The sequence below is a fragment of the Amphibacillus jilinensis Y1 genome, from assembly GCF_000306965.1.
GTDB lineage: Bacteria > Bacillota > Bacilli > Bacillales > Amphibacillaceae > Amphibacillus_C > Amphibacillus_C jilinensis.
Window position 1 is genome coordinate 1,244,290 of the sequence record NZ_JH976434.1, and the last position, 115,343, is coordinate 1,359,632.

Here is a 115,343-nt window from a genome sequence, read left to right on the forward strand (position 1 = left end):
TGCGTGGTGAGGGGAGCGCACAATGAAGGGAAAGGTAAAGATGAATCACTCACTGATTAGGATTCTGCTCGAGGCTAAGAAGCTAAACAAATGGATTCCTGTGAAGTTTCTTGTAAAGTACGACATCCGAAACGTATCACTATCAAAGCTCGAAGATGATGGCATTATTCTGACGATGAACACCAAATCAAACGGATTGTTACTGAAACTTACGCTTAAAGGCTACCATCACTAAGGCATATCCAAATTATCAAAGAAAGGGTAGCTCCGGTATATTAATTAATAAAATGTCTGAAGTAAACTGCATTGCAACGGTAAATACAGCCTTTATGGAAGCGTCTTTTTCTAAAGAAGAGAACCTAAGGGAAGCCTTTTCTTCCCTTAGTATTTTACCATCACTTATGATAAGGTTCCCCTCTATTAATCCTAAATCCCCGATAAACTTGCTCCAACAACACCAAGCGCATCAATTGATGGGGTAAGGTCATCTTGGAAAATGATAAGGCAAAGTCACTTCGTTGCATCACCGCTTGACTCAATCCTAATGATCCACCAATCACAAAGGCGATTTTGCTTTTTCCGTGTGTCGCTAGCTGATCGAATTGATTAGCTAATTGTTCTGAACTGAGTTGTTTTCCTTTAATCTCAAGGGTAATGACGTAGGTATCTTTTGCAATTTTAGCTAAAATACGCTCGCCTTCTTTATCTTTAATATCTTCCATTTGGGCGGGGCTTAAGTTTTCTGGTGCTTTCTCGTCGGCGACTTCAACTAAGTTCAGGTTGGCGTATGCACGCAAGCGTTTGGCATACTCGTCGATACCTTGCTTTAAATATTTTTCTTTTAGTTTCCCTACACTGATAATCGTTAAATTCATATATAAACCCCTTAGCTTTCTTCAATCTGATCAAGCATTTTGGCCAAAATCCGCTTAAGCTGGATAAAGTCTTCTTCATCTAACTGTGTTTGTTGTAAAAACTTTAATGGAATTTGTGTTGCTTTGGTTTCAGCCTGTTTGCCTTGCTCTGTTAAGGCGACTTCGACCACCCGTTCATCTTGTTTTGAGCGCGTCCGTTTTAACAAGCCACGCGCTTCCATACGCTTTAACATTGGTGTGAGCGTACCTGAATCGAGGAAAAGGCGTTCGCCTAATGCTTTGACTGAGATCCGATCTGTTTCCCAGAGTACGAGCAAGACGAGATATTGCGGATAGGTCAGGTTTAATTCATCCAATAATGGGCGATAGCGCTTGGTCATTTCTCTTGTTGCGGCATAGAGGGGGAAGCAGATTTGATTATCTAATTTTAAAATATCGTTTGCCATTATGAATCACTCCTAAATATATTATACCAATTCCACGACGCATTTTATATTATTCAACACCAACCAATTAAATTGCGTGCAATTTAATTGTAAAAAATACAAAAAGAGGGTGTTATAATGGGAATAGCATTATATACCGCTTCGTCAACGGCTTCTGGCGGGCGTCAAGGATCGGTCAAATCGTTTGATGGAACATTAGATTTAGCTTTATCGTTACCTAAAGGATTAGGGGGGAATGAAAAAGAAGGAACAACCAATCCTGAACAGCTATTTTCAGCGGGTTATGCAGCTTGCTTTGATCGTGCGCTTCAAATGGTAGCAGGGAAAGCAAAACAGAAGATTCGTTCGGAAGTAACAGCTGAGGTCAGCATTGAGAAGCAGTTGAAAGGATTTGGTTTGGGCGTGAAATTAACCGTTGAAATTGACGGTGTTAGCCAAGCTGAAGCTGAAGATCTGGTTGGCAAAGCACATCAGGTATGTCCCTATTCACGAGCGATTGAAGGTAATGTAAAAGTGAAAAAAAACAGTGATAACGAAATGATGATTGCATAAGAATAACCAGAAAAGGCTATCCATTCTTTGGTTATGATAAAACAAACCTGCAAGCAGTGAACGATGGCGTCGTTCTCAAGCTGATCGGTCGTTGAGTAGATCACGGCATTAGCGCCCATTAACTTCGCTTAATAGGTGAGCGCTACTCACTATTTAAGCGACGGACAGTTAGCCACGATAAACATTAACAATGACGATGTTGGCGCACACACCAAACGTCTTGCCATCATCTAACCAGACGATGTCGCTGGAACGATGCATTATTAGGCTACTTCCCTGCTTTCCTAACAGACAGTTACTGAAAAACGTCAAACAATCTACACATGAGCAAGTCTTAAACTTCCTCATGTGTAGAAGAATAACTTATTCATCTCATTGGTGTACACTTAGCCGTCTACACCACACCATTCTTTAATAAAAGCTACCAACACATCAATGCATGTGTGATATTGCTCAATATCGACAAACTCATTAATTCCATGGGCTTGTTCGATATTCCCAGGACCAAAAACGATGCTAGGTATGTGTCCATAGTTTGATAGCAATCGCGCATCACTTCCATATGCACATCCCTCAATAACTACTTCTTTAGCCATGACCTTACTGGACACCTGAGAAAGAGAAGTGACTAATGGGTGATTCGCCTCTAATTGATATCCACTTCCCTCTTGGTATTTTTCGATGGTTGGTGGATTTTCTGTCAGCCACGCATCTGATGCGATGGCACGATTGATCACCTCCATTAATTCCTTTTCAACTAAGCTACCAAGATTCTCATCATCGGAATCAGATGGGAGGTAATGCAATCCGAAATTTAGCGTACAAGCGTCTGGAACAACAGATCCGGCCATTCCACCTTCAATGGTGCCAATATTTATCGTAGGTGGGGGTAGCATGGGATCACGTTTGGTTATTGCCCATTCTCGCTCTAGCTCTTGCAGTGCTAGGATGATTTTTAATGCTTTTTCGATCGCATTGACACCTTTCCACTTTAATGCTGAATGTAGCGATTGCCCAGTGAAGGTCATTTTATAAAATAACCAACCCATATGTGTTGGCATCAGCTTCAGTTCCGTGGGTTCAGTTACAATTGCACCGTCAGCCTTGTAGCCTCTCTCTACACAAGCAAGCGTTCCATTGCCACCACCTTCTTCATCCACTACACTTTCTAAGATGACATCCCCTTTCAATCGGATACCCTCACGCTTTATTTCTTCGATAGCCATCGTCATGGCCGCTACTCCGGCCTTCATGTCACAACTGCCTCTTCCGTATAGCTTACCATCGTGCTCAACTGGATCTAAAGGATGTGTTAGCCATTGATCAAGGTGATCAAAAGGCATCGTATCTATATGACCATTTAAAATGAGTGAGCGCCCGCCACCTGAGCCTTTCCATACACCAATCACGTTCGGGCGATTCTCATAATGATGACCTCGATCTGCCTCTTTGTAGCGATATAACTTTTCATTTTCGGGTTCAAATATATCAAGCTCAAGGTTTAGTTGTTCGAATTTCTCAATCATTACCTTCTGTGCGTTGATTTCATTACCATTTAAACCATGTCCAATCGTTGTTGTATCGCACTTGATCAGTGTCTTTAAAAAATCTAACTGCTGTTCTTTTGTCATTTTTAAGTCCTCCTCTCGCTGACTACTGGTCCGTTAAAGCTGTTTGTGGGTTTTTCACTAAAAGTTGTTGAATTTCTGATTCACTCACGCCTTTTTTACGTAAGCGTGGCACAAAGTTTTCGATAATATGTGAGTAGCCATATCCCCCATATTTTTTTAGAAACATCTTAAGAAAAATATCCTGTGATAATAATAGCTGTTTCCCTAGCCCCTGATCGAGTAGCCTCACAATAGCATTAGCATTATCTTCATCAGAGGGCGACGGTCCTTCAGGGAAGACGACCTCTAAACCAATCATGTCATATTCCAAATAACAGCCTCTTTTAGCTAATGAAAGCTGATAGTCAACAGCCTCCATACTCGGATTCATATGGTCCAAAATCGTTTGCTCTAGGTTAGCCCCTTCAGCTTCAACGATATCTAAAATTTTATGGCAGTGCCGTTCCCATCCCGGTGTATGGATAGTAAGGGGTTTCCCTATTTTTTTCTGTAACCTAGCTGCCGCTCTTAATACCTTGAGCTCTGTTGGATGCATATCAGGACCTACGCCAATTTCTCCGATTATTCCGGCCTTAATCCCGGTATGATCTACGCCTTCAATAAAATCAGCCAACATCTCATCTTCTATTGCTTCCACCGACATCTCCTTAACGTGGTCTGGTATGGTGGGTTCCAAATAATACCCAGCGCCCATAATGATGTGGAGGTTCGTTCTTCTCGATACTTCATATAAAGCTAGCGGATCACGTCCAATACCTACATTTGTTACATCTACTAGCGTTTGACCACCTTTATTGTAATAATAGGAAGCCTCTTGAACGGCTAAATCAATATCTACTAGTAATCCATTATCAAAATTAGAAAAAGGGGCTAATCTGAGTTGGCCTAGCATTTCCATTTCAACAGGCCGAGAAGCAAATGCCTTCTTCGGCCCAATCGGATCAACCCACAACCTAGAGCGATCTACAAACAAATGCTCATGCATTAAAGTTACCCCTAATTCATCTGCATTTATTTCTCCTTGAACAGTTTGAACACTAGACATATCGCTTATCTCCTCCGACTATTTTTTATTACTAAAAAATTTAACATTGATAAAGACCGCTAATAATAGCACAAAGCCTTCAATGATTTGGATAATGAAAGGTGACACATGCATAAGCATTAAGCCGTTTTGGATAATTCCGATTAACGCGACGCCAATGATCGTTCCAATAATGGTTCCTGCTCCACCAAAGAGAGCCGTTCCACCAAGGACAACAGCTGCGATAATATCCAGCTCAAACGTGTTCCCTATATTAGAGGAGCCTGATCCCAGACGAGCGGCAATAATCAAACCACCTAAAGCTGCCGCTGATCCAGTCAAAATATATGTCCAAATCTTGACCTTTCTAGTAGGCACACCCGTCCGTCTAACAGCCTCCTCATTTGCCCCAATACCGGTCACGTAATTTCCAAAACTGGTATACTTTAATGCAACCAAACCCATGCCAGCTATTATGACAGCAACCATGACAGCAATAGGTACACCTAAAAGGCGACCGCGCCCTAGTTGAACGAGCCATGTTTGGCCAGAAATAGCGACGGAGTAACCACCCGTTACTAACAAGGCAATGCCTCGGATGTACATCATTGCGGCTAAAGTCGTAATTAATGGGGGGATATTATGATAGGCGATGATGTATCCATTGATCGTTCCAATACTAACACCTGCTAGAAGAACAATCGCTAGCGTTAATAATCCGTTTACCCCCGCACTTAAAAGCGTGGCCGCTAGCGCACTCGCCAATGCTAATGTCGAGCCTACAGAGAGATCAATGCCCCCTGTAGTAATAACAAAAGTCATCGCTACAGCAACTATAATATTCGGGGCAATCTGAATAATTAGGTTTGTAAAGTTGTTAACCGTTAAAAAAGAGTTAGTGACACTACTAAAAAAGATAGAAACGACGAATAGCACACCAAATATACTAATCACTGAAGTGTTCTCTCTAATAAACTTCTTTAGATGGGATTCTTGCTTAATTCTTCCGCTTATATATACATTTTGCTCCGCACTCATGATGCATTCGTCCTTTCTGGTGAACCCATAATAGACTTGATCAGCGTTTCCAATGTGTATTGATCCATCGGGCGATCATCGATACATTTTCCTTCGTTTAAAACCATGATTCGATCACACACTTCAAATAAATCCTGTAATCGGTGTGTAATCAACACGACACTTACACCTTTTTCCTTAACATTCTTGATCAGCTTTAACACCATGTCTACTTCCTTGACACCAAGAGCTGCCGTCGGTTCATCTAAAATGAGCACCTTCGGTTGAAATAGCATTGCCCTAGCAATAGCCACAGCCTGACGTTGCCCCCCAGACATATTCTCGACAGCTAATCGAGTAGAAGAAATATCAATGCCCAACCGATTAAGCTGTTCTCTGGATTTAGCATGAAGGACCTTTTGATCAATAATTCCACCCACAAACTTAGTAGGTTCTCTTCCTAAAAACATGTTATTTGCGACAGACAATGTATCACATAATGATAAATCCTGAAAAACCGTCTCGATATGCAAGTTTTTTGCTGTTCTCGGACTGTCTACTTTAACTTTTTTTCCTTCATAATAAAATTCGCCCTCATCAGGGATGACCACACCGCTTAATACTTTCATCAGCGTAGACTTTCCTGCACCATTATCACCAACCAAACCGAGCACTTCGCCCGGTTTGATTTGTAAATCAACCCCACGTAAAGATTTAATATTTCCATAGGATTTTCTTATATTTTTCATTTCTAACTGAAATTCATTATTCACGATACCCACTCCTTCCTAGGTAGTCACTATTTATTCAAACATGGATCGAAACTCTTCGACATTTTCTGCAGTGACAATAGTCGCAGGTACATCAATCTGACCATCAACATCCTCTCCATTTATGAGTTTAAACGCTGACGAAACCGATTCCGCACCGTATTGGTCAGGGTGTTGTTGAATAACGGCTTCCACAAACCCTTCATCAATACCTTCTAAAACTTGGGCACTTAAATCCCAACCAAACAACTTAATATCGTGTTCCTTACCTTGTGATCTGACCGCGGAAACCGCGCCAATAAAGGCTGGTTCTCCTGTTACATAAACTGCATCTAAATCCGGGTTAGAAATAAATAAATTCTCTGCGGCTGACAACGCATTTTCTTGAACATTCTCACCATCTACTACACTAATGATGTCAGATCCGCCCGCTTCTACTGTATCTACAAAGCTATCTTGACGATTAATTTGGATGGGCGAGTTTAATGCGCTCACAATACCGATATCAGCCGCGCCATCCCAGTATTCATTAAAGTACTCAGCTAACCTAACACTTTCTTCACTATTATCAACGCCAATTTGAACATTTATCGACTCATGATCAATCACAGAATCGACAGAAATGAGGGGAATGCCTGCATCAGCTGCTTGCTCAACGACTGGCATAAGTGCACCAGGATCAATCGCATTAATAATAATGGCATCGACACCTTCACTTATAAAGTTTTCAATCGCATTATTTTGGTCAACCTGATTATTATTCGCATTATAAACATTCAGATTAGCACCCAATTCTTCAGCCATTGCCTCAGCACCTTTTACCATTTCGGTGAAAAATAGCGCTTCTTGATTAATGACCGTTAAAGCTATCGTAGGTTGATCTTGATCAATATCGTTGCCTTCGTCTCCTGCCCCATTCTCATCACATGCAACCACGAACACTAACGTAAATAATAGAAACAATACTAGTTTTCTCATCACTGAACCCCTCCGTTTTTTTGATTCGTTGCTACTTTCTTTTCTACTCGCTTTTTAAACCATTTAGTATCCGCATCCATAGTGGCGTATAGTACGCCCAATCCATAAAGGCTTCTGATCCCCAATGCGGGGCACAATCACTAGCAAAACAAGCGACTTTCCCCTTTTGGTATTTACCAATCACAAGAAACGGATCATCTTCAATCGTCACTAGCGTTTGGGCATCGCTTTTTGCAACAAACTTGTTATATCCCAAAAACATGGGCCAATCCTCAATCCCAGCTGTGATCGCATGCGTAACGGATGTTGATTTTGGATAAAGTCCTGCTGGCTCTTCCACTCGATCATCATGATCCATGAGCGTCACTGGAAGCACTTCAGCTAGTGGGCTATTTTTATAATTAGCTTTTGCCTCAATTCCAGTAAAGGAAAGGTAACCACCTATCATTAATAGACCACCTCCTTGCTTTACATAATCCCGTATTAATGTTAATGGGTTTGATCTTGTTTTCATGTTATAAAACGTTTCATTTGGCAATAAAAAGGTATTACTGCCAATATCGCTAATGATAATCACTTGATAGTTTTGTAGCTCTTCTAGCGTTTTGGGAAAGCGAACTTGAACCTGGTGCGCTGGCATGTAATCAAGATCTACACCTTCTCCCTTTAATGAGTCGAGTAAAAATGTTGCACCCTCTTCATATTTTGTACTTGTAAAGCTATCAAATCCTTTTTGATGAATCATATGAATGACCCATGATTCGCCAATAAACAATACCTTCATGTTGTCAGCTCCTATCATCTATCTATTTAACAACCTAACCTTAATTAAAAACGACTTAACGCAGCGTGGATTCATTTTGAACCAGCATTAAATCTAATTCATATTTGTTGACACCACCCTTGGGATTCGCTATTTTTTCTAATAGTTCTTCAACTGCTAAGTTTCCCATTTTAAATATAGGCTGTTTTATTGTCGTAATGGTCGGAACCATGTAGTCGACCATATTTATTCCGTCAAACCCAATGATTGCTAGATCGTCTGGTACTCGCTTATTCCATTCATAGGCAGCCTTTAAGGCACCGACTGCTGATAAATCATTTGCTGCAAAAACACCGTCAATTTCAGGGTGCTTGATTAATAGTTCTTTCATCCCTTGATAGCCACCTTTTACGGTGAATTCTCCTGGCGCTATCCAGCTTTGATCAAACCAATCATAAGCCTTCACTACTTTTCGATATCCCCAATACCTTTGTGTTGCCGTAACTTCCTTGTCTGGGCCACGCAGATGTCCAATCTTGTTGCATCCTACCTCAATGAGGTGCTCCACTGCCATTTGCCCGCCTAATTTGTTTTTGACTGAAACATAGCTGAAGTCATTTTCAAAATTCGATCGATCAATGGTTACCACTGGGATATTTATAGACTTCAATGTCATCAGGTCATCATCTCTAAGCATATGTGAGTCAATAATAACGCCATCAACTAAATGGGTTTTTAACGAATGAATATAGTTTTCAAGCTTGTCTCTGTTGTCATCCGTATTGCATAGATAGACCCGATAGCCTGCTTGATTGGCGGCATTTTCAATTGAACTGGCCAACTCAGGAAAGAAAGGGTTGTTTATTGCTGGAATAATTAGTGCGATCGTATTGGTGCTTTGTTTAGACAAATTTCGCGCTAATTGATTGGGTTTGTAATTCAATTCATCCATTACCTTGATGACAAGGTCAACGGTCTCTTGTTTGACGCGCTTCTTATTAATCACCCTTGATACCGTCGCTACCGAAACACCTGCTTTTTTAGACACATCTTTAATATTAACCATTATTACCTTCCCCCAAAACCGGTTACATCCCTTTAATATCAACCTTTTACTATAAAAAACAAAGATTTTTATGTAACTGGTTACTATAGTTGACATGTTAAATGATCATATAGTCAGTGTCATTAGCCTTGTAACATTTTCTTACCTTGTTTTTTAAATATTCTGACTTTTTATTATCTTTGCTTTCCTCAAAATTACTAGAGCACCATTGATAAAACGAACCTTCAATCAGCAGGATTTTCATGCTTCTCCCACTGATGGGGAGCTAAGATTTAGCGTCCGTTAGCTCCAACCTAAATAGCTGTGCTCTACATTCTAGTTTGATGCGCGCATTTTACGGGCGATTATCTGTAATAAAACGAACCTTCAATCAGTGGGAGTTTTCGTTCTTCTCCCACTGATTGTTAGTTGAGTGAATCAGGACATTAGCGTCCGTTATCCCCCGCCTAAATAGATTTGCTCTACTTTCTATTTTGAGGTGGGATTTTTACGGACGGTTATCTGTGATAAAAATAACCTCAACGGCCACCTTGAACAGATCAAGGAGCCATTGAGGCTTGAATCAAGTCATTATTAAGTTATGCCGGCATTAGTGCACCTCGGTATTAAAATTTAAGACTTCAGCTAAAGATGGCATCCCGGTCTGCGCACCTTCTTTAGTAACAGATATAGCAGCTGCTATATTGGCTTTTGGTATCGCTTCTGATAGCGGGATACCTTTTGATATAAATGCTGCTAAAGCGCCATTAAACGTATCTCCCGCACCGGTTGTATCCTTCACCTCTACAACCGAGGCGGGATAACATCTACCTTTATACTCAACACCTTCGCTTCCCTTGGTCACAATTAATTTATCATCTATCTCTAAGCAATCTGTATCTAACTTTAGTTCACGTGCCTCTAATGCATTCGGCGTGATATAAGTTAGATTGTTTAAGAGATTCGCAGACAATTTTTGATATGGGGCGGGATTTAGAATGACTGGGATCTTTTCTTTTACAGCAATATTCGTCACATATTCAACTGTCTCTATCGGTATTTCTAACTGCATTAAAATCACATCACTCGTTGTAATGGCCTCGATATTCTGATCAATAAGCTTTGGCGTCACATAAGTATTGGCACCAGGGGCTACAATTATTCGGTTATCGTGTTCTGAAAGTATAATATTAGCTACCCCTGTCGAACAACCCGCCTTCACTCGGACACCATCTAAATTGATGCCTTCACCTTGTAATCCGTTTAATAGGCTTGTTCCAAAAACATCATCACCTACAGCACCAATCAACTTAACAGCTGAACCAAGCCTCGCCGCCGCAACAGCTTGGTTAGCACCTTTACCACCTGGATAAGTTATAAACTCACCGCCAATCACCGTTTCTCCTTTAGCGGGTAACTGTTTGGTTGTAATTGTCATATCCATATTTATACTACCTATTATACAAACCGTCGTATCCTGTTTGGTCATTTCATATTCCTCACCTTCTCATGCGCTCTACATTGTTTTTTCAATTAGACGTTTTAATACATGAATGGAATGCACGCAATCATTTAAAGAAGACCACTCCTCAGGATTATGACTGATCCCTTTTTCACTTCTTGTAAATAGCATAGCCATTGGAAGATAGTTACCTAAGATCATAGCATCATGACCTGCACCGCTGTGCAATGGATAAGCTTGGCCTAAAATCTCTTCACTCGCTAATTGAGCCTGAGTTGCTAGGGCTTGATCCACTTGAACGGGCTCAACATTTAAGGCTTCTTCCATGTTGACTTGGATGCTAAGCTCTTGTGCCACTTGTTTGGCATGGTCCTTTACCGCTTCAATTAATAATCTTCTCGCATGCTGATCAATATCACGAATATCCACCGTTAAGCGTACTTCTCCTGGTATAATATTGGTTCCATTAGGCGACACATTGATTTTACCTACTGTCGCAACAGCAGTTGGACTGAATTGTGCTGGTAAGCTTGGCAATCCAGCAATAAACTGACTTGCAGCCAAGAGCGCGTCCTTCCGCCCTGTCATAGGCGTGTTACCAGCATGGTTCGCCTCACCCAAAAATACGATATCCAACCAGTATGGCCCAGCTATCCCAGTGACTACACCTACAGGCATATGACTATTTTCAAGCTTCTTTCCTTGTTCTATATGCACTTCTACATATGCCGCTATATCCGCTAAATCCCGCTTTGCACGAACAAGCTGCTCAGGATTTAATCCTACCCCTTCGACAACTTTCTTGAACGATTGACCATCCTGATCAGATAGTGCTAATTGCTTTTCTAGCTCTAATTCTCCAACCATCGCCTGACTACCTGTATAACCAGCATTAAAACGTGCACCTTCTTCGTCAGAGAAAACAACAACCTCATAGGTTTTACTAGGTTGATAGCCTACTGCCCGCCAAGCTTCTACTACCTCTAGGGCAGCAATAACACCAAGCGGTCCATCAAAATGGCCACCATTGGGAACACTATCTACATGCGAACCTGCCAAAATAACTGGGGTAGCAGCTTCGCCATGATACCGACCAAAAACATTACCTGCATCGTCTTGATAAACCGTTAAATCAGCTTGTCGCATCCAGCTTTTAACGACTTCCTTCGCTTCACGTTCCTCAGCGGAGTAGCCTAATCGATAGCTACCTCCATGCTCGGTTAAACCTATTTTAGTTAGCTCTGCTAAGCGCATAGCAACCCTTTTCCCGCTAATCCCATCATAATCAAGAGCATGTGAATAATCATTAACGAGGCGGTTATAAAATTGCTCAGAAAACGTTGCTTTATTCATCTTTTCCCTCTCCCTTATCGAATGATTTAACATCTATCTATCATTTTGGCATGGTGCTGAGTAATTTTTATTTAGTATACAGAAAAAAATAAAACAAAGCGAATCATAAAACGAACCTTCAATCCATAGCAATTTAGGAAATCAGGAATTTAGCGCCAGTCTAATAGATCATTTCTTCCCTCCATTTTTCAGGGTGTTTTACGGACAGCCATTCATAATAAATAGACTTTTCTGACGTTTAATCTTGTGCTTAGTTTGGATTTCTTCACATACCTTGTATAGCTTGTGAACATTTTAGGAAACCATAGATTTGTACCCGCTAGATTTGCTTATACTTAGCAGGTGAAAATTTTAACAGCGACGATTGCTAACATACAAAAACCCGAAATTAGGTAGCAAGTGACCACCTAATATCGGGTTTTTCATCATTTCATATCATATTCAATCCGTGGACGTTACTGTTCTTCTTCCACTGACTTGGTAGCTGAGTGGATCGGGAAATTAGCGTTCGTTATCCCAGCTAAACAGAATTGTTCTACACCCTGTTTTGAAGGGCGTGTTTTACGGACGGTTATCTATGCTCAAATTGCCGTTACACTATTTCTTTCAACCAATGCTGTATCGACTTGCACTTGTACTGTATCATCGGTATTGTCTGTTTCAATATTATCGATTAAAAGCTTTAACGCCTGTTTTGTGATCATATCCTTCTTAACATGGATCGTCGTAAGCTCTGGAAGGATAATATTACTTTCTATTATATTATCAAATCCGATAATAGAAATGTCGTCTGGTATTCGTAACTTAAGGGCATGTAGTGATTTGATCATACTAATCGCCATGTAATCATTTTCACAAAAAATCGCCGTCGGGAGCTGCTCACGGTCTTTTAACAAATTAATCACCGTTGCTTGTTGATTGATTTCCATCGCTGGTAAGCGAAAAATATCATCCACTTCTATCGATACCCCTTGTTCAGCCAGCGCATCAAAGAAGCCTTTCTTTCTTAACTCAAAGTTATCGATCCGGGGAACACCTTCTCCATAGCCGATGTGTCGATGACCCTTTTCCAATAAATACTTGCCCGCTTGATACCCCCCTAAGTAGTTATTAATCGATACAGCGTTAACCGGTAAATGGTTAACCCATGTATCAACAACAACAAGTTGAGGTTGAATCGCTTTTACTAACTTAACTTGTTCACTTGTCAGGTTCGTACCGAGCAACAATATCCCCGCTGAGGCATGCTCGGCTTCAAGCTGACTCAGCTCCTCTGTTATATTGTCTGCATCAATAGAGGAGATTAATAGAGAATATGCAGAGCTTTTAGTCCCTTCTGTTACATAGCTCATTAATTCACTAAAAAACGGCAGGTTCTGATAGTGTTCGGTGATAATCTCACTATTTTTACAAGCAACAAAACGAATCACCTTTTTATCGACAGTCGTTTTTTTCCGTGTCGTTCGAAGTGGTTTATAGTTATATTCTTCAACAACCTTCAATATATGTGAGCGCGTTGCTTCACTTACGCCAGGCTTGCCATTTAACGCAAGCGATACGGCAGATTTAGAAACATTAGCTATTCTTGCAATATCTTCTATCTTCAATGCAAAAATCCCCATTCCGTTTAGTTTAGTTCTTATTTTAGTATATCATTTTACAATTATAAACGCAAAACAATGTTTGTTTAGTTGTTCAACCCATTAAAACGCCTAATGAAATTAAGAAAAAACCAGGTATTTTTTTTGAAAACGACGGTTGACTTAATTTTAGTTTAGTGTTAATTTTAACTAAAGAAAACACTTACTTTATCAAAAATAATACTAAACTAGTTTATTTAGTTTAGTGGTTGTGTTTTCTAAACTAAATAATTAAGGAGGTAGATTTGATGGCGCTAGATCGTGTGAAACTAGGCTTTGCACCAACGCGACGAAATCTTTTCAGTGCACCAGATGCTATAAAATATGCCAACCTAACACGTGATAAACTTCATGCACTAGACGTCGAGTTTGTCGATATTACTGAGATCAATGAGGATGGCTTACTTTATGATGATGAAGGAGTCGAAAGCATTGCTGAAAAATTTACTGCTGAAAAAGTAGATGGTTTGTTTTTACCTCATTGTAATTTTGGTACCGAATATGCCTGTGCTCGATTAGCTAAAAGACTAAATGTACCGGTTTTATTATGGGGGCCTCGTGATGAGCGTCCAGAAGATGATGGAAGTCGTTTGCGCGATTCGCAATGTGGCTTGTTTGCAACAGGTAAAGTTTTAAGAAGATTTCAGGTGCCGTTTACCTATATGAAAAATTGTCGTTTAGATGATCCTGAATTTGAGCGTGGGGTTAATGACTTTTTAAAAGTATGTAACGTGGTCAAAGTGTTTAAGTCGATGCGCATCTTACAGATTGGCCCACGCCCATTCGATTTCTGGTCGATTATGTGCAATGAAGGTGAATTGCTAGAGAAATTCAATATTCAACTTTCACCCATACCGTTAGGGGAACTCTATAAAGAAATGAATCATGTGCAAACGATGGAAACAGCAAAGGTTCAAAGCGTTATCGACTTTTGCCATACCCATACCCATGTAGAAATTAGTGAACAAGCCCTTAAAAAGATCGCTACACTAAAAGTGGCTTTGAAAAACTTGGGCGAAAAATATCAATGCTCCGCTGGTGTTATCCAATGCTGGACAGACTTTCAGGATGAGCTTGGCATTACACCTTATGCGGTTGAGGCGATCCTGCAAGATGAAGGTTTCCCTGTTCTTTGTGAGACGGATATTCATGGCGCGATTACGACACTAATGACCGATGCGGCAACAAGAAACGAATACAGATCGATGTTCGCGGACTATACCGTTCGCCATCCGGATAATGAAAATGGCGAACTTTTACAACATTTAGGTGTTTTTCCACTATCGACAGCAGAACAAAAACCAACGTTAATTCCGTCACACTTTGTTTTTGACTTTCCTGGTTCAGTCGGTATGGAAGCCAAAAAAGGCGAGATGACACTTTGTCGTTTCGACGGTGACAATGGCGAATACTCCTTACTCATAGGGAATGCCAAAGGAATTGACGGTCCGTACAATCAAGGGAGCTATGTTTGGATTGAAGTTGAAAACTTAAATCGTCTTGAAAGCAAGCTTGTATATGGGCCTTATATTCACCATTGTTCAGCTATCCATAGTAATGTTGTACCTGTTTTGTATGAAGCATGTAAGTACCTTGGCATTACGCCAGATTTCTTTGATCCAATCGAAGAGGATGTTAAAGCTTATTTGCGTGGCGACTAAACAACCAAAGGGGGCAATCAGATTGGTAAATTTACAAAAGAAAGCACTAGAGATTAGAAAAGATGTTCTTGAGATGATTTTCCATGCCAAAACCGGCCATACCGGATCGGACTTATCTTGCACCGATATCCTTGTTACACTTTATTACGATGTAATGAATATCGATGCAAATCAACCCGATGATCCAAACCGCGATCGTTATATTCAAAGCAAGGGTCATGCTGCTGAAGTTTATTGGGCTGTCTTAGCTGACAAAGGTTTTTTGGAAAAAGAGGAGTTAAAAACTTTTTCTGCTTATGGTTCAAGACTGATCGGCCACCCAAACAACAAAGTGGCAGGGGTCGAAATGAATACAGGCTCACTCGGTCATGGTTTACCGATTGCCACAGGCATGGCATTAGCAGCTAAAAAAAATCAAAAACACTATCGTACTTTTACTTTATTAGGAGATGGCGAGCTAGCTGAAGGGTCCGTCTGGGAAGGGGCAATGGCAGCCGCCCATTATCAATTGGATCAATTGACGGCAATTATCGACCGCAACGGCCTTCAAATATCTGGAGCAAGTGAAGATGTGATGAGGGTGGAGCCCTTAGCTGATAAGTGGCGGGCATTTGGTTGGCATGTCCTTGAAGTCGATGGAAATGATATTAGCGCTTTATCAGAAGCACTTCACCAACAACCTGTCACAGGTAAACCTACTTGCATTATTGCACACACCGTAAAAGGAAAGGGGATTAGCCTAGCAGAAAACCAAGCCGGCTGGCATCATCGTGTCCCTAATCAGGTTGAGTTTGATCAAGCAATTGCCGAGCTCGAGGCACAATTGGAGGTGTTAGATCATGAATAAGATTGCTAATCGCCAAATCATGTGTGAAACATTGCTCGAGCAAGCAAAAAAAAATAACGATCTGCTTGTGCTCACGAGTGATTCAAGAGGGTCAGCATCATTGCTTCCGTTTGCAGAACAGCTTCCAACACAGCTAATTGAAACCGGCATTGCTGAACAAAATATTGTCGGGATGGCAGCTGGCTTAGCTCATAGTGGAAAACGTCCCTTTGTCGCCTCACCCGCTTGCTTTTTGAGCATGCGGAGTATCGAGCAAATCAAAGTTGATGTCGCCTATTCAAATACCAACGTCAAGTTAATTGGGATTAGTGGCGGGGTAAGCTATGGGGCATTAGGGATGAGCCACCACTCTTTACAAGATATTGCGGTCACGCGCGCCATTCCTAATTTAGAAGTTATCATCCCAGCTGATCGCTTCGAAACAAAGGCTGTTTTTAACTACTTAGCCGAATCGGATAAACCAGCTTATGTTCGTTTAGGGCGCAATCCAGTTGAAGATTGCTACAGTGAAGAGTTAACGAGCTTTGAGGTAGGTAAGGCGGTAACAATGCAAGACGGGCGTGATTTGACGCTAATCGCTACCGGCGAAACAGTTCGTGTCGCACTCGATGCAGCATTAGCACTTGAGCAGCAAGGTTTATCTGTTCGCGTATTAAATATCCATACAATTAAACCATTGGATCAACAAGCGATCATTAAAGCAGCTCAAGAAACAAAGCTTGTCATGACTTTAGAGGAGCATAGCATTTACAGTGGACTAGGTGCAGCCGTAGCAGAAGTCATTAGTGCTATCCCTCAAAGTGCACCTGTCAAAATTCTTGGTATTGCTGACGAACCTGCGATAACCGGAAAAACAAAAGAGATCTTTGAACACTATGGTCTGTCAGTAGAAAACATTAAACAAATCGTAACAGATTACTTCAGAAAAAACGGGTAAAACCAATGAAAACATATACAATCATTATCGACCAAAGTACTGCCGGAACCAAGCTACTTTTGATGAATCAACAAGCCAACATCGTCGACAAGTTATTCAAGAAACACCAACAGCATTATCCAAACCAAGGCTGGGTCGAACATAACCCCGAAGAAATTATTGAAAACATTTATCAGCTTTTCGATGCCATGTTAATTAAACACCACTTAACGCCTAAAGCCATTAAAAGCATAGGCATAACGAATCAGCGAGAAACAGTGGTTGTTTGGGATAAAGTGACAGGACAGTCACTTTACCCAGCTCTTGTTTGGCAATGCAACCGAACAACAGAAAGGTGTCTATCATTAATTGATAACGGTTACGAAGCGCTCATTAAAGACAAAACAGGCTTAAAAGTGAACCCTTACTTTTCTGCAACTAAATTAGAATGGATCATCACAAAAGGTGGGGTTAAACCAAATGCAAACACATTAGCCGGTACAATTGATAGTTGGATTGTTTGGCATTTAACCAATGGCAACGTTCATGCCACTGATATAAGCAATGCTTCACGTACCATGCTGTTTAATATCAATACACGCGTTTGGGATAAACAGCTATTGACACTTTTCCAGATCCCAAATCACATCCTGCCAGTGGTCAAGGATTCACACGATGATTATGGCGATTATCGAGGCATTCCGATTAAAAGTGTTGTTGGTGATTCCCAAGCTGCACTCTATGGCCACGATTGTCAAAAGATCGGTACCGTAAAAGCGACATTCGGCACGGGCTGCTCCGTACTTATGCAAGTCGGACAAACGCCACCGCCTGCTAATGATGCGTTAATGACATCGGTCGGCTGGAAAATCGGCGACGATATCAGCTACACACTTGAAGGGACGATCCGCTCAAGCGGGGATACATTAAATTGGCTAAAAGATAGTCTGCAGCTGTTTTCTGATTATCAAGAAGCAACAGATGCAGCTTTTGCCATACCCGATAACGAAGGCGTCTATTTAGTACCCGCCTTTCTCGGACTTGGCTCACCTTATTGGGACACCGAAGCGCGAGCAGTTATTTCTGGATTAACTAGAAACGCATCAAGAAGCCATGTCCTACGCGCAGGTTTTGAAAGTATTGCCTATCAAGTAAAGGACATTATCGATACGCTCGCAAAAATAGAAAACATCTCTACATTAAAAGTCGATGGTGGGGTATCTAAAAATCCGCAGGTGATGCAGTTTTTAGCCGATATATTAAATATATCTGTAGTCACTACAGATATCGAGGAACTCTCAGCTTTAGGTGCAGCTCGATTAACAGGGGATATCCAAGACTTTAAGTGGACGATGAGAGAGCACTATACCCCTTCCTTAACCAAGGCAAAGCGGGTAGCTTTGTATCACGGATGGCAGGAAGCGGTGAAAAAGGTGCTGACATAGCCGACTCATATTAGAGGTATAACTATAAAAGCAGACGATGGAGGGATTACAATGGATTTTCAAGAAATTATCATTGGCTTGATTGTTAATGCGGGTAATGCAAAAAGCAAAGCAATGGAAGCGATTAAATGTGCAAAGACAGGCCATTTTAATAAAGCTGAAACATTCTTAATAGAGGCCGAACAACAAATGTCAGAGGCACACAAAGTACAAACGTCACTGATTCAAGGTGAAGCACGCGGGGAAAGTTATCAAGTCTCTTTATTGATGGTTCATGCACAAGATCATTTAATGACCTCACTAACCATACAAGATTTAGCTCGTGAATTCGTTGATCTTTACAAAAAAACAGACACACGAAAGGTGGAATGTTAAATGAAGCAGATAACCCTAGTCTGCGCTGCGGGTATGTCAACATCTATGTTAGTAGAAAAGATGAAACAAGCAGCAAAAGATAAAAAGATTGAAATTGAAATCAGGGCGACAGCTAATAGGGATTTTAAAGGATACGCTGACCAAACAGACATTCTTTTACTTGGCCCTCAAGTCAGCTATATGCTTGATGAATTAAAGACAAAATATGAACCAAAAGGAATTAAAGTTGATGTGATTAATACGATGGATTATGGCATGATGAATGGAGAAAAAGTACTTTTAGAAGCTATTAATGCTTAGTTTTAAGACCTAGATCTATGAGGTTTGCAAATTAGAATATGTTCACTTTTGATGTCAATACATTTAAATGGAGGGTTAAAAAATGTCTTTAAATAATTGGACAAGTACATTACAAAAGTATGCAGGAAAGCTACAGGCAAATAGATATTTGAGCTCTATCTCAAATGGTTTAATGTCATCCTTGCCTTTCTTAATCATCGGTGCATTTGCTACACTTTTTTCATCAATCGCTTGGGAGCCCTATCAAAATTTTATTGAACCCGTCAAAGGCTTATTAGGGATATTATCAACTTTCACAACAAATATGATTGCGCTCTATGCTGTATTCCTAATTGGCTATAGGCTCGCAGAAAGTTTCGAGAAAGACCCTGTCATTCCTGGATTAATATCTTTAGCTTCATTTTTAATTTTGACTCCTATAGAAAATTTTGATGGCGTAAATGCACTTCCACTGCAATGGTTAGGAGCACAAGGGCTATTTGTAGCAATCTTTGTTGGTCTACTGGCAAGTCGACTATATGTATGGGTTGTCGATCGCAATTGGACCATTAAGATGCCTGATGGAGTACCTCCAACCGTAGCTAAAACATTCGTCGGCTTAATACCAGCCATTATAGTCGTGGTTATTGCATTAATTACCACCGGACTATTTCAATTAACAGACTTTGAAACTGTCCACTCTTTTATTTATTCTTATTTACAAATACCATTACAAGGATTAGGTGGTTCATTAGGCGGGTTAATTGTTGCATTAACTGTCATGCAACTGTTATGGTTGTTTGGTATTCACGGTGCAATCGTGGTGATGGCAGTTATGCAACCGATATGGATTAGTTTAGATCTACAAAATTTAGAAGCATATGAGGCTGGCGCTGAACTCCCTAACATTGTTGGGATGGGCTTCTGGTCATACTCTGCCAATTTTGCTCCAATGCTTGGATTAATCCTTCTGCTCGCTTTTCGAGCAAAGACAAAACAATATCGGAAAATTGGAAAGTTAGGCTTACCAGGTGCATTTTTCGGCATTCATGAACCCATTGTTTTTGGTATTCCAATGGTTCTCAACCCGATCTTGGCTATTCCATACATTTTTACACCGGTAATCTGTGCAATCATTGCCTATTTCTTAACCACTACTGGGATATTACCACCTCCAAATGGCGTATATCCTGCATTCGGTACACCTATCTTTGCGAGTGGTTTGATTTTAGGAAGTATAAGAATTGCTTTGTTCCAACTAATCCTTATACCAATATGTGCGTTAATTTATTATCCATTCTTTAAAATTTTAGACAAACAAGGGTTGAAAAATGAACAAGCTCAAGAACAAGAAAATATGAGCGTTAGTTAAAACATTACCTTGCAAAACCACTTCAGGAAAAATAGATGATCCTTCTATTTTTCCTGATATATTTACGGAGGGATAACATTGCGTGAATTAAAAATTAATGATAATAAAAAACATTTGCAAACAAGCGAAGGCGAGAGCTTTTTCTATTTAGCTGATACCGTCTGGAGTGCTTTCACGAATATAAACTTAACAGATTGGGCCTATTATCTAGATACACGAGCAAAGCAAGGCTTCAACGTTTTACAAATCAATATTTTACCTCAATGGGATCGTAGTCACGGACACGCTCACCTCCATCCTTTTGAGCAAACTGACCAAGGGTATAATTTTCACCAGCTTAATGAGGCGTACTTCGAACATGCTGAAACAATGGTGAAAATGGCAGTAGAGAAGGGATTTACACCAGCTTTGGTGCTGTTATGGTGTAATTATGTACCAAATACATGGGCGTCTCAACTGATCGATACTATGATAATGCCGAAAGCAGCAATCCTTCCATATGTTGAAACAGTTGATAAGTATTTTTCTAAATATAATCCTATTTATTTTGTTAGTGGAGATACCGATTTTGAAACAGAAGAAACCATTGACTATTACCTAATCGCACTAAATAAAATCAAAGAGCTTGCACCACACTGTCTGGCTACCCTCCATATTAAAGGGCGGTTAGCTTCATTACCTGAACAACTACAACAGCATCATCATTTGGATTTCTACCTTTATCAATCTGGTCATAACGCATCTTATCAGGAAACAGCCTACACCGTAGCCGAAGCATTTGCTCAAAAAACGCCACAGCGACCTGTGATTAATTCAGAACCCTGTTATGAAATGATGGGTTACAGCAGACAAATTTACGGGCGATTTACCCGCTTTGATGTTAGAAAGGCAGCTTGGCAAAGCATTCTATCTGGTGCTAGCGCCGGAATTACCTATGGCGCACATGGGATATGGAGTTGGCACGATATAGATAGTAGATATGGTACATCACTAGGCGAAGGCTTTGTCACTCCATATCCATGGCGGACCGCTTTAGCATTTAATGGGGCTTGGGATTATAGCTTTATAAAGCGCTTTATCAGTGAGCGTGCTTTGTTTTCACTTGAACCCCAGGACATTATTTTAAATAAAACAAATGAGATTCGTGCCGCTAAACAAGGAACAACACTACTTATTTATGTACCGTATAATATAAATATTGAACTAACAGGCAAATGGGGAAATAAGCTGGCTAACGTTACAGAATTAGAAACTGGACATAGAGCCGATATACCTCTTAAACATTCAGATGGTACGACACAAATCCCAATGCATTATTTCACCGGTGATTGCCTTTATCTAATTGAATCTTAATCGGTTCCACATTTAAATCCCCTTTGTTTTAGGCCGACCAATAACAAGGGGGATTTTTTCATCCTACTAGCACACCTAACTTCTTTCCCTTTTTCTTTATTATTGAAAAACGCTTCAACTCCCTCACTTCTATTACTTCTACAAAATTTGTCGTAAAAAACTTTAAATATTTTACAAATAAGGGTTGTATTTTTTTGGATTTTATGGTCTTTATAATAGTAAGGAGGTGAATAAATTGAACGTACCTAATAAATGGAGTAGCAGTAGAGATGTCCAAGCTTTCAAGCATAGCAGCAGGTTTTTCTTTAACAATGTGATCATTAAAAATTTCCTGCAGTCTGACTATCACCGCTATCTGTTTGATAAAGTAGCAAGGGAACCATCGAAAGCAAACAGGGATGCACTTAATCATTGCTTCAAAGATTTTTATACTCAAATAAGGTTTATTAGTTATGTATCGAAAGTGATCCATTGGAAGGCCATACAATTTGCAAGAGATCGAACATTAGAAAAAACACATTACAAGTTATTGCTCGATACCCCGATAAATAATGAAGACAACAGCATCACATGGAAAGATCAGCTTAGAGATGAATCGGTAGCTAGTATTGAGCAACAAGTGATTAATGCCAGTCATCACTTCGACGATCAGATCCTAAACCCTATGTTATTTCATGGCTGGCAGCAGCTCACCTTAAGACAACAGATGATTTTAGAATACCTGTATATCGCAAAAATGAAAGATAAAGAAATTGCCAAGCTATTCGGTATATCCCAGCAAGCAGTATCAAAGTCAAAAATAAAAGCGTTAGCAAAATTAAAATCTTATTGTCAGGAGGTGTCATAGTGGAAGAAGCCCCTTTGTTTCTACAAGTCATTAGCAACTTTGGCTTTCCCATTGCGATAACGATTTTTTTGTTACTTCGATTTGAAAAAAGGATTGAACAGTTGGAGACGTCATTTAAAGATTTAACAAACACGCTCACAAAAAAATAATGCTTGAAAAAGGAGGTTAATCAGCGGTGGATGAGTTAATTGATTTAATTAAACAATTGAACAGCAAGGAAGATGATGGTATTGCTATCAATAAACTCATTAAACAGTTTGAACCTAAAATAAGAAGAAGTTTACATGAAATAGACGCTCTTGATAGAGAAGATCTTGCTCAAGAAATTAAACTGACACTTATTGAATTCATTTACAAATTCAATGCAGAAGATGTCCCAAACTTCGAACAATTTATTATTGATATTAACGAGCGTCAATGCAAACAGCTTCATTTTTAATCACGATATATAGAAAGGATTGTCGACCATTAAATCTATTGATTTTCTTCTTACAATCTAACCTGGCCTAAGTAAGTGATTTGATTACTTAGGTCAGCTGTTATGTCCTGTTTTTTTACTTCTGTCCTAAATACTCCTCAAATCATTCGTTCATTTATCTTTAAAAAATGATCTGCTAGATTCTTTAACATGAGTCGATGCTGTATACCTAGGTCATAAGTCTACTTCCGGCAGTTTATTTATTTCATTGATACGTTCTTACAGCGTTATAAAGCAGTTACACAGCCCTATTCCCATATTAAACAAAAATTTTAAATAATTTGAATTTTATTTCTATTTTCCTATTGTTTTTATGTAAAAAAATAGTATACTAATAGTGTAGTAAAAATTTCCAAAATTAAAAGGAGGATTTGATGAAACATTTGAAGTGGCTTGTTAGTTTAGTTGTTCTGTCGCTATTGGTTTTTCCTATTGATTCGGTGATGGCTGAAAAAACACTTGAACCTGATCAGCTTTATGAAGCCTTTGAGTTACCAGAACTTGATCCAGATAGGGTCAAAGAGATTGAAGTTTTTCTCGAAGAAGAGGGTATCCCTGAAGGGGAAGCTAACCCGACATCTCGTGCATTATCTACCAACAGCTCTCATCCCTTTTCCTCAATCAGTTTGCAAGGTGAAGTGATTGCCTACGATTCTTTTCAATCATCTATTGAAACCACAGAAACATCAAGTAGTATCCTTACAGATGACATATCCGTACTAAACGATAACAGAATTCAAGTCAGCAACACGACAGTTAACCCTTATAACGCAACAGCTAGAATTGAAATATTAAATCATAGCGGTGGTGGATCGACTTGCTCGGGCTCATTTATTACACCAAATCATGTATTAACCGCAGCCCATTGCGTGTACGATGCTTACAACAACCGTTTCCACCGTGGTTTTACGGTACGACCTGGTGAAAATGCTGGGAATCTACCTTATGGAACCTATGCAGTAACCAATGCTTGGGTAACAAACGGGTGGGCCTCAACAACACCACCATCTCCAGGATTAATCTATTTAACAGATGTTGTTCATGACTTTGCCGTATTACAGGTTCAAGGCCGACACTCACATACATTAAATGTAGCACGAGCACAAAACACCGGTGTCAATATCGAGGCGTTAGGTTATCCATTTGATCGCTCAACCATTGGGTCTGGTAATCAACGACTCTACTATTTATTCCGGTCACCAGGTAGAATTAATAGCTTTTCTAATGGTGCTATTGTCCATTCAAGTTATATAACAGGCGGACAAAGTGGCGGACCCATTCGAGTCGGTAACCAGACCGTTTCTGTTAACTCAACAGGAAGCTGGGGACCACAATTCACCAACTCGCATCTTGATTTGATCAATCAATGGACAAATTAATCTTGATATTATGAAGGTAGGAGGCAAGTCGCTTCCTACCTTTTTTAATATCTTCATAGGTATCAATCGATAAAAATTATTTAAATCAAATTAAAGGGTTTAGGGACGGTTATCTATGATAAAAACTTAGATCGTTTCAATCAACCGTTCTGCATCTTGCAAATACCCTTCTAATTCTTCACGTGATAAATAAGGTACACGCCCATAAAAGACATGGTCAATCAGTTCTACACTGTTTCCATTGAACAACCAATCTGATGTTACTGTACGAATTGCTCTACTTAATGGATTCTCTTTACCATCAATTACTTGTGGCTGACCCGTTGGTGTAAGAAACAATGCTCGCTTTCCTTTAAATCGGTCAAAGGCATCCTTATCCTCAAAGCTATACGCAAAGCCGTGCTGAAAGACACGATCAATATAGCCTTTCATAATAGCCGGCATGCCATTCCACCAGATTGGGAAAATATAAATATACAAATCACTTTCTAGCATCAATTGTTGCTCAATTTTCACATCTTCTGGAAATTGGGCATGATCTCGAACAAAATTGCCCGCCTCTATATGAATAGTATCTGAACCCTCTAAAATCGGATTAAAGTTCATTTTATATAAGTCTCTCACGTTGACGTGATAACCTTTCTTTTCAAGTGTTTTTGTCACCCTATCTAACAAAGCATGTGAAAAGCTACCTTGTCTAGGATGCGAAAAAATAATTAATGCTTTCACTTAATCAACTCCTCTCTACGCATTTATCCATTATTTTGTAAATCTAAATACTTAACGGTATCGAAAATGACTTGTGCACCCACTGCTAGATCGCCTTGATCAGCCCATTCTTTGTTCGTAAAAAGATCATCCCCACATCTGTTATTTGGGCAACCACCATCGCATCATGACCAGCACCACTGGGTAGTTCTACCGTTTCTAAGCTTTGCTTTGCAATGGCTGAAGCTATCGCATGATTAATCGTTGCAGATGTTTTCACGCCTTGTGACTGTTCGATTACTGTAAAATCAGCAGTAATGCCGCGCTTGGCTGCAACCCGCTTTAGATCCTGTCTTATTCGACCGACAAGCTTGGCCAATAAAGGGTCGGATAAATCACGCAAATCAACCGTGAATTCAACCTCACTCGGTATAACATTAATACCGCCTGGCTTAACTTTAATTTGCCGCACCGTTGCGACAGTAGCTTTTTCTGCCTATTGACCTCCATCCTGCCCCTCTCCCTATTTAGTATATTACGATCAACTTCTTAATGCTATCTTCACTAATAATGAAATTAGCATTGAGCACCATCCGCCGTAAGTATGATTGGTTATCGATCTTAAAACTGATCAAACAGTGAGTCAAATAGATGAGCTGAACTAGGGTTCTAGACTGTTTTTATTAACGCTGATCACACTTATGATTAACTTATTAAAGCTTAAAGGATGATAGAAATGAATCCATTATTTTCAATTTGGAGAAACAAACGTGCTAAACCATTAAAAGTAAGTCGTTATGGTCCTTATCAACATCAAACGATTGAACAACGCCTTAGTCATGAACGGTACCGTCAACAACAAATAACAATAACGCAAATTCGATAATGCGTTAAGTGCTTAAACCTTTACATTGTGTTGTATTAATATAAGATAATGTTATAGGTTTATTTCACAACTTTGATAGGAGGACGATTAAAATGACATACCAACAGGCACTAGACGCTTACATTGAAGCAACAAACAGCCATGATTTCAAACAAGTAAAGCAAATCTTAGCTGACGATGCTGTTTATTGGTTTACTGATCAAACATGTACAACACCTGATCAAATCCAAAATTATTTTGAAACCGCATGGACAATTATTCAAGAAGAAGTTTATCAAGCTCGTGATGTCAAATGGATTAGCACAGACGCAACGAGTGCAACCTGTTTATACACTTATTATTACGAAGGGTATATTGACGGGAGCTTTGTCTCAGGGAGCGGTCGGGCTACGAACGTGTTTGTTAAGAATAGCGAGAACGAGTGGAAACTTATTCACGAACATTTAAGTCCACAACCAGATAGCGTATAAAAACGTTTTTGCATCGATCCGATCACTAAACGGTTGATAACACCTCTGATTCTTATGCTTGAAACGTTCGGATCCACATTTTCATGAAATTCAAACGAAAGCAAGTCATGTATGATCTGGTATTAACACCATATTTTTAGGTCATGGAGGGGATTTACTAATGAACCAACTTTACCGATTGCAAAAGTACGATCTAACCAAGGCGAGCGAAGTACTCGTTAATGCATTTATGAATGACCCACTATTAAACGCTTTTAAAGATCAACCAAACTTTAAGGAAAAATATAAAGCTTTTTATACCGTACCTTTAACGTACGCCTTCAAATATGGCGAAGTATATGCGCCTACTAAACAGTTAGAAGGCATCATGGCATGGACAACGGGTGATGTTGCTGAAATGACCTTTGGGCGTATGCTTAGAAGTGGAGCCATGCTTCCTGCCTTCCGAATGGGAATGCAATCACAGAAAAATATTATGCCTTTTGTTAACCAATTGGCAAGCGATCGGGCTAAAAATATGGAAGGGAAAACGTTCTATTACTTAGCATTAATCGGTGTTGACCCAGCATATCAAGGACAAGGTTATGGAAAAACATTACTTAACAGCTTAATTGAAAAAAGTGAACGCGATCAAATACCCCTTTATTTAGAGACAGAAACAGAAAAAAATGTAGCAATCTACCAACATTTTGGCTTCAACGTACTGACAGAAACGCCATTACCTTCATTAGATATGAAAGCTTGGACATTGTTACGACAACCTTCTTGATTTTAGTATCACCTTGATCAAAACGTAAGCGTTTTTGTGATTTGGGCTTGCATTGGCTTGCAAACTTTTATATAATGCCTTTAATAAGAATTTTCGAAAAATATTGATTTTTACAAAACGCACCTTATATCAGTAGGCGGGGGCGTTTTTCTCCCATTTATTTCTATCTGAATGGATCAGGGCACTAGTGTCCATTATCTCTCACTGTCTAGAAGGTGTGTTGACTAAATTCATGTTCTCAACGCCCTTGTTGCTCTTTTAGGAGCAATGGGGGCGTTTTTATTTTCGGGAAAATTGCGGTAAGTTCTTTCGCTGATGCTTACCCTATTAATGCTGGTACCCAGTCAATGGGGCGGATCCGTAAAGCAATAAAAATGCATGATCCATTATTAAATAAACGGATCATGCGTTTTTTGTCTTATCTTTACTTTTGTTGATTTTAGCTAATCTTACTTATTTCGATTGTTCAAATAACCACGTTTTCATCTCTTGATCTTGTAAAGCTGGTACCCAAGAAAAATGGCCAATTGGTAAGATTGTTTCTTCCTCATATTCTGTATAGTTAAATGTTGTAGCATCATGTTGATCAGCTAATTCCGCCAGTTCTCTAATATTATCTGGTGTGACAACAAAATCATCTGCAGCATGGAACGCCCAAATAGGCATATCAAAATACGTATCCAAATGCTCCTGATCAACCGGTGCAATATTATCGTCATCTATCGCTTCAAAATGAGTGGTCCCCGCTATCGGAACGGCAGCTGCAAAGAAAGATGGATAATTTTCAATAAGTCGCCAAGTACCAATCGCCCCCTGAGATATACCGACAATATATATCCGATCTTGATCAATTGGATAATCCTCTACAGTTGCATCAACCAACTCTTTTACTGTACTGTTCCGAGGTTCATCTCCCCAAATAAAAAATTCTTCACCGTCTATCGGTGCTTGAGGTGCTAGGACATAAGCTGGATTTTGCGATTGTTGCTCAGGGCGAGCCCAGACCACCGCTCCCTCGTTACCTAATAGATTCACTTGATTGCCTGCTCCCCTTTCACCATTTCCATGTAAAAAGACAATAAGGGGATAGCTCGCTTCTTCTTCTAAGTCAGGCTCAAATAAGTAATAATCTAAATGCTGGTCAGTTGAAGACGTAAATTCATGATGTTGAAAATCCTCAACGACTGTTTGATACTGAGTTTCTATTTGTTGGCCTTCTTCAGGACCCGCTAATATGGTGTTACCATCTATTTCAACAGCTTCGTTAATTAAAGCGTAGTTAAGTTCTTGTCTAGTATTATACGCCGCTTCTTCATCATATATTAATGTCCCCGCTTCTTCATCGTCTGAATCAAGTTCAATAATAAGGTATTCTCCACTACTTGGCTGCTCAGACAAGCCAAGCTCATTATGGGTATAAACAGAAACGATCGTTCGTTCTAACTGACCTTCTTCAGTTTCTAATACAACTTGAAACGAATCATTGGCTAATTCAGTTTCGTTTATTTCTTCTCCAAGATCAATAGCAACACCATCAACTACTTCACCATAAGGTTGTACAGAGGTTAATAACGTTAACATATCACTAGTCAGTTCAATATTCATTTCTTGTTCATCACCTTCACCGTTATTCGCTTGACACCCGATTAGCAATAGAGTCGCACTGAATAAAATGACCATCAACCCTTGAATATTTTTAATCATAAACGAATTCTCCTTATCTTCTGTTGTGATTGGATAATGTTTGATTTGATTGGACGCGTTAAAACCGAGACTTCCAATTAATGAGAAAGAACGAAACGCCCACTGATTGGAAGTTTAGTGAATCCGGACATGAGCGTCCGTTAACTCCCGTGCACCTTAATAGATTATGTTTGCTTTCTATTTTGAGCCGGGTTTTTTACGGACAGTTATCTGTGATAAGTTTACACTAACGTGGTCATCCTATAATTGAATACAACGCCTAAAAACATTATTTAATTTGAATCAAATAATGTTAACTATCTACCCCCCTTCCTTTTTCATGACTTTCCCTTTTCATGCGCAACTCGGCGATTGCTGTTTTATCTTTATATAGAAATCTTATTGGTTAAGCGCTTTCATTTAAAGTTAATCCTTTTCCTGAAGTAGTGGAAAATAATTGTTTAGCTGTTTTTTAAACATAGAATGAACCTTCAATCAGTAGGCTGTTCGGACGTTTACCCGTGATAAAAGACATGCCAAGGCAACTCGAATTCGCTCACGTATTTAGTAAATGAATTAGCTTATCTTTCCCTTGATAACCGCCTTCCACCTCTTTATTGAACTTTCCTAACGTCAAAAAAGATTGAACAAATCGTTAATCAGCGTGTTCAATCTTTTATTCATATGCTCTATTTTATAGTCTTGTTAGCGATAAAGTACCCAATAACCTATATCCTCAAATCCTAATTTTTTATAGATTTTTCCTGCATCAGGATTATCATAAAATAAGCAAAGTTCCTTCCCCTCATTTATCAAATCGTTAATGGCTTTGGTCAAACATTGTGTCGCTAATCCACGTCCCATGTAGTGTTGATCTGTTGCTACTGCTACAATCATAGCCGAACAACTGTTTTCAGCAACAGTAGAAACCGTTGAGACCACCTTTCCTTCAGCCTCAATAAAATACCCTCGACCAACACCTTGCTCAATATCCCGCTTTTTCGTCTTAACATTTATCGATTCTCTTGAGTCTGCAAACTCTGGAATACTTTGCATGAAAGCTACCCATCTTTCTAAATCACCTTCTTGGAGGTGCTTTACCTCACTTAAATCAATATCACCAAGCTGACTCGTCGTCGTACACTTAGCATAATAAAGCAAACGTTGTTGACGATTCTCTAAGGCAAGATGAGGAATGACTTGGTTCGTTATCGCTTGTAAGCCTGATAAAATCGGCCTCTGTACAGCTTGATTGATAATATCTGCAAAGCCTTTTGCGTCAAATGTTGTTAAGCTAAACGGAATATAATTATCTTCATATCTTAATAGAACAGCTCGTAAATGCCCTTGATCATCAAAATCGCCCCAGACCTCTTGAAAACGTTGTTGATAACCAAAAGCCTCAATGTCACCAATTATAAATAGATTTTCTGCCGGCTTTTTCATTATCAAAGCTTGTACAGCTTGATTATCTGCTTCTGTTAATTTACGAATCATCTTTCTCCACTCCCTTTGTTATCTTATTTGTTCGTTTTATTGATACATCAGCCAGCGGCCGACATGTTGATAGCCTAATTTGTCATAGAGCTTTCCAGCAATCGGATTATCATAAAAGAGATAGAGTGACTTGCCTTCTGATAGAACATCACGCATTAATTGAGCGAGACAGATCGTTGCCAATCCTTGCCCTGTAAAATTAGGATGCGTACCGACTGCCGATATCATGGCAGAATGATCATTTTCTAAAGCTGTAGAAGCCGTCGCTACCATTTGATTATTTTGATTTATACAGTAACAACGCGAAAGACCTCGCTCAAGGTCACTTCGTTTTGCATCAATCCGAGCTGATGAACCTTGAAATTCAGGGATCTGATCAAGTAACCCAGCTAATCGCTCAACTTCTGATGGTGCTAATTTATTGATCTGATCGGTTTTATTAGACGTGGTCAAATCGGCCAATCTGGTGCATCTAGCAAAATAGAGATGATCAAATCTATTGGTCAAGCGCTTGAGATAAGGTGCAATTGGAGCAACTACCGATTCTAAGCCAAACAACATCGTACGATTTTGTTCAGCATTAATAATTTCTGCAAAACCTTTTGCATCATAAGCACCAACAGAAAATGGGATGAAGCGTGTGTGGGCACGCCACAAGACCGCTCGTAGCTTTCCATCCTGATCAAAGTCCCCCCACCCCAATTGATCACTATCCTGATAGCGATAGGCATCCAGACAACCGCGAATAAATAAATTTTCTATCGGTTTATGATTCAAAAGTAATTCGACTTGAACACCGTTAGCCTCAGTTAATTTTTTTATCATGTATGAAGCTCTCCTTAAATTTATCTTATTTAATAATGGCACTTCGACTTTATTTTTACAACGCTTTTTTTTAGAACAGGTGATTCAATAGGTGCATACCTAACAAACCTTAGAACTAATAACTGATAGTTAGGAGAAAGCCTGCCTTATATGCTAAAATAACTGTAATAGCAAAAGAATGGAGGTTAAAATATGAAAAATAAAAATTGGGAAGACATTTTCTTGTTTATCATAAGTATATTGCCATTAACATTAATATTGTATGGTGCTTTAGATATTTTTACGACTGGTAGCCAAGTTGGTCTTCGTTACATCTACATAGGTGTTATTGCTATGTTAATCTACATGCAATATTTAGAAAGAAAATTAAAAATCGGTCTTAAAGCTTCTATTTTACGTGTGTTGATTGGTATGGCTGTATTTGTGTTACTTGTCTTTTTAGTAAATTAATCATTTCCCGGGAAATGACCACAAATTTAGGAGGAGATCGTAATGGATAAAATTATTTTTGTTGAGACAGGCGTTGGGATTGATACACATGGACAAGATGTGACAAAGGCATCGATTCGAGCAGTAGAAAACGCGATTCATTATAATTCAATGCCCGGTATCAAAGATTACTTGCCAGACCAATCATTACATAACATGAAAGTTAACATTGTCTTAGCTGTTCCCGCTGACAAAGAGCAATTAGATGTGAATAAAGTCAAAAATGAAATTCCATACGGTGAAGTCACAATCGAGATTGTTGACGGAGGTTTGGCAACGACAAGTGGCATCGTATTAGAAGAGCAAGCGGATAAAAATGATCTCATGTATGTCGTAAATGCTGCTGTTCAAGTAGGCTATTAAGTAGAAAAAGAGGATAGTCATATAGCAGATTCCCCACAGAAAATTTCGCATATTTTCGTAGAAGTGCACAGAAATAAATCGCTCTAAATTTATTAGTTAACCCATAGATAAGAAAAGCTCACTTTCGCCACTCCTTTAGCGAATCGGTTAGCTTTTCTTATCCTTGGTATTTTAACCCTTTTGATTGAGATTTCACACTTAACATAAAAAATGTTGGTTAAACATCACTATTTTACTACAGCTAATACGTCTACATACGCCACCATGTTTAAAAATAACTACACCTGTTGATATCTTTTATTCTTTTAGCCATGATTACATGACATATTGTTCACTACTGTAATGGCAACAGCAACATGCTGCTTAGAACGTTTACATCCACTCCTTTCCTTTCGCTAACATAACTGAACCTTCAATCAATAAGGAATAACATCTAGTATAGCTTAAGTTATCCACATGGTTATGCACACATGATACGATTTATTAATTATTAACGCCTTTTCAACAAGATATTCACACCTTCTCCACAAAAATTTACGTTCACTTCATAACCTATTAATTTATATAGTATTAGAATATTTGTTCTCTACTATATATAGAAAGTTACACACAATGTTATGCACAACCTGTGCATAACATTGTGGTTTATACACAAAAAAGCAACGTATTTAGCTTAATTAAGCAAAATACGTTGCCATTCATGCTACTATTGTGTGGATAACTCTACTGTCGTTTTATTTCGCTCTCCATCTCGATAATAGGTAATCTCCATTTCCTGACCAGGTTGTTTTTCTTGATAAAGATGTTTTCGTAAATCAACAATCGTATAAATAGGATCCCCATCTAGTTCTGTAATTACATCATATGTTTCAAGTCCCGCTTCATCCGCTGGAGAAAATGGTTCAACACTTTGAATATAAATACCACCATCAACATCGTTAGGAAGCTCGAGACTTCTCCGCCATTCTGTTTGCGGTATATCCGTTAATGAATACGCCTCTACGCCAAGAAAGGCGCGCGTCATTTGTCCTGTTTCCTCTAACTCCTGCATCACCGGTATCGCCTCATCAATCGGAATAGCAAAGCCGATCCCTTCAACAGCTGACTCGGCAATCTTCATCGAATTAATGCCTATCAATTGCCCTGACATATTAATTAGCGCACCGCCACTATTTCCAGGATTGATCGCTGCATCTGTCTGAATAACTTCAGTTTGCCAATCGGCTCGACCATCACCACTAAAATCTTGTGGGATCGCACGCTGTGTTCCACTAATAATACCTTGCGTGACAGATCCAGATAAATCAAGACCTAAAGGATTTCCGATCGCAATCACGGGTTCACCGACTTTTGTTAATTCTGAATTACCAAATTCAATCACCACATCTACTTCGCTAGCGTCAATCTCTAATACCGCTAAATCAGTAAACATATCTGACCCTTTTAATTCTGCCATCAATCGTGTACCGTCTTCTAATATCACTTCGATTTGACTCGCACCCTCAATTACATGATGGTTGGTTACAATATAAGCACGGTCCCCTTCTTGTCGGTAAATAACACCAGAACCTGTCCCCCCATCATACGCCTCTTGCTCCCAGAAATTAAAACTTTGTGTTTGAATATTTTCCACACCTACAACGGCTGGAATAACATCTTCAACAATTGCGGTTACCTGTGTTGAAATATCAACGTTAACAGGCGTTAAACGATTAAGCATCTCTGCATGATTCGTTGTTTGGTCTGCCCCTTGATCAGAGGCTTCCTCTTGTTCAGGAATGACATAAAACTGATAAGGTAACCAATTTGTTTCAACTATTTTTGGTAAGGCAACAGCAAATAAAAACGCACCTAATGCTATACCAATCAATAAGTACAATAACCAATATGGGCGATTTTTACGGTAAAGCCCACGCCTTTTCTTTGAGGTGCCATCATCAAAATACACCATACGATCATCCCCTTTTTGCCACTGTAACTAGTTTACCACAATCGCTAAAAACTAAACGACTTGATAAAGCGGTGTAGGTGTAGTAGGGTCCGTATCATGAATCTCTAGTCTATCATGAATCGGAAAGCCCACTTCTTGCAAATGATTTTCTACTGACATGCGTGCTAATTCCTTAATATTATTATCCTTGCTTAAATGTGCCAAGTATATACGCTTCGTTTGATTGCCTATGATATCTTCTAACGCTACAGCACAGTCATCATTAGAGACATGACCGTAATCACCGAGAATCCGTCGTTTCACATTCCATGGATATCGCCCCATTTGTAACATCGAAACATCATGATTTGCTTCGAAAATGAGCGCATCGGCATGCTCTACGGTTTTTTTAATTCGCTCTGAAACATAGCCTAAGTCGGTCACTAAAGCCACTTTTTTGTCGTGATGATGAAACGTGAAAAACATTGGTTCTGCCGCATCATGAGAAACCCCAAAAGATTCAACGTCAAGGTCACCAAAACACTTGACTTGTTCCGTCTCAAAAGTGAATTTCTGATCTAATGATAACTTGCCTAGACTTCCTTCCATGGCTTTCCATGTCTTCTCATTGGCATAGATCGGTAAATTGTACTTACGCGCAATAATACCAAGCCCTTTAATATGATCGCTATGTTCATGCGTAACAAGAATTCGCGAGAGTTGTGTAGGGTCAATTTTCGCTTCATGAAAAAGTCGATCCAATTGCTTGCCGCTTAACCCTGCGTCTACTAAAATTTTTTCGTTTTCTGTGCCAATATAAAAAGCATTGCCTGTACTCCCTGAGGCAAGTACTGAAAAGCTTAATGTCATTCTGATTCCACCTCAGTTATATTATGATAAATCCCGATTAAAGACTGTTTAATTGTATTTAAAAGAGCCTCTGATTGCTCTTCTTCTTCTTCCTCATCTACCTCTAAGTTGTAATAAACCAAATTGTCTTCTTCCGCTTGATCAAGCAAGTCAATAAATTCAACCAGAACATCAGCATAAAATTCATTATTACGTGAATAATCATGACCTTCAATTGCATTAATAAACTGATGGTCATTTCCATTTACTTCAATATCCCAAGTTGGATTTAATAATTGCTCGCCATTAGGTAACGAAACAAGGTTATGGTAGCCTAAATTCACATTTGTAATTTCATCGCCAGTTTGTAAGGAATTCGTATGATGATAAAGTCGGTAAACTGCATCGTATTGTTGAATTAAGTTTTGTTCCTCATCATCTTCTTCGCCTTTAACTAAACGTGTTTGAACATATTGTGTCATATCACCATCACCATTTAATTGCACAAGTAATAGCGCATTCTCATTAAAAAAAACAGGGTGCTCAAAGTGTTGGAAGAACACTAAAACATTAGCAGATTCAATTTCACCCCAGTAACTATATGAACCCCCATTAAACACGTATTGACTAAATAATTCTAGGTATTCATTTTCTTCCTCAATATTAATCGAAACCGGCTCATCAAATCTCGAAAAGAGATAGTGATCATCAACCACTATTGACTGTTGATTCGGCAAATCCTCTAATGATCCCATGCCTTCTGTATTGTAATTAAAGCTATTGGCATAAAGTAAAGGCGCTGTATAACTTTCATCAGAAAGTATATTAAGCCCATTAATATTAAATTCTAATTCTTCCTCTCTTGATGTCTCCGGAATAAAAGAAAGATCTTCTTCTTGTCGATCTAACAGCTGACGAACAAGGAAAATATTTAAAACCAAGAAGCATATAATAAATAGTGTTTTAATTTGTCCCCACTGCACTATCATCGCCCCCTGTCATTTCTGCTGGTATATGTAGCGGTTGCCAGCCATTAACACCCTTAACATACCACGTCGGAACAAGTTCATATACTTGTCCCTGTCCATTTCGTTGTTCATTAACACGATAACCCAGCGTGACGTCATAAACGGAGCTCCCCCGATAATAGTCACTATCTAATATTTCTACCACCGCTTCCGTATCAGGCAAACGTCTGGATTCCCTTGCTACGCCTCGACGTTCAGCCAATGTCACAAGTGGATGGCTATACTGATAGGCCTCCTGATTATGCCATGCCACCGATATTTTAGCTACTTGTTCATCATAGAAGATCGGTACACCTTTATAAGACAAACTATACTCAACTAAGCTGGTTTCAGTATTTTTAGTTATATTAGATAAAAAGTAGTGAAACGGCTCTTCAAAGGTAAAGCCATTATGCGTATTGATAAATGTCTGAACCTGATCAAAAAGCTCATATTCAGTTAACTCATCAGTTGAATGCTTTTCTTCATTTGTTGGGTTTGTAAAAAATATTCGATCTGATTCAACCATCAACTCTCTCGTACCATCAATTAAACTAGTATGACCTTCAATCGTCATTCCACGCCGCACAATAGAAGGTTTACTAAATAAGAAATTAACGAAAGGCTCGTAATCCAACTCTGCGAAAGAAAACAATAGCACATCACGATCAATCGTATCTGGTAAGTAAATAGGTGTTCCTCTACTCCCTTCATACGTTGTAAAAGCTATAAAATCTTCTGTATCGAAGAAACTTTCTAAGTTATCTACCTCCGAGCTATAATTCTGCAAACTTGCACCAATCACTTCTTGATTCTCGTCATTACGAAAGATAATTTGATAACTCGCATCATCTTGGTCTAATATGATTTCAATCCGATTAAAGCGACCTTCAGGAATACGCGTATCTTGATCTAAAGAAAACAAATCGTAAATCATGTCACCTTGCATTTCTGTAGGAAAAATAATTTCTATCCGATTTTCTTGATTATCAAGCCATTCTTCATCAACCGGAAAAGCGGAAAAATTATACAAACCATAATCCAATATATTAGCATAGACAGCCTGCTCAACCTCCTGATCCTTAAAACCAATAGGGTCAAGCGATCGGTCATCATGTAAAATAATTCGGGTAGGTTGGAGGACATCTCGTCTACTTAGCCGTTCACCATCCTCAATTTGGGCATCAATTAAATCGTCTTCATCACGTGTCACTTCAAAATCCGGTTGATGATTCCAAAGGGCCAACGTTAACAGCAAACTAGAAGCAATTAATGACACAAGTAAAATAGACTTTAAATATTCAAGATTCATGCTCAACCCTCCCGTTTACGGCTAATCAAAGGTAAGGTGAAGTAGACTTTAGTCCCTTTGCCTTCTTTACTTTCTGCCCATATTTGACCTTGGTGATTCAAAATGATCTCTTTAGCAATTGCTAAGCCTAAACCCGTACCTCCAAGCTTTCTTGATCGTGCCGCATCTGCCCGATAAAACCGATCAAATACTTTATCGATCTTCTCCGGTGCAATACCCGGACCTTGATCAGCAATCATAATCTTTACGCGATTTCGTTCTTTGGTGATGCGAAAGCGAATACTGCCTTGTTGAGGCGAGTACTTTAAAGCATTCGACATAATATTATCAACAACTTGAATAATTTTATCTTTATCCATCCAGAGGAATAGACTATCTCGAGGAATTTGACGTTCAATTCTTACAGACTCGTCTTTGTTCATTTCAAAACGATCCAATACATGATGAAAAAACGGTACCACATTTACCCGCTCTTTTACCATTTCCTGCTCTTTATGATCCATTTTCGACAGCTGGAGTAGATCGTTAACAAGTCGAATCATTCGCTCGGTTTCATTTTGCGTTACCTCTAAAAACTGCGGTGCAATCTCCTCGTTTTGCCACGCACCATCACTAAGTGCTTCTAGATAACTCCGCATCGTTGTTAATGGTGTTCTCAATTCGTGCGAAACATTTGAAACGAATTCACGTCGCTCGCGTTCAACTTTTTCTTGTTCCGTCACATCACTTAGAACCGTAATTAGACCCGTAAACTGATCTCTCTCATCTTGTACCACTGTAAAATTTGCCTTTAATAAGAAAAATTGATTATCATCACTAAAATCAACTGTCAGTGAGCCAGAATCTTGCAATTCCATAAAATCAATCGAATGATCTTCAATCTGTAAAACACTAAAAATCAGTTGTCCACGCACTTGTTCAATAGACTGACCAATTAAAATCGCGGCCGGATCATTCATCATCGTAATGCTCCCCGCTTCATCTGTCGCAATAACACCATCTGACATATTTGCTAAAATTGAACTTAGTTTACGACGCTCCTCTTCAGTCGTATGATTAGCCACTTTAATTTTCTCATTCATTTCATTAAAGGTATCAGCAAGTTGACCAATTTCATCGGAACCATACACATTAACCTTTTGAGAAAAGTCACCTTCTGCCATAACTTGAGCTTGTTTTCGCATTTCTTTAATCGGCTTGGTGATTGAACGGGCTACTAGTATCCCTACTAAAGCGGATATGATGATCGCAACAAGGGTTCCATTTAAGAAAATATTATTAATTCTAGATAATTGCTGGTAAACTTCTTCCATCGATGCTTCTAAATAAATCGCACCCATGGGTTCATCCTCATTATTTGACATGGGATAAATCCGTACTAAGTGCCGCTCACCCGTACTTTGATTCCGTTGAATCGATCGCGAGGGCGTTCCCGATATAATAGCAGGCCTGACATTACTATCACCTGTCACCAATTTGCCAATATCGTCAGCCTGTGTATTGGTACCGATGATCCGAAATTGCCGGTCTACGATTTGAAGCTTAGAATACACCTCACTCTGACCATATAATGCCAGAATATTTGCAATGTCTTGTTCCAAAGTTGGGCCAGAACCGTCCTCAGGTCGATCTTGAAGGAATGCCTCTTTAATATTGTAACTGAGCACTTCTAAGCGCTCTTCAATACCTTCATCAAAATTTTCCTTTAAATCCGTTTCCAACCCTTGTGAAAAATAAGCGCCAATGACTTGAATTGCTAATAACAATAACAAGATCATAATTGCGGTAATTTTCCACTGTATCGATTGAAAGAAACTTACTTTTTTCATGTGATTACTCCTGTTCAGGATTACGTAAATAGTAGCCAACACCCCTGCGTGTAATAATCCATAATGGATTGCTTGGGCTGTCTTCAATTTTCTCTCGAAGTCGTCTTACTGTCACATCAACCGTTCTAACGTCACCATAATAATCATAACCCCAAACCGTCTCAAGTAAGTGCTCTCTTGTCATCACTTGACCTAAATGACGAGCTAAATAATGGAGAAGTTCGAACTCTCGATGGGTGAGCTCAACTTGTTTTCCTTCTTTCGTTACGGCATATGCATCTGGATGAATCACCAGTGAGCTAACTTGAATATCTTTGTTGGCGTTTGGTTGATCTAGTGGTTGCTGCTGACGCCTTAAATTAGCTTTAACACGAGCAATAACTTCACGATTACTAAATGGTTTCGTTACGTAGTCATCCGCACCCAATTCTAGACCAAGCACTTTATCTATTTCAGAATCTTTGGCTGTTATCATAATAATCGGCATATTATGTGTTTTTCTCACTTCACGACACACTTCATTACCATCACGTTTAGGCAACATAATATCTAAAAGCAGCAGATCTGGATTTTCCTGATGTGTACGTTCAATGGCTTCATCGCCATCATAGGCACAAACTACTTCATATCCTTCTTTTTCTAAATTAAATTTTAATATATCTGCAATTGGCTTTTCATCATCAACAACTAGTATTTTTTGACTCATTTTGTAGCCTCCCGATCATATATTATTCTGTAGCTATATTTTAACGTACTTTACCACAAATGTCTTTCTTTGTACAAGTTTAAACAAAAGCCTCTGCTATTATCTAGCAGAGGCTTAAACGATAGCTAATCTTTAATTAAGCACATGGTTTGGATTAATGGTCGTACCATTTTCTGAAACTTCAAAATGTAAATGGACACCTGTTGAACGGCCCGTTGTTCCCATGACACCAATTTTTGAACCCTTAGGGACAGTTTGTCCAACACTAACATCTACTTGCTCAAGATGAGCATATAATGTTTTGTAACCATTATTATGGTTAATCACGATATAATGGCCATACCCATTCGCGTCATAGCTAATTTTTTCAACAGTGCCATTATCGGTTGCTAAAATATCGCGATTAGATGGGCGCGCAATATCAATACCACTATGAAATGAACCCCAACGCGGGCCATACTGACTAGAGATATATCCGCCTACTGCCGGCCAAACAAAATCTCCAGTCCCTCTAGAGTCAATAACTTTCGTTCCTTCAACAATAATCTCATCGACAGCTTCTTTGACTATCTCTTCATTGATCGTCTCGCGTTCAGACACTTCTCCATTAACACGCTCTATTGCATAATGCACTTCTTTCTCACCATCTTGACCTTCTTGTTTGGTCTCTGATTCACCACGATAAAGTTCTTCAGATTCTTCAATCTCCGTTTGATAACTAATTGTTTCTTCAACAAGCTCTTCTTCATAGACAATCACATCAGCAAATGCTACATAATCGGTCACATTAAGTTCTTGTTCAAGTTGTAATAGACTATCTTCATCTAGCTCATCATTTAAATCTAGTAATGTTTCCGTTGTTAAATCATATGCAGCTGCGATAGAGGATAAGGTATCTCCTTCACTTACTTCATGAATTAGCTCTTCAAGTGTTCCTTTTTCTAATAGTTCAACACCATCTTCTACTGATAAAAGTTGATCTTTAGCTACGACCTCACCTGATAGACTTACCTCTTCAGATAAGCTAACATCCAGTACCTTCGTTTCACCCGTCTCAAGCTCAACTTCGTCTGTATCTTGTTCTTCTAATTGTTCTAATATATCTTCATCTACATATTTAGCTTTATAATCAAATAGCGTTTGCTCAACCATATCTTCATTAGCAAAATACCCAACGACTTGATCGCCAAGCGCTAACACTGTTGCTTTGACCTCAATCACTATGACTTCGTCTAAGCTTTCTAGTATTTGGTCATGATTCGTTTGATTATTAAACACACGTTCTGGGATAAACATAAGTTCTTGTTTTAAACCATATGTATAGCCATCATCTGCGTCTTGTTCAACCTGTTCAACGCGTTCATCTATATAATTTGTTACGATCGATTGATCATCAATAGTTCCAACATAATCATCATCTAAATAGATATGATAGATTGTCGGCAATGCTTGATCCTCTTGGGCATAGACAACTTGTGTTTGTGATGCACCAAAACCTATTAACATAAAAATCGCCAATATGATCATTATCGCCTTTAATAAATTAACTATTGATAGATTTAAACGCCTATCTCTATACATGGTATAATCCTCCCGAACCGATTGTCTCATCCTTTTTTTAACCTCTTGTAGATTACCATATTAAAAGATAGATTATAAACCCTTTTTATCATAATGTAATCAAACTGTATCATAGTTGGCATTTTTATCAATCTATTGTAATATTAGCCCCTCATTTGGCAACCCAGCAGCGATTTATCCTTATCAGAGCATAACAAAAAGACATCGTCGGTTTACGTTTGACCTAAACTGACAATGTCTTCTAAAGTCCGTAAAAACACTTTCCTCAAGGTAAATCTATACAGGGGACCTTATAGTCTGTATTCACCAACGAACAATAACAGGACGAAGAGCGAAAACGTCCACTGATGTTCGTTTGCAATATTAAAGAGAAGTCTAGTTACACCAAGCGATACACATTACGTATTTCATTCGTTTGGTTACGATCGGGACCCACTGAAAAAATCGACAATGGAATTTGTGTGAGCTGTGAAATGCGTTCCAAATAGTGTCGGGCATTAGCCGGTAATTCATCCAGGCTTTTGACACCTGTAATATCTTCTGTCCAACCTGGTAGTTCTTCATACACGGGTTCACACTCAGCTAGTACTTTTAAACTAGCAGGGAATTCTTTAATGACCTCACCTTGATAACGATAGGCTACGCATACCTTTAACGTTTCAATGCCTGTCAACACATCAATCGAATTTAAGGACAAATCTGTAATACCGCTCACACGTCTCGCATGAGTGACAACAACGCTATCAAACCAACCCACTCGACGTGGTCGACCTGTCGTTGTACCATATTCATTACCAACCTCACGAATTTGATCACCAATTTGATCATTTAATTCCGTTGGAAACGGGCCATCGCCTACCCGTGTAGTATAAGCTTTTGATACACCAACGACATGATTAATTTTTGATGGCCCAACACCTGAACCGATGGTCACCCCACCAGCAATTGGATTAGATGACGTAACAAACGGATACGTACCTTGATCAATATCAAGCATAACACCTTGGGCTCCTTCAAATAGCACACGTCGCCCTTGATCTAAGGCATCGTTCAGTACAACAGAAGTGTCAACTACATATTTCTTAATTTCTTGACCATATTGGTAGTATTCATCTAATATGTCATCAACTTTAAGCTCATCAACTTCATATACTTTTTTGAATAGTCGATTTTTTTCTGCTAAATTCTGTTCTAATTTTTCACGAAACACATCTTTATCTAACAAATCAGCAACTCGAATGCCGACGCGTGCAGCCTTATCCATATAAGCTGGACCAATCCCTTTTTTAGTTGTCCCAATTTTGTTAATGCCTTTCTCCTCTTCTTGCAGTAAATCTAATTTTAAATGATAAGGCAAAATAATATGCGCACGATTACTAATTTTTAAATTGTTTGTTTTTACTTGTTTATCTGCTAAATAGCCTAATTCTTCAACGAGTGCTTTAGGGTCAATAACCATCCCATTACCTAGCACACTTGTTTTTTCTTCAAAGAAAATACCAGAAGGAATTAAATGGAGCTTATAAGTCACCCCATCAAATTTTATTGTATGCCCTGCATTATTTCCACCTTGATAACGGGCTACAACTTCGGCATTTTGCGATAAAAAGTCGGTAATTTTCCCTTTACCTTCATCGCCCCATTGCGTTCCTACCACTACTACTGATGTCATTTTCGGCACCTCCGCCAAACGGTATAGTTTAATTTATTTATATCATGTACAATTCAACCAAGGTTAGTGTACCAATCGCCATCTCGAATGTCAATTCATTTACGAACATTTAGTTAGTAATAATGTGTTTTGTTCGCCTTTTGTTCATAAAATGAACCTTTTGTCTGTCGATCTTCTTCTGCCATTAATGGATCTATGATTGAATCAGGACATTAGCGGGCATGATCACCTACCTATATATTTGCATTTTTTTGCCGACAATTAGCTGTGATAAACGCGATTTATTTAGTTAGGCTAACAGAATGATGATAAGCAACCATCACTTAATAAATTGAATGCGTCGATCTACCTAAAAATAAAGCGTAATGGCGCTAAAGATTTTCCCCGGTGGGCAGTTTATTATTCCCTAGGTGATAATAAAAACACTAGCTTTTCTTATCCTTTTAATCACATTAAAAAAGACAATGGTCAGTAGCCATTGTCGGAGATTATTTTCGTTATTAAGCTGGTGGTACATCAGCATCACTGTATCGATGATCTAAATCAACAAATTTATTATATTCCTTTACAAAAGCCAGCTCTACGTTACCAACCGGGCCATTACGCTGCTTTGAGATAATAATTTCAATAATATTTTGCTTCTCTGATTCTTTATCATAATAATCATCTCGATAAAGAAATCCAACAATATCAGCATCTTGCTCAATACTACCTGATTCACGAAGATCTGACATCATCGGTCGTTTATCTTGTCGCGATTCCACCCCACGAGATAATTGTGATAGCGCAATTAAAGGTACATTTAATTCTCTGGCTAAGCCTTTTAATGAACGGGAGATTTCCGACACCTCTTGTTGACGGTTCTCCTTTGCTCCAGCCCCACTACCTTGAATGAGTTGCAAATAATCAATTAAAATCATGCCAAGTCCATGTTCCTGTTTTAAACGTCGACATTTAGAACGAATTTCGTTGACGCGAATACCTGGGGAATCATCGATAAAAATCCCAGCATTCGATAAGCTTCCCATCGCCATCGTTAACTTCGCCCAGTCGTCAGGCTCCAGATGTCCCGTTCTCAAGCGTTGTGCATCAATATTACCTTCTGCACAAAGCATACGATTAACCAATTGATCAGCGCCCATCTCTAAACTGAAAATCGCAACATTCTCTTCTGTATTGATCGCAACATTTTGTGCAATATTTAAAGCAAAGGCTGTTTTACCGACAGAAGGACGAGCTGCAACAATAATCAGGTCATTACGCTGAAAACCTGAGGTGATTTGGTCAAGATCACGAAACCCAGTTGGTATACCTGTTACATCACCATCATGTTGATGAAGCTTTTCAATATTATCATAAACATCAATTAAGACATCTTTAATATTTTTAAAAGCACCGGCATTTTTACGGTTACTCACTTCTAAAATGTTTTTCTCAGCTTCGCTTAAAACATCTTCCACATCATCTTCTTTTGTAAAGCTCTCTGTCACAATATCTGTGGCTGTACGAATTAAGCGACGTAGCAACGCTTTTTCTTCAACTATTTTGGTATAGTAACTAACATTGGCAGCTGTCGGTACAGCATTTGCTACTTCGGTTAAATAAGTAACACCACCAACATCTTCTAGCATTTTAGCATTTGAAAGTGCTGTTGTTACCGTGACGAGATCAATCGGCTCCCCACGATCAGTTAATTGCATCATCACTTGAAAAATACGTTGATGTGCTGCCCGATAAAAGTCAGCAGGCATTAATAACTCTGATGCTGTCGACATCGCATCTGGTTCAAGAAAAATCGCGCCTATGACAGCTTGTTCAGCTTCAATATTATGAGGGGGCGTCCGCTGCTCTTCCCATCCTTCACTCATGCCTCTCTCCTCCTTCTCCCAAACCAAAAAGCACTTAAAGTTCATACAATTAGCTAAGACTTTTCTCTTAATATAGAAACGCACATTCACTCTAATATAAGCAAATGTGGCTTCACTCCTAAATACTTTTTGTTAGACAAAACGGCATTTACTAGTCCTAAGGCAAATGTGTTCGTTTTTCTAATCATTGATACTTTATTACAGATAACCTTTCGTAAAACGCCGACTGGTTGAGGGCTCATTTTATTACTTCCAACTTTTTTTGTTTATGCTTCGGTTACTTGCACACGAATCTCACCCGTTACTTCTGGATGTAACTTAACCGGAACGTTTGAATAACCTAATGTACGAATCGGCTGATCTAACTCAATTTTTCTCTTATCAATTTTAATTTTATGATTTTTTTCAAGTTGTTCAGCAATTTGTTTACTTGTTATTGAACCAAACAAACGACCGCCATCTCCAGCTTTTGTCTTCAATGTCACTTCCAAATTCTTTAATGTTTCTTTTAATTGCTTTGCTTCTTCAACGATCTCTTGCTCTTTCTGTTGTTCTTTCTTCTTTTGAGCTTGCAATCCTTTTAAGTTGCCTGGCGTCGCTTCAACCGCCAAGTTGTTTTTTAATAAATAATTACGCGCATAACCTTCAGAAACGTTTTTTACTTCCCCTTTTTTACCTTTTCCTTTTACGTCTTTAGTGAAAATAACTTTCATTAGTCGTCTCCTCCTTCGACCGATTGATCTATAATTTCAATTAATTGTTGATAAGCATCTTGAATCGAAGCGTCACTTAATTGTGTAGCCGCATTAGTCAGATGCCCACCACCCTTCATTTGTTCCATAATTAATTGCACATTCACATCACCAAGAGAACGAGCACTAAGTCCAATTCTCCCATCGGCACGCTCAGATATAACAAATGACGCATCGATGCCACTCATTGTGAGTAACGTGTCTGCGGCTTGAGCAATGACGACAGGGCTAAATTCTTGCCCGGGTTCAGCTCTTGCAATAGCAATGTTCCCTTTGTAGATAATTGTATTTTCTATTAAATGACTACGTTTAATATAAATATCTAAATCTTCTTCCATAAAGCGTTGAACAAGCACGGTGTCGGCACCTTTTGAGCGTAAATAGGAAGCCGCATCAAAAGTCCTTGACCCTGTCCTTAATGTAAAACTCTTCGTATCAACAATAATCCCTGATAATAAAGCGGTTGATTCCAACATGGTTAACTTTAATGATCGTGGTTGATATTCAAGGAGCTCTGTTACAAGTTCAGCTGTTGAGGACGCATAGGGCTCCATATAAACAAGTGTTGGATGTTCGATAAACTCTTCTGCTCGACGGTGGTGATCAATGACCACCACATAATCTGTTTTGTTTAATAGCCGCTCCTCTGCTACTAGTGAAGGTTTATGGGTGTCAACAACAACCAATAACGTCGATTTAGTCACCATCTCTTGGGCTTCCTCTGGTGAGACAAAATGCTGCCATAGCTCTGAGTTTCTTACTTCATCAATTAGCCGCTCAACACCCGTATCTAAATCTTGCTCATCTAATACGATAAACGCATCGACCTCATTAGCAATGGCAATCTTTAAAATACCTATTGCCGAGCCAATCGAATCCATATCAGGCGACTTGTGTCCCATAATTAATACTTGATCACTCTCTTGAACCAATTCTTTTAAAGCGTGTGAGATCACGCGAGCACGAACACGCGTCCTCTTCTCCATTGGGTTGGTTTTCCCACCATAAAACCGTACCTTGCCAGTATCGTCTTTGATAACAACTTGATCGCCACCACGCCCCAACGCTAGATCAAGACTAGACTGGGCTAGTTCACCTAAGGAGGGTAGTGAGACACCACCTAAACCGACACCGACACTTAACGTTAATGGGACATTCTTACTATCCGAAATAAGTTCTCTCACTTCATCCAAAATTTCAAATTTTGTCTTTTCTAATTGAGCAAGAATTTGCTGATTCATAATGGCAAGAAAGCGCTCTTGAGACGTGCGCTTTAAATAGATACCATTATGATTTGACCAGTCGTTAAGAATTGACGTGACCCTTGAATTCACTTGGCTCTTCGCCGTATCATCCATCGCTTGCGTAATCTCCTCATAATTATCAAGAAAGATTACACCAAGTACGGTTTGTTCATTATGATATAAATTTTGAATTTCGGTTTGCTTGGTGCGGTCAAAGAAATATAATAGTCTTTCTTCTTTCTTTATCGTTACTTGAAAGTTACAACCATTTAATTCAATTGACTCGAGTGGCTTATCTTCTCTGAGCGCTTGAACCAATTGCTCCGAAAAAGCACTAATCGGCTGTCCGACAAACGTTTCTTCCTCCGTAAATTGATTTAAATAGGGATTGGTCCACTCTACTTGGAGTTGTTCATTATAGAGGACAATACCAATCGGCATTTCGAGCAATGCCTCTTCTCCAACCTTTTTTACCCGATGAGATAAAGTCGAGATATAAGCCTCACGCTTATTAATTAATTGTTGTTCATATCGAATCGTATAATAGAGAGATAACCCTAATAAAATCGTCATCACAAGTCCTAAAATCCATTGAACGAACCATGTGAATCCTAAAAGTAAAAAAGCTAACAAATACGTGTAGATAATATGAGGACTAATATTTAGCTTTTTAATAAAAGTTTGCATTACTGTCAGCTCCTAGTTAGACTACACAAATCGATTCGGTCTGATCTATTTTAACCTTTTTTTCATCATAAATCCTATATCAATTATACCTAAGATTCTCGATAGGTACAGACCTACAGGTAAAATTATTAGACTAAATACCGTAATTAGAACAGCAACAAACCTTGGTTGTTTCTTTACGTGCATATAGTGAAATATAAAAGAAAAACCTTGTAAAGAAAAAAGCACACCGATAATCAATGATGCATTTCCAATAAGCGTCTGGAATGATGAACCTTGTTCTAATTCAAACCATGTTATGATCATAATGACAAAATATAGCCACAATGCTAATCTCGGCAAATTAAAACGGCGAAAAGGTGGAAAAGCGAGAGCTGTTCCAATCGATTTGTTCAACACCTTATAAGTGAAAAATTGTGTGATAACAGCTAGAAGCATCGATGTCACCACAATGATAGACGGAATCAAATCTAATACCATGAGCATTTGTTCTTCAACCAATTGTAAGTCATCACCACTTAAGGTCATGCCTAATTGGTCAAAAAGTAATTGAGTTGACGTTATCGACTCACTAACAAATAGCTGATATTCTGTCGCCAAGCTAACATCTGACAACCACTCAACGAAAAAAAGTAACACGATGAAGCCCATTACAAAACCTAGTGTACCCTGCACCCAAGTTTCATACGGATGTCGTTTTGCTTTGATCGACTGACCCATTAGCGTCCCTGTTAAAACGGCAAGCAAGGTTAGCGGTAACGAGACGATAAACATATACATAGCAAATAAAAATAGGGTTAATCCGATGATCACGCCTAACAATGCTGCAGCCTTCCATCCTTGTCGATAGGCAAAAAACGCAATCGGAATCGGCAATATAAATAATGTAAGAAGCTCAATTGCCGGAATGACCAAGGTCATAAGCAGTAAGCCAACAAATATAACACCAACTAAAAAGCCTTCTTTTATTTTATTTAACATTTGTTCGTGCATAGATGACACCTCAATAGTAATAGATTGACTTAGAAAAAGCACAGCTATAGCGCTGTGCTTACTTAAACTAAGCTTCACTATCTTAATATAATGATTTACCCATCATTATAGCGATTTCTTTGCAAAATAACAAACGATAACGATTTAGTCAATTGTCGTACTTTTTCGAAAAAATTTTTCTTTTTTTCTATTCACTTGTTATAATAACCCTAGTGGACTGATTCATAAATTAATGATAAACATTAGGTTTTCCACCTTATCAATCTTCGAATTAAAATTTCCTGTTTTTAGTGTAAGGACTAGCTTTTTGTATACGCAGGGCTTTAACATTTTCACTTTGTTGCTTCCTACCTCTTCACAGAATTTAAATCTTTTTATTTTGTAAAATCAACCTTCAATCAGTGGGTTTTTCGTCCTTTCCCATTGATTGAAAAGTAGTGGATCAGGACATTAACATCCGTTATCTTCCGCCTAAATAGATTTGCTCTACTTTCGGCGTTTACACGAGTAACTGTAATAGAAAATCTATATGATCAAAATAACAGCCTGTTAAAAAGGAGTTAAATCATGATTACTACCATTTTTTTCGATTTAGATGATACATTATTATGGGATAAACAAAGTATTAAAAAGGCATTTGAAGCAACATGTCAACGCGTGCCTGATTGTGATCCGCATACTCTTGAAGATGCAGTACGTACACAAGCACGAGAGCTATATGAAAGCTACCCCACCTATCCTTTTACACAAATGATTGGTATCAATCCCTTCGAAGGGTTATGGGGGACATTTGACGATCCGGGTCAAGACTTTCAAGCGATGCACCAAATCATGCCAACTTATCGTGTCAATGCTTGGGCAAACGGCTTAAAAGCATGCGGTATTGAAGATGGGGAACTTGCAAAGAAACTTGCTGATCGCTTTATTATTGAACGAAAAAAACACCCCTATGTCTACACAGATACTTTTAATGTGTTAAAGCAATTGAAAGAGCATTATCAACTGTTACTTTTAACAAATGGTTCGCCTTCATTGCAACAAACTAAATTAGCAATCACACCTGAGATTGCTACATACTTCGATCACATCATTATCTCTGGTGAATTTGGTCGAGGCAAACCTGATCAAGCCATTTTTGACTATGCCTTAGACAAGGCAAATGCTAAAGCCGATCAAGTTGTAATGGTTGGTGATAATTTAATGACTGATATTCTTGGTGCTAATCGAACAGGTATCAAAAATATTTGGATCAATCATCATGGCCAGCCGGTTGATCAAATAAAGCCCACCTATCAAATTGATTCGCTAGCGGAAGTACCTGAACTAATTAAAGCGCTATAAGACGCACTTTCAATCAGTGCGTGAATCATGATATAAGCGTCCGCAAACGCCCGACTCTATTCACTATGTGGTGGTGGGTGTTTACGGGCGGTTAGCTGTGATAAACATCGAGTAAAAAAATAATGGTTTACTCGACTTAAATCTGTTACGATAGACTGACGACCGTTCGTCAGTTTTTTTATTGGGAGGTTTGATAATGGGTGCTAATAAGATTAAAGGAGCTGCCTTATCTTTGTTCGCAGAGAGAGGTTATGACGGCACATCGTTAGCTTTAATTGCTGAACAAATTGGTATTAAAAAACAATCGATCTATGCCCATTTTAAAGGCAAAGAAGATTTATTCCTTAGCTTGTTAACGGAGACATTTACCATTGAGTTAAAGAGAGAGGAACAGTTTCTCGAACACTATTACACAAGCTCGTTGGATGCATTTTTAAAAGCATCCTTAGCTAGCTTCTTATCTCGATATAATCATGATAGTCGGTTAAAATTCTGGTTAAAAAATACCTTTTTACCACCCATACATTTGTATGATCAAGTTAATGCGCAACTTAATAGATATATTCACGATGTAGAATCACTTTACATAAAACGTTTTGAAACAGCAGTTAGCAAGCAGGAAATTGCAATGAACCCACAACAAGCTAACCTTGCATTTTCTGCGTTACTTGATTCAGTGGCAGTTGAGCTCATTTATGGGGATCAGCAGCGTGCTGTCACCAAAATGGAAGCAAGTTGGAACATTTATTGGCAAGGCTTAATAGCCACTAACAGCGATTTTGAAAGGGGGAGATAAATCATGTATCATGCCGAGACACTTAAAGAAAAGATCCAACTCTTTTTAAAGATTTTATGGCCAATTATGGTTACACAAGTCAGTTTATCAATGATGAACTTAGTCGATACCGTTATGGCTGGACGCGTGGGCACCTCTGATTTAGCAGGTGTGGCAATCGGCGCAAGCCTCTGGTCTCCCATTTTCACCGGTATGAATGGCGTTATGCTTGCCGTCACCCCGATTATTGCTCATCACTTAGGGCGTGACGAAAAAGATAAAATCCATTTTATTGTGACACAAGCTGTTTACTTAGCCGTTCTGCTCGCGATTGCTATTATATGCATTGGTGGCACTTTACTTGCGCCAATTCTTAATTTTATGAATCTCGATGGCGAGGTTCAGCATATTGCTCAACACTATTTAATTGGCCTATCAATAGGAATTATTCCTTTGTTTATTTCAAATGTGTTGCGCAATTTTTACGATGGGCAAGGATTAACACGAATTACGATGTTTATCACCATTCTCGCTGTACCCTTTAATGTGCTGTTAAACTATAGTTTAATTTTTGGTCAGTTTGGATTACCTAGACTGGGCGGGATTGGCGCCGGCTATGCAACAGCCTTTACCTATTGGATTATTCTTGCTACAAGTGTGCTGATGCTATTTAAAATTGAAGTCATTCGTCGTTATAAAATATTTGTAGATTGGGTTATGCCCTCATTAAAAGCATGGAAAGAACAATTATCAATTGGTGTGCCGATTGGATTGTCAATCTTCTTTGAATCTAGCATTTTCTCAGTTGTTACTTTGTTAATTGGGATAATGTTTTCAACAATTGCAATAGCCGCTAACCAAATTGTAATCAGCTTTACTAGCCTGATTTTTATGATTCCATTAAGCCTATCAATGGCTATAACGATTGTCGTTAGCTTTTCTATTGGTGGTGAGCGACTTAAGGCAGCTAAGCAATATAGTTTTCTAGGTGTACTTAGTGGCATTGGTATATTAGGTATTGCGGCAATTTTTATGTTCTTCTTACGTGAACCTATCGCTAGCCTGTATTCAAATGATCCCGCAGTCATTCAATTTGCAGGTCAACTGTTCCTTATTGCGATTCTTTATCAATTATCAGATGGTGCGCAATCAGGTCTGCAAGGTGTCTTAAGAGGCTATAAAGATGTTAAAGTACCTTTTTATATCGCATTTGTTTCTTACTGGCTGTTCGGGATTCCCATTGGTTATCTACTCGCCGCCTTTACTGATGTCGGGCCCTTCGGTTTATGGATCGGTATTTCTATTGGACTAACCTGCGCCGCAGTCGGTTTCCTTTTACGACTCCGCTTCATCTATCGCAAACAACGCCAACAGCTCAATCAAGCTGTTACTACCTGATTCATTGCGTTAGGCGGTTGGAATAAAAAAAGCTACAGCAAAAACGGATGGTTCATTCCGTATATGAATCATCCGTTTCATTTGTTGATGTTTGATCGTATGATCTAATGGTTGATAATCTCTCGCTAAAAAATGGACGCGCCCAAGTGTTTGCCCCAATTTATTAAAAATGTCATTATTCCACGTTTCATCATCAGACGTATTTATCAACGTCCCTTTTGCCTTTTCAAAAGCAAGAACATAACATGCTTCTTCATTTTCTAACTGAATAACCTCTAAACGTTTATTTTTATTAGAATAGAGGGGGGCGGTGACGTTAACACCTGATCTAAATAAATAATTTATCCAATCCAACTCTGCCATAATCGTGTCTTTTTTGTACTTTGAACTCGGATAAAATTTCAATATAACTTTTTCGTTATTTCTATTACTTTCAAATACATTATTTGAAAACCCACCGATTAATCGCAATGATGACAGATCAGCATTAAATCGGGCTGCACCTTCAGCTAAAATTTTTTGATCCACTCATTTCCCTCCTTTTAAATATCTCTATATACTAATTCACCATAAAGAAATAAACTCCTTTTTCAGGTGCTGTTACTTTTTATCACTTTGACACATTTTACATTAAACTCCTTTTGGTCGCTTTATTCTTTACCGGCTAAATCCGCTCTAGTATGAAGGGTATAAAGGTTAGAATCACAAACACTCAAGCACTAGACTGCTTGAGTGTTTGTGATTCTAACCTTAAGATGATAAATGGAATAACTGATCAACGAGACCGATTAAAAATCGTTAATTATTGTCAGCATGCCAGGCAGAAACGAAAGTCTTACGTATCAGGTGTCTGTTTTACAGTTCAATGGCAGTCACTTCGAAAATTTCTGCATCCTCGGTTAAGATAGCTAAATCTTGTTCGGTTACCGTTTCATCAACCGTAAGAAGCATTATCGCTGCACCGCCAATATTAGAACGTCCTACTTGCATAGTCGCAATGTTAATCTGATTCTGTGCTAACAGTGAGCCAACTTTACCAATCGCTCCAGGTTGGTCTTTATGTCGAATAAAAATGACATGGCCTGCAGGCACAAGATCAACATTATAATCCTCGACTTGAACAATACGGGGACCTAATCCTTTTAATAATGTCCCTGCAGCAGCCTTCGTTCCAGTTGCTGTCTTTACTTCCACCTTAATTAAATTAATAAATCCTTCAGTATGACTGGTAATATGCTCATTTATCACTAACCCTTGTTGTTCCGCTAAATAAGCTGCATTAACGTCGTTAATATGGTCTCCGAAATGATTTTTTAATAACCCTTTAATTGTATTACGTGTTAAAGGACCTACTTCAACATCATGTAGTTCTCCAGAATAATAAACATTGATCTCTTCAATAATATCGTCTGTTAAATGCGTTAAGAACATCCCTAATTTTTCTGCCAAATAGAAAAATGGTTCAATTTTACGCATAATATCTTTTGGCACAGACGGTAAATTAACTGGATTCTTGACTAAATCACCACTCAATAAGCGAACAACATCATGGCTGACATCAATGGCAACACTTTCTTGGGCCTCAATTGTACTTGCGCCCAAATGAGGGGTGGCAATAACTTGCGGTAGCTCAAGTAACTTATGCTCCGTAGCAGGCTCTTCTTCAAATACATCTAGAGCTGCACCAGCCACCTTCCCATCAACGATCGCTTGATATAGTGCGTCTTCGTCAATTATCCCCCCTCTAGCACAGTTGACAATTTGTACACCTTTCTTCATTTTGTCTATTGCTGCAGCATCAATTAAATGTTTGGTTTCTTTTAATAATGGGGTGTGGATCGTAATAAAATCTGCGACTTTAATGACATCTTCTACTGAACCTTGCGTGACACCTAATTGATCTGCTTTCTCCTCTGTTAAGAAGGGATCGTAGGCAGTCACTTTCATCCGTTGCCCTTTTGCTCTCAATGCCACTTCTCGACCAATTCTACCAAGTCCAATTACACCTAACGTTTTCCCCTTCAGCTCAACACCAACATGGGTTTTGCGATCCCATTTCTGCTGTTTTAACGCATAGTAAGCTTGCGGTATCTTTCGGGCTAAGGCCATTAGCATCGCAACCGTATGTTCAGCTGCCGAATTCGTATTACCATCTGGTGCGTTAACAACGATGACGCCATGTTCAGTTGCAGCATCTAAATCGATATTATCTACACCAACGCCAGCTCGACCAATAATCTTTAATTGCTTTCCTGCTGCAATCATTTCCTTAGTTACTTTCGTTTGACTTCTTACTAACAATGCATCATAGTCCACAATCGCTTCTGTCAATTGTTCTGGTGTTAAATCTGTCAACATATCTACTGTAATATTATCCGCCTCTCTTAACGGATAAATTCCGTCTTCACTTAACGGATCACTAATTAGTACACGATAAGCCATTTCAACATTCCCCCTGTTTTTTATAACGACATCGTCCATTCACTTCAGGCTAACATTTTGCTCAGCTTTATTGACTACAACACTTTTTAGCATTACCTAAACCATAAAAAAACTTTCCACCCCCTATCATCATTCATAAGGGGCGAAAAGTTATCTCCGCGGTACCACCCTAATTTACTGCTCAATTCAATTGAATCAGCCTTCATTAGTTACATGGGTAACGTCCATTAACGATCGAACCTACTATAGTTTCGGCTCGATTACTCCGAAGTGCTGTGCATTAGCTGAAACACTGGTTCACACCAACCACCAGCTCTCTTGTGATTCAAATCCAATACACCTGTCTTCTTCATCATAATAAATATTGACTAATAATTTAGAATTTTCATTTATAATAGCACGTTTTTAGTAAAAGTCAACTCTTTTTTTCTTCCTATTTAACTACTATTTTGCTAAGTGCTCATGATAAGATTTGATCACATCGTAGCACAAAAAAGTAACAACGAATTGTGATGAAAACGTATACAATGCTGATTTTTTGCGTGCTACAATTTCAGCATAGAGAGGTGATCAATTATGCAACTTGATGCTAGAAGTCATAATCTTTTGAAAGAGGTGTTAAACCATCCGCATATAAAAAGTACAGCGCTTGAAAACAAATATGGACTTAGCAGAAGACAAATCAGCTATAGCTTTAACAAGATTAATGATTGGTTACTGACTAAAAATTTACCCTCTATTGATCGAAATCGTCAAGGGATGTTTATTATTGACCCGATTTTAACAAAAATATTGCTTGACCAAGATGAGCAAGACGCGGTGGCAGAACTTGTTCTTACAGAGGATACAAGGGTTAATATCATTCTATTAATGATGATAAGCCACTTAGATGATGAATTATCATTAAATCATTTTACTCAGAAATTAGATGTGAGCAAAAATACGATTCTAAATGATATTAAGCAAGCTCAATATCAACTAACAAAAGATGATTTAACCATTTGTTACTCAAGAAAATCTGGCTACTTTATTGAAGGTAATGAGTTTACGATTCGAAGGGTGCTCGTTCATCTCATTAATAAACTGTTAAAAAGGCTCAGAGGTACCAACTATCTAAAGGAAATAACGAACCTTTCAGATAAGCAGCTCTCTTCTATGCGGTCTCGTATTGAAACCATTGAAAACAAACTTGACTTAAAATTCACTGACGAAAAGATGGAAGCGATGCCATTCAGTTTGTTAATCACTTTAAATCGAATCAAGCATCAGAAAACAATCACTGAACTTCCAGTGACTTATAACGAACTCAAGCAAACAAAAGAATTTAAAGTGGTAGAAACTTTACTGGACGCTATCGATCCTTTATCTGTAACAGAAAGATTGTTCTTTACGTTACAAATCCTCACCACTAATGTGTATTGGTCGGATTTAATTAAGCAAGATATCATTCCTTGTTTAATTAATGCAATTAACGAGATGCTCTCTATATTTGAAAAATATTCTTGCATCATGATTAAAGATCGCGAACAGCTTGTCAATAAATTGTTATTACACTTAAAGCCTGCTTATTACAGAATAAAGTACCAACTTACAGAGATCGATGACTTTAATTATGCAATTAATGAAGAATTCTCTGAATTACATCACCTTGTTAAAAAAGCCATTTATCCACTGACCCATTTATTAGGGAAAGACATACCCGAACAAGAAATTATTTATTTGACCATGTTAGTTGGCGGTTGGTTAACAAGACAAGGGGATAATTTGCGCAAGAAGACGAAAGCGATCATCGTTTGCCCTAAAGGGGTATCGGTATCAAAAATGATGGATAGTGTACTAAGAGAAATTTTTCCTGAGTTTGTCTTTCTAGAATCTCTGTCTGTCAGAGAGTTCTATCAATTTAGCCTTGATTATGACATTGTGTTTAGTTTAATACCTTTGGAATCAAATAAAAAAGTCTTTATCGTTAAATCTTTTCTAGAAAAAGAAGATAGATACCACTTAAGGAAACAAGTGATCAGCTCTTTATATGGTTACACAAACGATGCCATTAACGTTGAGGCGTTGGTTAATCTGATTGAGAAAGATGCCACGATACAGAATAAAGACAATTTAATTAAGAGAATTTATTCCTTTATTAATCAAAACACTTATGCTCAGACAGCCTTAACTGAAAAGTCGGTGACACCTGATTTAGCAGACTTTATACCTTCTGCTAATATCACGCTTAAAAAAAAGCTATCATCTTGGAATGAGGCACTAAGGTTAACAGCTAAGCCTTTAATTAGAGATGGCAGTATAACAGAAAATTATAGCCAAGCTGTTATCGATCATTGCCAAACAGACCCTTATATCATTATCGGACCTGGTATTGCTATCCCACATGCTAGCCCAGAAAACGGGGTGAATAAGGTAAGCATGAGCTTGTTGCGCATTGAAGATGGTGTGACATTTGCAGAAGATTATCAAATTCATATTATTGTGCTAATTGCTGCATTAGATAAGCAACAACACTTTAAAGCATTAACACAATTACTAAAGTTATCGGGAACACCTTCTGATCTAGATACAATTAAACAGGCCAAAGTAAAAAAAGAAATCACTGATATTTTAAAAAAATATAAAAAAATTTAGTCCATTTTGTTAGGGGGAACACCTTTTGAAACATTTACAATTTGATGAATCATTTATTTTAAAAAATCTTGAAGCTCAATCAAAAGAGGACGCAATTACACAATTGGCGACACTCCTATTTGATAAAGGCGCGGTAAGAGCAAGCTATATCGATGCGGTGCTTGACAGAGAAAAGCGTTACGCAACAGGATTACCAACCAAAGGTCACGCCGTTGCCATTCCTCATACCGATATTATCCATGTTAAGCACAAAGCGCTAGCATTAGGGGTCCTTAAAGAGCCCGTAGAGTTCGGCATTATGGGGGAAGACAGTAAATCAACACCCGTTTCAATCATTTTTATGCTTGCGATGGATGAAGAACATTCCCAATTAACACTTTTACAAAATTTAATGGGTATTTTCCAAGATGAAGCTGTGCTCCATTTTTTAATGGAAGAAGAGAATATGACCATCATTAAAGAGAAATTATTAACAGCCTTAGCTGTCCATTGAAAGGAGGTGAAGACAAATGAAGAAGAAAAATGTATTAGTTGCTTGCGGTGCTGGCATCGCAACTTCAACTGTTGTTAATGGTGCGCTCGAGGAATTGGCGAAAGCTCATCACATCGATGTTAATTTAATCCAGATTAAGATTGCAGAAATTTCATCTTATGTTGAAACAGCCGATTTACTCGTGAGTACAACCATCGTTCAAAAAGAGTACCCTTTCCCTGTCATTAATGCTCAAGCTTTCTTAACAGGTATAGGGTTAGACAAAGTAAAACAAGACATTGTTGAAGAGCTAAAAAAAGAGTAAGAACATAGCTTTTTTACAGATAGCTAGATGCAGATAATGTATAAAACAAAGGGGATCGATTTCTTTGCATAAATGCGTTGAAATAGAAATGCATTCAGACACAAACAGATATTTAAGGAGGAAGTTTCCATGCAAAGTATGATAGATTTTTTACAAGCCTTTTTAGACTTAGGTGCGACCGTTATCTTACCTGTTGTCATCTTTTTACTTGGCTTACTTTTCGGACAGAAACCGAGTAAAGCATTTCGTTCGGGTTTAACAATAGGGGTTGCTTTTGTCGGGATTTTCTTAGTCGTTGATTTATTAGTTAATAATCTTGGTCCTGCTGCTCAAGGGATGGTTGAGCGTTTTGGGATTGATTTAAATGTTATTGATGTGGGATGGCCAGCAGCAGCATCGATCTCTTGGGCTTCTCCAATAGCTGCCTTCATGATCCCTGTTGGTATCATTTTAAATATTATTATGTTAGTTACAAAAACAACGAAAACAATGAATGTAGATATTTGGAATTTTTGGCATTTCACTTTTATTGGAGCGATGGTTCACACCTATACAGGAAGCCTTATTCAAGGAATAATCGCCGCTTTACTATTTGAAATTGCTTGTTTAAAAGTTGCTGACTATACAGCACCCATGCTTGAAGATTATTTCGGATTACCAGGGATCTCAATTGCTACAGGTAGTACGATTTCCTATGCGCCCATCGGTATACCTCTCGTTAAGTTAATTCAGAAGATACCTGGTTTAAATAAATTAAATGCTGATCCTGACACTATTCAAAAACGATTTGGTCTCTTCGGTGAAGGTATCTTTATGGGACTGATATTAGGGATTACTTTAGGTTTGTTAGCAGGTTATGAGATTGGTCAAGTTATTGAAATCGGTATGGCAATGGCAGCGGTAATGGTATTGATGCCAAGAATGGTAAAAATACTGATGGAAGGTTTAACCCCTGTTTCGGAATCGGCTCGCGAATTTTTACAGAAAAGGTTTGGTGCACAGAAGATTTATATCGGTTTAGATGCGGCCGTAGCTATTGGTCACCCAGCCGTGATCTCAACAGCACTTATTCTCGTTCCTATTACGGTAGCTATTGCGGTCTTCTTACCAGGTAATAACTTGTTACCTTTTGGAGACTTAGCAACCATTCCGTTTATTGTTGCTTTTATAGTAGGTGCAGCAAGAGGAAATATCGTTCACTCGGTATTGGTAGGGACTGTTGTGATTGCCCTTTCATTATATATCGCAACTGATGTAGCCGTGATCCATACTGAAATGGCTGTTGATGCGAATTTTAACATGCCAGAGGGGACAAACTTAATTTCTAGTATTGATCAAGGCGGTAATGTCATCAACTATATCATTTACCGATTGTTCGCGATATTTAATTAACAGTGAAGTAGATCAATTGAAATAACGAGACATTTAGATAAAGAAAGCATTCATAGGAGGGATTAAAGATGAAAGCATTAGTCAAAAAAGCACCTGGATTTGGTCACTTGGAAATTGCGGAGGTTGATGAACCTTCTCCTAATAAAGATCAAGTTAAGATTGAAGTGAAATTTGCTGGAATTTGTGGCTCAGACATTCATACTTACGAAGGAAACTACAAAGTCAAGACCCCTGTGACGCTTGGCCATGAATTTGCCGGTGAAATTGTTGAGGTCGGTGAGAATGTAACAGAATTTAAACGCGGTGACCGCGTCACCTCAGAGACAACATTTTCAATTTGTGGTGAGTGCCAATATTGCCAGTCTGAAGATTATAATCTTTGCCCGCATCGTAAAGGCCTAGGTTCACAACAAAATGGTGGCTTTACTAAATATTTAATTGCTAGGAAAGAAAGCATTCATAAGCTACCAGAACATGTTGATTATCAAGCGGCAGCAATGACAGAACCGCTCGCTTGCACATATCATGCTGCAGCTAAAGCGACTATTGGTGCTAATGATCTCGTGATTGTTTTAGGCCCTGGCCCAATTGGCTTATTACAAGCTCAAGTGGCTAAATCTTTCGGTGCCACTGTCATTATTGCTGGGCTTCATAATGATCAAATCCGATTAGATAAAGCGAAACAACTTGGAATAGACTATGCCGTTAATTTAGAAGAAACAGATATCCATACCCTTGTTACGGAACTAACAAACGGCTATGGTGCGCATGTTGTTTTTGAATGCTCTGGTGCTGTGCCTGCTGTTCGACTCGGCTTAGACTTACTAAGAAAGAAAGGGCAATACATCCAAGTTGGTATTTTTTCAAAACCTGAAATCCCTGTAGATTTTGAAAAAATCATTCAGAAAGAAATTTGCTTACATGGAAGTAGAAGTCAAACATCGAGAGACTGGGAACCTTCATTACAGCTCATGAATAAACAACAGGTCACACCAAAAGCTTTAGTCACACATGAGCTCGATATTACTGAATGGGACAAAGCTTATCAAGCAATTAAAGATGGAGAGGCAATTAAAATCCTTTTAACAACAAGCAAATAAGAGAAAGGGAGATCGTATGGATTTATCAACATTAACAAAGAAGATAGATTACACATTTTTAAAACCTACCGCAACAAGGAATGAGATCAAACAATTTTGTCAAGAAGCTATCCAATATCGATTTAATGTAGTGTTTATTAATCCATATTATCTTTCTTTCGCTAAACATCAGCTCGCTGATCAGCCCATTAAAATCGGCATACCGATTGGCTTTTCATTAGGCAGTGCTACTACTCGAACAAAAGTGTTTGAAACGAAAGAAGCGGTAAGGTCCGGCGCAAGTGAGATTGATATGCTAATCAATTTAGGTGCAATGAAATCAAAATTGTATGATCTCGTCAAGCAAGATATCTCTGAAGTTATTAAAGCTGCCGAGGGTGCTTTAACTAAAGTCATTATTGAAACTGCACTTCTTACCCAAGAAGAAAAGCGAGTAGCGGCTGAAATCGCCTGCGAGGCAGGTGCTGACTTCGTTAAAACATCGACTGGATTTAACGGTGGTGGAGCTACTGTAGAAGATGTCAAGCGATTAAAACAGATTGTGGGGCCAACAATTGGCGTTAAAGCTGCAGGTGGCATTCGCACCTATAATGATGCAATGAAGATGATAGAAGCTGGTGCCGATCGACTTGGCACAAGTGGTGCTATTTCGATTGTTACCGGTAAGACCTCAACACAAAGTTATTAACTAAAGGTGGTTTAGTGAAATGAAGATTATTATTGGCAGTGACCATGGCGGTTACGAATTAAAGGAGGAGGTCATCAATTGGCTAAAAGACCAGAAGATAGATTACGAAGATTTTGGAACGTATACAGCGGACGCCATTGATTATGGACCGATCGCTAAGCATGTAGCTGAAGCGGTCGCTCAAACAAAGGATCAGCAACGACTTGGCATATTGATCTGTGGCACAGGTATTGGCATGTCAATGATGGCCAACAAAGTAAAAGGCATTAGAGCCGCTGTTGCACACAATAAGTTTACAGCGACAGCCACACGTGCGCATAATAACGCGAACATCCTATGTCTTGGTGCGCGTGTACTTGATTCAAAAACAGCTGTCGACGCGATTGACTGTTGGTTAAAGACGCCATTTGAACATGGAAGACATCAAAAGAGAATTGATTACATGACAAGGTTTGAACAAGAAATCGATGGATAGAAAGGTTGATTCAATTGATAGAAGCACTACTAGACTTTGCTTTAGGACCATTCGGGCGTTCGATTAGTCAGTTTTATATTGACCATCAATTTTTATTTAATAGCATCGTTGTCGGATCTGCTTTGATCTTTTTATTTCGAAAGTACAATCACAAATCAGCTGACTAAAATGTAAACAATGAGGAGGGATTAAAGATGCTTAAACTTGCTCCATCAATATTAGCGGCGGATTTCGCTCAATTAGGTCCAATTGTTGAGGAAACAGCTGAAGCTGGTGCTGATATGATCCATATCGATGTGATGGATGGACATTTTGTCCCTAATATCACACTTGGTCCAGATATTGTTAAAGCTATCCGGTTATATTCACCCATTAAATTTGATGTTCATTTAATGATAGAAAACCCAGACCGTTACATCGTAGACTTTGTCAACGCTGGAGCAGATATCATTTCTGTACATCTAGAGGCTTGTCCTCACATACACAGAACGATTCAACATATTAAAGATGTTGGAGCTAAGGTGGGAGTCGTTTTAAATCCAGCCACCCCAGTACAAATGTTAGCGCCTATTTTGGAAGATGTTGACATGGTTCTACTTATGTCAGTAAACCCTGGCTTTGGTGGTCAAACATTTATTCCAAACACACTTGAAAAACTTAAAGAATTAAAAGAGTTGATCACTAAAACAAATAAAGCAATAGATATAGAAGTTGATGGCGGAATTACTGCAGAAAATGTGAATGCAGTCATTAAAGCAGGGGCTAATGTCATTGTGGCAGGGTCAGCCATATACAACGATGAGCCAATAGACCGTAATATTACACAGTTTAAAAACATGATGCAGGAAGCTAGCCACTAATCAATATGACTTTGTAAGAAGGGATTTGATCGATCTGAAAGCTCTAAAATTATATGGACGACAAGACATTCGTTTTGAAGAAACAGCCCCTCCTGCTATCCAACAAGAAAATGATGTCATTATAAAAGTGAAAGCTGTTGGGATTTGTGGATCAGATATTTCACGTTATAACAAATTAGGACCTTATGTTCCTGGGATGGTGTTTGGCCATGAATTCTCAGGAGAAGTCGTTGCCGTCGGCGAATCGGTTACTCAAATTCAGGTTGGAGATAGGGTAGCAGGTTGCCCCGCATTATATTGTGGTCATTGCAAAAGCTGTCAAAAAGCTGAGTATTCAAGATGTGAAAATCTAACTGTGATTGGATCAAAGAAACCCGGTGCATATGCTGAATATACAAAACTACCAGCCGAGAATATCATTAAACTACCAGATGCCATCGACTATGATTCTGGAGCGATGATAGAACCTTCTGCTGTCGTTCTACACGGCCTCTACAAAACGAATATTCAACCTGGAGCAGACGTTGCTATTGTAGGTTGTGGAAGTATTGGTTTGTTAGCTATTCAATGGGCTAAAATATTTGGAGCCAAGACGATCTATGCGATTGATGTTGATGAGGAAAAGCTAGAGTTGGCCAAAACACTAGGTGCAGACATATTAATAAATGCTAGCCAAGAAACCGCATATCAAAAGCTACGCGATTGGACCGACGGTGTAGATTTGGCTATTGAAGCTGCAGGTTCACCCGCAACCTCTGCGGAGATTTTTGCACTTTGCAGAAAAGGCGGGCAAGTTCTCTATTTAGGTATTCCTTATAGTGATGTTAACATAGAGCGTTTTTATTTTGAAAAAGTCGTAAGAAATGAACTGAAAGTCATTGGCTCATGGAATGGCTTGTCTGCCCCTTTTCCTGGAAAGGAATGGCACACGACGCTTCACTATTTAAATAATGGTCAGTTAAATATATTACCCATCATATCTGATCGTTTAGCACTTAAGCAAGGGCCAGAACTGTTTAAACAAATATCAGATAAAACCTATACTTACAGTAAAGTTATTTTTTATCCTGAGCTTGACGCAGGATCACAAATGATCAACCCTTATCAACATTTCCAACAGCTTATTTAATGCAGCGGCCATTTCATTCTTTTAATATAAACGAGTTAGAAACCTTATCTTGAGCAGTATTAAATTCTATTAAAGATTGTGAGGGAAACAACATGACAAATTCACTTGATCAACAAGCCATCGATACGATCCGTACTTTATCGATTGATGCAATTGAAAAGGCTAATTCTGGACATCCAGGTATGCCTTTAGGGGCAGCCCCGATGGCTTACACACTTTGGACAAAACATTTAAAACATAACCCGTTAAATGCAAATTGGTTTAACAGAGATCGCTTTGTACTATCAGCAGGTCACGGGTCCATGTTACTCTATAGCTTGCTCCATTTATCCGGCTATGGGATAACCATTGATGATTTGAAAGATTTCCGTCAATGGGGTAGTAAAACACCCGGCCATCCAGAATATGGCCACACCGTTGGCGTAGATGCTACTACAGGGCCTTTAGGCCAAGGCATCGCAACCGCAGTGGGAATGGCGATGGCTGAAAAACATTTAGCAGCAACGTATAACCAAGACCGCTTTAATATAGTTAATCACTTTACCTATTCGATCTGTGGTGATGGTGATTTAATGGAAGGTATCTCTTCAGAAGCTTGCTCACTAGCAGGCCATTTAGGCTTAGGAAAGCTCATCGTACTCTATGATTCAAATGATATCTCCCTCGATGGCGCTCTCAATCATTCCTTTTCTGAAAATATCGAGCAGCGCTTCAAAGCTTACGATTGGCAATATATTTATGTTAATGATGGCAATAATATTGACGAGATTTCTAAAGCTATCAGTGAGGCACAGGCAGATGAGCAACGACCAACTTTAATTGAAGTAAAAACAACGATTGGCTATGGATCACCAAATAAAGCAGGTACGTCTCAAGCCCATGGGGCCCCATTAGGAAAAGAAGAGGCTGAATTAACTAAAAAGCAATATAATTGGCCATCTCAACAATCTTTCTTTGTACCAGCAAGTGTATATCAACATTTCCAAAAGGTTGTCGGTACAAAAGGCGAACGAGAAGAAGGAGCTTGGGAACAATTATTCAGTCAATACAAAAAAGCACATCCAACTTTAGCTCAACAGTTAGAAGATAGTATCGATGGCGTGATTCCTCATGATCTAGTTGACATGTACCCTAAATATAATAAAGAGCAGTCGATTGCGACACGGGCAGCTTCCGGTCATGCGATAAACGTTATTGCAAAAGCGCTGCCAAATTTCTTTGGTGGCTCCGCTGATTTGGCTAGCTCAACCAAAACAAACATAACAACTAGTGGCGTATTCTCAAGACAAGATTACGCAGGTAAGAATATTTGGTATGGTGTACGAGAATTTGCTATGGGGGCGGCCATGAACGGCATTGCTCTACATGGTGGGGTCAAAACATTTGCAGGGACGTTCTTTGTGTTTTCAGACTATTTACGACCAGCGATTCGCCTTGCCGCACTTATGAAACTGCCCGTTACTTATGTATTTACTCATGATAGTATTGCTGTTGGTGAAGATGGACCGACACATGAACCGATTGAACAATTAGCTGCTTTACGTTCGATACCAAATCTTTCTGTTATTAGACCAGCTGATGCCAATGAAACCAATGCTGCATGGCAGCTAGCACTAGAATCAACGACCACTCCAACGGCTCTTGTATTGTCACGACAAAATTTACCTTGCTTATCCGAAACAGAAGCCGGTATCCATGATAAAGTAGCAAAAGGCGCTTATTTACTTTCTCCAAGTGTGAATGATCAAGCAGATGTCCTATTATTAGCATCAGGTTCTGAAGTTCATTTAGCTCTTGAGGCGAAGCGAATCCTATTATCTGAAAAACAAATAGATGCTGCTGTTATTAGCATGCCATCATTTGAACGTTTTGACATGCAGTCACTACAATATCAAGAGTCGATCTTACCTCCTGCGATTCGAAAGCGTGTTGCCATTGAAATGGGTATTTCACAACCTTGGCATAAGTACATCGGTTTTGAAGGTGAGATTGTCGCAATAGATGAATTTGGGGCTTCTGCTCCAGGCGAGTTAATGATAGAGAAATACGGATTTACTGTTAATAATATTGTAGATAGCGTTTTATCTATTTTATAAACAGACTGTAGTTATTTGAAATACAGATTAGTCATTATCAGGCCTACCAACAACCATGATCATTACACTAAATGTCATACTACCCTAAGTATAATTAAGGCGTCGATCACCTATGATCGACGCCTTTTCTTTTCCAAGATAACCGTCCGTAAAATGCCCGCTTCGAACGAGATGATAGAGCTCATCTATTTAAGCGAGAGCTAACGACTACTAATGACCTGATTTACTCAACAACCCATCCGTGCGAAACGAGCGAAAATGGCTAATAATTAAAGGTTCGTTTTATAAAGATTGATAGCTGTCTATAACTGATGTTCCTGTGCCGGTCTTTTTCGATGACCATAAATACGAGGCGCTAAATGTTTATCAATGAGCGGTGCTAAACCATTCATAATTAAAATCGCAAATCCAACCCCGCCAGGGAAATTAAAGACAATACGTATCACAGCCGTTAGGATACCGCAACCTATTGCAAACACCGTTTTACCATCTGGTGTTAATGCACCTGAGCTGTAATCTGTTGCCATGTATGTGGCACCAAAAAATAATGTTCCACTTAACACATGTGTCATCATGTAAGTGAAGCTGTAATCACCATATATGGATGTAATAATAGCAACCGTTAAAATATATAACAACGGAATCTTTACATTGATAATCCCACGTACAACTAAATAAATTAAACCAATTAAAATGGCTAACTTCGACGTTTCACCAACATTCCCTCCCAAGCCAGTACCGATAAACAAATCCCATAAGCCTGGAACTTCTTCTGGTACTGTTCTAGAAAAATGCCCCACATACTCAAGAGGCGTAGCAATAGATATCACATCAGGCTCTGGTGTGACCCAATTGGTGATCCAAGGTGTAAAGAATACTTTTAACATCACCCGAGCCGCTACGGCTGGATTAAATGCATTTCGGCCAATGCCCCCCGGTAATTGCTTTACAATAAGAATGGCAAAAGCACTACCTACAATAATACTCCACCAAGGTGCCGTGACCGGTAAACTTAAACCAATTAACATACCTGTTACTGCTGCACTATAATCATAGATGGTTATAGTTAGACCTCGTAACTTTTGATAAGCATACTCAAATCCCACACTTGAAATGATACCAACCGCTATCATTAAGAGTACTCGCCAGCCAAAGAAATAAGTAGCCGCGATAGCTGGAAACAACAAAGCTATTAAAACTTGTTGCATAATCCAAGCTGAGCTACGCTTTGAGAATAAATGAGGTGATGGTGTATGAAGGAGCTTCTCTGTGTTTAAAGACACTGTATTACTCATTTAATTATCCTCCTTGCGTGCTTTTATTTCTGATTTTGCAGAACGAATATTATCTAATAGCGGTATTTTGGATGGGCAAATATAAGAGCAATTTCCACAATCGATACAATCCATTGCACCTAATTTCTCAGCTTGATCTATATCACCATTTTCATAGGCATTGCTAATAAGAATTGGCTGTAAGCTAACGGGGCATACATGAAGACATTCTGCACATTGAATACATGGCGTACGTTCAGACCTTACCGCCTCTTCCTTTTCCAAAAAGGTAATGACAGAGGAACCTTTTGTAATGGGAACTTGTCCTGACGTAAGCGGTTTTCCCATCATCGGTCCACCATGGATCATCTTACCTGTTTTTGATTGAAAACCCTGACATTCCTCGATTAAATGCTGTATCGGGGTACCTATTCTGACCCAAAGGTTTTTAGGCTCTTTAATTGGCTCACCGGTTATCGTCGTAATCCTCTTGGTTAACGGACGCCCTAAGCGTACAGCTTCATAGATCGCAAATGTTGTTGCTACATTTGTAACAAGGGTATGAACATCTGCTGGTAATCCACCTGGAGGGACTTCTCTTCCAGTTAAGTTCTTGATTAAGCTTTTCTCAGATCCTTGAGGATAGATCGTTTCTAGCTCCTTGATTTCAATATGATCAACGTCTTCAATCGCTGCTTTCATCACAGCAACACTTTCATGTGTATTTGATTCGATTGCTATATACGTCTTTGTTACTGGTAATACTTCGTGTAACACCCGTATCCCTTCAATTAATTGTTCAGCATATTCAACCATTAAACGATGATCTGAAGTAGAGTACGGTTCACATTCAGCACCGTTTATAATTAACGTATCAATTGATTTTTCAGGTGGAGGGGATAGTTTTACTGAAGTTGGGAATGTAGCACCGCCCATTCCAACTACACCAGCTTGTTCAATTAATGATTTCTTTTGATCTACTGTCAGTTCTTCACCTTCACTTAAAAGAGGTGCTTCATAGACATCTTGATAATCATTTTTTATAACAATACAAGGACCTTTACCATTCATAGTGGGTTGATCAGAAATTTCTTTTACTTGGCCAGAAATGGAGGCATACACATTTGCAGAAATAAACCCTTCCTTCTCTGCTATTAATGTACCAATTTTAACGTAATCTCCTTTTTCGACAACTGGTTTTGCGGGTGCACCAATGTGCATGCTCAGTGGATAGATGAGGTATTCTGGGACAGAGGCTTCTTCAGTAGGTTTATGTTCTGTACGCCTCTTCCTCTCTACGGTATATGCCCCTTCTCTTTTTTTCATCAACTGTAATAACATGGCATGACCTTCCTTTCCTTACAACGTCAACGTTGCTTACTAACAATTACGTACTTTAACTACATCTGAAAAGAGCTATCTTGCTCTTTACTCATTTACTTATAACATATTTTTTTAAAATTTACACTTTATTTGTTTATAAATATTATAAAATAGTATACTATATTAATTCTATCTTATTAAATACTATATACCCTAAATTGATAGCGTTTTAAACCTGCTTTTCACTAGGATGAAAGTGGTTATGTTTGTCATAATTATAGTGTGGTAATTATTGTATTCCGTTAAGTGAATCCGTATCTTCAACACTAGTAATTATTTCATCACAGATGACCGTGCGTAAAACGCGCACTGATTGAGTTGGATTTATGTGATTATTAATACATCATTCAGGCGTTTATTTTAAAAGGAATACGACTAGATAATTAGCTTACAACAAAGCAAAAAATACCCCTTAGACGAGAAGACTAATAATAGTCAAACAGTCTAAAGGGTATTTTAAAAGATGTTATTCGCTTACGAATGGCAATAATGCCATTTGACGTGCGCGTTTAACTGCTCTTGTTAATTTACGTTGGTATTTTGCAGAAGTTCCCGTTACACGACGAGGAAGAATTTTCCCGCGTTCTGAAACGAAACGTCTTAGCAAATCAACGTCTTTATAGTCAATATGTGTAATGCCATTTGCAGTGAAATAACATACCTTGCGACGTTTTGAACGTCCACCACGACGAGGTGCCATCTAAAACACTCCTTTACTTATTAGAATGGTAAATCATCATCTGATATATCAATTGGCTCCATATTATCATTAGGAGAGCCAGTTGGTTGATTAAATGTGTTGTTTGGCGCTTGTTGTTGGTTCTGGTGTTGCTCTGATTGATAACTTCCAGACCCTTGCCCGCCACCTTTTGGTGCAGATCCACTGTTACTATTTCTAGGTTCAAGAAATTGGACAGTATCAGCTACAACCTCTGTAACAAAAACACGTTTTCCATCTTGTCCATCGTAAGACCTTGTTTGGATACGACCATCAACACCAACGAGACTACCTTTACTCATGTAGTTCGCTAAGTTTTCAGCTGGCTTTCTCCAAATGACACAGTTAATAAAGTCTGCCTCACGATCTCCTTGTTGATTGGAAAATGGTCTGTTTACAGCAATGGTGAAATTAGCTACTGCTACTCCACTCGCAGTATAGCGTAAGTCTGGATCCTTCGTTAATCTGCCGACAAGTACGACACGATTTAACATGAGAACCCCTCCTTATTGATCGTCTTCACGAATAGCTATGTGGCGAATAATATCATCTGAGAATTTTGCTAAACGATCAAATTCATTGATGGCAGTTTCATCGCCTTTAAAATTAATGACAACATAGTATCCATCACGATAGTCATTGATTTCATAAGCAAGACGCTTCTTGCCTTTCTCATCAACTTTGACAATTTCCGCACCATTATCAGTAAGGATACTGTTAAAACGCTCAATTACAGACGTTTTAGCCTCATCTTCGATATTTGGGCGGATGATGTACATGATTTCATAATTTCTCATCCGTTTGCACCTCCTTTTGGACTTAACGGCTCTTTGGATCACCAAAGAACAAGGAGTAATATATCATTACTCACAATCAAATATTCTAACAAAAAAATCAAATAATAGCAAGTGTTTAGAACAGAAACAACTTACTATCTTCACTATTAACGCATGGCACTATCATTACACATTAAATCTGAAATGGATGACATCGCCATCCTTGACTAAATAATCTTTTCCTTCTAACCGGACTTTACCCCGTTCTTTAGCTATTGCCATTGAACCCGCATCAACAAGATCATCATAGGAGACCGTTTCTGCACGAATAAAACCACGTTCAAAGTCTGTATGAATAATCCCAGCTGCTTGTGGTGCTTTCATTCCTTTTCTAAATGTCCATGCTCTGACCTCTTGCTCCCCAGCTGTAAAATATGTCGCTAATCCAAGCAATTGATAGGTCGCTTTAATCAATTGATCTAAACCAGACTCTGGGATCCCTAATTCTTCTAGAAACATTTCCTTTTCCTCACCATCAAGCTCGGCAATTTCTGACTCCACTTTAGCACTAATCATAATAACATTCGCATTTTCTTGCTCAGCAAATGCTTGTACCTTTTTCACAAAAGGGTTTTGATCAGCTTCTGTTAACTCATCTTCACCTACATTAGCCACGTATAGAATCGGTTTTTGCGTAAGTAAATGTAACCCTTTAACATACCTCTCTTGGTCTTCATTGAAATCAACAGATCGGGCAGGTTTCTCATCCTCGAAAGCTTCTTTTAGTTTTGATAGAATCTCAAATTCTATAACTGCCTCTTTATCTTTTTGTCGAGCCAATTTTTCAACCCGTTGAATACGTTTTGAAATCGTCTCTAGATCTGCAAGGATAAGTTCTAAATTAATCGTTTCAATATCACTAATTGGATCAACACTTCCAGAAACATGCGTGATATTATCATCTTGAAAACAACGCACAACATGACAAATTGCATCTACTTGACGAATATGAGAAAGGAATTGGTTACCAAGTCCTTCTCCTTTACTTGCTCCTTTAACAATACCGGCGATATCGGTAAATTCAAAGGCTGTTGGTATTGTTTTCTTTGGTTTAACTAGTTCTGTTAATTTGTTTAAACGTTGGTCAGGTACCTCTACAATTCCAACATTTGGATCGATCGTACAAAACGGGTAATTTGCTGATTCTGCCCCTGCTTGAGTAATCGCATTAAATAATGTCGATTTCCCAACGTTAGGTAAACCAACAATTCCTGCTGTCAATGCCATACAACTTCCACTCCTTAAGGATAACCGCTCACATGAACGTTACTTCTTTTACATTATAATTTTCAATTGATTATAACACAAGTTTACAAATCCAACGTTTAATCAACTGAAATAAACTTTTTTTCGTATATAATTAAAAGTTTAGTCAAAATAGCTTGTTTACTTTAATGAAATATTAAATTTCGCTAAATGTTTCACGTGAAACATTTAGTCAGCAGATTGAATGACACGCTTTAATTTCGTTTCAAATTTTTTGCGTGGAACGAGAACACTATGTTCACAACCTTGACACTTGATACGGATATCCATTCCCATTCTAATAACTTTCCAACGATTTTCACCACATGGATGTGGTTTTTTCATTTCAACAATATCATTCAGTTGATATGTTTTTTTCATTGATGAACCTCCCCTTCCAAACCGTTTATGCTCTAGTAGCATTTTATCATGTATCCCGACATTTGCACCAACTTTTACATGGATATATGAGCAAACGAAATAGTAAATATAAATTAATCATACCGTAAAAAGGATAAAGGTGTTCAACTAATGTTTGGAAGCCGATAAAAGCCAACGGCGTGATCACCAATAAAAGATATAATGTTAATCTTGTTTGGCTAACTAGAAAACGTGACTGCAGACGTGCTGTTAAACCTAACATACCAGCCACAGCCGTTGTAAAAATGGCCAACCACAAAAACAAAGTCATAATAACTTTAATAGCATATGAGAAATGAACGAGAATACCGTAAAGAGGCATTTCATACAGATTAATATCTGTAGCAATCATCGTAAGACTATGATAATAAAGATAAGATAGTCCTCCTAATATCAAGCCGCTTGACAGACTTGCAAAAGCAATTTCTTTTTTCGAAGTTATCTTCTGACCAATCGTCGATAACACAGAAATTAAAGGCAGAACATTTAAAGCTGTAAATGGAAATGCAGGTAGCCAGCTGCCTACACCGGTAATGATAGTCGGCGTTGCTAAGTTAGGGCTATTTAAAAAAGATAAGAATAAGCCAATTAATGCTAATAATAATATTGGCAGTAAAACACCATTCATTTTTAATATACCATCAAGGCTTAAACTGAAAGTCCATAAAATCATACTAACAATAAAGATAATCCCAACCCAATTTGGAATACCAAACGCTTGGAACGTCACACCACTGCCCGCCACCATAATAATCGTTGTCGAAAACAAATAAATTAAAATCACGATATCATAAAACAACCCTATCCTCTTCCCTACAATGATCATTAAAGTCGGCATATAATGGTTCGTTTGCTGTTGATAACTAATTGACATAATCGTGTAACAACTAATGGTAAATAGTATTGAAAATATAATAATTGCTTGTCCATTATTTGGTCCGAAAAATTGCCATAGCTCTCGACCAGAAGCATAACCGGCTCCAATCATCGTACCCATTATTAAAAACGTCCATTGATAGCTTTTCCCCATATTGTTCCTCCATCTTTCACGTATAGATGTTTGTGGATAATCGTATACTAATAAAAATATGATGGAGGTATGGAAACTATGAAATTAACTGATCAAAATCAGTCGAGGTCAATAAGTAAAAAATGGCATTACCAGAAACATTTCGTATATCGTGAAATTGCTGATTTTGTTTATCAATGGTTACCTGAAGATAAGTCTGATATTGTTATTGTTTGTATCGGTTCTGACCGATCCACCGGAGATGCTTTAGGACCTATAACTGGAACCCATTTATCTAAATGGAGACTGACCCGTTTTCATGTTTACGGAACATTAAAAAAACCAGTGCATGCCTTGAACTTAACTGATGAACTTAGCAGAATTAACAAATCACATCCACATGCATTTATTATTGCTATTGATGCATGTTTGGGCAGAGCGACTTCAATCGGTAAAATTACAGCGAGCGTTGGACCATTGAAACCTGGCTTAGCACTTAAGAAAAAGTTGCCTGAAGTCGGCCATTTACACATTACTGGTATTGTCAATGCATCAACACCTGTTGACTATTTAACATTGCAAAACACACGTCTACATCTAGTTATGGAACTAGCAGAAACCATCGCCAGATCATTTCTTTATCTTCAGCGCAACTATATTGATAAGCGCAAACAACAAATCAACTAATCAAGATATGATAACCCACTAATAAAATTGATACCACAACTAGGGCTGGAATCAAGTTTGCAATCCTTATTTTTGTTAAACCTAACATATTTAAAGCAATAGCAACAATAAGTAATCCCCCTGTTGAAGTAATTTCAATAATCCATTCATCTAAAAGCAAATCTGGAATCCATTGGTGAATACGTGTTGCTGTAAGAGCTATCGCTCCTTGATATAGGACGACTGGGATAGCTGATAAGCCAACACCAAAACCTAATGTCGTTGTTAGTACAAGAGCAGTAAAGCCATCTAATATCGACTTAATAAACAGCAGATCATGATCATGACGCAAACCACTATCTAATGCACCTATAATAGCCATGGCTCCCACTACAAATATTAAGCTTGCTGTTATAAACCCTTGTGTTATTTTTAACTGCATTTGACCTGAATGAATAAGCTTGGCTATCATCTCTCCACACTTATTAAATTTTGCTTCTAACTTCAACACTTCCCCTATCATGCCACCAACCATTAGAGCAATAATGACAAAGATAATATAGTTAACTTGTAAGGCCATGTCTAAACCCATTAATAAGATTGCTAATGCAACAGCTTGTAATACGGTTTCTTTAAATTTTTCAGGAATGTTTCTAAAAAACAGCCCCAATAGTGTACCTAGAATAATTGCGAATCCATTTACTAATGTGCCTGTTAAAGCCATGATCTCCCCCCTTTAAAGCAGATGTTTCACGTGAAACATTACAAAATGACATCGTTCAAGGTTCTTCTATAATTTTTGAATAATATTTTCTCCTTAACGTATATTAAATAAATGTCTGATTTGAGCTTAACTCAAATCAGACATTTATTAATGTATTATGAATTTTGTAGCATATCGATAATCCGGTCTAAATCTTCATTGTTGAAAAAATCAATTTCTATTTTCCCTTTTTTCTTACCTTTATGAATCTTAACATTTGTTCCTAAGAAATCTCTTAAGTGGGTTTCTCGTTCCGCGATAAAAATATCCTTTTTTATTTTTGGTGTTTTATCGTGTGGTTTCTTGTCATTCAATTGTTGGATTAATAATTCCACTTGTCGAACATTTAATTTTTCGGTTGTAATCTTTTTAATTAGTGGGTTCAATTTCTCTTTATCTTTTAAACCTAAAATGGCACGACCATGTCCCATTGTTAGTTCACCGTTATTTATCATTGCTGTTACCTGAGCTGGCAAGTGCAATAAACGAACAAGATTAGCAATATGCGGTCTACTCTTACCCAATTTCTTTGCCAGATCATCTTGTGTTAAATCATATGATTTCATAAGATTAACGTAGGCCTGTGCTTCTTCAATTGGCGTCAGATTCTCACGCTGTAAGTTCTCTAACAAGGCCAATTCCATCATTTTTTGGTCATTCATCTCTTTAATGATAACAGGAACTGTTTCTAAACCTGCTTCCTTTGCCGCCCGATATCGGCGTTCACCAGCAATGATTTCAAAGCCTTTGATCGACTCCCGTACAAGTAAAGGTTGAATAATACCATATTCCAAAATTGAGTTTTTTAATTCTTCTATCGCTTCTACTTGAAAAGTTTTGCGCGGTTGATAAGGATTGGGTCTACATTGAGATAGTTCGACCTGCAATATTTTTTCGTCTTGACTTGTTTCTTCTTCTTCTAACTCAGGAAAAAAAGCATTAATACCTTTACCTAACCCTCTCGCCATTTGCAATCACTTCCTTTGCTAAATCAAGATACACCTCAGCGCCTCTGGATTTGGAATCATAAGTTATAATAGGTTGTCCATAACTTGGTGCCTCACCAAGTCGAACATTTCTAGGAATTATTGATTGGTAAACTTTATCTTGAAAATACTTTTTTACTTCATCAATGACTTGTAACCCTAGATTTGTTCGAGCATCTAACATCGTTAATAAGACACCTTCTATTTGCAACGCCTTATTTAAGTGTTTCTGAACAAGCCTAACTGTATTTAGCAATTGACTCAAACCTTCAAGTGCATAATATTCACATTGCACCGGTATTAAAACGCTGTCTGCCGCTGTTAATGAATTTAAAGTTAGCAAACCCAAAGATGGTGGACAATCAATAATAATAAAATCATAGTGCTCTAAGGATGATTCTAAAGCTTTCTTTAAACGAACCTCTCGAGAAATCGTTGGTACTAATTCGATTTCTGCACCAGCTAATTGTATAGTAGCTGGTACTACATCTAAATGTTCAACTGCTGTAGGAACGCACACGTCGGCAGCAACTAAGTCCTCAACTAACACATTATAAATACACTGGTCAATATCTGCTTTATTAACACCTACCCCACTTGTTGCATTTCCTTGTGGATCAATATCAACAAGTAGTGTTTTATATCCTAAATGTGCTAAGCATGCACTTAAATTAACAGCTGATGTTGTTTTTCCTACGCCGCCTTTCTGATTAGCTACGGCGATTACTTTTCCCATCGTGTCACCTACCTAGTCTAAAACTCTATCACATCTATTCTATCATTTTTTTTCAAAATAAACATCGTAAATTGTCCAGATATTTTATCGTTTTATATAAATGATGCTTTTTTAAAAACTCAAGTGGCTGCAATAACCGAAAAAACAGCGTATTTCAATGTAAAGTCCCATGAATAAAAAAACGAATCCACTGACAGTGGTTTTAAACTGTCGAAGACTCGTTCTCTTTAAGTTACTAAATCAGATTAATTACTTATTTTTAGCTATTTTTATCGTGATCTGGTAATACTCATCCATATCCTGCTCATCTGTTTCCAGCTTAACACCTGTATCGGAAACCATATCAAGTGATTGACGAATGGTATTCATTGCAATCCTCATATCTTTATTAAAACCTTTTAGTCTTGGTTTCTTTTGCTTCACAGGTGTTTGCATCATTTTCTCAATACGTTCTTCTGTTTGCTTAACATTAAGTTGCTTTTCTATAACTTCTTGTAAAAGTTGTTCTTGCTTGTCTTGATTTTTTAAAACGATTAAAGCTCTTGCGTGTCTTTCTGTAATAGATTTATTTAAAATTGCTTGTTGCACAGACTCTGGGAGCTTTAATAAACGCATCTTATTTGCTATCGTTGATTGACTTTTACCTAATCGTTGAGCTAGTGCTTCTTGAGTTAGCTCATGAATCGTTAACAAACGCTCATAAGCTTTTGCTTCCTCAATAACTGTTAGTTCTTCACGTTGTAGATTTTCTATAAGTGCAACTGAAGCTGTTTCTTTATCATTCATATTACGGATAATAGCAGGAACAGTTTCCCATCCTAATGTATTAACAGCTCGATATCGTCTCTCTCCAGCGATGATTTCATAACGTTTATCACCGTCTTCTATTTCTCGCACAACAATCGGTTGTATCATTCCATGCGTATGAATCGTTTGAGCAAGTTCATCAATTTTCTCCTCATTAAAAATCGTTCGCGGCTGATAGCGATTAGGTAAAATCTCCGAAACAGGAATATGAACGACTTCTCCTTGATTATAAACCTCTTCTTCAAACGATTGCTCTTTATCACCCATTCCAAATATACGACTAAATGGAGGTAACAATAAAAACACCACCTTTTCTTCCGAAATCCCTTCTTACATTGAAAAAAATTATTCACTTGTCCTTAACAACTTATATGCTTATAACGCGTAAGTCGGAATTAAAATGTTTCACGTGAAACATTTTAATTCCACACGACTCGTTTAAACAAAATTATCCCATGACTAATATACTTCTACTATTCTACCATATAATCCTTCTATTTCGTAAAGGATTATATGAAAATATTATCTGAAGGCATTCATATCTATCCCACTATCATGTAAGTGGTGATTTCGCTGGTGTTCCCGGCTTTCTTGGATAGCGCTTAGGTGTCTTTTTTTTCTTATCAATACAAACAATATGGCGCTCCCCTTGATCGTTTGGTAAATGAAATGAATATAAATTGTTCAATACCCCACCTAAAAGTTCAATTGCTGCATCAGCTTCTTTTAACTCTAGCTCGGCATTTGGACCTTTCATTGCCACAAACTTTCCACCCGTTCTAACTAAAGGCAAGCATAGTTCACTTAAGACCGTCATTTTGGCAACAGCTCGGGCTAAAACGAGGTCATACTGATGTCTAAAGTTAGAATTTTGAGCAAACAACTCTGCTCGATCATGGTAAAACGCCACACCGCTTAAATCTAATTTCTCAGCCAAATGATTTAAGAAAGTAATCCGTTTCTTTAATGAATCCACGATGGTTACATTTAGATGTGGAAAGCATATTTTTAAAGGTATACTAGGAAATCCGGCCCCTGCACCAACATCACATATCGATAATGACTGCGTGAAATCTATATAAAAGCTTGCTGTAATCGAATCATAGAAATGCTTTAAATAAACTTCAGTTTCCTCAGTTATAGCAGTTAAGTTTATCTTTTCATTCCATTCTACCAATGTCTGATAATACGTCTGAAACTGCTGTATCTGCTTATCTGATAACATGATGCCTTTTTCTTCAAGTTTATTAATAAATGTGTCAATATTCATAGTTAATTCCCTTCTTAACATAGACTAAGCTTGACGTTCAACTTCACTCGTCCGCTTCGCTATTTGACCTTGTTCAATATAAACAAGTAAAATCGAAACGTCGGCAGGATTAACACCTGAAATTCGAGAAGCTTGACCAACAGATAGTGGACGCACCTTCTTAAGTTTCTGTTTTGCCTCTGTCGCTAACCCACTAATCGCATCATAATCAATATTTTCTGGAATTACTTTGTTTTCCATTTTTTTCATTCTGTCAACTTGTTGGTTTGATTTATCAATATAACCTTGGTATTTCACTTGGATTTCCACTTGCTCTTCAACTTCTTCTGGCAGTGTAACATCGGCAGGTACCAAACGTTTAATTAACTGATAACTTACTTCTGGACGCTTAAGCAAGTCTAATGCTTTAATGGGTTCCTTCAATCCTGTTCCACCTGCTTCATTCAATAGTTGGTCAATTTGGGAAGAAGGTTTAATCGTTTGTTTAGCTAATCGTTTCTTTTCTTGTTCAATAAGTGCTACTTTACCTTGAAAAGCTTGATAGCGCTCCTCATTAATTAAGCCTAATTGATAGGCTTTGTCTGTCAAACGAATATCTGCATTATCATGACGTAACAACAAACGATATTCAGCACGTGAGGTAAGAAGACGGTATGGCTCATTTGTCCCCTTCGTCACAAGGTCATCGATTAACACACCAATATAAGCTTGTGATCGATCAAGAATTAGCGATTCAACCTCTAGAGCACGGGCCGCAGCATTAATTCCAGCCATTAACCCTTGACCAGCAGCTTCTTCATAACCGGATGTGCCATTAATTTGCCCTGCAGTAAATAAGCCAGGGACATTCTTTACTTCAAGCGTTGGCCATAACTGTGTGGGGACGACACTATCGTACTCAATCGCATAACCCGAACGCATAATCTCTGCTGCTTCTAAACCTTCAATTGACCGTAACATCTCGTGTTGGACAGATTCCGGTAATGAAGTGGAGAACCCTTGCACGTAAACCTCTTCAGTATTTCTACCTTCTGGCTCTAAGAAGATTTGATGACGTGGTTTATCATGAAATCGAACCACTTTATCTTCAATTGAGGGACAATAACGTGGGCCTGTCCCTTTAATCATGCCCGAATACATGGCGGATAATGCTAAATTATCATCAATAATTTGGTGTGTCTTCTCATTTGTATATGTTAACCAGCACGGTATTTGATCGACAATCGCTTCTGTTGTTTCATAAGAGAAATGACTAGGTTTATCATCACCAGGCTGAATTTCAGTTTTACTATAATCAATGGTATTAGCATTGACACGAGGTGGTGTACCTGTTTTAAAACGAACAAGCTCAAAACCAAGCTCCTCTAAATGCTCAGAAAGTTTAACAGATGGACGTTGATTATTAGGACCACTTTGATACGATAAGTCTCCAATAATAACGCTACCTCTCATAAATGTGCCTGTCGTAATAATGACAGATTTCGCATAATAAGCAGCGTTTGTTTCCGTTAGTACCCCTTTACAAACACCCTCTTCAATAATCAGTCTTTCCACCATTGCTTGACGAATCGTTAAGTTTTCTAACTTTTCTAATTGATATTTCATTTCTTGAATATATAAAGGTTTGTCAGCTTGAGCACGCAAGGCACGAACTGCTGGACCTTTTCCGGTATTTAACATACGCATTTGAATATATGTTTTATCAATCACTTTACCCATTAACCCACCAAGTGCGTCAATTTCACGGACAACTACCCCTTTTGCAGGGCCACCTATTGATGGATTACATGGCATAAAGGCAATCATATCTAAATTCAATGTAAGCATTAACGTTTTGGCACCGCGCTTAACCGCAGCATTAGCTGCCTCAACGCCAGCATGACCCGCCCCGATAACAATCACATCGAAATGACCTGCATTATAGACCATCTTTATCGCTCCTTTTCTTTTTTACTTATTTCCCTAAACAAAACTGTGAAAATAGTTGATCAATTAAGCTATCTTGAACCGTATCGCCGACAATCTCACCTAACAATTCCCAAGTCCTTGTTACATCAATTTGTATTAAATCGATCGGCATGTCAGCATGAATTGCAGACGTTGCATCTTCTAATGTAGCTAGTGCTTGTTTTAGCAATTGAATATGTCTTACATTAGAAACATAAGATAAATCATCAGATTCAATTTGCCCTGCAAAGAATAAACGGGCAATGGCTTCTTCTAATTGATCAATTCCTTGCTCTTCTAAAAGTGACATGTTAACAATCGCATGATCTTTCGCTAGATCCGCAACTTGATCAAGGTCAATTTTGTTCGGAAGGTCTGTCTTATTGACCAATATAATAACATCTAAATCCTTAACTAATTCAAACAATTGACGGTCCTGTTCCGTAAGCGATTCATTAAAATTTAGAACAAGTAAAACTAAGTCAGCTTCTTTTAAAACTTGTCTTGAGCGCTCTACCCCGATTTTCTCTACGATATCTTCCGTATCACGGATCCCTGCTGTATCAACTAATCGCAATGGAACACCTCGAACATTTACATATTCCTCAATAACATCACGTGTTGTTCCTGGTATGTCAGTTACAATCGCCTTATTCTCTTGGACAAGAGCATTCATAAGTGAAGACTTTCCAACATTCGGTCGTCCAATGATTGCGGTTGAAATACCTTCCCTTAAAATTTTACCTTGTCTCGCCATTGCTAATAAACGCTCAATCTCCTGATAAACAAGCTTGGTTTTCTCTAACATTATATTTTTTGTCATTTCTTCCACGTCATCATACTCTGGGTAATCAATATTGACTTCCACATGAGCAACCGTCTCAATTAATTCCTGACGTAATCGCTTGATTAACTTTGATAATTTACCATCAAGTTGTTTTACTGCCACACCCATCGCTTTATCTGTTTTAGCTCGAATTAAATCCATCACCGCTTCTGCTTGTGATAAATCAATACGTCCATTTAGAAAAGCCCGCTTTGTAAATTCACCAGGTTCTGCTAAACGCGCACCTAGTTGAAGGCTCATTTCTAATAGGCGATTAACAGATGCTAAGCCACCATGGCAATTTATTTCAACAACATTTTCCCTAGTAAATGTTTTGGGTGCTTGCATCACACTTACCATTACTTCTTCAATCATTGTTTTACTATCTGGATCAATGATTTTACCGTAATGTATGGTATGGCTATCAACTGTATTTAAATCCTTGCCTTCAAACATTTGATTAACGATATCAATCGCTTGATCTCCACTCAGGCGAACAATCGCAATCGCTCCTTCTCCAATTGGAGTAGAAATCGCAGCTATCGTATCTAAATCCATTCTCATCACCTCCACTATCATTTTTTCCTTATTTATATAAAAAATGTGAACTTATTTTGAATTACTGTCACTAACTTAATAGAATACCATATATCCTACTCAAAAAGAAAGGATTAAATTATACACAAGTGGATAACTTTTTCACTAAGCCGCATAGGACATCGATTTATTGTGGATAACCGCTCTTCTTTAACAATCCCAACTTATCCACAGGGGCTCATTTTAGTTTCGCTTAAATGTCAGTGAGAGGCAAACAGAACGGGAAAAACAGGGCCGGCAAGATGAGTAATCGCAAAAAAAAGTTCCAAGCAATAAGGTTTGCTTGGAACTTTTTTTATTTGCGGCTAGTTATGGCCCAGCCCCATTTCTAAATGGATTACAGTGCTCGAATAACGACATGGCGGTTAGGTTCTGTACCGTCAGAACATGTTTCCACTTGCTGATTATCCTGTAACGCACTATGAATAATTTTACGTTCAGACGAAGGCATCGGTTCTAATGCCACGTCTTTATTAATTTTTATTGCTTTATCCGCTAAACGATGAGCTAACTGCTCAAGCGTTATTCGGCGTCTATTTCGATAACCTTCTGCATCAATAACAATACGAAAATGTTCTGAAGAAATACGATTAATCATAACTTGAACCAAATGCTGTATAGCATTTAGAGTCTGACCACGCTTCCCAATGATCATTGCAATTTTATGACCCGACAAATCAAAATATATTTGCTTTCCTTCTCGTTTCACCGTAATGGCTACATCTTCAGAAAACGCGGTGGCAATTTCCTTCAGATAAGTAACCGCTTGATCAATAGGATCTTCTTTAATTGATACTTTAACGATCGCTCGTTTCGCACCAAAAATACCAAACATACCTTTCTTGCCTTCATCAATAATTTCAATATTAACTTGGTCCTCTGTGGTGTTAAGTTGCTGTATAGCTGATTGGACCGCATCTTTGACAGTTTGTCCAGAAGCAGTTACCTGTTTCACTTTTATTTTCCTCCCGCTGTTTGTTGAAATTTAAACGGTTTTCGAATAAAAATTGTCTGTAATACCATAAAGACGTTACCTACAACCCAGTACAATGCTAAAGCTGCAGGGAAGAACATCGACATAACCCCAATCATAATTGGCATCATATAAAGCATCATCGTCATTTGAGGATTTCCTGCATTTTGTGTAGCATTTGTTCCTGCCATCGTTAGTTTTTGCTGTAAGAATGTCGCACCAGCAGCAACAATTGGTAAAATGTAAAACGGATCTGATTGAGATAACTCAAACCAGAGGAAGCTACCCTCTTGTAAACCAGGTGTACGCATAATCGATTGATATAATCCAATTAATATTGGCATTTGAACAAATATCGGTAAACAACCTGCCATTGGATTAACATTATTCTGTTGGAACAACTTCATCGTTTCTTCTTGCAATTTCTGTTGTGTTTGTGCATCTTTAGAACTGTATTTTTCTTTCAATTCTTTTAACTGCGGTTGTATTTCTTGCATCGCTTTAGAACTTTTTAATTGCTTTACATTCAATGGAACAAGGAGTAATCTGAAAAATAACGTTACGATAATAATCGCTATTCCAAAGTTTCCATTGAAAAAATTAGCTACATTAATAATTAACCAAGACAATGGAAAAACAAAATATGAATCCCAGAAACCTTCACTTTCAGCTGTAATGGGTTCATTGACATTACCACATCCTGATAAAAGTAGTACTAAACCTAATAAGGCCACGACAATTAAGACCTTTTTGCGCATGATCTTCCTCCTTAACATCCATTCATCGATCTGTATATGTAAAACTCAACTGTTATTTTATCACTATCTTCACTTTAATACTACAATCTTTATTAAAGTCATTTTATAAATTGGGAATAGCCACTTCAAATCGATTATTTCTTTAGTAAATGGGATTTAAATAACACATGAGTTAGACTTTTTTTGGTTTGATGAAAATCGATATCTTTTGTTGCCACTCTAGCAATAACGACATAATCATACTCGGGTTCGATTTGGTGCTCAAGCTCAAGAAACGCTTGCCGCAGATAACGCTTAACGCGATTGCGAACCACAGCATTACCGACTTTTTTTGAAACAGAAAGACCAACTTTTATATGGGATTGGTCTTTCTTTTGAAGATAATACAGTACCAATTGACGATTAGCAAATGATTTTCCATGTTTAAAGACGTTTTGGAAATCTTCATTTTTTTTTAATCGATAACTTTTTTTCATGTACTGTTACCTCCAAATCTACAAATAATCTGCTTTCTCTATCTATACATGTTAACCATTTCACTTTAAACAAAACCTTCATTACGCCCCAGCGATCTATTCACTTAGGATATACATTAACGTTTTAAAAATGCCTTGTCACATCATTATTTCATACTGACACTTTCCTTAAATAATGTGGAAAAAAGACCACTGACAATTTCAGTGGCCTAAGCTGACAATACTTTTCTTCCTTTTTTGCGACGGCGTGCTAAAACGTTACGTCCATTTTTAGTGCTCATACGAGAGCGAAAGCCGTGAACTTTTTTACGTTTACGATTATTTGGTTGAAATGTGCGTTTCATTATATCTACACCTCCCTGAGGAATTAAAAATCACTATTGAGACAATCCTGTTCATTATACGTAATAACAACAGTACCTGTCAACAATAAATCGGGGAAACAACCGATTAGACAAATAAAAATTTTAAAAAAGAAATCGAAATAACTTATCCACACGGCTTGTTAATGATACATGACAAGATTTTATTATCCACACAATTTATCGACAAATAAACCACAAATTCAATGCTTGTGGATGAAAAAAGTAAACATGTACAAGGATATGTGGATAACTGTCGAAACACCTTGCATTCTTGCTCTTTTTTTGATATTATTACTGTGCTTAATTGTTTAAAACTGTGTGAAGTAGCTAAACATATCCACAGTCGGTGGATAACCTGTGGACATTTATACACATACTTGTCTATTAACTTATTAACATGTCTGTGTATAAATTGAATAATTGTTCTTTTTTATTGCTATGATCCTTTTTTAATATCCACAATCAAACTTAACCTTTCGATCTATTTTGCTAAAATAGATTGCGAGAGGTTTTTTATATCTTTAATGGCGTTTAGCTATAATTTGAGAAAGGGGCCTATCGATGGAAAATATCGAAGAGTTATGGGCAAGTACATTATTAGCCATCAAAGAAAAGGTTAGTAAACCTAGTTTTGATACATGGCTAAGGAATACAAATGCCGATAGCATTACTGATGATACCTTAGTTATCTCTGCTCCAAATGAATTTGCAAGAGACTGGCTAGAAAATAGGTACAGCAATCTTATTTCTGATGCTATTTTTGAAGTAACAGGAGCACAACTTAAAACAAAATTTATTATTCCTGAAAATGAACGTACAACTGATCAAACAGCCAATCAGACACCAAAAGTAGTGCCAGTTAAAGACCAAGAACAACATGACGCTTCGAAAACGATGTTAAATGACAAATACACCTTTAACACATTCGTTATTGGATCTGGTAATCGATTTGCTCATGCTGCTTCATTAGCTGTTGCTGAAGCCCCTGCTAAAGCATACAATCCACTATTTATTTATGGGGGTGTCGGATTAGGAAAAACACACCTCATGCATGCCATTGGTCACTATGTGTTAGATCACAATCCCAATGCTAAAGTTGTTTATCTATCATCAGAGAAATTTACCAATGAGTTTATTAACTCTATTCGTGACAATAAAGCAGAAAATTTTAGAAGTAAGTATCGAAATGTCGATGTCCTATTGATAGATGATATACAATTTTTAGCTGGAAAAGAACAAACCCAAGAGGAATTTTTTCATACATTTAACACACTGCATGAAGAGAGTAAACAAATTATTATCTCTAGCGATCGACCACCCAAAGAAATACCAACGTTAGAAGATCGTTTACGCTCGCGTTTCGAGTGGGGATTGATTACAGATATTACACCACCCGATTTAGAAACTCGTATTGCTATATTAAGAAAAAAAGCGAAGGCAGAAGGATTAGATATTCCTAATGAAGTCATGCTTTATATTGCCAATCAAATTGATACAAATATTAGAGAATTAGAAGGTGCACTTATACGGGTAGTCGCTTACTCATCTTTAATCAATCAAGACATCGATGCATCACTGGCTGCTGAAGCATTAAAAGATATTATCCCTAGTGCAAGACCTAAAATGATCACAATAGCTGGTATTCAAGAGCTTGTTGCTGAAAAATATAATATGAAGTTAGAGGAGTTTGCGGCGAAGAAACGAACGAAATCAGTAGCATTTCCTAGACAAATCGCGATGTATTTATCACGGGAATTAACCGACTTCTCGTTACCCAAAATTGGCGAAGAATTTGGCGGGCGTGATCATACAACGGTCATTCATGCTCACGAAAAAATATCAAAATTAATAAGTGATGACCATTTATTAAATCGAGAAATTGAAGAAATAAAAGAACAGTTGAAAAGTTTATAAGGTTATCAACATGTGTATAGTGTGAATAGTCATTCATAGTTACACACATTCTATCCACAGGTGGATAACATTGAGATGATTACTACTTTTATATGTTATCCACATAACCACAAGCCCTATTACTATTACTACTATTTTTTTATTAATAAATAATATATAATATACTTCCATTAGGAGGATTTTATTCATGAAATTTATTATTCAAAGAGATTTACTTTTAGAGAGTATACAACACGTCATGAAAGCTATTTCTTCTCGTGTAACTATTCCTATTCTTACAGGTATAAAAATTGAAGCAATAGAAGCAGGCATTAAATTAACAGGAAGCGACTCAGATGTTTCAATTGAATCATTTATTCCAAAAGAAAATGACGGGATCGTTAATGTTGAACAAATAGAACCAGGTCAAATTGTTGTCCAATCAAAATACTTCCCTGATATTATCCGAAAACTCCCATTAAAAACATTAGAAATTAATACGGATGATCAATTTCAAGTCAATATTGTTTCAGGAGGATCTGAATTTCACCTCAACGGTCAAGATGCTATGGAATATCCACAACTTCCTGTCTTACATACCGATAATAGTTTTGAAATTAAAAATGATCTTCTCAAGGAATTAATTAAACAAACCGTGTTTGCAGTTTCAACTGTAGAAACGCGCCCTATTCTAACAGGCGTAAATATGCGGTTAGAAGACAACCTATTAAACTTTGTCGCAACAGATAGTCACCGTTTAGCTTCACGTAAAATTCCTTTATCTACTGAAAATGAAGGGTTATCATTTAAAGATGTTGTTATTCCAGGGAAGAGCTTAGTTGAACTTAATAAAATCATTGACGACAGTGAAGAAACAATGTCTATAAGTGTTACAGAAAATCAAATATTATTTCAAACTAAAAATTTATACTTTCTCTCACGCTTATTAGAAGGCAATTATCCAGAGACATCACGACTTATTCCAGAACAAAGCAAAACGACTGTATTAACACAGACTAAAGCCTTACTTCAAGCAATTGACCGAGCCTCACTTTTAGCTAAAGAAAATAGAAATAACGTTGTTAAGCTAGAGACAAAAGGAAATAATCAACTACAAATAAGTAGTAATACGCCAGAAGTTGGTCAAGTCATCGAGGAAGTAACCACAGAAAGTATTAACGGTGAAGATTTAAAGATTTCTTTTAGTGCTAAATATATGATTGATGCATTAAAAATTATTCAAGAAGATCATGTAGAAATTGATTTTACAGGGGCAATGCGACCATTTATTATTAAACCACATGAAAATGAGCAAATTTTGCAGCTTATTTTACCTGTAAGAACGTATTAGATGGTTTTAATTAGTTATAAAACGAACCTTTAATCAGTAGACGTTTTCAAAGACGGTTATTTGTGATAAATACGGAGTTTTTTCAAGATAGAGCTTGATCATGTCTGCTCTATCTTCTTTTATTTGTTATTTAAACGGACCCATATCAGCTGGGTACTTTGCTATTCGGACAATCTTTAGTAAAATAGATAGTAGAGCATATGTGTGATCGGAGCAATTGTGCTAAAAGTGGAAAGTTTGAGCTTTTTTTCGAAAGACTTATATAGATGACTGAGATTAGCTTCTTTAAACAGTTAGCATAAAACGAACCTTCAATCAGTGGGCGTTTTATGGACGGTTATCTGAGATAAATAAAAATAACGACATTCGTGAAAGCTAAACAAATACAGTTTTTCCTAACTAAAGAAAGGAGTTATATAGTGGAAACAGAAGAATTTAAAATTGATACGCAATACATTCAACTTGGGCAATTTTTAAAGTTGTCCAATATCGTGGAAAGTGGAGGTATGGTTAAATTATTTTTAAGTGAATATCCTGTTTTTATAAATGGAGAGCAAGATCAACGTAGAGGGCGTAAATTATACCATCGTGACTTAATAGAAATTGAAGATGTAGGTAGCTACCGCATTATAACTAACTAATCGACTTCATTTTCTCTACAACGAGGCAATGGACTGTTTTCTTTAGGTAATGCCTTGGTTTTATTATCGATTAGGAAAGTATTACCGTCAGCCCATGAAACGGAAATTAAAAGTCCTAAGTATAAGAAAAACACTGCAGTGTTATCTCATACTATTAGCCACCTACTTAGTCACTTTCTTAATCGTATAAAAAGGAAGGCATCATTCTATGTACATTAAAGATATAAAGTTAATGAATTATCGGAATTATCCAAAGCTTGAACTCACCTTTGATGATCGGATCAATGTGATTATCGGTGAAAATGCGCAAGGTAAAACCAATTTGATGGAAGCTATTTATGTTCTAGCTTTTTCTAAATCTTATCGAACAGCTAAAGATAAAGAACTTATTCAATGGGAGCAAAGTTATGCTAAAATAGAAGGTACGGTCTTTAAAAGACAATATCATATCCCACTAGAAATTCAATTTTCAACCAAAGGAAAAAGAGCAAAGCTCAATCATCTAGAACAAAAAAGATTGAGTGATTATATAGGCGCACTTAATCTGGTTATGTTTGCTCCGGAAGATCTTAATCTGGTAAAAGGAAGTCCTCAGGTTAGACGACGCTTTATTGATATGGAAATTGGCCAGATACAGCCTGTGTATATTTATCATCTTGGGCAATATCAAAAAATATTAAAACAACGCAATGCTTTGTTAAAGGCGTTACAAAGGCGGAAGACCACTGATCAAACCATGTTAGATGTACTCACTGAACAACTTATCGACCATGCGCGTGTGATTGTTGAAAAACGCTTTTTATTTTTAACGTTACTTCGGAAATGGGCTGCATCGATTCATCAAGGCATTAGTCAAGACAAAGAGAATTTAACGATTTCTTATGATGCAACGATTGATGTATTAGAAAGCGATGATAAGGAAAAAATAAAGAGGATATATAACGACACCTTTAATCTAAATAGAGATAAAGAGATTGATCGTGGCAGTACGTTGTATGGTCCTCACCGCGATGATTTATCTTTTTATATCAATGATCGAAACGTGCAAACCTTCGGATCACAAGGACAGCAACGGACGACAGCACTGTCTTTAAAACTAGCTGAAATTGAATTAATAAAAAGTGAAGTCGGAGAATACCCCGTTCTTTTATTAGATGATGTGTTAAGTGAATTGGATCAATATCGTCAATCACATTTATTACATACCATTAAAGGTAAAGTACAAACGTTTGTTTCTACAACGAGCATTACTGATATTCAACATGAAACGATCAACCAAGCAGAACTATTTTATGTCGAGAATGGTTCAATAACGAAACAGAAAAGAGGCTAATTATGTTTATTCATATTGGTGATGATCAAGTGATTCGTTCAGATCAGATCATTGTAATGATTGATCAACAGTATGTAGCGTCATCTTCGATTAATGAAGAGATGATCGAACATCAAGAAGAAGTAGAAGATATGCCTCAGTTAGATCATGATTTGACTAAATCAATTATCATTACAAAAGATCATGTCTACTATAGTCCTTTATCGATTTTAACGTTAAGGAAAAGAGCGAGCATGATCTCGACATTAAGTCATTTAGATGATTATACCGATAGTGATACTTATGATACATGATGGCTTGACCACATAATATTTGCTCAATCAAATCGTTTACGATTTTTTAATATAAATAAAATCAGACCATCTTAATCGATTGTGTCTTAAATGAGAGTGTAGGTGAATCAATTGACAATGCAAGAAAACAATTTAAATGAACAACAATATGATGAAAGTCAAATACAAGTATTAGAAGGACTAGAGGCTGTTCGTAAGCGACCAGGGATGTATATTGGTTCTACAAGTGAACGTGGTCTGCACCATTTAGTTTGGGAAATTGTTGATAATAGTATTGATGAAGCACTTGCTGGTTATTGTGATCATATTCAAGTCATCATAGAAAAAGATAACAGCATTACAGTTATAGATAATGGTCGTGGTATACCAGTTGGTATGCACGAGAAAGCCGGTCGTCCTGCTGTAGAAGTTATTATGACAGTTTTACATGCTGGTGGTAAGTTTGGTGGCGGGGGCTATAAAGTTTCTGGAGGTTTACATGGCGTTGGTGCTTCAGTTGTTAATGCTCTGTCAACTTCTCTCGAGGTTTATGTACATCGCGATCAAAAAGTTTACTATTTAGATTTCAAGCGAGGAAAATTAAATACGGAATTAAAAGTCATCGGTGAAACTGATATTACAGGAACACGGACCCATTTCACTCCAGATGAAACCATTTTTGAAGAGACGACAGTGTACAATTATGATACGTTATCTTATCGTTTACGCGAATTGGCTTTTCTAAATAAAGGGTTACGTGTAAGCATTGAAGATAAACGTTCTGATGAAGTTAAAAAAGAAGAATTTCACTATGAAGGTGGAGTCAAATCTTATGTTGAGTATTTAAATCAATCTAAAGAAGTGCTTCATGAACCTTTTTATGCTGAAAAAGAAGATCAAGGCATTAATGTTGAAGTAGCGATTCAGTATAATGATGGATTTGCTAGTAACATTTATTCCTTTGCTAATAATATTCATACATATGAAGGCGGTATGCATGAGTCTGGTTTTAAGACAGGATTAACACGTGTGATTAATGATTATGCTCGTAAAAATAATTTATTTAAAGAAAATGATCCGAATTTGACTGGTGATGATGTCAGAGAAGGACTTACGGCAATTATTTCTATTAAACACCCCGATCCTCAATTTGAAGGACAAACCAAAACAAAGTTAGGGAATAGTGAAGCACGAACGATTACTGATTCATCATTTAGCGAGCTGTTTTCAACCTTTTTATTCGAGAACCCAGATACAGCTAAAATCATTGTTGAAAAAGGGTTAATGGCATCTCGCGCACGTCTTGCGGCTAAGAAAGCACGAGAATTAACGCGTCGAAAAGGTGCCTTAGAAATCTCTAACCTACCCGGTAAACTAGCTGACTGTTCTTCACGTGATGCCTCAATTAGTGAGCTGTATATTGTCGAGGGTGATTCAGCTGGAGGTTCAGCAAAGCAAGGACGTGATCGTCATTTTCAAGCGATCCTTCCATTACGCGGGAAAATCTTAAATGTAGAAAAAGCAAGACTAGACAAAATCCTATCAAACAACGAAATTCGCTCGATGATTACCGCAATGGGAACAGGAATAGGTGAAGATTTTAATATTGAGAAAGCACGTTATCATAAAATTGTCATTATGACAGATGCCGATGTTGATGGTGCGCATATTCGTACGTTATTATTAACCTTTTTCTACCGTTATATGCGTCCATTGATTGATTATGGTTATATTTATATTGCCCAGCCACCATTGTATAAAGTCCAACAAGGGAAGGCTGCTTACTATGCTTATAATGAGAAAGAAATGGAACGTATTATAAGTGAATTGCCAAAACAACCTAAACCTGGCTTACAGCGCTATAAAGGTCTAGGAGAGATGAATGCCACTCAACTATGGGAAACAACAATGGATCCGGACAATCGTACCCTTCTTCAAGTAAATTTAGATGATGCCATTGAAGCTGATCAAATTTTTGATATGTTAATGGGTGATAAAGTAGAGCCGCGTCGGAATTTTATTCAAGATAATGCAGTTTATGTGAAAAATTTAGATATATAATCGATGGATGAGTATATGTTCCTCAGTTGGATAGGAGGTAATTGAATGGTGGATAACCAACGTCCCCAAGTACAAGAAATAAATATTGGAAAAGAAATGCGCACATCTTTTTTAGATTATGCAATGAGTGTTATAGTTGCTCGTGCCTTACCAGATGTACGTGACGGTTTAAAACCTGTGCACCGTCGTATTTTATATGCGATGAATGATCTTGGTATGCATGCAGATAAAGCCTATAAAAAATCGGCACGTATTGTTGGTGATGTAATCGGGAAATATCACCCGCATGGTGATTCTGCTGTGTATGAAGCAATGGTTAGGATGGCTCAAGATTTTAGTTATCGTTATATGCTTGTTGATGGTCATGGGAATTTTGGTTCTGTAGATGGTGATCCAGCAGCGGCTATGCGTTACACAGAAGCTAAAATGTCTAAAATATCAATGGAACTGTTACGTGATATTAATAAGAATACCATTGATTATACGGACAATTATGACGGTTCTGAACGTGAACCTAAAGTATTACCTGCTCGTTTTCCAAATTTACTAGTAAACGGTGCATCAGGTATTGCCGTCGGTATGGCTACAAATATGCCACCGCATCAGTTGGGGGAAACCATTGATGCTGTATTAGCCGTTAGTGAAAACCCAGATATTACGGTCGACGAGTTGATGGAGCATCATATTAAAGGTCCTGACTTCCCTACCGGTGCAATGGTGTTAGGTCGTTCTGGTATTCGAAAGGCTTATGAAACTGGTAAAGGATCAATAACTATTCGAGCGAAAGCAGAAATTGAAGAACAAGCAAATGGTAAATCCCGTATTCTAGTGTCTGAGCTACCTTATCAAGTGAATAAAGCAAAGCTCGTTGAAAAAATTGCTGAATTAGCTCGTGATAAGAAAATTGAAGGTATTACTGATCTAAGAGATGAGTCTGATCGGAATGGGATGCGTATTGTCATTGAATTGCGTCGAGATGCCAACCCTAATGTTTTATTAAATAATTTATATAAGCAAACCTCTTTGCAAACCTCTTTTGGGATTAACATGTTAGCACTAGTTGATGGACAACCGAAAGTTCTGACATTAAAGCAAGCACTTGAACATTATTTAGCACACCAAAAAGAGATTATTAGACGTCGAACAGCTTATGAATTAGAAAAAGCAGAAGCACGTGCTCACATATTAGAAGGTTTAAGAATAGCACTCGATCATATTGATGCGATCATTCAATTAATTAGACAATCAAAAACAGCGGATGAGGCACGTGAAGGGCTAATGACTCACTATCAATTAACTGAGAAACAAGCCCAGGCGATTCTAGATATGCGTTTACAACGATTAACAGGCTTGGAACGTGACAAGATTGAAAACGAGTATAAAGAATTGATCAATACCATTGCAGAACTCAAGGCTATTTTAGCAGATGAGGAAAAAGTTCTTGAAATTATTCGTGAAGAGCTAGAAGAAATAAAGGAACGTTTTAATGATAAACGTCGAACAGAAATTGTTTCTGGAGGCGTTGATTTCTTTGAAGATGAAGATTTAATTCCTGAAGAAGATATTGTTGTCACACTTACCCATAAAGGTTATATAAAACGTTTACCATCTTCCACATATCGTACACAGCGCCGTGGTGGCCGTGGAGTACAAGGGATGGATACAAACGAGGACGATTTTGTTGAACATTTAGTCTCTACGTCAACACACGATACCGTCTTATTCTTTACTAATAAAGGAAAAGTCTATCGTCTGAAAGGCTATGAAATTCCAGAGTTTAGCCGTACGGCTAAAGGTTTGCCAATAATCAATTTGCTTGAAATTGAGAAAGGTGAATGGATCAATGCCGTCATTACTGTACATGAGTTTGAGTCAGAGTCGTACTTATTTTTCACAACAAAATACGGTATTTCAAAGCGTACGCAACTCAGTCAATTTGCAAACATTCGTAAAGGTGGCTTAATCGCGTTAAATTTACGTGAGCAAGATGAGTTGATTTCTGTGCGGTTAACAGATGGTAAGAAGGATATTATGATCGCCACTAGAGAAGGCTCACTAATCCGCTTTGAAGAAACTCAAATTCGATCAATGGGTAGAACCGCCGCTGGTGTGAAAGGAATCTCGTTGCGTGAAGGCGATGAAGTCGTCTCTATGGAAATTATTGAAGAAGATGATTACGTCTTAAACGTCACGGAGCATGGCTATGGGAAGCAAACCCCAGCCGAAGAGTATCGAATGATTAATCGTGGTGGTAAAGGGGTCTCTACAAGTAATATCACTGAAAAAACCGGTAAGGTTGTTGCTGTGAAAGCTGTTAGTGGTGAGGAAGATCTGATGATTATGACCGTATCAGGTGTGCTAATTAGAATGTCTGTTGATAGTATTTCAAAAACGGGAAGAAATACCCAAGGTGTAAGGTTAATTCGTTTGCAAGATGATGAAAGAGTAGCTACAGTAGCTAGCATCGAACAAAAAGAAGTCGAAGAAGACGAAGAGAATCAAATAGTGCAAGAAGAAGAGTAATCACATCAATTATTTTCAATTTTGTTTCTGTCAATCGAATGTGTTGTGCCCTTGGAAAATAACCGTACAAAATAAATGCGTAATCGAACTATCTGAAGATCCACGTCTCCTCCACATCGTTGAAGCATAAATGATTCCTGTCACCTTTTGTGGCAGGATCTAACTTTATGACATCCTATAGTCGCGGGGACGTGCCGGCGGCTGAGGTTATCTTTGTGTTTACACAGATAACCATCCATAAAACATCCATTAAAATAGATAATAAAGGTAAATCTATTGAATTGGGCGATAACGGATGCTGATGTTCTGATCGGATCAACTAACAATCAGTGGGTGGGTAAGAGCGTAGACTAAAACCGCCGCATCGTGTGGCAACGTCCTGTAGGCCTTCGCGCGCTGATTGAAGGTTGTTTTATCTAAGACGTTATTGTGCCAAGCCTTACAAATCTTATGCTCAGGTGGTGAACCTATTGCTTGTACATCCTAATCAACTTGTACCAAATTGTATTGTGAAGACAGATGTTTATGGACAAAACAATCGCCCTATTGTGCTTAAAGGGACAATTGTTACAGATATGCACATGAAAGTGCTAAACAGCTTTTTAGTCACTCAGGTTGAAGTCTCATCTAAATTAGCTAATGGTCAATCTTTTCAGCCAGACCAAGACTTTGCTGACAAAACGCAGCAAAGCAAAGCTGAACATGATCAACCTTCATTGCCTACTTTCCTTGACCAGTATCATCAAGTTGTTAAAGACTATCAACAAATGTTTAAACAATGGCAAAATGGTGCAGTAATCGATATGCATCAAGTGAGACAAATGATTTTACCGTTGTTAGAACGTGTCGATCACAATCATGCTGATATTTTGTTGATTGCTAACCAATCAACAAAGCAATCTTATTTTTATCACCATAGTGTTTCAATGAGTTTATTAACTGCTATTTTAGCAAAACGCCTAGGATTTGATAAGGAATGGATACAAATTAGTATAGCTGCATTACTGGCTGATAGTGGAATGGCTAAGCTAAATAAAGCACATTTCGAAAAAAACGGTAAGTTACTTAATCATGATTATCAAGAAATAAAAAAACATCCTACCTATTCTTATCGTTACCTTGAAAAGATCCCAACATTAGCAAAGGCAGTAAAATTAGCTGTTTTACAGCATCATGAGCGAATAGATAGCCAAGGTTATCCGCTCGGTGTACCTGGTGATAAAGTTCATCCCTATGCCAAAATTATTGCGATTGCTGATGCTTATCATGCGATGACAGCAGATCGGTATTATCAAGATAAGTGTTTATTCTTTTCTGTCATTTCAACAATGAAAAAACAAGTGAATCACCAATTCGATCGTCGCTATTTAAATGTTTTTATTACAAGTTTGGAAGACGCGTTATTGGGTGAAAAAGTTTATCTATCTGATGGAACAATAGGCACACTTGTCGCATTAGAATATGAGGACTTACCAGAAACGATGATCCAATTGACCGAAACGAACCAAATAATCTCAATTGGTGAAAATGATCAGTTGATGATTAATCATCTTATTAAATAATTGAAAAGCTGCATGATAGCCATTTAATTAGCTGTGATGTGACTTTTTTATATTAAGCGAATCGAATGAGCGTGTTCAAAATGCTTATCTCACTTAAGATATCCTCCCCAATGCTTTTCAAATTTGATTAATCATTTATCACAGATAAGCGTTCGTAAACCCGCTCTCAAAATAGAGAACAGAGGTAAATCTATTTAGGCGAGTGAAAACGAACACTAATGTTCTGATCCGCTAAATTAACAATCAGTGGGCGAAGAACGAGAACACTCACTAAATGATGTTTGTTATATTTTTTAACAACTTAAAAAGCTCGCTTTCCTCTTATATTTCACTGAAAATTCAGTCATTTGACTACTTTTATCTCGATTTAAGCTTAATTTTTAAAAAGTTGCAATCTATGCTTAAAAAAGGTTGAAAAACTAATTTTGTTATCGTATTGTAAATAACAATAAGAAAAGCTTGTATAGATAAATAAAGCTAATCAATAAGGAGGAACAAGAATGAGGGAGGACAAATTTACAAAAGAAGGTTTAACGTTTGATGATGTATTATTAATACCAGCTAAATCAGAAGTATTACCACGTGATGTGTCCATTCAGACGACCTTAACAGAACAGTTGTCATTAAATATTCCACTTATTAGCGCTGGGATGGATACTGTTACTGAAGCTGAGATGGCGATTGCGATGGCACGACAGGGTGGTTTGGGTATTGTTCATAAGAACATGTCGATTGAAGAACAAGCAGAACATGTTGACCGTGTCAAACGTTCAGAAAGTGGTGTGATCACGAATCCTTTCTTCTTAACGCCAGATAATCAAGTGTTTGATGCAGAGCATTTAATGGGTAAGTTTAGAATTTCTGGTGTCCCTATTGTTAATAATAAGGTTGATCAAGTACTTGTAGGCATTTTAACCAACCGTGATCTTCGTTTTATTGAAAACTATTCAATTAAAATTTCCGAAGTCATGACAAGTGAAAATTTAGTAACAGCTCCTGTTGGTACGACATTAGAAGAAGCAAGTCAAATTCTTCAAAAGCATCGTATTGAAAAGTTACCTCTTATTGATGAACAAGGTGTACTTAAAGGATTAATTACTATTAAAGATATTGAGAAGGTTATTGAGTTTCCTCATTCTGCTAAAGATAGTCAAGGTCGTTTGTTATGTGGTGCAGCAGTGGGTGTAACCGTTGATGCAATGACACGTATCGACAAGCTTGTTGAAGCAGGCGTTGATATCGTTGTTATTGATACCGCTCATGGTCATTCTAAAGGTGTCATTGAGCAAGTAAAACGTGTAAGAGAAAAGTATCCTGATCTTAATATTATTGCTGGTAATGTAGCAACACCTGACGCAACGAAGGAACTAATTGAAGCAGGTGCTTCCATCGTTAAAGTTGGTATTGGACCAGGTTCAATATGCACGACGCGAGTGGTAGCTGGTGTAGGAGTTCCTCAGATTACCGCGATTAATGATTGTGCAAAAGTCGCTGATCAATATGGTGTTCCTATTATTGCAGATGGTGGTATTAAATATTCTGGTGATATTGCTAAAGCCATTGCAGCCGGTGCTCAAGCGGTCATGTTAGGGAGCTTATTTGCAGGTGTAACCGAAAGTCCAGGTGAAACAGAAATCTTCCAAGGTCGTCGTTACAAAGTTTATCGTGGCATGGGTTCTGTTTCAGCGATGAAATCGGGATCTAAAGATCGTTACTTCCAAGATACAGATGATGCGAAGAAGTTGGTACCTGAGGGTATTGAAGGGCGTGTCGCTTATAAAGGTCCGTTAGCCGATACCGTCCATCAACTATTAGGAGGATTGCGTTCAGGTATGGGGTATTGTGGGGCAAAAGATTTAAATACCTTCCGTGATCAAGCACAATTTATTCGTATGACCGGTGCAGGTTTAAGAGAATCACACCCACATGATATCCAAATTACCAAAGAAGCACCGAATTATTCTGTACAGTAAGGCTTCGACAAACGCCAATCGTTTTTAGTCTTAGTAACGAACCATCACAAAATTTAAAAAAAGAAGTGAAAAGTACAATCTAAAGTTTGATATGAAAAATGACTGTTGTAATTGAAATAACGCTAGCAGGTGAGGAAATCTATCTTACCTGCTTTTATCACTGCTAGTGTCTTGACTTTCTCAACGACCAAACAGTGAAAGAAAAACAAAAAAATTTATCTTAATTTTGTTAGAATGAAGTGATTATTTGGTAGAAAATACAGACAAAAGTAGATATCTAAAAAGATAGGAATATGATAGAATAACGAAGTGGAACAAATTTTGTGGAGGTAATGGAAGTTGAAAAATATAACAAAAATTTTCGTTAGTCTATTAGCAACGATGTTATTAGTCGGTATTATTGATGTGAGCGTTAAACACGTTTACGCACAGACATTAGATATTGAAGCAGAATCTGCTATTTTAATAGATGCAGAAACAGGAGAAATTCTATTTGCGAAAAATGCTGATATGAAATTGCCACCGGCTAGTATGACCAAAATGATGACGGAATATTTGGTCTTAGAGGCTATTAATGAAGGCCAAATTGATTGGGATACGACAATACAAATTAGTGACTACCCATACAGTATTTCAGCTAATAATTCTTTTTCTGGAATTGGTTTAACGCAAAATCAAGATTATAATGTAAGACAACTTTATGAAGGTATGGCGATTATTTCTGATAATGCTACGACCATTGCTTTAGCTGAGTTGGTTGCAGGTTCTGAAAGTGAATTTGTCAAAATGATGAATGCTAAAGGTGAAGCGTTAGGTTTAACTGATTTTGAGTTTGTCAATGCAACAGGTTTAAATAATGCAAGCTTAGGTGACAACTATCCTGAAGGTACTGCCCCGGATGCTGATAATTTGATATCTGCACGATCAACTGCGATATTAGCCTATCATTTAGTTAATGATTATCCAGAGGTGCTAGAGTTTTCTAGTACGTTACGTTCTGAACTCGATGGTGAACAACTAGAGAATTTAAACTGGATGTTACCATGGAACAACGATAATTTTTCACAGTATTATTATGAAGGTGTTGATGGCTTGAAAACGGGCTTTACAACAGAAGCAGGATATAGTTTTACAGGTACTGCTGAGCGAGATGGTCAACGTCTGGTGTCCGTTGTCATGAGAACAGATAGCTATGGCGCACGCTTTAAAGAAACAGGTAAGCTATTCGATTATGGTTTTGAGCAATTTAGTAAAATAGAGCTTTTTGCTGAAGGGTATCAAATAGATGATCAATCAGTTATTGAAGTTAGCCAAGGAAAAGATAGTCAAGTAGAGGTAGAGTTAGCTGAGAACCTTTCGGCTATGGTTCGTAATGGTGAAGAAGATGCTTATACGATTGAGTATGTCTTTGATGAAGATAAATTAACTGACGATGGTCAACTCATTGCGCCAATTGAACAAGGAGAAAGTGTTGGTAAAGCAAGGTTAATTTATGAAGGAAACGTCGAATATGGTAATATTTATCCTGACCAATCTAATCAAACGGTTGATTTGGTTGCTGTTGCCGAAGTCGAACGTGCGAATTGGTTTATGCTTACGATGGGGGCAATTGGTAGTTTCTTTAGTAACCTATTTTCAAATTTGGTAGAGGCTGTAACCGGTTGGTTTTAGACAAAGGTTCAAGAGCATAAGTTGTTCTTGAACCTTTTCTTCTCAAATTTAGGGAACGATAAAAATAGCTGAAGACAATTACGAAAGAACAGATGAGATCATATCGATGGCATCGTGACTTCTTTTTCTCAATTGATCAGCTTAAGTCACCTTTGCTCGAATTATCGCTAAAATCTTAAAACGCGCTTGCACATCAAGCACGGGTAGGATAAAATGTTAGCTAATTAAAAGAGGAATCCAAGCGTTTGCTCTTAAAATAAGTGAGCGAATACAAAACAAATAGGGGGATATGGAATGGCTAATTTAGGTACAGATCGTGTCAAACGAGGTATGGCAGAAATGCAAAAAGGTGGCGTTATTATGGACGTCGTCAATGCAGAACAAGCAAAGATAGCAGAGGAAGCTGGAGCGGTAGCCGTCATGGCATTGGAGCGGGTTCCATCAGATATTCGAGCGGCAGGTGGTGTCGCGCGTATGGCTGATCCAACCATTGTTGAAGAAGTGATGAACGCTGTCTCGATACCTGTTATGGCAAAGGCTCGAATTGGTCATGTTGTGGAAGCACGTGTTTTAGAAGCCATGGGTGTTGATTATATTGATGAAAGTGAAGTATTAACACCAGCTGATGAGGTCTATCATTTAAATAAAAAAGAATATACAGTGCCTTTTGTCTGTGGATGCCGTGATTTAGGTGAAGCGGCACGTCGGATTGGCGAGGGGACGTCAATGTTACGAACAAAGGGCGAACCTGGCACAGGGAATATTGTAGAAGCTGTACGTCATATGAGAGAAGTCAACGGACAAGTACGTAAACTTATTAGTATGTCGACAGATGAAATTATGACATTTGCTAAAGATTTGGGCGCACCTTATCAAGTGCTTCTAGACATTAAGGCAAACGGTCGTCTCCCTGTTGTAAACTTTGCTGCCGGTGGTGTGGCAACACCAGCTGATGCAGCGTTAATGATGGAGTTAGGGGCTGATGGTGTTTTCGTAGGTTCAGGTATTTTTAAATCTGATGAACCCGCTAAATTTGCTAAAGCTATTGTTGAAGCAACAACGCACTATCAAGATTATCAATTAATCGCTGATATATCAAAAGGACTTGGAACAGCCATGAAAGGCCTAGAGATTAGCTCTATTGCCCCTGAACAGCGTATGCAGGATCGTGGTTGGTAATTTAGTATAGATAAAGGAACGATAATATATGACAAAAATAGGTGTACTAGGATTGCAGGGTGCAGTTAGAGAACATATTAAATCGATAGAGCGAAGTGGTGCTGAGGCAGTTGTTGTTAAAAAGGTAGAGCAACTAGCTGAGATAGACGGTTTAATCTTACCTGGTGGCGAAAGCACTACGATGCGACGTCTTATTAATCAATATGGCTTTTTACAACCACTTCAACAATTTAGCAATGCAGGCAAGCCGATCTTTGGGACGTGTGCTGGATTAATTTTGTTAGCGAAGGAGATCGTTGGGCAACAAGAGCCCCATCTCGCATTAATGGATATTAAAGTTGAACGTAATGCATTTGGTAGACAACGTGAATCCTTTGAGGCGACGTTAGCCATCGAGGGTGTTGCCCCGGATTTTGAAGCCGTGTTTATCCGTGCACCATATATCATAAAAGCAGAGGCAAATGTTGAAGTACTAGCTAAGTATAACGGAGCCATTGTTGCAGCAAGGCAAGGAACAATACTTTGCACGGCATTTCATCCAGAGCTAACAGAAGATGATCGTTTAACCCGCTATTTTGTTAAAATGGTCGAAGATGTAAAAAAAGAGCTTGCATAATTAGAGAGTTTTCGCTATGATATAAAAAAACGTTATAAGTACAATACGTTGAGAGGAATTAGTAACCTTTCTGTTTGCTACTAAAGAGAGCTGGTGGTTGGTGGAAACCAGCACAATAGATTGGTGAATCCATCCTTGAGTGACATGTGGTCGACAAACATGTCCGGTTTCAGAGCCGTTACTTCTAAGCAAAGCCGGGGGACTTCGTCTCCAATCAGGGTGGTATCGCGGGAAAAAACTCTCGTCCCTTTATTTATTAGGGATGAGGGTTTTTTTCTGTTATCACAGATAATCGCTGGTAAAACACCCCTCAAAATAGAGAACAGAGGTGGATTTATTTAGGTGGGTGATAACGGGAATGCTTATAGTAATAGCCCATCTGACGTCTTGGGATGACAGTCATTAATCATTTGATCACTAAGTAATAAATTTTTTATGAGGAGGAATTAAAATGTTAGATATTAAGTATTTACGTCAAAACTTTCATGAAGTCAAAGAGAAATTGAAATATCGAGGAGAAGATTTATCTGATCTTGATCAATTTGAATCACTTGATCAATCACGCCGGGATTATATTGCAAAAACGGAAGAATTAAAGGCGAAGCGCAATGAAGTGTCGAAAGAAATTGCAACATTAAAAAAACAGAAACAAGATGCTGAGGCGATGATTCAGGAAATGCGGGCAGTTGGTGACCAAATTAAAGAAATCGATGCAAAGTTAAAGGATGTTGAAGAAAAGCTTGAACAGTTAATGCTTTCTATTCCTAATCTCCCTCATGCGTCGACCCCGATTGGGGAAACAGAAGACGATAATGTAGAAGTGCGTAAGTGGGGGGAAGTCAATCAACCTGACTTTGATTTGAAACCGCATTGGGATGTAGCGACAGACCTCAATTTATTAGATTTTGAACGTGCTGCTAAAGTAACAGGAAGTCGGTTTGTTTTTTATACAGGTTTAGGTGCACGTCTTGAACGTGCGTTGCTAAATTTTATGATGGACTTGCATGCTGATCAACATGGCTATCGAGAAATGTTACCTCCGTATATGGTCAATCGTACAAGTATGACTGGGACAGGACAACTTCCTAAGTTTGAAGAAGATGCTTTTAAAATTGAAGATTGGGAATATTTCCTAGTTCCAACAGCAGAAGTACCTGTAACCAATTATTATCGAGATGATATTTTATCAATTAAAGACTTACCACAGAAATTTGTAGCCTTTAGCGCTTCGTTTCGTTCAGAGGCAGGATCTGCTGGCCGAGACACCCGTGGATTAATTCGGCAGCATCAATTTAATAAAGTGGAAATGGTTCAATTTGCTAAACCAGAAGATTCTTATCAAATTTTAGAAGAATTAACGAGTCATGCGGAGAAGGTATTACAATTATTAGCGTTACCCTACCGTGTGATGAGTATGTGTACGGGTGATTTAGGTTTTACCGCTGCCAAAAAATACGATATTGAAGTATGGATGCCAAGCAATAACACGTACAGAGAAATATCATCTTGTTCAAACTTTGAAGCATTTCAAGCACGTCGTGCGGGGATTCGTTTTCGCCGTGAAGAAAAGGCAAAGCCTGAATTTGTTCATACGTTAAATGGATCGGGTTTAGCAATTGGTCGTACGGTGGCCGCGATATTAGAAAATTATCAGAATAAAGATGGCAGTGTGACAATCCCCACTGTTCTTCGACCTTATATGGGTGGAAAAGAAACAATACAATAAAATGATCAAATAATATTGACAGGGATAATAAGAACTGATATTATAAATCTTGTCGTCAGTTCACGGAGGAATACCCAAGTCCGGCTGAAGGGATCGGTCTTGAAAACCGACAGGGGCTTCACGGCTCGCGGGGGTTCGAATCCCTCTTCCTCCGCCATTATTATACCTATAACTTAGACGATATAATAAGGAGCTTTGTCAGTGTATCGACTGATGAAGCTTCTTTTTGTTTTTTATCACAAAAAATCGTCGGTCCCCCCTCAATATAGCGAACAGAGGTAAATTTATAGAGGTGGTTGATAACTGACGCTCATGTCCTGATTCACTTAACGAACAATCAGTGGGCGAAGAACGAAAACGCCACTGATTGAAGGGTTCGTTTTATAGCTAAAGAAAATACTTGCATGATCGCAAAAAATCGTTTACTATAACTACTATATGGTATAGCAAGATAGTGGTGCGATCTGATTAATCTAAAATGATCTTAATGAAGCATTTTTATTATAGATAAAATTCTGTAATCCTCACTGAAGGTCTGTTTAATCTCGCATACTATATTGCAATGCAAGGTAGGTGAAAGAATGGCAATTGGAAGCCAATTATTGAAAGGTGTTTTAGAAGGTTGTATTTTAGCGATCATGGCTAGGGAAACGGTGTATGGATATGAGCTTGCTGTCAAATTACAGACACAAGGTATTGATGTTAGTGAAGGTTCAATCTACCCTATTTTGTTACGATTACAAAAAGAGGAACGCATTATTGGAGAAATAAGAAAATCGCCTAATGGACCTAATCGTAAATATTATCAATTAACTGATAAAGGAAAAAGGTCGTTGCAAGCATTTCGATTGCATTGGGAAAATCTAAAATATCCCGTAGATCGCTTATTAGAAGAGAAGGAGGACGAATAAGTGGAGATGTTGATTGAAGAAAATAATCAAAAACGTGAGTTACTTAATGAAAAAAACAAGCAGATTTATGAAGATATCTTGGTGTACGTTCGGTTATCTTTTAGTAAGTCTGAGCAAGAGACCGAAGAAATCTTAATGGAATTACTTGATCATTTGTTAATTTTACAAAAAGAAGATCGAGATGCTAGTGAATTATTTGGTGATAATCCACGTGGTTATGCTGATGAAATTATTGGAGAACTACCCAAAACGGTTACTAAAAAAAGTTTGTGTTTATTCGGTATGGGGGTATGTTATTTCTTTGCAACATCCACATTTTTTCAAGGATTTTTAGTCATGCTTTTGTCTTTTCTGTTTGATCATATTCAAACCAGTCGAACCTATTCGCTTGGAACCGTACTCGTTAACAGTTTTAGTTCTGTAGTCATTGCGGCCATTGTTATCTACGGAATGATTCGTTACTTAAGATGGTCGTGTTTCAACTCAGGGTCTAAAGTCTCTGAACGAATATTTGCGGGGGTCATATTTGGTATCATTCCTTTTGGATTGTTTATCGTACTATTTTATTTTATGCCTTCGTTTGGAGTAATGATTAATCTTGAGGTATACTGGTTAATGCCTATTGGTGTTATATTGTTCTTTGTCGGTCAATGGCTTAGAAAAAAAGCATAGTTTGAACATGTTCAGCTTAGTGCAAAGGAGGAATTTAAATGTCTGAAAAAATCGCTTTTATTGGTGCGGGTGCCATGGCGGAGGCCCTTATTGCTGGGATTATAAATGATGGAGATATTCCGGCCTCTTCAATTACGGCAACAAACAAAGGAAATCCAAAGCAATTGACGTATATGAAGCATACCTATGGTATTAACGTATGTGAAAATTTGCTGGAAACGGTCGCTGAAGCAAATATTATCATTCTTGCGGTTAAACCAAAGGATGCTGAAGCCGTTTTATTTGAATTGAAGTCAATCGTTAAACAAGATGTGCTAATTATTTCAGTTATGGCTGGTATTTCAACGCAATATATTGTCAAGATGTTAGAGAAAGATGTGTCAGTCATTCGGGCAATGCCAAATACTTCTGCAACAATAGGATTAAGTGCGACAGCCATTGCCAAAGGTGATTTTGCAAATGAGAATGCCATAGAGATTTCCAATAAGATTTTAGGTACAGTTGGTATGGTTAAAGAGGTAAGCGAGCCAGATATTGATACGATTACAGCTATTGCTGGAAGCGGGCCGGCTTATTTCTACTACATTGTTGAAGCGATGGAACAAGCGGCGTTAGAGTTAGGTTTAGCCAAAGAGGATGCAATGCCATTTATTCAACAGACGATTTTAGGTGCAGCGGAAATGTTACGCAGATCAGAGGATTCTCCAGCTGAACTACGTAAAAAGATAACGAGCCCAGCAGGGACCACAGAAGCAGGTTTAAACGCGTTAATGGATGCTCATGTTGGTGATTCAATGAAAGTAGCTATTAAACGAGCTTATCAACGATCTAAACAGCTAGGTGAAGAAACTAAGTAGGAATCAGTGCAGTGCTTAATGGACTTAACTTAAATTATTTCTTTGCTTAAAGAAGTATAAACTTATTCAATATTGTAACGTCCCCCTTATCATTGAAAAGGGGGACGTTATTTATTTAATATGTTAAGTTTTTAACCTTTTGTTGTTGCACCTGAACCAGCATCAACATCATGTTTGGGGCTGTTAGATAGAGAATCTGTGCTCCCTTCTAGTTTTTGACCGGTTTGCTTCAGATACCAATTGACAACAGGCTTAAAGTCTAGAACATATTCATTAATCCCAGCATAGTTGCCTTGATCATCATGCATTGCTTGATAGTTATGAACAACAAATTTATCAGGACCATGTGTTGGTACATGAACTCGCACAGCATCCTGTTTACCTGAACGTAGTTGCTGAATAACCCATTCGACACTTTTAAGAGAGCGTTCTGGATGGCATAAGGCGAGTGGGTTACCCACTTGTCCAGGTACTCGATCAGCTAACATTTCTTCAGCTGGTTTAGTGTAGTTATAGTATAAAAATTGGTTGTTATTATCTGCAAATGTTAATTCCATTGGCATTGAAGCAAGGAATGTATTGATTTGATCAACTGTTAAAATACCACGATTTAGTTTTACGTATGTATCCCCTTCAACCGCATTAACCTTCTTCGCGGCTTGTTCAACCCAGTCCTCAGCAGACATATTAACGTCTTTAATAGTTGTATCAATTGTATTCGTCACATGTAAATCCTCTTCAGGTAGTGGTTGGTCACTTGATTCATCTAGACGAGTCACTAATTGGACAAACTGAACAAATTTTTTGAGGGTACTTTCTAAGAATTTAATTGTATTTTGTTCTTTTAAGTTATTATTTTCATCAAAGGCTTGTTTAACTTTACCTAATAGGAATTCATTTCCCGGCATTACAAGTGCATTTACACCGGGTGCATCTAAAATTTGACGTAAATGGAGTTGGGCACGTGATGAACCTTGATCATAATAAGAAGCACCCACGATCATGACCGGCTTATTTTCTAGTGGGTGTATCTCAAATGATAACCATTCGATGACACTTTTAAGACTAGCAGGAATGGTATGATTATGTTCAGGAGTAGCAATAATGACTGCGTCTGCCTCAGTAATCTTTTTATTTAATTTTTGAATGGGTGCACTTTCCGTTTGATTATCACTTTGGTTAAACAAAGGAATGTCTTTAATTTCTATAACATCTAAATCAAATAATTGACTATACTGCTTTTTAATAAAGTTGAGTAATAAACGATTATATGACACTTCTGCATTTGATCCAACAATACCAACAATTTTCATTATTTACAGCTCCTATCTTAAATATTTTCCCAAGAGAAATTTTCAGCTTCTTTTTTGTTATCGCCGTGTGCATGCGTTAATTGATTTACAAGTTCAACAAATACTAGAAAATCTTCAAATAATCTTGTTAATTTTTCAACTTGATCATTATCTTTCAAATTACTATTTTCATCAAATGCTTGAAGGGAGTGACTTAAAAGAAACTCTGAGCTTGGCATGATACGCGCTTTTAGTTCTGGTGCATCAAGAATTTGTCGTAAATGTAATTGTGCACGCGATGAGCCAAGTGTGCCATACGATGCACCAGTAATCATAACAGGCTTATCAACAAATGGAAAAATTCCATAAGAAAACCAATTAAGTGCATTGATCAATGAAGCAGGAACAGAGTGATCATATTCAGGTGTGCTAATAATAACGCCATCAGCTTGTTCAATTTTCTCTGCCATCTCCTTTACAATATTAGGAACAACCTTATCTTCTGGTTTATTAAAGATGGGGATGTCTCTAATTTCCATAAGCTCAATGTCCGCTTGTTGCTTAAATTTTTTTTGCATAAATTGTAGTAGCATCCGGTTGGTTGAGTGATCGGCATTTGTTCCAACAAGACCAATAAATTTCTTCATATTTTTCTTCCTCTCCGTTTAACAATTAATAATTAAAGTGTATGATTCTTTCTTCTAATTCCTTTGAGTAATAGATGGTGTGATTAGTTGTCACAATAATCCCACTGATGCCTTCTAATAATTCTAAGTATTCAATAATTTCCTTAGCAGATTTACCGAATAGGCGTGTTGTCCATATTTCAGCATCAAGTGATGCTTTTGAAATAATGGTTAAACTTATAACATTTGTGGTGACTGGATAGCCGGTGTTAGGATCTAGTATATGATGATATATATGTCCGTTTTTTTGCATATTGCGTTCATAAATGCCTGAAGTAACGACAGTCTGATTATAAACATTAACTGCTAATAGATACTGATTGCGAGCAGCCGTTGGGTCTTTAATACCGATGCAAAATAACCCTGATGTTCGCTCTCTAGATCGACCAAGAGTCATTATATTTCCTCCTAAATTAACTAAGGCAGAGGTGACACAAAGTTTCTTTAAATATTCAATTACTAAATCTGCAATGAAACCTTTAGCAAGAGAGCCAAGATCAATTAACATACCAGCCTCTTTTAGATAAACAGATCTGTCTTGATCATTTAATAGAATGGCATGCGGATTCGTTAATTTAAGTTTTGTCATTATTTCTTCTTCAGTGGGTATTCTGGCATCATTGAAACCAATTCGCCAAGTTTGAACGAGAGGTCCAATCGCAATATTTAAAAAACTATTTTCACAGATGCTATGTTCTTTACCGACTTTAATCAACTGATAGAGATCCTTGTGAACACTGACCGGTGTTACACCAGCTGCTTGGTTAACAGCCATCAATTCTGAGTCAGGATCATTAGCGCTAAAGCGTTTTTCATAAATCGTTAGTTTCTGGATCAGTTTATTTAAGATATTAGCGCTTTTGGGGTGTTCAATCATGAGATCAATCACCGTACCCATCATGCGTAGGGTTGTTTGATTTTTCATTGGGTTAAATCAATCCCCCCTATAAATTTCTAAAGTCTCTATAAAAAAAGATTCATATTAACTGCGTTCTAATACCCCTTGTTCCAATTGGGCTAATTCTTTTAATGCAATTTCATTTTTATTAATTTTTGAATAAGCGCGTGCATCATAAATAAGTTCTAATATCTTTTGTTTAGATTCATGTTTAATAATTGCATTTTTAGCTAACTGAATCGCAGCACGTGCGAGATAATAAGTAACATGATTGTCTGAACAAATGGAAACAGCATAGTTAAGTAAAGCATCACTAATTTCAAGTTCATGAATTTTAGAATAAAAAACACCACATTGAAAAACAATGTTAAGAACCCGCCAAGTATCTTCCATATTTTTTGCTGGATAGTTGTAAATTTTTTCGAGCACCTTATTAAAATAGAACTCTGCTTTTTCTAAGTCATCTTCACGTGTATACACCATTCCAATGCCTGTATAAGCAAGAAGGCGAAAAATATGTGATTCCTTTGTTTCTTCTTCCAATAGGACCTGGTCAAAAGTAAAAAGAATATCTGTAACAGAGTAGCTCTGGAAAATCATAATAAAGCCATTTAAATAGTGATAACGTAAAACAAGGTTTAAGTCCTCAATCGAATCGATGGAAATACTCTTAATTAAAGCTTGAGCTTTTTCATATTTACTCGTAATTAAGAAAAACTCTGCTTTATTCATTTTTTCGACAGTTTCTGAGTAACTAATGCCAACTTTAGGGAATAATTCATCCAATGACAAATGAAGTCGATTACAGAGTTTGATTAGGATTTTAAGATTAGGGACTTGTCCATTATTTTCAAATCGACTGAGTGTCGCCTGAGTGCAGATCCCTTCGGCAAGTTCAATTTGTGATAATCCCATTGCTTTACGAGCCTTAATAAACTGCTCAATATTTATTTTGATCACTCCTTTGTTAGGTTAATAGAATAAACGAATTTAATTTTGTGTTTTATTTCACATTTTCAAAAGCATATAATTATAGCTAACATTTGTCAATGGAATATATAAAAAAGTATATAAAATAAACTTTTAAATTTGAACATTTTGAACATTTCTTAATTAGAGCTTTCTAACATTTAATTGATATTTGTATGAATAATATAGTTCTAGCAGCTTTTTAGTAAGTGATAAACATTTTATTAAAAGAGCAAGTATAGGGGTTAAAGATAAGAAAGGTTAGTTCATTTGATTTATATAAAAAAATATATAAACTAAAAAAGCGTTGCCCTAAATGGGTAACGCTTTAACTTATTTTAGTATCAATTTTTTTTTCGCGATACATTTTATGGAGCTTTTTCACCTCTATGATTTCTTCTTTAGGTAAGGTCTTCAATGTTGCAATGTAAAAGGTTACTATACTTGCAATAACAATAAGCATTACTCCAAATACTTGGTTTGAAATAAGATAAATTGAAAATAATATTGAGGGCCAAAGAATGATAATCGCACAACATTTTGTTTTAAGTGGTACAGCTTTATATTTCACATAACAATAAATAAATGCTCCAAATACAGGGTGGTGAATCAGCCAATTATACAATCGATTCGAGCTTCTCACGTATAAGAAAGCTGTCAATAATAATAGGGGGGTAGTCGGTAAAATGGGGAGAAATATACCAATTGTACCTAAGATTAGACAAATAGAACCTAATATAATAAATAGTATACGTTTAAAATAGTTAAAATTCATTCCATTCACCTATATCCTATTTTTTGAGAAAAGCTCTGGTCAATGCTCTACTTATAACATCACAAAAATGAGCTGTCAAGTTTATATGTTGATACCTCTATGCGGAAATTACTCTGTAAAGGGGTTTAAAGCTAACGATAAAGTTAAAAAGAGATAATCTGTTTTCTCAAATAATTGTTAGGTAGGATCGCATAAGAAAGAAGTTGGAACTTAACGAAAGAGAAATTGCGAGAATCCGAATATTATAATAGACACCATTCAGTCTGAAGCCCTCAACTCTGTGCTTGTGAACAAAGGATTTTAAAATGTGAATGTTCGGATTCTCCCTATCTAATGATATTTTTGCCTTAGCTACATAAAAAGTTTAATTTTTTGAGTGACTAAGGCTGTATTATCATCCGTCTGTATATGTTTTTTACTTATTTTTAATAACGTGAATGATTAATAAAATGACCAATCTTTTCTAGAATCGGTTCGACTGCGTCTTTATTTTGGACTAAATCATAATCAGCAATGTTAATGCGCAAAATAGGACAGGAATTAAAGCTGTTTATCCAATCTTGATAACGTTTATGCATCTCTTCCCAATAACTTAACGGGGTTTGTTGCTCCATCGGGCGCCCGCGTTGTTTTATTCGATCGACGACATCATCAAAAGATCCTTCTAAATAAATAAGAAGATCAGGATGTGGAAAATAGGGTGTCATCACCATTGCTTCAAATAAACTGTGATAGGTTTGATAGTCTGTTGGTGTCATGGTCCCTTTTTCATAATGCATTTTTGCGAAGATGCCTGTATCTTCATAAATAGAACGGTCTTGGATAAAACCCCCACCATATTCAAAGATACGCTTCTGCTCTTTAAAACGCTCTGCTAAAAAGTAAATTTGCAAGTGAAAGCTCCATCGCTCAAAATCTTGATAAAATTTATCTAAGTAAGGATTGGTATCAACCTTTTCTAGTGAGGTACGAAAGTTTAATGCATCAGCTAATGCATGTGTCATCGTTGACTTTCCTACACCAACGGTACCGGCTATTGTAATGACACTATCATGGGGAATGTTATATTTTTCTCTTAAATTCATTTTGTTTGTACTCCTTTTAAAAAACCGGGTTTAATTTGATCAAAAATTATTTCTAAATCGGATTGGCGTTTAATAAAATCAAGTTCATCACCATTAACTCGGATAACAGGGATGTCTGGATGTTGCTGTTCAAAATGATCAATATAATCTTGATAATCAGTCCGTAGCTGTTCAAGATAGGATGCTTTGATTTTTTCTTCTACTGAGCGACCACGTTGATCTATACGTTTGAATAACGTTTCGAGACTAGCGTCTAAATAAATAAGCAGGTTAGGATGTGCCATATCCTTAACGAGAATGTGATAAATTTTTTCATATTTATCATATTGACGTTGTGATAATGTCCGCTTGGCAAAAATCATATTTTTCATAATATGATAATCTGCTACCACAGGATGAGCTTGATTAAGATAGTCATTTTCAATATCTTCAAGTTGTTTATAGCGATTACATAAAAAAAACATCTCTGTTTGAAAACTCCATGCTTCTATATCGTCATAAAACTTACCTAAGAAAGGGTTCTCCTCTACAATTTCTTGAAGTAAGTGAAAGTTAAATTGTGTAGCTATCTTTCGTGCTAGCGAAGTCTTCCCTACACCTATAGGTCCTTCAACAGCAATAAAGGGTACTTGCTTCATCGATTATTCCCTCCTTTACAAAAGTTGTCGATAAATGAGGACAAAAACTATTTTACCATATTTAAATGTAAGGAATCAGTATTCTGTTCAAATTGATTAAATGTTCGTTTGTATGCGTGCGTATTAGGTAAAAGAATGATAGTGGATTGTTTGTGGATTGAATGCTATATCCCTATGTATGAAACAAAGGATGCCGGATGACTGATAGGCAAAAAAGACGGATAACGACCTCGTTGAGGTGTCATCCGTCTTAACGAAGATCAGGGTTTAGTTTCTAAAACAATAGAAATTTATTTTATCACAGATAACCGTCCGTAAAATCCCGCTAATGTCCTGGTTCCCTAAACTAATAATCAGTGGATGGAGAACAAAAGCACCACTGATTGAAGTTTCGTTTTATGGCTAGCACCATTTGTTACTGGAGTAGATAAAGAAAGATTGTAGCGACGATCAAAAAAAGGTTTAAACAAATAACAGCGACTCCACCCAAACGGTTTTCCTTTTTAAACAGCTTGGTGCTAAAGGTTACGCAATAATAAGTTAAATACAAACACGCTATCGAAAAGAGGGGAGTTTGCATTTTAATCCCTCACTTCATCTAGTTTTGTATCATCAAGCATTTTTCCAAAGTGTAGTCGTTTAAGCTGATAGTTCACGGTGATATCAGCATTAGGATAAATATTTTTGTGCCAATCACCTTCTTCATAGGCAGGTATGTCTTTAAAGTGTCGACGAATATAAATGGACCAGTAAAAGGGATCGGATCGATAGGCCTCTTGGGATTTTTTTATCAGTTCATCAGTGGCATCGGTGATATATTGCTCTATGGCATCTCTAAGCGTCCTTTTAAAATTTTCATTTTGAGAGTAATGAATAAGACTAGGAATAGCTAAAACCTTCACCTCAAATGGAACCGTTACATCAATCGTTGCATGGTTCGTTTCTGAGTCATAGCTTAAGTTAACCTTTGGATTATCTGTTAGAAATACATCAGTTGCCACTTGATACTCTGGCGCCAATGGATCTGGATAATTGGCTAACAACTCATTTATGTTCATTGTTTTATCGAGAATATTACAAATTCTCGTCTCTTCACCTGTTAAACGATCAATCATAATCCCTTCCTTGAAAACAGCTGAACCCATAAATTGAGTCGCGTTTCCTCCTTCTTTGGGGACTTGTCCAGCGATAAATTCATCTTCACTACCGTCTAATTCTTTTGGATCGTATGTTGTTGTCGCATAAATGCCTAAAAATAAATCAGCATCCCCTTCCGTAATTTGAAAAAAACGATGGAGATCGGCATCAGGGATAATACCAGTTTCTTTTGCTCGACTTAACATATACTGATAGTATTTATGTGGTCGCTGTTCCAATACAGGTAAATTATTGTTAATAAAGTCCGAAGCATCTTCTTTAGATACAATAATTTGAATACTCCGTCTAATTTCAGTCGTTCTTGCTGCTGATTGCATAACACGCAAAAATTGATCGGATCGTGCCAGCGCTTCTGAAACGATTAGCACACGGGTTTGATCCAAGATAATTTGTTTTGTAACAAACGAATTAGCTGTATTTGTCGCTGTCATAATGTCTGTTCCGACAACGGTAATGGTTTCATCAGGTGTTTGTTCTGCGCCTATTCCAGCCAGGGTAGAGCCTGCTTCAGGATTAGCGATTTGATAAGTAAACGCGTATATTCCATCCTGATCCGTTACGTCTATACCGACAGCAATTACATAAGATTGTCGATCAACTTCAACCATATCTTCACAGCCAATTAAAATGAACAAGATGAGTAACCCACTTAAGCTAATCGTTTTCATGTCAAATCCTTCTTTCGTTTAAAAAAATGAATAAGTAACAACAAGAAAGGAACGAGTGCAATAACCGGTGTTATTATATTTAAAAGCTTGTTGCGATAAATAAGTTCTGTTACCACTGCGTTATCAGGAAGTAAACCGATTACCATAAGGAAGAATCCCATTGGCAAGAGTAACAGTTCAAACTCATCGATATTAAATATAGCCCCGAATAGCCATGTGATAAGGTATAAGAGTAAAATAAATCTTAGAAAAGTTGCAAGTAACCAAAAAACCATAAAAAAAGTTTCGATGTTCGTAAAAAAATCACCTAAATTAACATATTGAGTGACTTCATGAAAAGGAAATGAGATTTTCTCAATTGAATTGTAATCAAAAACGGTCGTATAAAGGAAAAAGAAGAAGGTGATTTCGGCAATAGAGAAAATCAGTCCAATTAAACCACCTTTAATAAACTGACTCGGCTTTCTAAAGGCAGAAAATGCCATCGTCAATAGAAAAAAATCTAGAAACAATGATCCCTTTGACACCCCTTCTTCGAGAATAACAGGAACCCCCGCACCGAAGATGGGAAAGATCCGTTGCCAAACGACACTTTCAAATATAAGAGCGGCAAGGATAAAGAAAGATATCCTAATGAACGGCCAGAAAATTCTAGTCGTGTAACCCACTACTTCAATGCCTCGAATTGCTCCAAAAATACAAACACCACCGAAAAGCGCAAAAATAATTAGGATAGACGATCTTTGAAAATAGATTATTTTGATTTGTTCAACATAGTTACGACTATCTAATGCAATCATGACAAAACTTAAGATAAATATAATGAAAGCTAAACTTTTACCTAAACCCTGCCCTAAGAGGAGCTCAAATAAGTGAACAAAGTGTTTGGCATTATGCTTATAAAGCAAGTACAACAAAACAAGAAATGCTGGTAAAATGCAGATAAACGCTAATAATGGAATGTACCAAAAGGCGTTTTGCGCTTTTTGAGAAAAAAGAGATGGGGTTGTGTCCGTTAATTTTATCCCAATTAATATACTTGTTAAGGTAAACATCTCAAAAGAAGTAAGTCTTCTGTCGACCTTCATTTTGTTTTTCCCCTTTCAAATGTTCGTGAAGATTGTAAATCTTTCGGTAAAAGGTAGCCAGGTCGCCATTTTTCTTTCTTTATTGCTTTTCTGAAATATGTGTCACTATTTGATTTGTAAGTTGGCGAAAGGGGGGCGAAATAGGGAACACCAAATGATTTTAATGAAGCACCATACATAAACCATAGTGTAAAAGCAATCATTAAGCTAAACATCCCAAAGAATCCAGCTGAGATAATAAAGATAAAGCGCGTAATCCGAACCGTAAAATTAAAGCTGGGATCGCTAATAGCGAAAGAAGTCAATCCCGAAAGTGCTGAGACAATGACAATGATTGGACTGATAATATTAGCTTCTACAGCAGCTTGACCCAATATTAGAGCCCCTACAATCCCAATCGTAGGTCCTAATGGGTTAGGAATTCGAATCCCCGCTTCACGAATTAATTCAAAAGCTATTTCCATAATTAATACTTCAATAATAAGTGGAAAAGGCACACGTTCCCTTGCTGCTGTGACAGCAAACAGTAAATCAGGGGGAATCATCTCGCTATGAAAATTAGAAAGAGCGACATAGAGCGCTGAGATCATCGACGTAAAGAATAGAGCAATAAATCGGATTAATCGTGTGAAGTTACCATATAAAAATCGAGCATAGCGGTCTTCGGCATTATGAATGAATGCCCAAAATGTAATGGGCAAGATTAAACAGGCTGCAGAACTGTCCATAAGTAAGACAACATGTCCTTTATCAATATAAGTGGCAGCATTGTCTGGACGCTCTGTATAGAGTATGGTTGGAAAAATTGAATAAGGTCTTTCTTCAATAAATTGCTCTAAAAGCTCAATGTTTTGAACGTTGTCAACATCTAATTGTGTTAATTTTGATCTGATTTCATCTAATAATTGATCATTAACAATGCTATTTAAATACATAAGTTGCACATCTTGTTTAGAACGTTTGCCGACTTTCTGTACTTCAGTAATTAATTCCCGATTGCGGATTTGTTTACGAATAAGTGAAATGTTGACATGT

General features: G+C 37.8%; 109 protein-coding genes, 1 tRNA gene and 2 other annotated features (1 of these 112 running past the window's edge). Of the genes, 50 read left to right on the plus strand and 60 right to left on the minus strand.

The features are described 5' to 3' along the window. Positions 1-395 precede the first annotated feature (395 nt). Positions 396-875 carry a 23S rRNA (pseudouridine(1915)-N(3))-methyltransferase RlmH gene (gene rlmH, locus B494_RS0106225; protein WP_017471518.1) on the minus strand — a complete coding sequence of 160 codons (480 nt, stop codon included), beginning with the start codon at positions 873-875 and terminating at the stop codon, positions 396-398. Positions 876-886: 11 nt separating this feature from the next. Next, positions 887-1,321 (minus strand): MarR family winged helix-turn-helix transcriptional regulator, encoded by a 435-nt coding sequence (locus B494_RS0106230; RefSeq protein WP_017471519.1) that lies wholly within the window; start codon positions 1,319-1,321, stop codon positions 887-889. 117 nt (positions 1,322-1,438) lie between these two features. On the opposite strand from B494_RS0106230, the gene B494_RS0106235 reads away from it, so the two are divergent. After that, positions 1,439-1,873: an organic hydroperoxide resistance protein gene (locus B494_RS0106235; protein WP_017471520.1), complete on the plus strand. Its 435-nt coding sequence runs from the start codon at positions 1,439-1,441 to the stop codon at positions 1,871-1,873. Between the two features lie 386 nt (positions 1,874-2,259). On the opposite strand, the gene B494_RS0106240 is transcribed toward B494_RS0106235, so the two are convergent. The 10 genes from B494_RS0106240 to B494_RS0106285 form a co-directional block, all read right to left on the minus strand. Next, positions 2,260-3,504: an ArgE/DapE family deacylase gene (locus tag B494_RS0106240; protein WP_017471521.1), complete on the minus strand. Its 1,245-nt coding sequence runs from the start codon at positions 3,502-3,504 to the stop codon at positions 2,260-2,262. A 22-nt stretch (positions 3,505-3,526) separates the two neighbouring features. Beyond that, positions 3,527-4,549: a phosphotriesterase family protein gene (locus B494_RS19045; RefSeq protein ID WP_017471522.1), complete on the minus strand. Its 1,023-nt coding sequence runs from the start codon at positions 4,547-4,549 to the stop codon at positions 3,527-3,529. Between the two features lie 18 nt (positions 4,550-4,567). Next, the gene (locus B494_RS0106250; RefSeq protein WP_017471523.1) at positions 4,568-5,566 is read right to left on the minus strand and encodes an ABC transporter permease; all 999 of its coding nucleotides are present in this window, start codon (positions 5,564-5,566) and stop codon (positions 4,568-4,570) included. Then, positions 5,563-6,327 carry an ATP-binding cassette domain-containing protein gene (locus tag B494_RS0106255; RefSeq protein ID WP_033193474.1) on the minus strand — a complete coding sequence of 255 codons (765 nt, stop codon included), beginning with the start codon at positions 6,325-6,327 and terminating at the stop codon, positions 5,563-5,565. The genes B494_RS0106250 and B494_RS0106255 overlap by 4 nt, the downstream gene beginning before the upstream one ends. A gap of 21 nt (positions 6,328-6,348) precedes the next feature. Next, positions 6,349-7,293, minus strand: a complete 945-nt coding sequence (locus B494_RS0106260) for a substrate-binding domain-containing protein (RefSeq protein WP_017471525.1) — start codon at positions 7,291-7,293, stop codon at positions 6,349-6,351. A 43-nt stretch (positions 7,294-7,336) separates the two neighbouring features. After that, positions 7,337-8,077 carry a glutamine amidotransferase gene (locus B494_RS0106265; RefSeq protein WP_017471526.1) on the minus strand — a complete coding sequence of 247 codons (741 nt, stop codon included), beginning with the start codon at positions 8,075-8,077 and terminating at the stop codon, positions 7,337-7,339. Between the two features lie 55 nt (positions 8,078-8,132). After that, entirely contained in the window at positions 8,133-9,122 is a 990-nt protein-coding gene (locus tag B494_RS0106270; protein ID WP_017471527.1) for a LacI family DNA-binding transcriptional regulator, read from the minus strand. A 589-nt stretch (positions 9,123-9,711) separates the two neighbouring features. Further along, positions 9,712-10,590, minus strand: coding sequence for a ribokinase (locus tag B494_RS0106275; protein WP_033193475.1), 879 nt, complete (start codon positions 10,588-10,590; stop codon positions 9,712-9,714). A gap of 27 nt (positions 10,591-10,617) precedes the next feature. Further along, entirely contained in the window at positions 10,618-11,916 is a 1,299-nt protein-coding gene (locus B494_RS0106280; RefSeq protein WP_017471529.1) for a Zn-dependent hydrolase, read from the minus strand. 581 nt (positions 11,917-12,497) lie between these two features. Beyond that, a complete protein-coding gene (locus B494_RS0106285) occupies positions 12,498-13,523 on the minus strand; it encodes a LacI family DNA-binding transcriptional regulator (RefSeq protein ID WP_017471530.1) in 1,026 nt (341 codons plus the stop codon). A gap of 281 nt (positions 13,524-13,804) precedes the next feature. On the opposite strand from B494_RS0106285, the gene B494_RS0106290 reads away from it, so the two are divergent. The 12 genes from B494_RS0106290 (at position 13,805) to B494_RS0106345 (ending at position 24,508) form a co-directional block, all read left to right on the plus strand. Further along, entirely contained in the window at positions 13,805-15,217 is a 1,413-nt protein-coding gene (locus B494_RS0106290) for an L-fucose/L-arabinose isomerase family protein (protein WP_017471531.1), read from the plus strand. Positions 15,218-15,239: 22 nt separating this feature from the next. After that, complete coding sequence (locus tag B494_RS0106295; RefSeq protein WP_017471532.1) at positions 15,240-16,064, plus strand: transketolase; 825 nt, start codon at positions 15,240-15,242, stop codon at positions 16,062-16,064. Continuing rightward, the gene (locus B494_RS0106300; protein ID WP_017471533.1) at positions 16,057-17,001 is read left to right on the plus strand and encodes a transketolase family protein; all 945 of its coding nucleotides are present in this window, start codon (positions 16,057-16,059) and stop codon (positions 16,999-17,001) included. The genes B494_RS0106295 and B494_RS0106300 overlap by 8 nt, the downstream gene beginning before the upstream one ends. Positions 17,002-17,006: 5 nt before the next feature. After that, positions 17,007-18,425 (plus strand): FGGY-family carbohydrate kinase, encoded by a 1,419-nt coding sequence (locus B494_RS0106305; protein WP_017471534.1) that lies wholly within the window; start codon positions 17,007-17,009, stop codon positions 18,423-18,425. 51 nt (positions 18,426-18,476) lie between these two features. Continuing rightward, positions 18,477-18,800, plus strand: coding sequence for a PTS sugar transporter subunit IIA (locus B494_RS0106310; RefSeq protein ID WP_017471535.1), 324 nt, complete (start codon positions 18,477-18,479; stop codon positions 18,798-18,800). Then, the gene (locus B494_RS0106315; protein ID WP_017471536.1) at positions 18,801-19,100 is read left to right on the plus strand and encodes a PTS sugar transporter subunit IIB; all 300 of its coding nucleotides are present in this window, start codon (positions 18,801-18,803) and stop codon (positions 19,098-19,100) included. It abuts the gene before it with no gap. 82 nt (positions 19,101-19,182) lie between these two features. Further along, positions 19,183-20,451: a PTS sugar transporter subunit IIC gene (locus tag B494_RS0106320; protein WP_017471537.1), complete on the plus strand. Its 1,269-nt coding sequence runs from the start codon at positions 19,183-19,185 to the stop codon at positions 20,449-20,451. 78 nt (positions 20,452-20,529) lie between these two features. Continuing rightward, the gene (locus tag B494_RS0106325; protein ID WP_017471538.1) at positions 20,530-21,804 is read left to right on the plus strand and encodes a glycoside hydrolase family 140 protein; all 1,275 of its coding nucleotides are present in this window, start codon (positions 20,530-20,532) and stop codon (positions 21,802-21,804) included. A 235-nt stretch (positions 21,805-22,039) separates the two neighbouring features. Then, complete coding sequence (locus B494_RS0106330; protein ID WP_017471539.1) at positions 22,040-22,651, plus strand: sigma-70 family RNA polymerase sigma factor; 612 nt, start codon at positions 22,040-22,042, stop codon at positions 22,649-22,651. Then, positions 22,651-22,800: a YvrJ family protein gene (locus B494_RS19050; protein ID WP_017471540.1), complete on the plus strand. Its 150-nt coding sequence runs from the start codon at positions 22,651-22,653 to the stop codon at positions 22,798-22,800. The genes B494_RS0106330 and B494_RS19050 overlap by 1 nt, the downstream gene beginning before the upstream one ends. A gap of 26 nt (positions 22,801-22,826) precedes the next feature. Beyond that, positions 22,827-23,090, plus strand: a complete 264-nt coding sequence (locus B494_RS19055) for a helix-turn-helix domain-containing protein (protein ID WP_017471541.1) — start codon at positions 22,827-22,829, stop codon at positions 23,088-23,090. A gap of 413 nt (positions 23,091-23,503) precedes the next feature. Then, positions 23,504-24,508 (plus strand): trypsin-like serine peptidase, encoded by a 1,005-nt coding sequence (locus B494_RS0106345; protein ID WP_017471542.1) that lies wholly within the window; start codon positions 23,504-23,506, stop codon positions 24,506-24,508. Between the two features lie 126 nt (positions 24,509-24,634). On the opposite strand, the gene B494_RS0106350 is transcribed toward B494_RS0106345, so the two are convergent. Together B494_RS0106350 and B494_RS0106355 are read right to left on the minus strand one after the other, a co-directional pair. Further along, positions 24,635-25,237, minus strand: a complete 603-nt coding sequence (locus tag B494_RS0106350) for an NAD(P)H-dependent oxidoreductase (protein WP_017471543.1) — start codon at positions 25,235-25,237, stop codon at positions 24,635-24,637. Positions 25,238-25,322: 85 nt separating this feature from the next. Continuing rightward, a complete protein-coding gene (locus B494_RS0106355) occupies positions 25,323-25,688 on the minus strand; it encodes a zinc-binding metallopeptidase family protein (protein WP_017471544.1) in 366 nt (121 codons plus the stop codon). Between the two features lie 264 nt (positions 25,689-25,952). On the opposite strand from B494_RS0106355, the gene B494_RS20975 reads away from it, so the two are divergent. The 3 genes from B494_RS20975 (at position 25,953) to B494_RS0106370 (ending at position 27,341) form a co-directional block, all read left to right on the plus strand. Next, positions 25,953-26,102: a hypothetical protein gene (locus B494_RS20975; protein WP_017471545.1), complete on the plus strand. Its 150-nt coding sequence runs from the start codon at positions 25,953-25,955 to the stop codon at positions 26,100-26,102. 92 nt (positions 26,103-26,194) lie between these two features. Further along, entirely contained in the window at positions 26,195-26,572 is a 378-nt protein-coding gene (locus tag B494_RS0106365) for a YybH family protein (protein ID WP_017471546.1), read from the plus strand. A 160-nt stretch (positions 26,573-26,732) separates the two neighbouring features. After that, the gene (locus B494_RS0106370) at positions 26,733-27,341 is read left to right on the plus strand and encodes a GNAT family N-acetyltransferase (RefSeq protein ID WP_017471547.1); all 609 of its coding nucleotides are present in this window, start codon (positions 26,733-26,735) and stop codon (positions 27,339-27,341) included. A gap of 453 nt (positions 27,342-27,794) precedes the next feature. Here the strand turns inward: B494_RS0106370 and B494_RS19060 are convergent, their stop codons facing one another. From B494_RS19060 to B494_RS0106385, 3 genes are all read right to left on the minus strand, one after another. Further along, positions 27,795-29,045 carry a PHB depolymerase family esterase gene (locus B494_RS19060; RefSeq protein WP_017471548.1) on the minus strand — a complete coding sequence of 417 codons (1,251 nt, stop codon included), beginning with the start codon at positions 29,043-29,045 and terminating at the stop codon, positions 27,795-27,797. A 684-nt stretch (positions 29,046-29,729) separates the two neighbouring features. Further along, positions 29,730-30,521 (minus strand): GNAT family N-acetyltransferase, encoded by a 792-nt coding sequence (locus tag B494_RS0106380; protein WP_017471549.1) that lies wholly within the window; start codon positions 30,519-30,521, stop codon positions 29,730-29,732. A gap of 36 nt (positions 30,522-30,557) precedes the next feature. Continuing rightward, complete coding sequence (locus B494_RS0106385; protein WP_017471550.1) at positions 30,558-31,346, minus strand: GNAT family N-acetyltransferase; 789 nt, start codon at positions 31,344-31,346, stop codon at positions 30,558-30,560. Between the two features lie 192 nt (positions 31,347-31,538). Here B494_RS0106385 and B494_RS0106390 point away from each other — a divergent pair, with 192 nt between their 5' ends. Together B494_RS0106390 and B494_RS0106395 are read left to right on the plus strand one after the other, a co-directional pair. Continuing rightward, the gene (locus tag B494_RS0106390) at positions 31,539-31,796 is read left to right on the plus strand and encodes a hypothetical protein (protein WP_017471551.1); all 258 of its coding nucleotides are present in this window, start codon (positions 31,539-31,541) and stop codon (positions 31,794-31,796) included. A 42-nt stretch (positions 31,797-31,838) separates the two neighbouring features. Further along, positions 31,839-32,198, plus strand: a complete 360-nt coding sequence (locus B494_RS0106395; protein ID WP_017471552.1) for a Lin0512 family protein — start codon at positions 31,839-31,841, stop codon at positions 32,196-32,198. Positions 32,199-32,904: 706 nt separating this feature from the next. On the opposite strand, the gene B494_RS0106400 is transcribed toward B494_RS0106395, so the two are convergent. The 12 genes from B494_RS0106400 to B494_RS0106455 all read right to left on the minus strand — a co-directional run bounded on the left by B494_RS0106400 (position 32,905) and on the right by B494_RS0106455 (position 48,628). Further along, the gene (locus B494_RS0106400; RefSeq protein WP_017471553.1) at positions 32,905-34,149 is read right to left on the minus strand and encodes a S1C family serine protease; all 1,245 of its coding nucleotides are present in this window, start codon (positions 34,147-34,149) and stop codon (positions 32,905-32,907) included. Positions 34,150-34,200: 51 nt separating this feature from the next. Further along, the gene (locus tag B494_RS0106405; protein ID WP_017471554.1) at positions 34,201-34,998 is read right to left on the minus strand and encodes an MBL fold metallo-hydrolase; all 798 of its coding nucleotides are present in this window, start codon (positions 34,996-34,998) and stop codon (positions 34,201-34,203) included. Continuing rightward, positions 34,995-35,960 carry a two-component system regulatory protein YycI gene (locus B494_RS0106410; RefSeq protein ID WP_017471555.1) on the minus strand — a complete coding sequence of 322 codons (966 nt, stop codon included), beginning with the start codon at positions 35,958-35,960 and terminating at the stop codon, positions 34,995-34,997. Before B494_RS0106410 ends, B494_RS0106405 begins: the two co-directional genes overlap by 4 nt. Next, positions 35,941-37,296 carry a YycH family regulatory protein gene (locus tag B494_RS0106415; RefSeq protein ID WP_017471556.1) on the minus strand — a complete coding sequence of 452 codons (1,356 nt, stop codon included), beginning with the start codon at positions 37,294-37,296 and terminating at the stop codon, positions 35,941-35,943. The genes B494_RS0106410 and B494_RS0106415 overlap by 20 nt, the downstream gene beginning before the upstream one ends. A gap of 2 nt (positions 37,297-37,298) precedes the next feature. After that, positions 37,299-39,125 (minus strand): cell wall metabolism sensor histidine kinase WalK, encoded by a 1,827-nt coding sequence (gene walK, locus B494_RS0106420; RefSeq protein ID WP_017471557.1) that lies wholly within the window; start codon positions 39,123-39,125, stop codon positions 37,299-37,301. A 4-nt stretch (positions 39,126-39,129) separates the two neighbouring features. Then, positions 39,130-39,831, minus strand: a complete 702-nt coding sequence (yycF, locus tag B494_RS0106425) for a response regulator YycF (protein ID WP_017471558.1) — start codon at positions 39,829-39,831, stop codon at positions 39,130-39,132. A gap of 132 nt (positions 39,832-39,963) precedes the next feature. Further along, complete coding sequence (locus B494_RS0106430; protein WP_017471559.1) at positions 39,964-41,412, minus strand: M23 family metallopeptidase; 1,449 nt, start codon at positions 41,410-41,412, stop codon at positions 39,964-39,966. 379 nt (positions 41,413-41,791) lie between these two features. Next, positions 41,792-43,084, minus strand: a complete 1,293-nt coding sequence (locus B494_RS0106435) for an adenylosuccinate synthase (RefSeq protein ID WP_017471560.1) — start codon at positions 43,082-43,084, stop codon at positions 41,792-41,794. A gap of 500 nt (positions 43,085-43,584) precedes the next feature. Beyond that, a complete protein-coding gene (dnaB, locus tag B494_RS0106440) occupies positions 43,585-44,952 on the minus strand; it encodes a replicative DNA helicase (protein WP_017471561.1) in 1,368 nt (455 codons plus the stop codon). A gap of 266 nt (positions 44,953-45,218) precedes the next feature. Further along, complete coding sequence (rplI, locus tag B494_RS0106445) at positions 45,219-45,665, minus strand: 50S ribosomal protein L9 (protein ID WP_017471562.1); 447 nt, start codon at positions 45,663-45,665, stop codon at positions 45,219-45,221. After that, positions 45,665-47,635 carry a DHH family phosphoesterase gene (locus tag B494_RS0106450; RefSeq protein ID WP_017471563.1) on the minus strand — a complete coding sequence of 657 codons (1,971 nt, stop codon included), beginning with the start codon at positions 47,633-47,635 and terminating at the stop codon, positions 45,665-45,667. Before B494_RS0106450 ends, rplI begins: the two co-directional genes overlap by 1 nt. A gap of 45 nt (positions 47,636-47,680) precedes the next feature. After that, the gene (locus B494_RS0106455) at positions 47,681-48,628 is read right to left on the minus strand and encodes a YybS family protein (RefSeq protein WP_017471564.1); all 948 of its coding nucleotides are present in this window, start codon (positions 48,626-48,628) and stop codon (positions 47,681-47,683) included. Between the two features lie 567 nt (positions 48,629-49,195). On the opposite strand from B494_RS0106455, the gene B494_RS0106460 reads away from it, so the two are divergent. The 3 genes from B494_RS0106460 (at position 49,196) to B494_RS0106470 (ending at position 52,142) form a co-directional block, all read left to right on the plus strand. Further along, the gene (locus tag B494_RS0106460; protein ID WP_017471565.1) at positions 49,196-49,969 is read left to right on the plus strand and encodes an HAD family hydrolase; all 774 of its coding nucleotides are present in this window, start codon (positions 49,196-49,198) and stop codon (positions 49,967-49,969) included. 196 nt (positions 49,970-50,165) lie between these two features. Beyond that, positions 50,166-50,765, plus strand: a complete 600-nt coding sequence (locus B494_RS0106465; protein ID WP_017471566.1) for a TetR/AcrR family transcriptional regulator — start codon at positions 50,166-50,168, stop codon at positions 50,763-50,765. 3 nt (positions 50,766-50,768) lie between these two features. Beyond that, complete coding sequence (locus B494_RS0106470; protein WP_017471567.1) at positions 50,769-52,142, plus strand: MATE family efflux transporter; 1,374 nt, start codon at positions 50,769-50,771, stop codon at positions 52,140-52,142. 9 nt (positions 52,143-52,151) lie between these two features. On the opposite strand, the gene B494_RS0106475 is transcribed toward B494_RS0106470, so the two are convergent. After that, complete coding sequence (locus B494_RS0106475; RefSeq protein WP_017471568.1) at positions 52,152-52,670, minus strand: phosphotransferase; 519 nt, start codon at positions 52,668-52,670, stop codon at positions 52,152-52,154. 327 nt (positions 52,671-52,997) lie between these two features. Then, complete coding sequence (gene serA / locus B494_RS0106480; RefSeq protein WP_017471569.1) at positions 52,998-54,584, minus strand: phosphoglycerate dehydrogenase; 1,587 nt, start codon at positions 54,582-54,584, stop codon at positions 52,998-53,000. 135 nt (positions 54,585-54,719) lie between these two features. After that, positions 54,720-54,946: a binding site (T-box leader), on the minus strand. 214 nt (positions 54,947-55,160) lie between these two features. On the opposite strand from serA, the gene B494_RS0106485 reads away from it, so the two are divergent. The 11 genes from B494_RS0106485 to tkt all read left to right on the plus strand — a co-directional run bounded on the left by B494_RS0106485 (position 55,161) and on the right by tkt (position 65,755). Next, entirely contained in the window at positions 55,161-57,218 is a 2,058-nt protein-coding gene (locus tag B494_RS0106485; protein WP_017471570.1) for a BglG family transcription antiterminator, read from the plus strand. Positions 57,219-57,243: 25 nt separating this feature from the next. Continuing rightward, complete coding sequence (locus B494_RS0106490; protein ID WP_017471571.1) at positions 57,244-57,711, plus strand: PTS sugar transporter subunit IIA; 468 nt, start codon at positions 57,244-57,246, stop codon at positions 57,709-57,711. Positions 57,712-57,727: 16 nt separating this feature from the next. Beyond that, complete coding sequence (locus tag B494_RS0106495; protein ID WP_017471572.1) at positions 57,728-58,015, plus strand: PTS sugar transporter subunit IIB; 288 nt, start codon at positions 57,728-57,730, stop codon at positions 58,013-58,015. A gap of 129 nt (positions 58,016-58,144) precedes the next feature. Then, a complete protein-coding gene (locus B494_RS0106500; RefSeq protein WP_017471573.1) occupies positions 58,145-59,407 on the plus strand; it encodes a PTS galactitol transporter subunit IIC in 1,263 nt (420 codons plus the stop codon). A 68-nt stretch (positions 59,408-59,475) separates the two neighbouring features. Further along, positions 59,476-60,507 (plus strand): zinc-binding dehydrogenase, encoded by a 1,032-nt coding sequence (locus tag B494_RS0106505; protein ID WP_017471574.1) that lies wholly within the window; start codon positions 59,476-59,478, stop codon positions 60,505-60,507. Positions 60,508-60,523: 16 nt separating this feature from the next. Continuing rightward, positions 60,524-61,195: a deoxyribose-phosphate aldolase gene (gene deoC / locus B494_RS0106510; RefSeq protein WP_017471575.1), complete on the plus strand. Its 672-nt coding sequence runs from the start codon at positions 60,524-60,526 to the stop codon at positions 61,193-61,195. A 19-nt stretch (positions 61,196-61,214) separates the two neighbouring features. Continuing rightward, the gene (gene rpiB, locus B494_RS0106515; RefSeq protein ID WP_017471576.1) at positions 61,215-61,670 is read left to right on the plus strand and encodes a ribose 5-phosphate isomerase B; all 456 of its coding nucleotides are present in this window, start codon (positions 61,215-61,217) and stop codon (positions 61,668-61,670) included. 14 nt (positions 61,671-61,684) lie between these two features. Next, positions 61,685-61,837, plus strand: a complete 153-nt coding sequence (locus B494_RS21150; protein WP_169315495.1) for a hypothetical protein — start codon at positions 61,685-61,687, stop codon at positions 61,835-61,837. Positions 61,838-61,864: 27 nt separating this feature from the next. Further along, positions 61,865-62,530, plus strand: coding sequence for a ribulose-phosphate 3-epimerase (rpe, locus tag B494_RS0106520; protein ID WP_017471577.1), 666 nt, complete (start codon positions 61,865-61,867; stop codon positions 62,528-62,530). 34 nt (positions 62,531-62,564) lie between these two features. After that, a complete protein-coding gene (locus B494_RS19065; RefSeq protein ID WP_051128224.1) occupies positions 62,565-63,659 on the plus strand; it encodes a galactitol-1-phosphate 5-dehydrogenase in 1,095 nt (364 codons plus the stop codon). Positions 63,660-63,751: 92 nt separating this feature from the next. Continuing rightward, positions 63,752-65,755 carry a transketolase gene (gene tkt / locus B494_RS0106530; RefSeq protein WP_017471579.1) on the plus strand — a complete coding sequence of 668 codons (2,004 nt, stop codon included), beginning with the start codon at positions 63,752-63,754 and terminating at the stop codon, positions 65,753-65,755. A 302-nt stretch (positions 65,756-66,057) separates the two neighbouring features. Here tkt and B494_RS0106535 read toward each other — a convergent pair whose 3' ends face one another. The 8 genes from B494_RS0106535 to B494_RS0106570 form a co-directional block, all read right to left on the minus strand. Beyond that, positions 66,058-67,050, minus strand: a complete 993-nt coding sequence (locus B494_RS0106535; RefSeq protein ID WP_017471580.1) for an RnfABCDGE type electron transport complex subunit D — start codon at positions 67,048-67,050, stop codon at positions 66,058-66,060. After that, positions 67,051-68,370 (minus strand): electron transport complex subunit RsxC, encoded by a 1,320-nt coding sequence (gene rsxC / locus B494_RS0106540; protein ID WP_017471581.1) that lies wholly within the window; start codon positions 68,368-68,370, stop codon positions 67,051-67,053. It lies immediately after the preceding gene. A gap of 508 nt (positions 68,371-68,878) precedes the next feature. Beyond that, positions 68,879-69,112 (minus strand): 30S ribosomal protein S18, encoded by a 234-nt coding sequence (rpsR, locus tag B494_RS0106545; RefSeq protein WP_017471582.1) that lies wholly within the window; start codon positions 69,110-69,112, stop codon positions 68,879-68,881. Between the two features lie 20 nt (positions 69,113-69,132). Beyond that, positions 69,133-69,624: a single-stranded DNA-binding protein gene (gene ssb, locus B494_RS0106550; protein ID WP_017471583.1), complete on the minus strand. Its 492-nt coding sequence runs from the start codon at positions 69,622-69,624 to the stop codon at positions 69,133-69,135. A gap of 12 nt (positions 69,625-69,636) precedes the next feature. Then, positions 69,637-69,927: a 30S ribosomal protein S6 gene (gene rpsF, locus B494_RS0106555; protein ID WP_017471584.1), complete on the minus strand. Its 291-nt coding sequence runs from the start codon at positions 69,925-69,927 to the stop codon at positions 69,637-69,639. A 165-nt stretch (positions 69,928-70,092) separates the two neighbouring features. Then, entirely contained in the window at positions 70,093-71,193 is a 1,101-nt protein-coding gene (gene ychF, locus B494_RS0106560; RefSeq protein WP_017471585.1) for a redox-regulated ATPase YchF, read from the minus strand. 207 nt (positions 71,194-71,400) lie between these two features. Further along, the gene (locus B494_RS0106565; protein WP_017471586.1) at positions 71,401-71,592 is read right to left on the minus strand and encodes a DUF951 domain-containing protein; all 192 of its coding nucleotides are present in this window, start codon (positions 71,590-71,592) and stop codon (positions 71,401-71,403) included. Between the two features lie 46 nt (positions 71,593-71,638). After that, positions 71,639-72,661, minus strand: a complete 1,023-nt coding sequence (locus tag B494_RS0106570; protein ID WP_017471587.1) for a YkvI family membrane protein — start codon at positions 72,659-72,661, stop codon at positions 71,639-71,641. A 78-nt stretch (positions 72,662-72,739) separates the two neighbouring features. Between B494_RS0106570 and yyaC the strand changes: the two genes are divergently transcribed. Further along, entirely contained in the window at positions 72,740-73,327 is a 588-nt protein-coding gene (yyaC, locus tag B494_RS0106575; RefSeq protein WP_017471588.1) for a spore protease YyaC, read from the plus strand. On the opposite strand, the gene B494_RS0106580 is transcribed toward yyaC, so the two are convergent. From B494_RS0106580 to rpmH, 11 genes are all read right to left on the minus strand, one after another. Further along, positions 73,320-74,030: a DUF554 domain-containing protein gene (locus B494_RS0106580; protein ID WP_017471589.1), complete on the minus strand. Its 711-nt coding sequence runs from the start codon at positions 74,028-74,030 to the stop codon at positions 73,320-73,322. The two genes, yyaC and B494_RS0106580, sit on opposite strands and share 8 nt — an antisense overlap. A gap of 155 nt (positions 74,031-74,185) precedes the next feature. Then, positions 74,186-75,037 (minus strand): ParB/RepB/Spo0J family partition protein, encoded by an 852-nt coding sequence (locus B494_RS0106585; RefSeq protein ID WP_017471590.1) that lies wholly within the window; start codon positions 75,035-75,037, stop codon positions 74,186-74,188. Next, entirely contained in the window at positions 75,018-75,791 is a 774-nt protein-coding gene (locus B494_RS0106590; protein ID WP_017471591.1) for a ParA family protein, read from the minus strand. The genes B494_RS0106585 and B494_RS0106590 overlap by 20 nt, the downstream gene beginning before the upstream one ends. A 249-nt stretch (positions 75,792-76,040) precedes the next feature. Further along, the gene (noc, locus tag B494_RS0106595; RefSeq protein ID WP_017471592.1) at positions 76,041-76,895 is read right to left on the minus strand and encodes a nucleoid occlusion protein; all 855 of its coding nucleotides are present in this window, start codon (positions 76,893-76,895) and stop codon (positions 76,041-76,043) included. A 256-nt stretch (positions 76,896-77,151) separates the two neighbouring features. After that, entirely contained in the window at positions 77,152-77,868 is a 717-nt protein-coding gene (gene rsmG, locus B494_RS0106600) for a 16S rRNA (guanine(527)-N(7))-methyltransferase RsmG (protein ID WP_017471593.1), read from the minus strand. Between the two features lie 24 nt (positions 77,869-77,892). Beyond that, complete coding sequence (gene mnmG, locus B494_RS0106605) at positions 77,893-79,797, minus strand: tRNA uridine-5-carboxymethylaminomethyl(34) synthesis enzyme MnmG (RefSeq protein WP_017471594.1); 1,905 nt, start codon at positions 79,795-79,797, stop codon at positions 77,893-77,895. Between the two features lie 25 nt (positions 79,798-79,822). Then, positions 79,823-81,199 (minus strand): tRNA uridine-5-carboxymethylaminomethyl(34) synthesis GTPase MnmE, encoded by a 1,377-nt coding sequence (mnmE, locus tag B494_RS0106610; protein ID WP_017471595.1) that lies wholly within the window; start codon positions 81,197-81,199, stop codon positions 79,823-79,825. 376 nt (positions 81,200-81,575) lie between these two features. Beyond that, entirely contained in the window at positions 81,576-82,193 is a 618-nt protein-coding gene (gene jag / locus B494_RS0106615; protein WP_017471596.1) for an RNA-binding cell elongation regulator Jag/EloR, read from the minus strand. A gap of 2 nt (positions 82,194-82,195) precedes the next feature. Continuing rightward, positions 82,196-82,969 carry a YidC family membrane integrase SpoIIIJ gene (spoIIIJ, locus tag B494_RS0106620; RefSeq protein WP_017471597.1) on the minus strand — a complete coding sequence of 258 codons (774 nt, stop codon included), beginning with the start codon at positions 82,967-82,969 and terminating at the stop codon, positions 82,196-82,198. Between the two features lie 134 nt (positions 82,970-83,103). Continuing rightward, entirely contained in the window at positions 83,104-83,445 is a 342-nt protein-coding gene (rnpA, locus tag B494_RS0106625; RefSeq protein ID WP_017471598.1) for a ribonuclease P protein component, read from the minus strand. A gap of 209 nt (positions 83,446-83,654) precedes the next feature. Next, the gene (rpmH, locus tag B494_RS0106630) at positions 83,655-83,789 is read right to left on the minus strand and encodes a 50S ribosomal protein L34 (RefSeq protein WP_017471599.1); all 135 of its coding nucleotides are present in this window, start codon (positions 83,787-83,789) and stop codon (positions 83,655-83,657) included. Between the two features lie 582 nt (positions 83,790-84,371). Here rpmH and dnaA point away from each other — a divergent pair. The 17 genes from dnaA to proC all read left to right on the plus strand — a co-directional run bounded on the left by dnaA (position 84,372) and on the right by proC (position 105,051). Then, positions 84,372-85,724 (plus strand): chromosomal replication initiator protein DnaA, encoded by a 1,353-nt coding sequence (gene dnaA / locus B494_RS0106635; RefSeq protein WP_017471600.1) that lies wholly within the window; start codon positions 84,372-84,374, stop codon positions 85,722-85,724. Between the two features lie 187 nt (positions 85,725-85,911). Beyond that, positions 85,912-87,054: a DNA polymerase III subunit beta gene (dnaN, locus tag B494_RS0106640; RefSeq protein ID WP_017471601.1), complete on the plus strand. Its 1,143-nt coding sequence runs from the start codon at positions 85,912-85,914 to the stop codon at positions 87,052-87,054. 419 nt (positions 87,055-87,473) lie between these two features. Continuing rightward, a complete protein-coding gene (gene yaaA / locus B494_RS0106645; protein WP_017471602.1) occupies positions 87,474-87,695 on the plus strand; it encodes a S4 domain-containing protein YaaA in 222 nt (73 codons plus the stop codon). Positions 87,696-87,903: 208 nt separating this feature from the next. Next, positions 87,904-89,028 (plus strand): DNA replication/repair protein RecF, encoded by a 1,125-nt coding sequence (gene recF / locus B494_RS0106650; protein ID WP_017471603.1) that lies wholly within the window; start codon positions 87,904-87,906, stop codon positions 89,026-89,028. Positions 89,029-89,030: 2 nt separating this feature from the next. Further along, positions 89,031-89,321 carry an extracellular matrix regulator RemB gene (gene remB, locus B494_RS0106655; protein WP_017471604.1) on the plus strand — a complete coding sequence of 97 codons (291 nt, stop codon included), beginning with the start codon at positions 89,031-89,033 and terminating at the stop codon, positions 89,319-89,321. 117 nt (positions 89,322-89,438) lie between these two features. Continuing rightward, complete coding sequence (gene gyrB, locus B494_RS0106660) at positions 89,439-91,361, plus strand: DNA topoisomerase (ATP-hydrolyzing) subunit B (protein WP_017471605.1); 1,923 nt, start codon at positions 89,439-89,441, stop codon at positions 91,359-91,361. Positions 91,362-91,406: 45 nt separating this feature from the next. Beyond that, positions 91,407-93,884: a DNA gyrase subunit A gene (gene gyrA / locus B494_RS0106665; RefSeq protein ID WP_017471606.1), complete on the plus strand. Its 2,478-nt coding sequence runs from the start codon at positions 91,407-91,409 to the stop codon at positions 93,882-93,884. A gap of 470 nt (positions 93,885-94,354) precedes the next feature. After that, a complete protein-coding gene (locus B494_RS0106670) occupies positions 94,355-95,446 on the plus strand; it encodes an HD-GYP domain-containing protein (RefSeq protein ID WP_017471607.1) in 1,092 nt (363 codons plus the stop codon). Between the two features lie 500 nt (positions 95,447-95,946). After that, positions 95,947-97,419 carry an IMP dehydrogenase gene (gene guaB, locus B494_RS0106675; RefSeq protein ID WP_017471608.1) on the plus strand — a complete coding sequence of 491 codons (1,473 nt, stop codon included), beginning with the start codon at positions 95,947-95,949 and terminating at the stop codon, positions 97,417-97,419. Between the two features lie 339 nt (positions 97,420-97,758). After that, the gene (locus B494_RS0106680; RefSeq protein WP_017471609.1) at positions 97,759-99,090 is read left to right on the plus strand and encodes a serine hydrolase; all 1,332 of its coding nucleotides are present in this window, start codon (positions 97,759-97,761) and stop codon (positions 99,088-99,090) included. Positions 99,091-99,384: 294 nt separating this feature from the next. Continuing rightward, on the plus strand, positions 99,385-100,269 hold the full coding sequence (pdxS, locus tag B494_RS0106685) for a pyridoxal 5'-phosphate synthase lyase subunit PdxS (protein WP_017471610.1): 885 nt from the start codon (positions 99,385-99,387) through the stop codon (positions 100,267-100,269). 28 nt (positions 100,270-100,297) lie between these two features. After that, entirely contained in the window at positions 100,298-100,885 is a 588-nt protein-coding gene (pdxT, locus tag B494_RS0106690; RefSeq protein WP_017471611.1) for a pyridoxal 5'-phosphate synthase glutaminase subunit PdxT, read from the plus strand. A gap of 39 nt (positions 100,886-100,924) precedes the next feature. Further along, positions 100,925-101,137: a binding site (T-box leader), on the plus strand. A 199-nt stretch (positions 101,138-101,336) separates the two neighbouring features. Further along, a complete protein-coding gene (gene serS, locus B494_RS0106695) occupies positions 101,337-102,611 on the plus strand; it encodes a serine--tRNA ligase (protein WP_017471612.1) in 1,275 nt (424 codons plus the stop codon). A 64-nt stretch (positions 102,612-102,675) separates the two neighbouring features. Continuing rightward, positions 102,676-102,768, plus strand: a tRNA-Ser gene (locus B494_RS0106700). A 424-nt stretch (positions 102,769-103,192) separates the two neighbouring features. Then, positions 103,193-103,522 (plus strand): PadR family transcriptional regulator, encoded by a 330-nt coding sequence (locus B494_RS0106705; protein WP_017471613.1) that lies wholly within the window; start codon positions 103,193-103,195, stop codon positions 103,520-103,522. A 6-nt stretch (positions 103,523-103,528) separates the two neighbouring features. Continuing rightward, positions 103,529-104,194, plus strand: coding sequence for a DUF1129 family protein (locus B494_RS0106710; protein ID WP_241211408.1), 666 nt, complete (start codon positions 103,529-103,531; stop codon positions 104,192-104,194). Positions 104,195-104,232: 38 nt separating this feature from the next. Continuing rightward, positions 104,233-105,051, plus strand: coding sequence for a pyrroline-5-carboxylate reductase (gene proC, locus B494_RS0106715; protein WP_017471615.1), 819 nt, complete (start codon positions 104,233-104,235; stop codon positions 105,049-105,051). Between the two features lie 131 nt (positions 105,052-105,182). Here the strand turns inward: proC and B494_RS0106720 are convergent, their stop codons facing one another. The 10 genes from B494_RS0106720 to B494_RS0106765 form a co-directional block, all read right to left on the minus strand. Next, positions 105,183-106,364 (minus strand): NAD(P)H-dependent oxidoreductase, encoded by a 1,182-nt coding sequence (locus tag B494_RS0106720; protein WP_017471616.1) that lies wholly within the window; start codon positions 106,362-106,364, stop codon positions 105,183-105,185. A 17-nt stretch (positions 106,365-106,381) separates the two neighbouring features. Further along, positions 106,382-106,990, minus strand: coding sequence for an NADPH-dependent FMN reductase (locus B494_RS0106725; protein ID WP_017471617.1), 609 nt, complete (start codon positions 106,988-106,990; stop codon positions 106,382-106,384). 25 nt (positions 106,991-107,015) lie between these two features. Further along, positions 107,016-107,954, minus strand: coding sequence for an FAD:protein FMN transferase (locus B494_RS0106730; protein ID WP_017471618.1), 939 nt, complete (start codon positions 107,952-107,954; stop codon positions 107,016-107,018). A gap of 57 nt (positions 107,955-108,011) precedes the next feature. After that, on the minus strand, positions 108,012-108,887 hold the full coding sequence (locus B494_RS0106735) for a helix-turn-helix domain-containing protein (protein ID WP_277422583.1): 876 nt from the start codon (positions 108,885-108,887) through the stop codon (positions 108,012-108,014). 337 nt (positions 108,888-109,224) lie between these two features. After that, positions 109,225-109,671 carry a YbaN family protein gene (locus B494_RS0106740; protein ID WP_017471620.1) on the minus strand — a complete coding sequence of 149 codons (447 nt, stop codon included), beginning with the start codon at positions 109,669-109,671 and terminating at the stop codon, positions 109,225-109,227. Positions 109,672-110,096: 425 nt separating this feature from the next. After that, a complete protein-coding gene (locus B494_RS0106745) occupies positions 110,097-110,756 on the minus strand; it encodes a deoxynucleoside kinase (RefSeq protein WP_017471621.1) in 660 nt (219 codons plus the stop codon). After that, positions 110,753-111,394, minus strand: coding sequence for a deoxynucleoside kinase (locus tag B494_RS0106750; RefSeq protein ID WP_017471622.1), 642 nt, complete (start codon positions 111,392-111,394; stop codon positions 110,753-110,755). The genes B494_RS0106745 and B494_RS0106750 overlap by 4 nt, the downstream gene beginning before the upstream one ends. A gap of 581 nt (positions 111,395-111,975) precedes the next feature. Then, entirely contained in the window at positions 111,976-113,220 is a 1,245-nt protein-coding gene (locus B494_RS0106755) for a Ger(x)C family spore germination protein (protein WP_017471623.1), read from the minus strand. Continuing rightward, positions 113,217-114,308: a GerAB/ArcD/ProY family transporter gene (locus B494_RS0106760; protein ID WP_017471624.1), complete on the minus strand. Its 1,092-nt coding sequence runs from the start codon at positions 114,306-114,308 to the stop codon at positions 113,217-113,219. Before B494_RS0106760 ends, B494_RS0106755 begins: the two co-directional genes overlap by 4 nt. Beyond that, positions 114,305-115,343 carry the 3' portion of a spore germination protein gene (locus B494_RS0106765; protein ID WP_051128225.1) on the minus strand. It continues 446 nt past the right edge of the window, so the window shows 1,039 of its 1,485 coding nt (coding positions 447-1,485); its start codon lies beyond the right edge, outside the window; its stop codon occupies positions 114,305-114,307. The genes B494_RS0106760 and B494_RS0106765 overlap by 4 nt, the downstream gene beginning before the upstream one ends.

Coding starts and splice junctions, on each gene's coding strand:
- rlmH (WP_017471518.1), bottom strand. CDS start 875: ATGAATTTAACGATTATCAGTGTAGGGAAACTAAAAGAAAAATATTTA.
- B494_RS0106230 (WP_017471519.1), bottom strand. CDS start 1,321: ATGGCAAACGATATTTTAAAATTAGATAATCAAATCTGCTTCCCCCTC.
- B494_RS0106235 (WP_017471520.1), top strand. CDS start 1,439: ATGGGAATAGCATTATATACCGCTTCGTCAACGGCTTCTGGCGGGCGT.
- B494_RS0106240 (WP_017471521.1), bottom strand. CDS start 3,504: ATGACAAAAGAACAGCAGTTAGATTTTTTAAAGACACTGATCAAGTGC.
- B494_RS19045 (WP_017471522.1), bottom strand. CDS start 4,549: ATGTCTAGTGTTCAAACTGTTCAAGGAGAAATAAATGCAGATGAATTA.
- B494_RS0106250 (WP_017471523.1), bottom strand. CDS start 5,566: ATGAGTGCGGAGCAAAATGTATATATAAGCGGAAGAATTAAGCAAGAA.
- B494_RS0106260 (WP_017471525.1), bottom strand. CDS start 7,293: ATGAGAAAACTAGTATTGTTTCTATTATTTACGTTAGTGTTCGTGGTT.
- B494_RS0106265 (WP_017471526.1), bottom strand. CDS start 8,077: ATGAAGGTATTGTTTATTGGCGAATCATGGGTCATTCATATGATTCAT.
- B494_RS0106270 (WP_017471527.1), bottom strand. CDS start 9,122: ATGGTTAATATTAAAGATGTGTCTAAAAAAGCAGGTGTTTCGGTAGCG.
- B494_RS0106275 (WP_033193475.1), bottom strand. CDS start 10,590: ATGACCAAACAGGATACGACGGTTTGTATAATAGGTAGTATAAATATG.
- B494_RS0106280 (WP_017471529.1), bottom strand. CDS start 11,916: ATGAATAAAGCAACGTTTTCTGAGCAATTTTATAACCGCCTCGTTAAT.
- B494_RS0106290 (WP_017471531.1), top strand. CDS start 13,805: ATGGCGCTAGATCGTGTGAAACTAGGCTTTGCACCAACGCGACGAAAT.
- B494_RS0106300 (WP_017471533.1), top strand. CDS start 16,057: ATGAATAAGATTGCTAATCGCCAAATCATGTGTGAAACATTGCTCGAG.
- B494_RS0106305 (WP_017471534.1), top strand. CDS start 17,007: ATGAAAACATATACAATCATTATCGACCAAAGTACTGCCGGAACCAAG.
- B494_RS0106310 (WP_017471535.1), top strand. CDS start 18,477: ATGGATTTTCAAGAAATTATCATTGGCTTGATTGTTAATGCGGGTAAT.
- B494_RS0106315 (WP_017471536.1), top strand. CDS start 18,801: ATGAAGCAGATAACCCTAGTCTGCGCTGCGGGTATGTCAACATCTATG.
- B494_RS0106320 (WP_017471537.1), top strand. CDS start 19,183: ATGTCTTTAAATAATTGGACAAGTACATTACAAAAGTATGCAGGAAAG.
- B494_RS0106345 (WP_017471542.1), top strand. CDS start 23,504: ATGAAACATTTGAAGTGGCTTGTTAGTTTAGTTGTTCTGTCGCTATTG.
- B494_RS20975 (WP_017471545.1), top strand. CDS start 25,953: ATGAATCCATTATTTTCAATTTGGAGAAACAAACGTGCTAAACCATTA.
- B494_RS0106365 (WP_017471546.1), top strand. CDS start 26,195: ATGACATACCAACAGGCACTAGACGCTTACATTGAAGCAACAAACAGC.
- B494_RS0106370 (WP_017471547.1), top strand. CDS start 26,733: ATGAACCAACTTTACCGATTGCAAAAGTACGATCTAACCAAGGCGAGC.
- B494_RS19060 (WP_017471548.1), bottom strand. CDS start 29,045: ATGATTAAAAATATTCAAGGGTTGATGGTCATTTTATTCAGTGCGACT.
- B494_RS0106380 (WP_017471549.1), bottom strand. CDS start 30,521: ATGATTCGTAAATTAACAGAAGCAGATAATCAAGCTGTACAAGCTTTG.
- B494_RS0106385 (WP_017471550.1), bottom strand. CDS start 31,346: ATGATAAAAAAATTAACTGAGGCTAACGGTGTTCAAGTCGAATTACTT.
- B494_RS0106390 (WP_017471551.1), top strand. CDS start 31,539: ATGAAAAATAAAAATTGGGAAGACATTTTCTTGTTTATCATAAGTATA.
- B494_RS0106395 (WP_017471552.1), top strand. CDS start 31,839: ATGGATAAAATTATTTTTGTTGAGACAGGCGTTGGGATTGATACACAT.
- B494_RS0106400 (WP_017471553.1), bottom strand. CDS start 34,149: ATGGTGTATTTTGATGATGGCACCTCAAAGAAAAGGCGTGGGCTTTAC.
- B494_RS0106405 (WP_017471554.1), bottom strand. CDS start 34,998: ATGACATTAAGCTTTTCAGTACTTGCCTCAGGGAGTACAGGCAATGCT.
- B494_RS0106415 (WP_017471556.1), bottom strand. CDS start 37,296: ATGAATCTTGAATATTTAAAGTCTATTTTACTTGTGTCATTAATTGCT.
- walK (WP_017471557.1), bottom strand. CDS start 39,125: ATGAAAAAAGTAAGTTTCTTTCAATCGATACAGTGGAAAATTACCGCA.
- yycF (WP_017471558.1), bottom strand. CDS start 39,831: ATGAGTCAAAAAATACTAGTTGTTGATGATGAAAAGCCAATTGCAGAT.
- B494_RS0106430 (WP_017471559.1), bottom strand. CDS start 41,412: ATGTATAGAGATAGGCGTTTAAATCTATCAATAGTTAATTTATTAAAG.
- B494_RS0106435 (WP_017471560.1), bottom strand. CDS start 43,084: ATGACATCAGTAGTAGTGGTAGGAACGCAATGGGGCGATGAAGGTAAA.
- dnaB (WP_017471561.1), bottom strand. CDS start 44,952: ATGAGTGAAGGATGGGAAGAGCAGCGGACGCCCCCTCATAATATTGAA.
- rplI (WP_017471562.1), bottom strand. CDS start 45,665: ATGAAAGTTATTTTCACTAAAGACGTAAAAGGAAAAGGTAAAAAAGGG.
- B494_RS0106450 (WP_017471563.1), bottom strand. CDS start 47,635: ATGCAAACTTTTATTAAAAAGCTAAATATTAGTCCTCATATTATCTAC.
- B494_RS0106455 (WP_017471564.1), bottom strand. CDS start 48,628: ATGCACGAACAAATGTTAAATAAAATAAAAGAAGGCTTTTTAGTTGGT.
- B494_RS0106460 (WP_017471565.1), top strand. CDS start 49,196: ATGATTACTACCATTTTTTTCGATTTAGATGATACATTATTATGGGAT.
- B494_RS0106465 (WP_017471566.1), top strand. CDS start 50,166: ATGGGTGCTAATAAGATTAAAGGAGCTGCCTTATCTTTGTTCGCAGAG.
- B494_RS0106470 (WP_017471567.1), top strand. CDS start 50,769: ATGTATCATGCCGAGACACTTAAAGAAAAGATCCAACTCTTTTTAAAG.
- serA (WP_017471569.1), bottom strand. CDS start 54,584: ATGGCTTATCGTGTACTAATTAGTGATCCGTTAAGTGAAGACGGAATT.
- B494_RS0106485 (WP_017471570.1), top strand. CDS start 55,161: ATGCAACTTGATGCTAGAAGTCATAATCTTTTGAAAGAGGTGTTAAAC.
- B494_RS0106495 (WP_017471572.1), top strand. CDS start 57,728: ATGAAGAAGAAAAATGTATTAGTTGCTTGCGGTGCTGGCATCGCAACT.
- B494_RS0106500 (WP_017471573.1), top strand. CDS start 58,145: ATGCAAAGTATGATAGATTTTTTACAAGCCTTTTTAGACTTAGGTGCG.
- B494_RS0106505 (WP_017471574.1), top strand. CDS start 59,476: ATGAAAGCATTAGTCAAAAAAGCACCTGGATTTGGTCACTTGGAAATT.
- deoC (WP_017471575.1), top strand. CDS start 60,524: ATGGATTTATCAACATTAACAAAGAAGATAGATTACACATTTTTAAAA.
- rpiB (WP_017471576.1), top strand. CDS start 61,215: ATGAAGATTATTATTGGCAGTGACCATGGCGGTTACGAATTAAAGGAG.
- rpe (WP_017471577.1), top strand. CDS start 61,865: ATGCTTAAACTTGCTCCATCAATATTAGCGGCGGATTTCGCTCAATTA.
- tkt (WP_017471579.1), top strand. CDS start 63,752: ATGACAAATTCACTTGATCAACAAGCCATCGATACGATCCGTACTTTA.
- B494_RS0106535 (WP_017471580.1), bottom strand. CDS start 67,050: ATGAGTAATACAGTGTCTTTAAACACAGAGAAGCTCCTTCATACACCA.
- rsxC (WP_017471581.1), bottom strand. CDS start 68,370: ATGTTATTACAGTTGATGAAAAAAAGAGAAGGGGCATATACCGTAGAG.
- rpsR (WP_017471582.1), bottom strand. CDS start 69,112: ATGGCACCTCGTCGTGGTGGACGTTCAAAACGTCGCAAGGTATGTTAT.
- ssb (WP_017471583.1), bottom strand. CDS start 69,624: ATGTTAAATCGTGTCGTACTTGTCGGCAGATTAACGAAGGATCCAGAC.
- rpsF (WP_017471584.1), bottom strand. CDS start 69,927: ATGAGAAATTATGAAATCATGTACATCATCCGCCCAAATATCGAAGAT.
- ychF (WP_017471585.1), bottom strand. CDS start 71,193: ATGGCATTGACAGCAGGAATTGTTGGTTTACCTAACGTTGGGAAATCG.
- B494_RS0106565 (WP_017471586.1), bottom strand. CDS start 71,592: ATGAAAAAAACATATCAACTGAATGATATTGTTGAAATGAAAAAACCA.
- B494_RS0106570 (WP_017471587.1), bottom strand. CDS start 72,661: ATGGGGAAAAGCTATCAATGGACGTTTTTAATAATGGGTACGATGATT.
- yyaC (WP_017471588.1), top strand. CDS start 72,740: ATGAAATTAACTGATCAAAATCAGTCGAGGTCAATAAGTAAAAAATGG.
- B494_RS0106580 (WP_017471589.1), bottom strand. CDS start 74,030: ATGGCTTTAACAGGCACATTAGTAAATGGATTCGCAATTATTCTAGGT.
- B494_RS0106585 (WP_017471590.1), bottom strand. CDS start 75,037: ATGGCGAGAGGGTTAGGTAAAGGTATTAATGCTTTTTTTCCTGAGTTA.
- B494_RS0106590 (WP_017471591.1), bottom strand. CDS start 75,791: ATGGGAAAAGTAATCGCCGTAGCTAATCAGAAAGGCGGCGTAGGAAAA.
- rsmG (WP_017471593.1), bottom strand. CDS start 77,868: ATGAATATTGACACATTTATTAATAAACTTGAAGAAAAAGGCATCATG.
- mnmG (WP_017471594.1), bottom strand. CDS start 79,797: ATGGTCTATAATGCAGGTCATTTCGATGTGATTGTTATCGGGGCGGGT.
- mnmE (WP_017471595.1), bottom strand. CDS start 81,199: ATGGATTTAGATACGATAGCTGCGATTTCTACTCCAATTGGAGAAGGA.
- spoIIIJ (WP_017471597.1), bottom strand. CDS start 82,969: ATGCGCAAAAAGGTCTTAATTGTCGTGGCCTTATTAGGTTTAGTACTA.
- rnpA (WP_017471598.1), bottom strand. CDS start 83,445: ATGAAAAAAAGTTATCGATTAAAAAAAAATGAAGATTTCCAAAACGTC.
- rpmH (WP_017471599.1), bottom strand. CDS start 83,789: ATGAAACGCACATTTCAACCAAATAATCGTAAACGTAAAAAAGTTCAC.
- dnaA (WP_017471600.1), top strand. CDS start 84,372: ATGGAAAATATCGAAGAGTTATGGGCAAGTACATTATTAGCCATCAAA.
- dnaN (WP_017471601.1), top strand. CDS start 85,912: ATGAAATTTATTATTCAAAGAGATTTACTTTTAGAGAGTATACAACAC.
- recF (WP_017471603.1), top strand. CDS start 87,904: ATGTACATTAAAGATATAAAGTTAATGAATTATCGGAATTATCCAAAG.
- remB (WP_017471604.1), top strand. CDS start 89,031: ATGTTTATTCATATTGGTGATGATCAAGTGATTCGTTCAGATCAGATC.
- gyrB (WP_017471605.1), top strand. CDS start 89,439: ATGCAAGAAAACAATTTAAATGAACAACAATATGATGAAAGTCAAATA.
- gyrA (WP_017471606.1), top strand. CDS start 91,407: ATGGTGGATAACCAACGTCCCCAAGTACAAGAAATAAATATTGGAAAA.
- guaB (WP_017471608.1), top strand. CDS start 95,947: ATGAGGGAGGACAAATTTACAAAAGAAGGTTTAACGTTTGATGATGTA.
- pdxS (WP_017471610.1), top strand. CDS start 99,385: ATGGCTAATTTAGGTACAGATCGTGTCAAACGAGGTATGGCAGAAATG.
- pdxT (WP_017471611.1), top strand. CDS start 100,298: ATGACAAAAATAGGTGTACTAGGATTGCAGGGTGCAGTTAGAGAACAT.
- serS (WP_017471612.1), top strand. CDS start 101,337: ATGTTAGATATTAAGTATTTACGTCAAAACTTTCATGAAGTCAAAGAG.
- B494_RS0106705 (WP_017471613.1), top strand. CDS start 103,193: ATGGCAATTGGAAGCCAATTATTGAAAGGTGTTTTAGAAGGTTGTATT.
- B494_RS0106710 (WP_241211408.1), top strand. CDS start 103,529: ATGTTGATTGAAGAAAATAATCAAAAACGTGAGTTACTTAATGAAAAA.
- proC (WP_017471615.1), top strand. CDS start 104,233: ATGTCTGAAAAAATCGCTTTTATTGGTGCGGGTGCCATGGCGGAGGCC.
- B494_RS0106720 (WP_017471616.1), bottom strand. CDS start 106,364: ATGAAAATTGTTGGTATTGTTGGATCAAATGCAGAAGTGTCATATAAT.
- B494_RS0106725 (WP_017471617.1), bottom strand. CDS start 106,990: ATGAAGAAATTTATTGGTCTTGTTGGAACAAATGCCGATCACTCAACC.
- B494_RS0106730 (WP_017471618.1), bottom strand. CDS start 107,954: ATGAAAAATCAAACAACCCTACGCATGATGGGTACGGTGATTGATCTC.
- B494_RS0106740 (WP_017471620.1), bottom strand. CDS start 109,671: ATGAATTTTAACTATTTTAAACGTATACTATTTATTATATTAGGTTCT.
- B494_RS0106745 (WP_017471621.1), bottom strand. CDS start 110,756: ATGAATTTAAGAGAAAAATATAACATTCCCCATGATAGTGTCATTACA.
- B494_RS0106750 (WP_017471622.1), bottom strand. CDS start 111,394: ATGAAGCAAGTACCCTTTATTGCTGTTGAAGGACCTATAGGTGTAGGG.
- B494_RS0106755 (WP_017471623.1), bottom strand. CDS start 113,220: ATGAAAACGATTAGCTTAAGTGGGTTACTCATCTTGTTCATTTTAATT.
- B494_RS0106760 (WP_017471624.1), bottom strand. CDS start 114,308: ATGAAGGTCGACAGAAGACTTACTTCTTTTGAGATGTTTACCTTAACA.